This is a genomic window from Lysinibacillus sp. IITD104, assembly GCF_036698265.2.
Lineage (GTDB): Bacteria > Bacillota > Bacilli > Bacillales_A > Planococcaceae > Lysinibacillus > Lysinibacillus boronitolerans.
Map to the genome: position 1 here is coordinate 510,878 of NZ_JBAHYH020000001.1, position 115,343 is coordinate 626,220.

Consider the following 115,343-nt stretch of genomic DNA (forward strand, 5'->3'; position numbering starts at 1 on the left):
AATCGCTACTCTCCTTTTTTATGTCTGTTGAATGAATGATACCGTGTACCTTGATAGGTTAAAATGCCAAGATCACCTTCTACAAGCTGACCATAATCGTAGCCATTCATCTTTAGTTCATGCCGTTCTCCGTTTTGCTCTTCAAACGTAACGTAGTAGGACGTAGATGCCCCAGTATTGTTAGATCCCCCACGTATATTCGTACGCTTTGTCACAACCTTAGCGGGTACCGTTAATATTGGTGAACGGTTGTTTTTAGACCAAGTGATAATACCGTTTACAATCATAAAGGCTATGCTCCCAAAAACAATAAAGAAGATGATGGTAATAAAAGCAGAGCCAAATAAAAATTGATCATCAAACCAAAACAAATAGATTCCTCCCTTTCTTTGAAGTAGAAATAATACTTAAAGAGGATTTAATTCAAGATCTACTATCACGTCAATTTCATCGCTAATCAATACACCACCTGTTTCCAAAAACGTATTATAGACTAAATTAAAATCACGGCGATCAATTTGGGCTTTAGCTTGGAAGCCAAAAACTTCTTGTGCCCATGGATTTACACCTTTTCCTGTATATACTGTTGTAAATACGATAGGTCTTGTTATGTTTTTGATGGTTAAATCACCGTGAATAGCAAAAGTTTTATCATCAAGGTTATCAATATATGTAGAGGTAAATACGATTTTTGGATAGACGTCTGCATCAAAAAAGTCAGGAGACACAAGGTGGACATCACGATCATGATTCTTAGTTGATACACTAGCCACTGTAATGGTAATAGAAATGTTTGCATCCTGCATTTGCTCAATATTGGATGAAACTATTTCACCGCTGTACGATTCAAACGTACCATGAATACGAGAAATCATCATATGTTTTACAGAAAAGCCGATCGTTGAATGACTGAAATCAATAGCATATTTTTTCATTTGAAAACCTCCTAAAACAGCATTCTACAACGAATGATAAAGTAAATAAATCGCATATTCAATGAGTTTTTAATAAATGTGGAAGTATTTCCCTCTATAAAAGTGTAATCTGTGAACAGGAAACAAAACATATTTAAAATCGAATAGGCATATTATTGGAAATACGTGCATTTTATTAGGATAGCGTTTAGTCTCAGACATTATGATCATTGAAATATAAAGTTACTATTTGTAATTAAATATATAAAAGTTAATAGATTATTTTACGTAAATAAGTTACTTCAAATTTACATTTACTGCAATAATCGTTACAATAGTTACATAGAGGTGAAAAATTATGAATGAGACAACTTTGTGTCCTCGTTTAGCTAAAGCAATGGATTTAATCGGAAAACGATGGACGGGGTTAATATTATATCAATTACTAGATGGACCACAGCGCTTTAATGAAATCGAATCTGCACTACCTGTTAGTGGACGTTTATTATCAGAACGTTTAAAGGAGCTTGAAAAAGAGGGGCTTGTTGAACGTAAAGTATATTCAGAAGTACCAGTACGTGTTGAGTATTCATTAACAGATAAGGGTCAGGCGCTTGAAGGTGCTATCCGCAATATTGAAACATGGGCAAGTAGTTGGCTCTGAGCTGAATAGATTATTTCAGTAGATAATAAATGAAATAATGTGCTAAAAACAACACTTGGAATGACTGTCAATTTTCTTTATAATATTCATCATCTCTGCACAGGTCTGACCTGTCTTAAAATATGAGATAAAAATACCCTTCATTTTACTTGTCAAATTGGGGTTCTAAATCCATACTGGTGTAGAGTAAGAAGGACGTTAGAAAGGAATTAGCTCTCATGACAAAAGAACAATGGGCGACGGATTTAGCAAAAAGTATTAATCCTGCCAATATTAAGTTAGATGAATCATTACAGCAATACACAATGACAAAATTAGGTGGCAAAGCAGATGTTTTTGTTCTTCCTGAAACAGAAGAAGAGGCAGCATCCGTTATTCGCTATGCATATATAAATAATATTCCTTTATTGATGTTAGGTAACGGCTCTAATATGGTTGTTCGAGATGGCGGTCATAGAGGAATCGTTGTAACATTTTCACGCTTAGATGAGATTCGTATTAATGGTGAGCATGTTTATGCACAAAGCGGTGCACTGATTAAAGAGGTATCAAAGTTATCAGCACAAGCCTCCTTAACAGGTTTTGAATTTGCATGTGGTATTCCTGGATCAATTGGCGGAGCAATGGCTATGAACGCAGGTGCTTATGGCGGTGAGATTAAAGATATTATTGTTTCTTCAAAGGTGTTAACAAAAGAAGGCGACATTTTAATATTAGGTAAAAAAGAGCTTGAGCTAGGATACCGTCAAAGCATTATTGCCAAAAAAGGTTATTATGTATTGTCCTCTGAATTTCTATTAAGAGTAGGCATACAGGAGGAAATTAATGCGAAGATTGCTGATTTAACCTTCCAACGTGAATCAAAACAGCCATTAGAATATCCATCTGCTGGAAGTGTATTTAAACGCCCACCTGGTCATTTTGCTGGAAAACTTATTCAAGATAGTGGCCTACAAGGTAAAGGTGTTGGTGATGCGGAAGTCTCTACCAAGCATGCAGGGTTTATTGTCAACAAAGGAAATGCTACTGCTTCAGACTATATTGAAACAATCCAAATGGTTCAACGTGTAGTGAAAGAAAAATTTGGCGTTGAACTAGAGACGGAAGTCAAAATTGTTGGTGACGATCTATAATAGGATGCCCTTCGTATAAGCCGAAGGGCATTTTTTTAGGAGTGTGGATAAAATGAAATTTATATCATGGAATGTCAATGGAATACGAGCATGTCTAGGTAAAGGTTTTTTAGAGTTCTTTCATCAAATAGATGCTGATTTCTTTTGTATCCAAGAAACAAAATGTCAAGCTGGACAAGTAGAGCTCTCTATCGAAGGTTATGAGCAGTATTGGAATTACGCCCAGAAAAAAGGGTATTCTGGAACAGCAATCTTCACGAAGCACACACCATTATCTGTTAAGTATGGAGTGGGCGAGGATGATTCTCAGGATGAAGGCAGAATCATAACCTTAGAATATGAGAATTTCTATTTAGTAAATGTTTATACACCAAATGCACAGCGCGATTTAGCGAGATTACCACTACGTTTACAATGGGAGGATCGCTTAGCTAGCTATTTACAAGAACTAAATAGCCAGAAGCCTGTGGTTTATTGTGGTGATCTAAATGTTGCACACACGGAAATTGACTTGAAAAATGCAAAATCTAATATTGGAAATTCGGGTTTTACATATGAAGAGAGGGCAAAATTCACAGCGTTATTGGAAAGCGGTTTTGTAGATTCTTTTAGATACAAGCATCCCGAGGAAACCGACCACTACACATGGTGGTCCTATATGAATAAAGTGCGTGAACGTAATATTGGTTGGCGTATTGATTATTTTGTCGTATCAAATCAATTGAAGGATCAAATTGAATGCGCTACAATTCACCCACACATTATGGGCAGTGATCATTGTCCAATTGAATTGCAATTACAATGCTAGTACTGAAATCGTATTTTCTATATGGAAATACGATTTTTTGTATTTTAATAAGAGCGGCACTATTGAAAATAAGAGTTTTTGCAACGCCAGGATAGGTAGCTCCATGTGAGAGGAATCCCTATTGAATAGATGTCTAAGAGCTCATTCTACGTGAAAAATTGCTAGAAAGTAAAGCGAGAGTGGGCAGCTGCTCCAAAGAAAGAGAAAGGCGCTCAACAAAGGAGAGAAACCGCTCCCAAATGAGGAAGAGTCGCTCCAATCACTCTATGAACATACAAATTTTTAACATTACTCAGTAGCCTTCATAATTCCTATTGTTTATACTATTCTAATAGCGAATAAATATAAAATTTTGTATTTAGAGACAATTTTATATACATAAAATAGTAAATTTCGCTAAAAAATTTGCGTTTCAAAGCGGGTTTGGGAAGGGAGTACGGGAATATAGTGCAAAAAGGGGGTTATTCAGTGGGGAAGAGAAAGTTTAATTGGAAAAAGTGGCTCATTGTCATAGCTGGGACAATAGCTGCTTTGGCTCTAGTGGCCTTTATTGGATTTACATGGTTTATGAATAAATCTAAGCCGGTGATTGATGGTGAGTTAGCTGTTACTATTCTGGATCAGGATGTGACCGTAACGAGAGATGAAAAAGGGGTTCCGCATATTTTTGCCAAAACAGATGCTGATTTGTATCGTGCGCAAGGTTATGTTCAAGCACAGGATAGACTATTTCAAATGGACTTAGCACGAAGGCAGGCAAGTGGTCGATTATCTGAAATTATTGGAGAAGCGACGATTAATACCGACAAACATTTCCGCACATTTAGCTTGCGAGATGCTGCAGAGAAATCATTAGCTGCCTATGATGACGAAAGCAAACAAGTACTTGAATGGTATGCTGAAGGAGTAAATGCTTTTATTGCACAGGCAAAGGAAAGCAATACACTAAGCTATGAATTCGCTTTGTTAGGCTATGAGCCAGAGGAGTGGACAGTTGTTGATTCCTTAACAATTGGTAAATACATGGCCTATGATTTGGGAGGGAATTGGAATACATTAGCTTTTCGTCATTGGGCATTACAGAATTTTGATGAAGAAAAGGCTAAAGAATTATTTATTAAATATCCAGAAAACGCTTCGCCTATTATCGAGGCCAATATCCAAAATCCTGTAGCAGTGGCTGGGCAATTCAGTGCGGAAATGCTACCAAACGAATTTAATGGAAGTAATAACTGGGTAGTTTCTGGGGATAAAACGAAATCAGGAATGCCTATTTTAGCAGATGACCCACACTTAGGGTTAAGCACCCCTTCCATATGGTATCAAATGCATCTACAATCCCCACAACAAAACGTTAGTGGCGTTATCTTTGCAGGGATTCCAGGTATTATTTTAGGTCATAATAACGAAATTGCTTGGGGTGTGACTAATGTGGGTCCAGATGTACAGGATTTATATATTGAAATACCAAATCCAGATAATCCAACACAATTCCGATACGATGGAAAGTGGGAGCAAGCAGAGGTACGCGATGAGTCGATTAAGGTAAAAGACGGAGAAACTGTAGATTTTGAGGTCATTGTTACACGTCATGGCCCTATAATGACAGATTTAGCTTTCAAAGATACAGAGCCAACTGCACAATTTTCGATGCAGTGGACGGCACTACAACCGACAGCTGAACTGAGGGCAGTGCTTGGTTTTAATAAGGCGAAAACTTGGGATGATTTCGAAAAAGCATTAGAAGATTTTAAAGCGCCAGCTCAAAATTTTGTTTTTGCATCACAGGACGGTACGATTGCCTATAAAGCTAATGGTCAAATACCTATTCGTAAGCAAGGTGATGGTCAATTACCAGTTCCAGGCGATTCGAGTGATTATGGCTGGGAAGGCTTTATCCCCTGGGATGAATTACCGACTTTAGTAAATCCGAAAGAAGGTTTTATTGCAACAGCAAATAACCAAGTAATAGGGGAGGACTACCCTTATCATATAACTGATTTCTGGGCGCAACCTTATCGTTTCGAGAGAATTAAAGAAGTGTTAGAGGCAAATGATGCTATTACAGTAGAAGATATGATGGCTTTGCAAATGGATCAGCATAATCTCTATGCCAGAGAATTTTTGCCTGATTTATTAACATCGCTAAAAGAGAAAGATCAGGATGGGAAGTACGACGAGATTATTGCCATGCTAGAGAATTGGGATATGGTGGACGCAAAGGAATCAGGTGCACCACTTGTATTTCATACTTTAATGATTAAGTTACAGGAAGTTTTGTTTAAAGATCAAATGCCTGAAGATATGTACGGCATTATGTATGGGAAGTTTAATATTACAGACCAGCTTTTACGTACAGCCTATGCAGGAGAGAAAAGTATTTGGATTGAGGAGCAGGGTGGTATTGATGAAACAGTATACAAGGCATTTGAGCGAACAATTGCACAATTAGAAGATCAATTCGGCAAGAATGCTTCTAAATGGCAATGGGGTGATTACCATCAACTTACTTTTGATCATACATTAGGAAGTGCATCACCTATTCTTGCAGCCTATTTTAATGCTAAAAGGGTTCCTATTGGTGGCTCGAAAGTTACCGTACAAGCAGCAGATAATGATTTAGCTGGTAATGTAGATCACGGCGCATCTTGGCGTTTTGTGGTGGATGTAGGTGATTTAAGCTCAGCCTATCATATTGTTGGTCCTGGTCAAAGTGGGCATGTAAAATCTGATTGGTATCAAGATCAGGTACTTGATTGGGCTAATGGTAAATACCATCAAACATTTATCAAACAGGAAGAGATAAGAGGGAAAACATTACAATTAAAAGCGAAGTAATAAAAAAGTTAGCGTACATAATAAAGTACGCTAACTTTTTTATTTAAGGATATACATCCTAACATTCAAATATTCATTTGAATAAGATGGAATAATATGCTACATTGAATACAATCAAATGAATATTTGAATGAGGTGAGAAAATGCCAAAGGAAATATGTGAGGTGACGCATGTACATGAAGAAGCGGTCACAAAGGTGCAACAACAAATGCCCGATTTATCAGGTGTAGCCAAATTTTTAAAAGCGTTATCTGATGAAACTAGACTTAAAATTGCCTATGCTTTAACGGTGGAAGATGAACTATGTGTTTGTGATGTAGCAACTATTATTGGTTCTTCAGTTGCCACAGCATCACATCATTTACGATATTTGAAAGATAATAATTTAGCGAGATCACACCGTAAAGGTAAGCAAATGTATTACTCTTTAGCGGATGAGCATGTATACCAAATTGTAACAATTGCCTACGAACATGCGAAAGAGGGGATTGCGAATGGCAGCAACGCCAATTAAACAAGAATACAGGCTACAAAATTTATCCTGCGCTAGTTGTGCCGCAAAGTTTGAAAAAAACGTAAAGGCTATTCCAGAAGTACAGGATGCACAAGTAAATTTTGGTGCTTCTAAAATTACAGTAATCGGCGCTATTAGTGTAGACCAAATTGAAGAAGCTGGTGCTTTTGATGGCATTAAGGTTACACAATCGGCAGCAAAAGCACTTGAAAATACTACACCCTTTTATCGTAAAAAGGAAAACGTTTTAGCAGGAATATCATTGCTTTTTGTCATTCTAGGTTATGTGTTTGTGGGTAGGAATGGGGAATCAAACCCACTCCCGATTGCCATGTTCATTATAGCTATCCTTGTGGGTGGAGTGGGTATTTTTAAAATAGGCTTCCGCAATTTAGTTCGCTTTGAATTTGATATGAAGACGCTTATGACAATCGCCATCATCGGAGCTGCTATTATCGGTGAGTGGGAAGAAGCAGCAGTTGTCGTATTCTTATTTGCTGTAAGTGAGGCACTTGAAGCGTATTCAATGGATAAAGCACGTCAATCTATTCGTCAATTAATGGATATTGCTCCGCCCACAGCGATTATTAAAAGAGCCCACGGTGAACACTTCCATGAGCTTGAGTTACCTACTGAAGACATAGAAATAGGAGATATATTGATTGTAAAGCCTGGCCAAAAGATTGCGATGGATGGCATTGTCGTTAGTGGATTGTCTGCAGTCAATCAGGCGGCTATTACAGGTGAATCGATTCCCGTAAATAAAACAATAAATGATGAAGTATTTGCTGGGACGTTAAATGAAGAGGGTGCCCTTGAAGTACGTGTGACTAAGCGAGTAGAAGATACTACTATCGCTAAAATAATTCATCTTGTGGAAGAAGCACAAGCAGAAAAGGCACCTTCTCAGCAATTTGTAGATCGCTTTGCAAAGTATTATACACCAGCGATTATGATTATTGCTTTTTTAGTAGCTGTGATTCCACCTTTATTAGTAGGTGATTGGCAGCATTGGATTTACCAAGGTCTAGCTGTTTTAGTGGTAGGATGTCCTTGTGCGCTGGTCGTTTCTACTCCCGTTGCCATTGTTACAGCCATTGGTAATGCAGCAAGGCAAGGTGTACTGATTAAAGGTGGTGTTCATTTAGAGCAACTAGGACATATTGAAGCTGTTGCCTTTGATAAAACAGGTACATTAACGAAAGGGCAGCCTGCAGTAACAGATATTGTAACGACTGAAAATTGGTCAGAAGACTATGTGCTACAACTAGTAGCAGCGGTAGAAAAACAGTCACAGCACCCTTTAGCTAAAGCAATTTTAAATAGACTACACGATCAAAAATTATCTGAGCTCATCCCAACAGATTTCCAATCAGTAACAGGAAAAGGTGCCTATGCTACCGTTGATAATCAGATTATTTATGTAGGTAGCATGAAATGGGCTACTTCATTAACTTCTGTAGATCAAAATATAGAAAGTCAGGTTAAGAATCTGCAAGAACAGGGTAAAACAGTAGTAGCAGCTGTTTCGAATAATCAACTTATTGGACTGATTGCAATTGCTGACCAATTACGTCGTGAAAGCAAGGACGTATTGAACAAATTAAATGCCTTAAAAGTAAAGCATATGGTGATGTTAACAGGCGATGCAGAGCCTACTGCGCAAGCCATCGCTACTTCATTAAAGATGACAGATGTGCGTGCTGGGTTATTACCAGAAGAAAAATTAATGGCGATTAAGGATTTACGTACACAATTTGGTGCTGTAGCAATGGTTGGAGATGGTGTAAACGATGCACCAGCATTGGCCACTGCAAACGTAGGAATCGCCATGGGTGGAGCAGGAACGGATGCAGCTCTTGAGACAGCAGATATTGCATTAATGGGTGATGATCTAACAAAGCTTCCTTACACTATTGGCTTGAGCAGAAAAACATTACGTATCATTAAAGAGAATATTATATTTGCCCTAGTTTTAAAATTAATTGCATTGCTGCTTGTCATACCAGGGTGGTTAACATTATGGATAGCAATTTTTGCGGATATGGGTGCAACACTATTAGTTGTGTTTAATTCATTAAGACTAATTAGAGCAAAAAAGTAGTAAGTAAGGTGTAGAACGATCTGAAAAGGTAGGAAATTAATCTTGCTTTGACATGAGGGATTTTATGCGGATAGATGCTACTTGCGATTCTTGAAATAGACTTTTTTTAAGGCTATTATAGTTTCAGGAGTAATGTAACAATTAAATATAAATGAGGCGAAAGTTTGAATATGTCAGATCCTATTTTAGTAAATGTTACAGAAGAAATTGTGCGTGGTTTAGTAAGCTTTTTACTACGAGGACCAGAATATCAAACATTTTGTAAATGCGAAATCTGTGAATTCGACACGGTGGCACTTACACTAAATGCATTGCCAAGTAAGTATGTTACATCTATGGAAGCTAGAGATGAGGCATTTAAAGAAATGAATACTCCTGGAAACATTGAGCGCATTAATAAAGAGATTATTCATGCGTTACATGTGGTAAATAAGTATCCTCGACACAAAGTAGAGCCTACTTCTTAATAGAAGAGGCTCTATTTAAGTTGTAAAGGAAGTGTTTCTCTAGGCTATGTATTTTCAGTTAACTTTTAAGCCAAGCTTGTAGTAAACTAGAGAGTAAGAAAAGGAAAGAGAGGGAAAAGGATATGCCAACACCTAGTATGGAGGACCATATCGAACAAATATATTTATTAATTGCCAACAAGGGATATGCGCGAGTGTCTGACATTGCTGAAGCATTATCTGTTCTTCCTTCTTCTGTTACAAAAATGGTTCAAAAATTAGATAAAGATGGTTATTTAGTTTATGAAAAGTACCGTGGACTGACATTGACGCCTAAAGGGGATAAGCTCGGAAAGCGTCTTGTGCAGCGTCATGAATTGCTCGAGCAGTTTTTACGAATGATTGGTGTGGATGAAGAACGTATTTATGATGATGTGGAGGGAATTGAACATCATTTAAGTTGGAATTCAATCGATCGTATTGCAGATCTTGTGCAAGTAATGGAAGAAAATCCAGACATCGTGAAAAAATTAGAGGCATCTAAGACACAGCACAATCTTTAAAATGATGGTGTGAAGGAAAGGAAGACAATATGAACGCATTAAAATCAGGTGAAGTCGTTACATTAACGGTATTAGAGCAACAAGCATCGAAATGGATTTTAACAAATGGAGTTGAAGAACTACCTTTAAATGCTTCAGAGGTAACAGAGCCACTAACAGTAGGTGATCGCCTTGAAGTATTTTTATTTGCAGACCGTCGTGGAGATTTGGCTGCTACAACTGCAATTCCAGCTTTTACACAAGGTGAGTACGGCTGGGCACGCGTCTTGAAAGTAGTGGAACATGAAGGTGCTTTTGTGGATATTGGTACATCTCGCGAAGTATTAGTAAAAGCAGAGGATTTACCTGCATTAAAAGAGGTATGGCCAGAACCAGGCGATCATTTATTTATGACACTACGCACAGATCGTAATGGTGATTTATTTGGTCGTTTAGCCACAGAGGAAAAAATCTCAGAACTATATGAAGGTGCATTTGAAGATATGCACAATAAAAATATTCAAGCACGCCCATATCGTTTGTTACCGATCGGGACATTCTTACTAGGTGTAGAAGTTCCTTACCGTATTTTCGTGCATGAATCTGAGCGAAGTACAGAGCCTCGATTAGGACAAGATGTAGTTGTACGTATTATCGATGTGAAAGACGATGGTTCCATGAATGGCTCTCTTTTACCGAGAAAACATGAGCGTCTTTCAAATGATGCACAACAAATATTGAATTATATACAGGATGTGGGCGGTAAAATGCCATTTGGTGATAAATCGTCTCCTGAGGAGATTCAAGAAATGTTTAATATGAGTAAAGGGGCATTTAAACGTGCCTTAGGAACATTAATGAAAGCTGGTAAAGTAAAACAACAGGATGGTTGGACTGAAGAAGTTTAAGGATATAGTTTGAATTGCCAGCAAGACATTTACAACAGGAAAAATGACGAGAGACATCCTTGAAACCTTCTCGTCTTTTTTTCGTACTAATTATTGTATAATGGCATACATTATACTTGCTAATTATGAAGTTTTAGCGAAAGGGGTCACACGATTTGAAAAAAACATGGATAAAAATACTAACTGCTACAATGTTGGTATTTGGAGTGATGGCACCAGCTACAGGATTTGCATCTGACAATACGCCTCCAAAAGCAATAGATGAAAAACTTGGCGTACCGATCGTCGTGTATGGAGCAAATTTATCTGAGGCTGAAAAAGAGTCTGTAAAAAAATCATTAAAAGTAAGTGAAGAACCTGAAATCGAAGAAATTACTGTGTCTGGTGAGGATCTAGTAAAATACATTAAAGATAGTAATTCAAGCTCACGTATGTATTCTTCTGCAAAGATTACACGCAGAGATGCAGGAGAGGGTCTGGTAATACAAATTGTCACACCATCGAATATAACGCAGGTAACTTCAGAGATGTACGCAAATGCGATGTTAACAGCAGGAATTCAGGATGCATCCGTACAGGTAGCTGCTCCGAAAGCCGTTACAGGGCATTCAGCGTTAGTAGGTATTTACAAGGCATATGAGGTCACTACAGGTGAAACACTGGATATTGATCGTACTGATGTAGCAAATGAAGAATTATCAGTAGCAACATCCATTGCAGAATCTGCAGGAGTAGACGATGCAAAAGTAGCAGAATTACTGACTGAAATTAAAAAGCAAATTGCAGAATTAAAGCCAGCAACACGTGAAGATGTAGAAAAAATTGTACAAGAGCAATTAACTAAGCTTGAAATTAATTTAAGTGAAAAGGACCGTCAATTGCTAGTAGATTTAATGGATAAAATAAGCAAGCTGGACATTGATTTTAGTAAATGGTCAGATCAATTAAATGATATTAGTAACACGATCCAAGAAAAATTCGGCTCACTTATGGAAGATAAAGGTTTCTGGGAAAGTGTGAAAAGCTTTTTTGCTAATTTAAAAGATACTATTTCTTCATGGTTTAACTAAATTTAAAGTTGATAGAAAGGAATCTGTTATACCCTCTCGCTTTGCTAGAGAAGGTGTACAGATTCTTTTTTTGATTCAGCAAGTAAATAATTGAAGTGAGCTGCTTCCAACACAGAAGGCTAACCGATTATCTGGACATAGCTACGCTAATTAGATAAAAGGAGGGTACACAAATTTTGTGAAAATACAAAAAGCTATGGTACTATGAATAAAAGGAGTGGTGAGAAATGGAATTCCAATTACAACAATTAGCAGAAAATAAGTTTGCATTTTTAAATGAGCAAGCAGGAGAAAAACTGGCGGAAATCACTTGGCAGCAAAATGGCTCAGTAATGGTAATGGATCACACATATGTATCAGATAAGCTCCGTGGTCAAGGTGTGGCCAAACAATTACTCGATCAAGCAGCAGCATATGCACGCGAAAATGGCTATAAAATGGAGGCCGTTTGTTCCTATGTTGTGGCAGCATTTGAAAAGTCAGATGCATACAATGATGTAAAACAATAAAAATAAGGCAATCTGCTTTTAATTAAGCGGATTGCCTTTTAATTGCTAGAGCAAATCATGTAAGTAGCTCCTTATAATAGAATGACACTATAAATTAGTACTGTTAAGAAGCCAGCCCCACCAATTAATGAAGCCATATCTATCCAATCATATGCTAAATCAAAATCTTTCATCCTAACCACTCTCCTATTTTAGTGTTATTTCATTAATTCCCTTTACTTGCCCTTTATAATCATAAATAGTTACAAAATTTTGACGAATGCTAAAAATAAAGGTGTGATAGCTGGATGTTAATAGGAGATTTTGTCTGCATTAAAACGAGACGAACTGCATTGAATTGGCAGAATTATTACTAGATAAAAGAGCAAGTTTTAGCCTTACATTAATATATATGCTAGAAGGTATAAAAAAATAATGTTTATTCTTTTAAGAATAGGGAAAAACTATACTACAGAGCTAGTTTCTATATTTTTAGGAGGTAATAAACTATGGCAAAACGTAAAGGTACAGGTGTTGTTGTTGCAGGATTAGCAGGACTAGCAGCATCTTATTTCAGTAAAAAAGAGAATCGTGATAAAGCACTAACAATGTTTAATAGTATGAAAGCAAAATTAGAGTCGTATCTTACAACAGGTCCTGATATGCACGACAATATTGCAGAACGTGTAGCTACAGAGGTAGCAACAGAGGCAGGTACTTCACCAACTAAAATTGCCTCGAATGAAATGGTAGCTGAAGGTGGAGGACATACTGGTGTCCATTTCTATAATGAAGAAATTCAAGAAAAGGAAAAGTAAACAAAAAACCTTCTCATTTAAGCATGAGAAGGTCTTTTGTGTGGGATAAGGATAGCGCCTGCAAAGAGTAATAAAACGAAGCCAGTAAATACAAAGCCACTGACAGTACCAAGTGATAGCCAACCTAGTAAAGATGAGCCTATTACTACACCTAGAGAGAAAAACGCATAGAAATAGCCATATGCTTTTCCTCGTACTTCAGCAGTTGTGGAGTCAATTAGCAGCGAATTTACTGAAGGGAATAGGAAACCGAATCCAATTCCATAGCAAGCCATTGCTATATAGAGTAAAAAGCTAGAATTTGCTTGGCTAATTAATAGCTGACTTATTCCCATTAAACCTATTCCAAAAGACAATGTTTTGAGTGGATTGACCTTATCAAAAATACGATTAGTAGGTAATAGGAAAACTAGGACTGCAATAATACCAAATGTACTCATTAAAGTGCCGCTTAAACGAGAGTCGAAGCCTAAGGCATGCACTTTAAGCGGAAGTAGATAGGCAATAACACCTTGAGAAAACATTAAGAAAAAGGCTCCTAAAAAGGCTTTTAATGTTCCTGTGTTATTAAAAAAACACTGATCGGAATATAATTACTAGGTTGAGCCTTCTCTTTTTTTACTTGATTTGCTTTCAATATAAAGAACGCAAGAATACCTAAAAGAAGCATAAAGCTTGCTGTGATATTAAAAACGAAGGGGACACTTGTTCGGCTAGCTAAAATGCCACTAAATGCAGGGCCTATAATGGCTGCTATACCAACAAAGGCACCAGAAATAGCACTGCCCTTTCCTCTTTTTTCCTGCTCAGTAGCGTTTGCTAGAAATGTAAAGGCAGCAGGAACAATGAAGCCTGCAACAAGGCCATGGATAAAACGTACAATTAATAGAGCAATGGGTTCTTCTACTAAATTATACAACGTTAATGCTAGACCCGTTGTTAGAAGACCTATTATGAGTATGATAAAAGGTCCCTTGCGATCCGTTAAAAAGCCAGAAATGATATTACCGAATGTATTGGAAAGCGAATACATTCCTACTGCAAGACCAGTGAGGAATGCCGATGCACCTAAAGACTCAGCATATGTACTCATAACAGGGAGCTGGGTAAAAAGGTCGAAAAACGAAAAGAAAATAATAGCATAGATAAATTTCTTCATAGTTCCTCCGATGAAATAGAACAATTATAGTCAATAAGGTTGATATAGTCCTATTATAGCATTTTCCAATCGATAATACTTCTCACTTATTTTTTGCTTTCACGCAGAAAAAACGTCTAATAAGTATCAACTTATTAGACGTTCGAGCATTTAGTAATTAAGCTTTAGCAACTTCTTTTTTCATTGTTTTGTTTTTAGCAAGATTTACATGCCAAGAAAGTGCTTCCTCTAAAAGATGAGGCGTTTGGTGGTTGCCAGTTGCTTCCACTGCACGGTTGTAGTAATCCCATAATTGCTCTTTGTAATCTGGGTGTGCACAGTTTTCAATAATTAAAGGTACACGTTCTTTTGGTGCAAGACCACGTAAGTCAGCAATACCTTGTTCCGTTACGATAACATCAACGTCATGCTCAGTATGGTCAACGTGAGATACCATTGGCACGATAGAAGAAATTGCTCCACCCTTTGCGTATGATTTTGTAACGAAAATACCAAGGCGTGCGTTACGTGCGAAATCACCTGAACCACCGATACCGTTCATCATACGAGTACCAGAAACATGCGTTGAGTTTACGTTACCATAGATATCTAACTCAAGAGCTGTGTTGATTGAGATTAGACCCAAACGACGGATAAGCTCAGGGTGGTTAGAAATTTCTTGTGGACGTAAGCAAATTTTATCAGCATACTTTTCTAAATTACCATAAACTTTTTGCTGTAATTCTTCAGTAAGTGTGATTGAAGTTGCAGCTGCGAATTTAACTTTACCAGCATCGATTAAGTTAAATACAGCATCTTGAAGTACTTCAGATGCAACAATTAAATCTTCAAATTCTGAATCTGCAAAGCCATCAAGTACAGCGTTTGCTACAGAACCTACACCAGATTGCAATGGCATTAATTGTTTTGTTAAACGACCCGCTTTAATTTCATCACGGAAGAAGTCTAATAAAATGTTTGCCATTGTTTGTGTTTCTTCATCTGGAGGTACGATTAATGAAGGAGCATCTGGCTCTTCAGAAATAACAATTGCTTTAATTTTAGCTGGATCCACTTTGATACCAATATCACCAAGGCGTTGCATAGCATCTGTCATTGGAATAGCTTCACGTTTACCTTGCTCTCCAGGTACATAAATATCATGAATACCAATTAAAGCTTCTGGATGAGAAATATTTAACTCGATAATAATATTTTCTGCATATTCTGCAAAGATAGGTGAGTTACCTACAGAGTTTGTTGGAATGATTAAGCCATCTTCAGTAATAGCAACCGCTTCAAGAATTAAATACTTGATTGGTCCGATAATTCCTTGGCGCACTAGCTCAGCATTATGAGAAAGATGAGCATCTACATATAAGATATCCCCAGAATTAATTAAATTACGGATACCCGCATCACCCTGGAATGGTCCACGTTTACGAATGGCACCAGCTTCTGCTAAGTACTTATCTACTTCTGGTCCTAATGATGCACCTGTATATACATCAATTTTGAATTCTTCATTTTTTGCGCGCTCAACTAATGCCATTGGAACAACTTTTGCATCCCCAGCACGAGTAAAACCACTCATCCCAACTACATCACCATTAGAAATAAGTGCTGCTGCTTCTTCAGCAGTTACAATTTTACTCTCAAGTTCTTTTAAACCTAGGCGTTTTTGAACATTTGCATCCATAAAAAAATCCTCCCCTAAATAATTTTGATGGAAACCGATTACAAAACTAGAAAAAACATTTAAGAATTTTCTGTTTATTCAGTTGTAGTATGACTCCAACCATTTGAATAATACTATCACCAAATTGTCACAAAAACTTTAGAATTAGCATTAAATTGAGTAAAAAAAGGAAAATCGAGCATTAAGATGATTTTTCGACAGAGAAAACGTTTTATTGTAGAGCTGTATAAATTTAGTTGTTTTCTATATTAAAAATAGTGCAAAAATAGTTAAATAGGGAAGAAAATGAGGCTGATTTGAGCACAAAAAAGAACAGCGAGCAATTATTAATTGCTTGCTGTTCTTACATAATTAGAAACCTAAAGAACGACGGAAATAGCTTGCATAACGTTGGCTAACAGGAATGCGCGTACCATCTTTCATAATTAATAAAAACGTTGAGTGTGAATCTGGTTGAATTTCATCGATGTAGTCAATGTTAACGATATAAGAGCGGTGACAACGAATAAATGAGTCAGGTGCTAAAAATAGCTCTAGATCACTTAAGTTTAAACGGTGATAACCTTCACGAGTCATTGTTTTAACAAATGTTTTACGGAGTTGTGTTTCTAAATAAATCACTTGATCATGTTTGATTGGGTACCAGCAATCATCAATTTTGATTGTAATGTAGTTTGTTAAGAATGCTGATGGTTTTTGCGGGAAGATAGCAGTAATAGCTCCTTTTGTTTCGCCTTCCTCCATTAAAGGAATACTCATGCCATAATATGCGACACCGAAGACATCAGGTTCAATATAGGAGCTGATTTTTTGACCATAGCTTAATGCTTTGTGTGCGGCTGAACCTTCTTTGATAGGGTCACCTGGTTTAATTTTTAAATCAACTTTCTTGCTTGGTTGGTAATACAAATATTCATTTGTATCTGAGATAGCGATGGACGTATTTTCAGGAAAGAACTCCTTAATTATCTCCATGATCTCTTCTATTTGTTTTGGATCCACTTTAAACACCTCGTCTAAACTTTTAAAAATAGTATTATCATCTATTTTACTACATATTCATATAAATTATATAGAGAAGATTTAGGAATAAAATAGAAAAATGTCGAATGTTCCATTAGAATAATGTAAGTAGTTTTGTATAATTTGTAAATAAATTTATAAAATGACTAATTTATTTTGATATGTATATGGTAAAATTTAATTGTTAAGATTAAGTTTACGAGGTTTCTACTATGCGTATGTGATAAATTAGAACTAGAGTAGCAATTAAAATGTGGTTGAAAGGAAATCGCAGAATATGGTAAAATTCACTGTATAGTCTATTTTTTTTATATCTGGTGTATTAGTAGGGTTATTTTTGATTTATTTGTTAATAAAATTTGTGAAATAGGACTCAGTTCTTATATTGAATAAGTAAATACTATTTTCTTATTTTTAATTCGTCGGGATTGGTGTCAAATATTGTCATGCAATTCGTGCACTCTGAGGAAAGATGGGGAAGATTATGCAACTACATCAACATTCTATGTCAGAAACGATATCCAAAAGATACTTCCAAGAAATCGATAATATTAATCAATATATCGGTGTCGAAGAATTTTTTAATATTGAGTCGAAACTAATTTTTGAAATTTACCATTTAGAATCTGCAAAAGCGAAAAAATCTTTGCATGAGTTAATTGATATTCTCTCAATTCGTTTTGGCAAACAGGTCATTAAAATCGTTCGAAGCTATTTTTCTGTTTTGTCATCAATTGTTGCTCGTAAATTGCTGGACAATCAAGTACCTTCGAAAAAAGCATTTGCTTTCAATATTGCGTGTAACGATATGATAGAAAATCAGATGAAAGACGCAGAGTTTTTACAATTTGCTGATGATTTAATTGATTTCTTTGTTTACTTTATTGCAGATCGCAAACAACCGACTTTCCGACATCAAACAGTTAACAAAGTGATAATGTATATAAATGACGAGCTTGAAAATGATTTAACTGTCGAAAGTATTGCTAATAACTTTCATATAAGTACTAGTCACTTATCACGTATTTTTAGAGAACATGTGGGCATTACATTGGTTGAGTATTTAAATGTTAGACGTGTAGAAGAATCACAATACTACTTACGACATACAAACAAAAGTATTACTTCTATCTCAGATCAATTCCATTTCTGTAATCAAAGTTATTTTACTCGTATTTTCAAAAAATATACGGGAGTTACGCCAAAACATTTTAGAGACGAGCTTCATCATGAATTTTATCGTTTTGAAATGGCAGAGACTGAATTACAAAATGTCTAGATTTTGAGCATAGAGAATGAGAAGGTGCGAACATATTAGCGTTGCTAAAGCTCGCATCTTTTTTAATGAATCATCTGGAGAACCAGCTTAAGGAATGAGTAGCACTTGCTATTTGATAAAGAGAGACCCTATAAGGTATACTTCACTGTAGTTGATAAATAATAGTAGGTGGAAAAATGAAAAATTTGAAGCTATTTTCAATGCTTGGTCTTGCCGTTTTTGTTCTTAGTGGCTGTCAAGCTGTGCAAAACAAAGAAGGTTTTTTCTATAGTATCTTTGTAAAACCTATGGAATTTTTATTGGAGTTTTTCGGGAATGATATCTTTTCAGGGAGCTATGGTTTAGCAATCATCGCGATTACGGTTCTAATTCGTTTAATCTTAATGCCGATTATGTTAAAAAACTATCGTCAGCAACAATTAATGAAAACGAAGATGGATGCTTTTAAACCTGAAATGGAAGCCGTTCAGAAAAAAATGAAGGAAGCTAAGACAAAAGAAGAGCAAACGCAATATCAACAAGAAATGATGGCTCTATATCAAAAGCATGGCATTAATCCACTTAATATGGGTTGTTTACCGATGTTAATTCAAATGCCAATTATTATGGGTCTGTATTTCTCAATCTTGTATTCTGCCGATGTGAAATCCCATGAGTTTTTATGGTTTAGCTTGGGTTCACCAGATATCGTGATGACCATTGTTGCAGGGGTTGTTTACCTAATCCAGGCTCGTGTATCTTTATGGACTGTACCTGAGCAACAAAAAGCTCAGATGAAAATGTTTATTTATATTTCACCAATTATGATTGTCTTTATCTCCATGTCTTCTATGGCAGCACTACCTTTGTATTGGTCTGTCAGTGGTGCATTGTTGATTATTCAAACATATATTGGACGTAAATATTATTCGGAACATCCCGAGAAAGCAAAAAAATAAATTGATTGATGTCGAGGCGCCTCTGTTGCCTCGATTTTTTTAGGAGGACAGCAGGATGAACAAAAAATGGCTATCATCTATTCTCGTTGCAATTTTTAGTATTGCAGCACTTGTATTTATTATTATAGGGAAATTTAATTTTGCCGTACTTGCAATGACGATTATGTTCGCCTTATCAAATGGGTTTAGAGCGAAAAGCTTTAAAGAGCAAGGTTATGTAAAAGAAGCGAAGTGGATGCAGTATATGGCAATTTTTTTCGCAATTGCATCTATAGTAGTATTTGTCATTGTCCTAACAGATTAATTGAATATTTATGTAGGAAATTTACACCCGAAAATGTGAACAGTGCTAAAATAAGAATATAACTAGTAATACAATAAAATAGGTATTTTCAAGGTGAAAAGCTATAAAAACATCATCCTTATAGATACCTGATATTTTAAGAGGGGTATAAAGAGTGAAAAACAATCGTCTTCCGCTTATCGTTGGTGCTTTCATATCTATCGCGTTAATCGTAGCAATTTTTGTAGTCTATAACTATAAAAATAATCAAGTAAATAGTGCAACTGATGAGCAGCCAAAAACAACAGAAACAAACAAAACAACTGAACAAGATTCTACTGCAACAGAGAAGCCAGACAATACTGAAACACCCGCAAAGCCTGAGCAACAACCAGACGAAAATGGCTATCTTCCAAATCAAACATTACCTACCGAACCAACTTATATCAATGGTATTCTCCTAGCCAATAAAATTTATCCGCTTCCGTCTACCTTTGCACCTGAAGAAAATCCAGAAGCACGAGAAGCGTTAAATCAAATGTTAGCCGCTGCTAAGCAGCAAGGATTTGATTTAGTTGCTTTTAGTGGCTACCGTTCTTTTGAATATCAAACAACACTTTATGATAATTATGTTAAACGTGATGGACAGGCGGCAGCAGATCGATATAGTGCTCGTCCAGGCTACTCAGAACATCAAACAGGCTTAGCGTTTGATATAGGTGAGCGAGGAAAAGAAGATGTGTGGCTGACAGAAGAGTTTGGGGAAACTCCAGCAGGGCAATGGCTATTTGCACACGCACAAGAGTATGGCTTTATTTTGCGTTTCCCTCAAAACAAAGAAGAGATAACAGGTTATATGTATGAGTCTTGGCATTATCGTTATGTGGGCAAAGAGGTTGCAAAAGAGATAACAAAGAAAAATATTACGTTGGAAGAATATTTAGGCGTGAAATAATAAAAGGAAGAGAAGCGGTTCTGTTGAACAGGCTCTCTTCCTTTTTAGTTTATAAAATGGGTGTTAATAAACGGGAAATAGATTCTTTAAATTTAATTAGTGTTGAACGATTTTTATACATTTCCCATGTTAATTCCGTACAATCAAAAATATCCTTCTCAAACAGCTCGGCTAATTGGTGCGATATATTGGCATCATATATGAAGGCATTGACTTCAAAATTCAGACTAAAACTTCGTACATCAATATTTGCTGTTCCGACAGAGGATGCCTCATCATCAATAATAATAGCCTTAGCATGGATAAAGCCCTTTTCATAAATGTAGACTTTGGCTCCGGCACGTAATAATTGACCCACATAAGAATAAGTAGCCCAATAAACAAACATGTGATCAGGCTTATTAGGAATCATTATACGTACATCAATGCCTGACAAGGTTGCAATTTTAATGGCGTCTAAGAAACTAACATCTGGGATGAAATAGGGTGTTTGAATGTAAATATATTTTTGAGCCATATTAATAAGCTTTAAGTAACCAATCTTTATTTGCTCCCAGTCTGAGTCTGGTCCACTTGAAACAATCTGTAAACCCACATCACCCTTTTTGGGGATAGCAGGGAAATAGCGATCAGAGTACCCCATTTTTTGTTGAGCACTAGCTTGGTTCCAGTCGAGTAAAAATCGTGTTTGTAAGGGATGTACGGCACTACCTTCAATACGTAAGTGTGTATCTCGCCAATAACCGAACTTTTTTTGTAAGCCTAAATATTCATCACCGACGTTAAAACCGCCAATATAGCCAATTCGACCATCAATGACAACGATCTTTCGGTGATTTCTAAAATTTAAACGAGGATTAAGAAGTGGCAAAATGGATGGGAAGAAAACTTCTACTTCACCACCAGCATGCAGCAATTCTTTAAAATGGCGTCTTTTAACATTACGTGATCCCATTTCATCATAGAGAAGACGTACCTTAACGCCTTGCTTTGCTTTTTTTATCAGTGCATTGACGATACGAGTACCTAAGTCATCAAGTCTAAAAATATAATACTGGATATGGATGTGATCTTTAGCTGCTTCAATGTCTTTAAGAAGCTGTTCAAACTTATCGGCGCCATCGTCAAAAATATCCAGATGGTTGTCCTGTGTTAATACCGCATTGTTTGTTCTGAGGTGCATATAAATCATCTCTTGATAATTTTCTGCATTAGCAATACGAAACTCAAACGTTTCATCACGAATCGCTTCCATCTGATAGCTAATCAAATTATCAATCCCAATATCCTTGCGTCCTTCCCAACGGAATAGATGCTTTCTTCGTAATTGTCTTCCTAATAATAAGTACAATATAAATCCAGCTAATGGCAGGAAAAATAATACGAGAATCCATGCCCATGTAGAGGTGGCATCTTTACGTTCTAAGAAAATGATGGTCATGGCTAATAAAATATTAAAAAACAAAGTTAAAGGAACTAAATATTCTATATCTGTAAAAATGCTCATTCCTACACCTGCCTTTACTTTTGTTAATAACATACTTAGTATAGCCTACTTCAAATGCGGAAAGAAGATATGAAATGGCTAGATAGCATGGAAAAGGATTATCCCTTAGACATATCAGAGATAATCCGCATGGTTTATTTAGTAATTCTCTAATAGAAAGTTTTTTAGGTTAAGGAAAAATTCCTCAAAAAATTGAGCTAGTAAAGACATCTGATAAGAGGAGATCGCGTTCACTAGGAATTTTACTTTCTAATAACGGGGGCGTTTCTTTGATTTCTGACTTAACCTGACTTTTGGCATCCATAATGGGCACTTTACTATCTGTTATGGATGACGCAATGATTTACTGGATGCCTTATATATATAAATCAGGCTTATAGAAAGTATGGCTATTGCTGCCGAAATATAATAACCAAGACTTGCTTGTACGGTAAATAACCATGTGAAAAATAATGGACCAAGAATACGTCCTAAGTTATCCATTGAATAGGAAAGCCCAGCAGCAGTTCCGTATTGTCCTCCAGATTCTTTAGAGGAGAGTGATACAACACAAGTTCTTGCAAGTGCATTACCTGCTGTAAAGACACAAAGGGCAAGCCCAGCGATAAAAAGATTAGCTGTCAATGTGAATAAAAGCATGCCGATAGCTGTTACAATTTGTGCACCGATTAACCATGTCGTTTCACTGCCGTTTTTTATACGTCGAACGACCCCGCCTTGAATAGCTGCATCGACAAAGCCACTAAACATGAACAAGTAACCAATTTGTAATGGAGTAATGTGAATTTTTTCGATTTGAAATAGCTGGAATGTTGCCTCAACGCCCGCTAGCATAAAAGTTACTAAAAATGAAAACATAAATAGATAGCGCACACGGTATTGTAGCATTGTTGCAGCACCTTTTGGCACTATAGCACGTTTATTTGAATCTTTTCGTTTTTTAGGTTCTTTTAGGACGAAACTTGCATAAATAAATAATAGTGCAATTAATAATGCTGATGCAGTAAACGGCAACTGTAAGCTATAATGACCTAGCATTCCCCCGATTGCTGGACCAAAAATAAACCCAAGACCAATGGACATGCCCATAAATCCCATATATTTATTGCGATCCTCTTCACTGGACATATCGGCGATAAATCCTGTTACTGCTGTATATAATGCACCTGAAAATAAACCACCAATAATACGTGAAGCATACAATATAACTAGGTTATCTATAAATAGTGAAAAAATAACAAAACTAAGGCTAAAGCCAATTAGACCTGTAAGGATCAGTTGTTTTCGCCCTACCTTATCTGATAGCATACCCCAAAATGGTGCTGTGAAAAAACTTGCAAGTGAATAGACAGTCAATAAACCACCTACGTGCAGTTCATGCCAATTTTGCTGCACAATTACCTCTGGTAAGACGGGAATAATAATGCCGAACCCTAGGTAAACGAGGAATTGAACAGACATCAATAATAAAATAGCCTTTTTCATACAGTTCCCTGCTTTCATACGATATTTCAATATGTATATTCTACCTCTCTTGTTCTTGCGATTACAACAATAGGGGAGGGGAAGCTTGGATGAAGTGGAACTATTCAGTAAAGGAAGAAATGAAGCTCTTTGATATTTTTTAAATCTATGTTCTGATTTTTGAATATAATTTAGCGGTTTTGGGTAATTTAAATATGTTTCATGGAAAAGTTTGATGAGTGTGAAAAATTTACAATGTAACAAAATTGAAAAATTTTATAGCTAAGTTAAATGGTATGATAAATTTGTCAGACATCATACTCGTAAAAAAATGAAACTTTTTCGTAAATAAAACGTTATATAAAATCGAGGAAAGATTGAGGTGGAATGTATGACAAAAGAAGTAGATTTGAAAAAGATTGTTTCGAATTTATCTAAGTTGGGTGTAACAGCCACTGTAACAAAGTCTCGACTAGAACTTTTAAAAGTGCTAACACCACCAACGCAAACTCCGCAAGTTCAAGCTTAACTCGTTTCCAATAGAAAAAGGGAGGTCTCAATACGCGAGACTTCCCTTTTTCTATATTTATTCATCTTCATCATGTGTGGTAAACATATATGTTCGATAATGGAATCGCATACTAAAGACTAGCCCAATCGCTAAAGCATTCCCCATAAGCGAACTTCCTCCGTAGCTTATGAACGGAAGCGGAATACCTGTGATAGGTAATAATTGAATAGTCATACCAATATTTTCGAAAACGTGGAAAGTAATCATAGCAATAATCCCAGCACATACATATGTCGAGAAGGGATCTTTCAATAAAAGGGTTGTCTTTGTTAAATGATAAATTAATAAGAAGAAAATACAAATAACAATACTAGCTCCAATAAAGCCCCATTCTTCACCGATAACTGTAAAAATGAAATCGGTATGGTTTTCAGCTACATATACCTCTCGATTTCTAAATCCCTTACCAAAAATTTCACCTGATCCAATCGCATTTAAAGAGGTAATCAAGTGATAGCCATCACTGGATGAATAGGAATAGGGATCTAGCCAAGAATAAATACGAGCAAACTGATATGCCTTAAAACCAAATGTTTTTTCTAGAAAGTCCTGCATATAAAGTGCCATCCACAGTAGTGTACCACCTGCTACCATGCCACCTAAAAATGTTGGTAAAATGATTTTCCAAGAAATACCTGCTACAATGATAAGAGCTGCAGTAATGGCAAAGAATACAAGCGCTGAGCCTAGGTCAGGCTGCTTTAAAATAATAGCCAATGGTACGATTAAGGTAATAGCGATTTTACCTAATAGCAAAAAGTCTGTTTTAATTGATCGTAATGAATAAATTTCATGGTGCTTACTAATTAATCGAGCTAGTGCTAAAATGTAAAAAGTTTTCATAAACTCAGAAGGCTGAATATTTCCTATCGGCGTATGATACCAGCTTTTAGCACCATTAACGGGTGCACCGATTTGACCTTCTCCTTCAGGCATAAAAATAAGCAGTACCAGTAAGGCAATCCCTGCTCCATACATATACCATGACATTTTTTTATATTGATCTGGCTCAAAAAACATGACTATACCAATAATTACTGCACCAATGACATACCATTGCATTTGTTTTGGTACATAGTTAATGCCATATTGACCTGATGTTTGGGCAGATGCAATAGCTAACAAACTAATGACTAGAAAAGTGAAGAGAATAAAAGCAAGTGTCCAGTCAAAACGATTTGCGAAATTTCGTTTATTTTCCATAAAAGCCACCTAAATTAAAATAGTATCTCAATATGAGTAAATGTGATGCGATTCTCCCTATTTCGTTTATAATTGGTCAAAGAAGAAAGCAAAATAATAGCCAGCAGTGCTGTAAGAATAGCTCATATCTATTGATAAGCTTGCAATTTGCTTTGAATATTGTCAATGGAATTTTAAGCAAATACTTGAACTTATTGAGTAATCTAAACTATATATGCAAATGCATGTTTAACATTCCTAATTATAACGCAAAAAATACTTTTATGCCTGCGTATATAGTAGTGACGACAATTAACATAAAATGTTTCAAAAAAATCATGTTTAGTCTTATAATGTAGTGAAGAATGGGGTGATGGTTGTGGCTAAAAAATTAAAGTCAGCTGATGATTTTATGTATCATATTTATGTTCATATGAATGATGTCGATAAATTTGTCATATTTAGCGGGTTAAAATTCTCGCAATTTGTGGCTGCACTTGAACCACTGCATCACTTACTGTTATTAAAACATTCCTATGAAGACGGTTCTTTTAATATGCATACACAATTTGAATATGTATTGGAAGAAGATGTTCCTCGTTTTGTGAAAAAATCTGCTGAATCAAAAGAATTATGTTGGGTTGATTTTATGGACGAGAAGAGGCTAGATCATTTAACACCGATGGAACAAGGAGAATTGCTTTACATAAGTCATAAGAAAGAACCGATTACGTCAGCATTTTTTAATAAATTACAAAATAGATTCGTCTATTATTCTTCAGATTTAGAGAAAATGACAAAAATTTATTTTCGTCATTTAAGTGATTCGGATTTATTGGTTGCCAATGTTTTTAATAGTTTAATTCGTGAAAAGGAACGTAGCACTGGTTTTTGGCGTCGAAAAGTAAAAGCAAGTATTCCCGCTGTATCACCAGATTTTTTACGTTCTTACCGATCCTTTGCGAAAGATGGGGCATTACTTTCCTTGTATCGGATTGAAAAACCAAAAGTAGCGTATGGAATAGAAGTTCGCAATCTGTCTGAATATTCTTTTCCTGACGAAGTTTGGGATGACTTAAATACGATTTTAAAAACAGAGCATGATGAATTAATCTATATTATTTAAACTTCATGGTGGCGCAATTAAAGAACCATCACCTTTATAAAATGAAGTTAGGCTGTTGGTAGATATTATTCATATTGCATTGTTCCTGTATAATTCAATAGCAGGAAGAAATGTCGCCAGGGCATAGTCGATGAAATATACACGTAAAATCTCACCGTTAAAAATACGGTGAGATTTTTATGTCATTTGTCAAGACGTTTCATGATAAACTAATAGTACTCAAGAAGTATGTGGAGGGCACAAAAATGAAAAAAAGAATCGGTTTATTATACGGCGGAAAGTCAGCGGAGCACGAAGTGTCATTATCGACAGCACGTGCAGTCACTGGAGCTTTGAATTTCGAGGAGTATGAAGTATATCCGATTTTCATTACATCTGACGGGGAATGGCGCCGTGGAGAGCGTTTAGAAAAACCTGTAAGTGCAATAGAAGAGCTACAATTTGGTGATAATACTACAATTTTAGAAAATAATATTACTGATTTTTTAATTGATAAAAATGGCGACGAGGTAAAGTTTGATGTTATTTTCCCATTGTTGCATGGGACGAATGGTGAGGATGGAACTGTGCAAGGTTTACTTGAGGTTCTGAATTTACCGTATGTAGGAAATGGTGTATTAGCATCCTCTGCTGGAATGGATAAAGTGGTAATGAAGCAATTATTTGAAATTGCAGGATTACCTCAAGTGCCCTATACGTATTTTATTCGTAGTGAGTGGAAGAATGAGCAACAGGCAATCATTGAGCGCTGTGAAAATAACTTAAATTGGCCAATGTTTGTAAAGCCTGCAAACTTAGGATCAAGTGTTGGAATTAGCAAGGCAACAAATCGCGAGGAATTAGAAAAAGCTATTGAGGTTGCTTTGCAATATGATCGTAAAATCGTTGTTGAGCAAGGAATTGTAGCTCGTGAAGTTGAATTAGCAGTGTTAGGTAATGACTATCCAGAAGTTTCAGTACCAGGAGAAATTAAACCAGTTACTGATTTCTATGATTATGATTCTAAATATAAGGACGGTTCTACAGCACTTATTATTCCAGCTGAGCTTCCAGTAGAAACAGTGGCAAGCTTAAAAGAACTGGCAAAGCGTGCATTTAAGGCTATTGATGGTAGCGGATTAGTTCGTGCGGACTTTTTTGTAACAGCTGAAAATAACGTGTACATTAATGAAGTAAACACAATGCCAGGCTTCACGCCTGTAAGTATGTATCCATTATTATGGCAGCATACAGATGTGAGTTATCCAGAGCTGATCGACCGTTTAATTACCCTAGCAATAGAGCGCTATGAAGAAAAACAACAGCTTCACTATAAAAAAGACTGAGTGGGATTATCGTGAAAAAAACTTTAAAACAATTGGCTGCATGGTTAAATGAGGATATGGCGGCTTTTAATGACACGGTTGTGTCAGGAATTTCTATTGATACAAGAACAATTCAACAAGGAGACTTATTTGTTCCATTTCGTGGTGAGCATGCAAATGGGCACAAGTTTGTAATGCAGGCATTTGAGAAAGGTGCCGGAGCTTCTCTTTGGCAAAAGGATGAGCCGAATCCACCAGAAGGTTATCCTTTGTTGTTTGTTGATGATCCAGAATTAGCTTTGCAAGAAATGGCTAGAGCATATCGTAATGAACATAAGGCAAAATTTATTGGCATTACAGGTTCAAATGGTAAGACATCAACAAAGGATATTTTAGCGGGGACACTTGCTCCATTCTTTAAAGTACAAAAAACAATCGGGAATTTTAATAATCAATTAGGTTTGCCAATTACTATCTTACAGCTTGATGAAGATACAGATGTAGCCGTCCTTGAGATGGGCATGAGTGGATTCGGTGAAATTGAGTTTCTAACTAAGCTTGCTCGTCCTCATATGACGGTTATCACCAATATTGGTGAGGCCCATATGCAGGATTTGGGGTCGCGTGCTGGTATTGCAAAAGCGAAGTTTGAAATTATTCAAGGAATGCAAGCAGATGGTCTATTATTCTATGACGGTGATGAACCCTTGCTCCAGGAATTAGTGGCAAAAGAACAGCACTTACAGTCAGTGCCGTTTGGATTAGAATCCGACAATCTTTTATACGCAGACAATATTCATGCTAACGCTGATGGTAGCCACTTCACTACACACGGTATGATAGAGGGAGATTTCTTTATTTCAGTGCTTGGCAAGCATCAAGTAAAAAATACACTTGTGGCAATGTTAATTTCTCATAAGCTAGGTTTAAGCAATGAACAAATACGTACATCCTTAGAGCATGTAGTATTAACAGATATGAGAATGCAACAGGTGCTAGGAACGAATGGCGCTCTATTTATCAATGATGCCTATAATGCAGCACCAACCTCCGTAAAAGCTGCCATTCAATTCATGGCTACATCAACTATTCGACCTGAAAAATGGCTAGTGTTAGGAGATATGCTGGAGCTTGGCCCAGACGAGCAAAGTTTCCATGAGGGTCTAGCTGAGCATATTAATGAGGATGAAATTGATTATGTCTGTTTGTTTGGCCCTCGAATGTTATATCTTTACAAAGTATTAAAAGAGCGTTTTGAGGCGGAACGTTTATTGTATGTAGAAGATGATTATATGGCTATTATTGAAAAGCTAAAACAAGCGAATGAATCATCTATTGTTTTACTTAAAGGCTCACGTGGTATGAAATTAGAGACGATATTAAAGGCATTTACGTCATAGTGGCATTGAATCGGTGGGATAAACGCCCACCGATTTATTCATGTAAGTTTATCTTTGTTGAATGAGGTGAGAACGTTGTCAGTAGGTGTACTATGTATTCATGGATTTTCAGGTGGACCATACGAGGTGGAGCCATTCACAACTTACTTACGTTCACATACAAATTGGATAATTGAAGAGCCAACATTATCTGGGCATGGGGAAGAATTACATATGAGTGGTTTTAAGGCGAAGCACTGGTTGATGGATGCCGAATTAGCCTTCCGAGCATTGGCAAAAAAAGTTGACGAGGTAATCGTTGTTGGCTTTTCAATGGGAGGAATTATAGCGCTCTATTTAGCTAAACGTTATAAAGTGAAAAAGCTTGTATTACTAAGTGCTGCTGCAAAATATGTGAGCCCTAAGCAACTAGTCAAAGATTTTAAAATGTTAGCTACTGAAGCCTATCACCATAATTTGACTAATAATGAACTCTTTCTACGATACCATCATAAGTTTAACAATGTGCCACTAGCCTCAACAGTAGAATTTATGAAGCTGGTAAGAATGGTGGCGCCATATTATCGACATATTCAAATTCCTGTATTTATTGTGCAGGGTAAGTTAGATGGGATAGTGCCTTATCATACGGCTCAATTTCTTTTTGATGAGTTAGCCTCTGAAGATAAAAATTTGTATTTTTCTGATAACGGCAAGCATCATATATGTTTTGAGGAAGATTGCTCTGAATGGTTTCCACAAGTTTTAATGTTTTTGAAGGACAAATAAAGTAGTCAGATTATTACGACTCATGCGTTATCGTTGCATAGGATTTAAAGCCATGTTAGACTAGTGTAAGCAATGGATACATTTTGTGCGAAGACTCTTCATATTTGGTTGAAGAGTACTTTTTTTTGAACACAACGGTTTTATTCTAAAGTGAAAAATTACGACAGAATCGAACCGCTCGGTAAAGACCGGGCTTTCCTTTTCATATAAGAGAGCTCTATATGGACTATCATGTAGAGAAAATTTTTAAGTAACGGAAACGTTCCACTACACAGGCTCGAATTTGCCGACAACTTCATCTGAAAATGTAACCATTTGTCAACTTAAAAGGAAAAAAAGGAGATTGAGAAGTTTGACAAATTTTTCAGAATTAAATATTAGCGAATCTACACTACGTTCAGTAAAGCGTATGGGATTTGAAGAAGCAACACCAATCCAAGAAGGTACTATTCGTTTTGCGATTGAAGGCCGCGATGTTTTAGGTCAAGCACAAACAGGTACTGGTAAAACTGCCGCTTTCGGGATTCCACTAATTGAAAAAATCGATCCAAAAAACCCTAATATTCAAGCATTAGTCATTGCTCCAACTCGTGAGTTAGCAATTCAAGTTTCAGAAGAGCTATATAAAATTGGCTATGACAAACGCGTAAAATTATTATCAGTATACGGTGGTCAAGAAATTGGCCGTCAAATTCGTGCACTGAAAAATAGACCTCAAATTATCGTTGGTACGCCAGGTCGTATTATTGATCATATTAATCGTCGTACGTTAAAATTAGAAGATGTTCAAACATTAGTATTGGATGAAGCAGATGAAATGTTAAACATGGGCTTTATCGATGATATTAATTCAATCTTAGAAAACGTACCTTCTGAGCGCCAAACATTACTGTTCTCAGCAACAATGCCACCAGCAATCCGTAAAATTGCAGAAACATTTATGCGTGATCCAGAAATCGTGAAAATTAAAGCAAAAGAGTTAACAGTTGATAATATTGATCAATATTTTGTTAAGTCTGCTGAACGTGAAAAATTCGATGTTTTATCTCGTTTATTAAACGTTCACCAACCAGAGCTAGCTATTATTTTTGGTCGTACAAAACGCCGTGTAGATGAGCTTGCACAGGCCCTATCTATTCGTGGCTATTTAGCTGAAGGTATTCATGGTGATTTAAGCCAAGCGAAGCGTATCTCAGTGTTACGTCAGTTTAAAGAAAATAAAATCGATATCCTTGTTGCGACAGATGTAGCCGCTCGTGGACTTGATATTTCTGGTGTGACACACGTTTATAACTTTGATATTCCTCAAGATCCTGAATCTTATGTTCACCGTATTGGACGTACAGGTCGTGCGGGTAAATCGGGTCTTGCCGTAACATTTGTAACACCACGTGAAATGGGTTACTTACGAATTGTAGAAGAAACTACGAAAAAACGTATGACACCTCTTCGTCCACCAACAACGGATGAAGCATTAGAAGGTCAACAACGTTTAGCTGTAGAAACACTTGAAGGCCTCATTGCTAATAATAATTTAGGTGATTACCGCACACTTGCAGCAGAATTACTAGAGAATCATGATGCAGTCGATGTTGTAGCAGCTGCTCTACGTTCATTAACGAGAGAGCCAGACGATACACCAGTAACAATCACGGAAGAACGCCCATTACCAATGCGTCGTGAACGTTCAAGCAATAACCGTGGTGGCGGTGATCGTGGCCGTGGTAACCGTAGCTTTGGTGGCGGACGCCGTGACAATGCTCGCAGTGGAGAACGCCGCAATAGCAGTAGCCGTCGCGAGGGTGGACGCCGTGAAGGCGGACGTCGTGAAGGTGGACAAGGTCGTTCACGCTCTCCAAGACGACACGAAGGGTAATTTTATCCGAAATACACTTAATTTTTATTGTAAACCTTACAGCCATGGTGGCTGTAAGGTTTTTTTTCGGTTATAGTTGAAACAAAAAGGTGAATGAATCCGTATACATGTAATGAAGAAAGAGGGGGGAACGACAATGAGAGCACAACCTATTCATCAAATTTCCCGAAAAGGGTTAACTGTGTGGCGTTTATATGGAGTTATACAAACTTTGGTGCTGTTAGTTGTGGCAGGACTGGTAAGTTACGGTACTTATTATTTTGAATGGCCGACATTTATTTACTTCATAGCGGGTGCAATTGTATTTTTAAGTGCGATATTATCTGTTTTTATTTTCCCGAAGATAAGATGGGAAAGATGGCGTTATGAGGTACGTGAGCATGAAATCGAAGTACAACATGGTTTATTTGTGGTGAAACGCACATTAATTCCAATGGTACGTGTGCAACATGTTGATACGACACAAGGGCCGATATTAAAAAAATATGACTTAGGTAATATTTCTATTTCAACAGCTGCAACTGTACATACGATTCCTGCACTTGTTATGGACGAAGCAGATGTACTGCGTGCGCGTATTTCTGATTTAGCAAGGGTGGCTGAAGATGATGTCTAAGGAAATTAATCGTTTACACCCAGTGTCCGCAATTATAACAAGTGTAAAAGCATTGAAAAGTATGATATTACCAATTGTCATTATTATCATAAGTAACGGCTTTAATTTTTCTTTGAATTTTCGTAGTGAGCATTTTTTTGAAACCATTTTACTTTTTGGTGTATGGGGAGTTGCCTCACTACTTGCACTCGTGGGAGGAATCATAAAATGGCGGACATTTGTTTACTGGTTTGAAGATGGGGAATTGCGTGTAACATATGGATTATTTGTTAAAAAGAAGCGTTATATTCCTTTTGAACGTATTCAAAGTTTAAATTACAATGAAGGTGTTTTTCATCGTATTTTTGGTTTAGTGAAAGTTCAGGTGGAGACTGCTGGTAGTAAGGGAGGAAAACCTGAGGTTGAGCTGACAGCCATTCGCAAAGCAGCAGCAGATGTTATTGAATTAGAAATGCGTCATGCTAAAAACGAAGCGGTTCAACAACAAGTACAAGCGCAGGTAGAAGAGGAAGCTGTAGCAACTCCGATGATTTATCATATGTCTATGCGAGATTTGCTGGTATTAGCAACTACATCTGGTGGGATTGGTGTCGTGCTATCAGGTCTTGCAGCTGTTGCCTCACAATTTTCCGATATTATTCCTTATGAAACAGTATTTCATGAGTTAGCTGATTTTGTGAAAATCGGCGCATTTTTAGTGGCACTAACAGTGATGGTGGTTTTAATTGTAGCTTGGATTGTATCGGTGGTCATCACGCTAATTAATTATTATGATTATACGGTCCGGATTGAAGAAGAAAAATTGATTATCACAAAGGGACTGTTAGAAAAGAAACGTATTACTTTGCCGTTGAATCGAATTCAGGCAATTCGTATTGTGGAAAATCCATTACGTCAGTTAACGGGCTTTGCTACAGTGGTTGTTGAAAGTGCTGGAGGTAATGGTGAAAATGGAAATGATAAAAAAATTACGCTATTTCCACTTATTAAGAAGTTGGATTGTATCCAAACATTAGAACAGCTTTTCCCAGATATGAATTGGCATCCTACATTAATTCGCTCACCAAAAAGGGCAAGGCCGTTTTTTTATCGCATTGATTTTTTCTGGCTAGTTCCGATTATCGGTGCCTCTTGTTATTTCTTTTATCCATACGGGCTATTGTCGTTGCTGTTAATCCCATTAACAATTTTGCTTGGTATCTGGCAGCATAAAACAGCAGGTTATCAAATAGATGGCAAGCAACTGGCTATGCAGTATCGAGTATTTAGTCGAATTACATTGATTATGGAGAAAAAACGAATTCAATCTATTGAAAGTACACAATCGTACTTTCAAAAAAGAAAGAATGTTATGTCTGTAAAAGCAACCGTCATGTCAGGAGCAACTGGTACAACGGGAAGTGTATCTAGCCTAGAGCAAAAGGATGCCGAGAAGATCTTAACATGGTATGAACATTAATGAACTAAAAGCTAATCCTTTCAATTTTATGGAAGGATTAGCTTTTTTAACTATAAATAAATAGGGATGCTGTTTATAATAAAGTAAAAAGAACAAAAGGGGTGGAGACATTGTTTAAATATGACATTAATGAAAGCGCTTATTTAAAGCTTTTGGATTTAAGTGATGTAGATGAGTTATTTGCTTTAACTGACCGTTCAAGGGATACATTACGTGAATGGTTGCCCTTTGTAGATGATGTTAAAACAGTAAAGGATACGGAGCAATTCATAAAAAATGCTATGCAACAATATGCTAATCACAATGGCATACAAGCAGGGATTTACTATGATGGAAAGCTTGCTGGTGTTATTGGTTATCATCAAATCAACTGGCAGCATAAATGGACAAGTATTGGCTACTGGCTAGGGAATGAATTTGTAGGCAAGGGGCTCGTCACGAATTCAATGAAAGCATTGATTGATTATGCCTTTAATTATTTAAAGTTGAATCGCATCGAAGTGCGTGTAGCAGTAGGTAATATTCGTAGTCGTACAATTCCAAAAGTATTGGGCTTCCATGAAGAAGGGCGTTTAAGGGATGCTGAGTGGCTATATGATCACCACGTAGATCAGGTTGTATATGGTTTAACAGCAGCTGAATGGAAAAAAATAAAGATGTCAAATGAAGCTACAGTAGTTTTATAACGGATGTCATTGTAAGGAAAAAGGAGCTGCTCTATAGGTGAGCAGCTCCTCTTTTAATTTTATGGTCTACCAGCCATCTTTTGTTTGCGCCAACTTAAAATTCTTTTTGGATGTAAATAAACAAGTCCAAGGATAAATCCGGTTACCAAACCGCCTAAATGAGCAAAGACATTCACGTTTGGTTGGAGAAAGGTCATAATGACACTGATGACGATGATTGGTAAAATGAGCTTACGAAGCATTGGCATTGTACGACGAGTATAGTAAACTAATGCCCCAAATGCACCAAAAATTCCAAAAATAGCCCCACTTGCACCAAGACTCGCATAACTACTATCATAGAATATATAGGTTGCCATGTTGCCTACAATACCTGATACTAAATAAATTGTAATGAAACGTGCTTTCCCTGCGATTTTTTCTAGCTCTGGTCCAAAGAGATACAAGGAAAACATATTAAAAAACACATGCATAAACCCTGCATGTAAAAACATAGCAGAGAAAACACGCCACCATTCACCACTTTGAATCAGGAAATTTGCTTGGATTCCGTAATTCCACAAAAGTGTTCCTATGCCGGGTATGAGAGATAATACATAAAGAGTAAGATTTATTGCTATTAAAGTTGAAACAATAGGGTAATACTTTGTATATTGCTTAAAATTTTCCGTTCTACTAAACATGGCTCCACCTCAATTTACAATTATTATACATGCCTTGTTGGAAATAGGTAAAGGAGAAGGTTCACATGATTAAGGGAATTGGCCTCGATATTGTAGAGATTGATCGTATTGCAAAGGCTCTGAAACGAACAGATAAATTTAAAGACCGCATTTTAACGATAAATGAAAAAAAAATATTTGATGGTTATTCTGAAACTCGTAAGATAGAATTTTTAGCTGGGCGATTTGCTGCTAAAGAAGCATTTTCGAAAGCTTTGGGAACAGGGCTTGGAGAACAATGTAAGCTTCATGATATGGAAGTATTAAAAGGAGAGGCCGGCAAGCCTGTTTTATATTTTAAGGATGAACTTGTCAATGGATTTGTTAGTATTACGCATTCTAAGCACTATGCAGCTGCACAAGTAATCTTATTAGAATAGTACTTAACTTGTCTAAAAGGGTTGCACGTAAATTTAAATATATTGCCCTTTCTTCAAATGACATAACTGACAAATACGGTTCATATATTGTCGTAGTGGATTTGAAAGAAGAAAGGGTGAAAGCGTGGGCAACCGTATAGTTAAATGGCTCGTCTTACTTTGTACGATATTACTTCTGTCGGCATGTGGTGCAGCCTCACAGGAAAAAGTGTTGAAGAAAGTGAATGGTAAATGGGCAGAGACGAATGGTTATGAATTAAATGCATCGATGGAAATAAAATCGGGTGGGGAACCAAGAAATTATGATGTAACAGTATGGCACACAAAACCTGATTTCTATCGAGTAGAAGTAGTTGAAAGTGGGAAAGATGTTTCTCAAATGATTGTACGTAATGCTGATGGTGTTTTTGTTGTAACACCGACATTAAACAAAATGTATAAATTCCAAAGTGATTGGCCAAAGAAAAATAGTCAAGCCTACTTAATTGGAGCGCTAGCAGAAGATTTAGCGGAAGATAAAAATCTTGTCATGAAAGAAGAAGAAAAAGCATATATATTTGAAGCGGCTACTAGAAATAGCTATAAGAACAGTATGCCACATCAGGTTATAACAGTAGATAAGAAAACTTTATTGCCAACCTCAGTAGTTATTATGAATGATGTGAAAGAAGAGCAAATCAAAATCACATTTAAGAAAATTAAACTAGGTGTACAACATGCTGCAAAAGAGTATGCCGTTGAGCAATTCACTGATAAAGATAACACGAAAGGTGAACAAGCTACACCTGCCGACAAAGATGGGCAAGAAGATAATGAGGATAAGGAAGCAGTTGGTGCAGAGGTAGAATATCAAGAATTCCAAACACATTATCCTGTCGTAAATTGGGCACAATTAGCAAATGAAAAAGTTGTGCAGGAAAGTGGAATGGAACGAGTTATCTTAACATTCGAAGGTGAAAAGGCATTTACTGTTATGCAGCAACCAGTAATGAAAGAAAATTCAATGTTACCGGTATCTTCACCTGGTGATCCAGTTGATTTAGGCTTTACGATTGGTGCTATTACAGATACATCAATTAGTTGGGAAAAAGATGGTGTTGAATTCTTTGTAGCATCAAGTAAATTAACGCGAGAAGAAATGATTGAAGTTGCTACATCTATGACGATAAGTAGTATGAAGTAACTTTTCTGGCTACAGCCTTCTGGAATACGGAGGCTGTAGCTTATTGATAATTGAAATGAACCGATAAAGTATAAGCTCATATGAAAGCTAAAACTTTGTGTGTACAAGCTAAATCGATATACTAAGCATACATGTATGTCCTACATAATGTTTTAATTAAAAATAAAGAGGGTATCCTTATGAAGACACAGCAGTTTTTTCGTCCAACCAAATCAATAATAGACTTACAAGCAATTCAACAAAATGTAAAAAATTTAAAAGAATTTTTACGACCTAATGTTCAAATTATCGCTGTAGTAAAAGCAAATGCGTATGGTCATGGAGATGTAGCCGTTGCACGGGCAGCTCTTGAAGCTGATGCCACAGTACTTGCAGTGGCAACGCCCGATGAGGCATTACATATTCGAGCACATTTTAAAGAACCAGACATATTAATATTAGGTGCATCTCCAGTTTCATTTGCTCCCTATGCAGCGCAGCAACGTATTATACTTACGGCGTTTGCCGATGATTGGGTTCAGCAAGCTGCTTCTCTTTTAGTGGATGAGGCACGTCCTTTACGACTTCATATAAAAATAGATAGCGGAATGGGTAGAATAGGTATTCGCTCAGTGCAGGAATTATTAGAGCTGTACCAAACAATACAGTCTACAGAAAACGTTGAGCTGGATGGAATATTTACACATTTCGCGACAGCTGATGAAGAGGATACACTACATTTTGATCAACAGGTACAATTTTTTGAGAAATGTTTAGCTGTAATACCTAATAAGCCGCGACTTGTTCATGCATCTAATACAGCAGCCTCATTAGTAAAAGATCCACATTTACAATATGATGCTGTTAGATATGGAATTTCTATGTATGGATTATCACCTTCTCCATACGTGAAAAGTATCTTACCTTTTCCTTTATTACCAGCCTTCTCACTTGAAAGTGAACTTGTGCATGTGAAGCAAATAAAAGCAGGTGATTCAGTTGGCTATGGAGCCACGTATGTTGCTCCATCAGATATGTGGGTTGGAACGATTCCAATTGGCTATGCAGATGGCATGATTCGCAAGTTAGGTGGACAAGAAGTTTTAATTGATGGACAAAGAATGCCGATTGTCGGACGAATTTGTATGGACCAATGTATGGTTGCCCTACCAAAAGCATATGATATAGGTGAGAAGGTAACACTCATTGGTCAACAAGGAAATAATGGAATAACGATCGATGAATGGGCAACAAAGCTTGAAACAATTAATTATGAAATACCATGCATTATAACAACAAGAGTTCCTAGAATATACTTTTAGTTGTCTTTCATTAGAATTAGTCAAATTTCAATGTAATGCCATGAGCAATGTTCCAAGTTAGAATTGGTAAATAAATTAGCACTGGAGAACTTATTTCTTTTCCAAAACATAGTAATGGCTCATATTTGGAAACACATTGCAATAATAATTATTCAGCATATACCTTCGACAACCAACATATTTTTACAATTTGTACTTCAAATTGTCAGATATTTTGTCATTTCATGTCTTTTCAACAATATCTTTCAATGATAGAATGGGAAGTAATGAAAAGTGTATGGTTCCGTTGGAGGTGCTTGCTGTGTACGAGAAAAAGTTAAGAGAAGCTACAATTGCTGTTCAAGACAGACTATTTCTACAAACAAAGGAAGTAATTGAAGGTGAATCTTTTGTGCGTATTTTGGCGCGCAAAAATTTAATGCAGGAGCAACCAAATCAAATACGGGAAGCTATGATTAAAGGATATGTTGAAATGTCTCATATTAATTTAATGATTGCGAGCGAATGCTTGCATGCAGAGTATGAAGCACAACATATGGTGGAGCGTCTCGTTAGCGGGGGATGACACTTTGAATGTAAAACGTGGTGACGTTTTTTTTGCAGACTTATCACCGGTAATAGGTTCTGAACAAGGAGGCACTAGGCCGGTGCTGATTATTCAAAATGATATTGGCAATCGATTTAGCCCGACTGTCATCATCGCAGCTATCACTGCACAGATTCAAAAGGCAAAGTTACCGACACACGTTGAAATCAATGCTGAAAAGTATGGTTTTGAACGTGATTCGGTTATTTTGCTAGAACAAGTGCGGACAATTGACAAGTCAAGATTGACGGATCGTATTACGCAACTTGATCATGCTGTGATGGAAAAAGTTGATGGAGCGTTGATGATTAGTTTAGGTCTAGTTAAATTTTGATATACATATGTGTATAGAAGCATCGAGATTATGATATCTCGATGCTTTTTTTGTCTTATTTCCTTGAAACGTCTTTACCATAATTTGAATTTACTATTATAGATTTTGTGCAGCAAATGATTTTGCTACGAAAGGAGAAGTGCTGGCGATTAAGCCAACGTATAATTGATAAATGTTACAAAAAGCTTTAAGATATATTCAAGATTTTTAATAAAAATAGATTTTTGAAAAAATTCTTAAAAGGTATATGAAAATTTACATAGAATATTCCAATTATAGAGGCGATTAAATTTTTTTTAATTATGGCAAGCAGGTCGAACAAAAGTGTAAGAGTATAGCTCCACAGGAAATGGAGGGACAGCAGTGACATATAGGTCTTCGGTTGAAATTATTACAGAGTGGGATATTGTTGCAGCTAGACAACTGGGGCGCAATGAAGCAAAAGTACTGGGATTTGGCACTGTTGATCAAGCCCGTATCACCACGGCAATTAGTGAATTAGCACGTAATATATATTTATATGCAAGTATAGGTGTCATAGAAATTGAAAGGGTTGAGGCGGATACTGAAAAGAAAATAGTTGTTATTGCAACAGATCGAGGGCCTGGTATTAAAGATGTTCGTAAAGTAATGGAGGATGGTTATTCCACCTCTGGGGGGCTAGGTGCAGGTTTGCCAGGTGTTAAACGATTGATGGACAGTTTAGATATTCAATCTGTCATTGGAGTAGGAACAACAATAAGAGCGGAAAAATGGTTGCGTTAGGACGTGAAGAAAACTGAAACAATTAGAAGCTCAGTATAAAAAAATATTAGCAGATTATATGGTCAACCAAACAGAAAGAAATTTATATATCGCTCAGAACTTCACACGTCAGTTAATTCAAAAAAATATCTCACCTGAGGATGTTATTAGCATCCATAAAAATGCTGTAGAACAAATATTTCCGAATCAAATGAATGAATCACAGCCTGCTTATGATTTTCTTATTGAAGTAATGGTGCATTATGGGATGGCCCATAGAGAGCATCAAAGTTTACTTCAAAAGCAAGCTGAATATGAAATGGAAATGAAAATAGCGACAAACATTCAAAAAACATTATTGAAAACTTATGTGCCGAATATGCAAAATATTGATATAGGTATGATTTCAGTACCTATTCGAAAAATGAACGGCGATTATGTACATTTTTTCCACGATGGTGAAGAATATTTGAGTGTGGCTGTGACAGATGTGGTCGGAAAAGGAGTTCCTGCTGCTTTATGTATGTCGATGGTGAAATATGGACTTGAAACATTGGTATATGCATATAAAGATCCGTCATATGTTTTAGAAGTTTTAAATAGGGTAATAGAAAAAGGTGTGGATGACAGTATGTTTGTTTCGATGTTTTATGGCTGCTTAGATGTAGAGCAAAACATCTTTTCTTATGCTTCGGCGGGCCATGAACCAGCTTTACATTATAGTGCAAAGGACGATCAGTTCTTTACCTTAGAGGCTAAAGGTCTACTATTGGGTGTATTGTCTGAAACAAACTATACGTTTCATGAAATTGTGTTAGAAGAGAATGATTTGATTATTATGATGACCGACGGTGTGACAGAATTTAGAGTGAAAGAAGAATTAAATTCGCGAGAGGTAATCACAACTTTAATAAAAGAAAATAGACATTTATCTGCCCAGCAATTGTGTCAGCTCCTTTATAAGGAAATAGAGAGAGTGCAAAATTTTAAACTATTTGATGATTTTACTGTAGTTATTTTAAAAAAATAGGTTTAAGTTTAAATTGAACAGGGTAGAGAAAATAGTCTAACAAATATGGTGGAGGTGTGCTATATGGACGTAACGATACATTTTAAAGAAATTGATCATAAATTATTTGGCTTTGTTGAGGGTGAGATTGATACGTTTACTGCTTCAGGATTACGAGACGAATTAGAAGCTGTAAAGATTACAGAGGGTTTAGAAATTGAGCTTGATCTATCAAAGGTAAATTACATGGATAGTACAGGGCTTGGGATTTTTGTTGCCTTTTATAAAAGAGCATTACGTGAAAATGGAAAAGTAAAGCTCGTTGGTTTATCGAATAGGTTACAAAGATTATTTGAAATTACTGGTCTTAGTGATTTGATGGATATCGAAACTGATAAAAAGGTGGAATTAAGATAATGAAGGAATTTGACTATATTGAAATTAGAGTTCCTGCTAAACCGCAATTTGTCAGTGTCATTCGATTAACTGTCTCGGGCTTAGCAAGTAGGATTGGCTTTAATTATGATGATATTGAAGATTTAAAAATTGCAGCGAGTGAGGCTGTGACAAATGTTGTTCACCATGCTTATAAAGACGAAGAAGAGGGTGAAATTGTCATCGGCTGTGCGCTGTACGACAATAAAATGGAAATGATGATTGCGGATTACGGCAATAGTTTTAATTTTGAAGAGATTAAGTCTAAGATTGGGCCGTATCATCCTGAAGAAAGTATTGCAGGGCTAAGAGAAGGTGGTTTGGGACTTTATTTAATGGAAACTTTGATGGATGAGGTGATGATCAATAACGATGGTGGCGTAACTGTCTTCATGACAAAGTATGTCACTAGGGAGCAGGTGGAGAAAAATGTCGAAAGAATCACTACATAAATCTTCATCCAAAGAAGATGTACTAAAGTGGATTGAATTGTACCAGTCAACAGAGGATGATGAAGCACAAACCAATTTAGTGATTCATTATCGATATCTAGTTGAATCTATAGCTCGTAAATATTCGAATGGTAAATCTTATTATGATGATATTGTTCAAGTAGGGATGCTGGGATTGTTAGGTGCAATAAGACGTTTTGATCCGAATGTTGGTCGTAGTTTTGAAGCATTTGCCGTGCCAACAATTGTTGGGGAAATCAAACGTTTTTTACGTGATAAAACATGGGATGTTCATGTGCCTAGACGAATAAAGGAACTTGGGCCGAGGATTAAATCAACCGTGGAGGCGCTGACAATTGAATTGCAGCGTTCTCCATCCATTAAAGATATTGCTGAACGATTAGAAGTAGCAGAGGAAGAGGTACTAGAAGCTATGGAAATGAGCCGTAGTTATCAAGCTCTTTCTATGGACCATTCAATAGAATCAGATTCTGACGGTAGCACAGTGACGTTATTCGATATTTTGGGCAGAGAAGACGATGGCTATGAAATGACCAATAAACGAATGATTGTTTCGGATGCACTGGTTGTATTGAATGAGAGAGAAAAGCAAATTATTCAGCTTACATATCTAGAGCAACTTAGTCAAAAAGAAGCTGGAGAACGATTAGGGATTTCTCAAATGCATGTATCTAGGATACAAAGGAAAGCAATAAAGAAATTACAAGAGGCTATTCTAGCAAGTGGCGGTGTTTCGCTCTAATCTTTCGGAGGTATTTAGTGAAGAATACCTTTAAAATGAATGAAAATAGTCTACTCATATTCGTCTGAGTAGACTATTTTTTTGCATTTTTAGTAAAGTGTAATGGTAAAATGAAAAGAAAAAGGTAGTGATGATGTGGAGCAAAGGCAAATGTTACAGCTCATTGCAAAAGATGTAGCAGTCAAACCAGGGCAAGTAGAAGCTGTTATCAAATTATTAGAAGAGGGAAATACGGTACCATTTATTGCGCGCTATCGAAAAGAGGTTACAGGATCACTTGATGAGGTGCAAATTAAGGCTGTAGAAGATCGTTATCACTACATACAGCAACTTGAACAACGAAAAGAAGAAGTTATACGATTAATCCAAGAGCAAGAAAAGCTTACACCAGAATTAGAACAGGCTATTCTTTCTGCAACAATCTTACAACGTGTTGAGGATTTATATAGACCTTATAAGCAAAAACGACGTACAAAGGCGACGATTGCAAAAGAGAAAGGTTTAGAGCCTCTTGCAGATCTCCTATTAGCATTTAGTAATGATGCATTAGAGCAATTAGCTATTGATTTTGTGGATAATGAACAAGTTGCTAATCCTGAAGAAGCCCTGATGGGAGCTCGAGATATATTAGCAGAACGTTTTGCGGACGATGCCTCTATCCGTGAAAAAATTCGTGCTTATTCATGGAAGGATGGCATCCTTGTTACGTCTGTGAAAAATTCTGAAATCGATGAAAAAAATGTTTTTGAAATGTATTACGAATATGAGGAGCCTGTTAATCGCATTGTGCCGCACCGTATTTTAGCGATAAATCGAGGGGAAAAAGAAGAGATATTAAAGGTTTCTATTCATGTACCGGTGGACCGAGTATTAATGATTATGTGGAAAGAATGGATTCCAGCAACTGGTTCCTCTCCTGCTATTGCAGAAGTGAAACTAGCAATCGAGGATTCGTACAAGCGCTTAATTCAGCCTTCAATTGAAAGGGAATTACGAAACGAGCTTACAGAAAAAGCTGAGGCACAGGCTATTCATATTTTCTCTGAAAATTTACGTAACTTATTACTACAGCCACCTATGAAAGGGAAGTATGTTTTAGGGGTTGACCCAGCTTACCGTACAGGTTGTAAGCTAGCGGTTGTAGATGAAAATGGGAAAATGCTTGAGGTTACAGCTATTTATCCACATCCACCTAAACCAGATGTGGCAAAATCGAAAGCTACTGTGAAAGGAATTTTGGCAAAGTATCCAATAAGTATAATTGCCATTGGGAATGGTACAGCATCTCGAGAAACAGAACAATTTATCGCAGATGTATTAAACGAGCTTACTACTGACATAGCTTATGTGATTGTCAATGAAGCGGGAGCATCTGTTTATTCAGCGTCTGATATTGCACGTGCAGAATTTCCTGATTTACAGGTTGAACAACGTAGTGCTGTCTCCATTGCACGCCGCTTACAGGATCCTTTATCAGAGTTAGTGAAAATTGAACCAAAAGCGGTGGGAGTAGGTCAATATCAGCATGATGTTTCTCAAAAAAAATTAAATGAATCGCTAACTTTTATAGTAGAAACAGCTGTTAACCAAGTTGGTGTTGATGTAAATACGGCTTCATCATCACTCTTACAATACGTTTCTGGTTTATCAAAAACTGTTGCAGAGAATATCGTGAAGACGCGAGAGGAAAATGGTCAATTTACTACACGTGCGCAATTAAAGAAGATCCCAAGGTTAGGTGCCAAAACGTATGAACAGGCTATTGGTTTCCTACGTGTCCCAGAAGCAAAAAATCCGTTTGATGCTACAGGTATTCATCCTGAGAGCTATGATCTTGCTGAGCAAATATTAGCAGAGGCTCAAATAGATAAAAAAGAGTTAGGGACACAGAAGGCAGAGGAAGCTATTGCAGCACTAAATATCAAAAAGTTAAGTGATGTGCTCGGAGTAGGAGTTGTGACAATTCAAGACATCGTGGATACTTTAATGAAACCTAGTCGCGACCCACGTGATGCATTCCCACAACCATTGCTTAAGACTGATGTATTGAAAATGGAAGATTTAAAAGTAGGTATGGAATTGCAGGGTACGGTAAGAAATGTAGTAGATTTCGGCGCATTTGTTGACATTGGCGTGAAGCAAGATGGACTTGTGCATATTTCTAAACTCCAAAACAAACGTATTAAGCATCCATTGGAAGTTGTAGCGCTTGGGGATATTGTAACTGTCTGGGTTGAACAAATAGATGTAACGAAAGGTCGTATCTCTTTAACGATGCTTCCACCTAAAAATCAAGCATTAGTTTGAGTACTAAATTTTCACCACACTGTCTATACTACGCAGTGTGGTATTCTTGTTGTTAGAGGTGATTACTATGGACAATCAAGAATTACAAGAGCTTGTTCGTCGCTTATCTTTGAAAAGCTTTCAGAGACCTTTTCTTCATCAAGCCTATTTTAATGCAAGATTACGTTCAACGGGAGGACGATATCTTTTACAATCTCATAATATTGAGATTAATCCTAAAGCCTATGAGTTATACGGTTTGGAAGAAGTTCAAGGTATTATTTTACACGAATTATGCCATTATCATCTACATATTGAAGGGAAAGGGTATCAGCATCGAGATAAAGATTTTAGAGAATTATTAAGGAAAGTAGATGCCCCGCGATTTTGCTCAGTTCTACATTCCCCTAAAGCTACAATTAAAAAACACCGACGACGCTATACATATACTTGTGTTAATTGCCACCAGTTATATGTACGGAAAATAAAAATGAATGTTGAAAAGTATTGTTGTAGTAAGTGTTTGGGGAAATTAAAATTAGTGGAATAAAAAAACTTTTAAAAATAGTTGACGTTTTGTTGTGTTGTCCCTATAATAGTAAAAGTCGACAAGATAACGACAACAACTAACATACATTATTCCGAAGTAGCTCAGTTGGTAGTAGCACCTGACTGTTAATCAGGTTGTCGCAGGTTCGAGTCCTGCCTTCGGAGCCATGGCCCCTTGGTCAAGTGGTTAAGACACCGCCCTTTCACGGCGGTAACACGGGTTCGAATCCCGTAGGGGTCATTTTTCATAATTTAATGTAAATATTTTGGTCCCGTGGTGTAGCGGTTAACATGCCTGCCTGTCACGCAGGAGATCGCCGGTTCGATCCCGGTCGGGACCGCCACTTATTGGGGTATAGCCAAGCGGTAAGGCAACGGATTTTGATTCCGTCATGCCTAGGTTCGAATCCTAGTACCCCAGCCATTCATTTCTTAATTCGAGCCATTAGCTCAGTTGGTAGAGCATCTGACTTTTAATCAGAGGGTCGAAGGTTCGAGTCCTTCATGGCTCATCTCTTTAAGAAAAAGAGTTGACTTTTTGAATTATCGTAGTATAATGAGAAAGTTACTAATCGAATGCGGTCGTGGCGGAACGGCAGACGCGCTAGGTTGAGGGCCTAGTGGGGGCAACCCCGTGGAGGTTCAAGTCCTCTCGGCCGCACCAAGTCAATCAATTTTATATGCGCCCGTAGCTCAATTGGATAGAGCGTCTGACTACGGATCAGAAGGTTGTGGGTTCGACTCCTGCCGGGCGCGCCAATTTTAAAATATATGCGGGTGTAGTTTAATGGTAAAACCTCAGCCTTCCAAGCTGATGTCGTGAGTTCGATTCTCATCACCCGCTCCAAAAAAGTGTTGACAACCGATTGGTTGCATGATATACTTGAATAGTTGTCTGAATTGATAACATATGAACCTTGAAAACTGAACAAGCAAAACGTAATCAATAAAGTTTTTAGTAGCTAATAATAAAACAGTCAGCTGTGTGCTGACTGTTTTTTTATATTAATGAAAAGAGTAATTACAGTCATTGTAATTACTCTTTAAAATGTCTATAAAATAATAAGTTCTCTAGGAGAGTGGGTAATGACTTCAACGCCTTCTTTTGTAACGATAATATCATCCTCGATACGAACACCACCTACATTCGGTATATAAATACCCGGTTCTACTGTCAGTACCATATTCTCTTCTAAAATGTCTTTACATATGGTAGACATAAATATATTTTCATGGATATCTAAGCCTATGCCATGTCCTGTACCATGTCCGTAATTTTGTCCATATCCCTTTGCAGTAATGTAGTCTCGTGTATAACGATCTGCCTCTTGTCCAGTAATACCAGGTTTGATATTGGAAAGGGCATGTTGTAAGGCATAATGGACTATTTGATATACTTCTTTTAATTGCTCTAATGGTTCTCCAACAGCAATCGTTCTTGTCATATCAGAACGATAGCCTTGATAGTAAGCACCAAAATCCATTGTCAGCATATCACCTTGCTCCACTATTTTAGAGGATGCTACGCCATGTGGGAGTGCTGAGCGATGGCCAGAAGCAATAATCATATCGAAGGCTGCACCCGTTGCACCATTTTTGCGCATATGAGACTCTAATTCATAGGCTATCTCAAGTTCTGAAATACCAGGTTTGATGAATGTCAGAATATGATTAAATGCCTCATCAGAAATCCATGCTGCTTTTTTAATTATTTCAATTTCCTCTGGCGTTTTAATCATCCGTAAATCTTCTACAATAGTAGGCATTGGTTTTAATATGGCTGTCAATTTGCTTTTCATGAATTGATAGCTGTAATAAGTAACATGAAGTTGCTCAAAACCAACTGTTTGAATTGATTCCTGTTCAAAAATTTCCTGAATGGTTTCATATAAACGGTTGCGATCAATCTCGAGTACTTCAAAGGTGTCACATTGATTTGTTGCTTGCTGTGTATAGCGGAAGTCTACTAATAAAAGTGCGCGCGTCTTCGTTACGATAACTGTACCTGCACTACCTGTAAAACCGGTTAGATAGCGACGATTTTGAGCATTTGTAATAATAATTGCATCGGTTTCGTGTAGCTGTAAGGCTGCTTGTAATTGCTCTAATTTTGACATGTTACATTTCCCCCTTTAAAGTTAAATATACTGCAAAATATGCATTATGTTTAGAGCTTATATAAAATTAAGAAGTTGATTGTATAGGAAATTCATTACAAGATAAGTTCTATTTCTAGTTAAGAGAGTGTTAGAAAATATATTAAAGGAAAATATAAAAATAGATATTGCATATCTATGTTTTCTATGATATATTTATAAATGTCTTAAAGAGGTCCCGTGGTGTAGCGGTTAACATGCCTGCCTGTCACGCAGGAGATCGCCGGTTCGATCCCGGTCGGGACCGCCATTTAAATTGATATTACAGTCCTTATGATTTTACATCATAAGGACTTTTTATATTTTATCGGAGTATGGAACCAATTCATCATTCAGGAGCTTATTAGGAAACCTAAGTAGAAATTTTATGACAAATGAATAACTCCTAAAGGATCAACCTCGCCTATTAGAAACAAAGGGGCTAAAAGTATAACAATCTGTGAAGTATTTGAGACCAACCTCCCTTTATTATTTCATAAACAACATCTATTTCCCTAAAAGCATCTCAATCGTGTCTAAAAAATGGCTTAATCTTCGTGAAATAATTGATATTATTTACATAAATATAATTATTTGTATTTATTTAACATTATCTAAAAATAGTAAAAATTACCGATAAATGATAGCGTTTCTATAAGGTAAAATTAGATGTGTTTCTAATATAAAGATTAAGGGTAAAAAGTAGAAGTAATCGGATTGGCTACGGAGGTGTTTATATGAGCAAAGATTATTCTTTTAAAAGTATTTATTTACCTTTGCTTATTGGTTCCATGATAATGATGGTAGGCTGTGGAGATCCTATTATAGAGATTGAAGAATCAAATGCGTATCACTGGCAAAAAAATATGAACGAAGTAGAATTTGAGAAATTAAAAAATGATATGTCATATATTGAGGTAGTAAAAGCAGCAGGCGGCGCAGGTAAAAAGATCAAAAATAATGAATATCGTTGGAATGATGAAATCTTGATGACACAGGCCTATATAGTGAAATTTAAGGATGATAAACTAGTTGGCAAAGAAATCATAGCAGTGAAAGGTCATTCAAAAAGATAAATCGTTGTCACGTCTTCGTAAATGAAGACGTGTTTTTTCATTTAAATAAGCAACCTATGTATTGAATTAGGCTTTTTAACGACGACATTCTAAGTAGGATATAAATGATATTGGATGCTTTGAACATTTTCGCTAGTTTAGGTAAACTAGAGGTAATGTAGTGATGAGAGGAAAAATGAGAATGTATGAAATAATCATGAATTCAGTTGATGATACAGAACGTTTTGCTATGGCACTTGCCAATTTACTAGAAGCTCAAGATACGATTACATTAGAAGGAGATTTGGGCGCAGGCAAGACAACGTTTACGAAGGCCTTAGCAAAGGGGCTTGGTGTGAAGAGAACAGTCAACAGTCCAACATTTACGATTGTTAAACAGTATGAAGGACGTTTACCCTTCAATCATTTAGATGTATATCGTCTGGCTGAAAGTGACGAGGACCTTGGTTGGGATGAATTATTTTATGGAGATGCAGTATCAGTGGTAGAGTGGGCGCATTTAATTGAACAGGATTTGCCACAGAATCGATTAGCGATAGAGATTTACCGAATCGGAGATAATGAACGACGTTTTGTGTTAATACCTACTGGGGAACGCTATAAGGCGCTATGTGAGGAGCTAATGAAATGATTTGGTTAGGAATAGAAACAGCGAATACACCACTTTCCGTTGCTATTGTGAGGGATGGAAAAGTGGTAGCCGAGATGGTGCAAAATATAAAATTAACGCATTCTGCTGGCGCGATGCCCGCTATCGAAGAAATATTAGCAAGAGCAGGCTTAAAGGCAGGCGACTTGGATGTGATTGCGGTGTCTGAAGGTCCAGGTTCGTATACAGGTGTCCGCATAGGTGTGACATTAGCGAAAACCCTAGCTTGGACATTACAGATACCTTTAGTTGGCGTCTCTAGCTTAAAAGCATTAGCTGCAAATGCTACCCTTTATAATGGATTCATTTGTCCAATTTTTGATGCAAGAAGAGACAATGTTTATACAGCTGTTTATCAAGGAATGACACTAGAGGCTCTTGTGGAAGATCATCATGCACATATCGCTGATTTATTAGAACGTTTAAGGGCATTAGATGCACCTGTTTTATTTGTAGGAACAGATGTGGGCATTTTTTGGGATAACATCGTAGAAGAGCTTGGTGATAACGCTTTGCGTGCACCTTTTAGTCTTGACTTGCCACGTGCAACGGAAGTTATTCGTGTAGGAACTAAAGTGGAGTTACCGAGTGTTGAAGCTACTCATCACTTTGTCCCACAATATAAACGAATTGCAGAGGCTGAAGCAAATTGGCTGAAAGAACAAAAGGAGAAAGAACATGAGTAGTGATGTAACTTATCGTAAAATGGTTTCTGATGATGTACCAGCAGTTTATGAAATTGAAGTAGCTTCATTTCCTGTACCTTGGACGTTGGATTCCTTTTACTATGAAGTGCATGAAAATCAGTATGCTCATTATGTGCTGGCTGTGGATGCAAATGGAAGTATTATTGGTTTTTGTGGGATGTGGATGGTTATAGATGCAGCCCAAATTACGAATGTAGCTGTGATTGAGGGTGCTCGTGGTCGAGGTATAGGCGAGGGATTAATGCGTGAGGCGATGCAAATAGCTCGTTTACATGGAATGGAGGTTATGACATTGGAGGTACGTGTAACGAACACCGTTGCACAAAATCTTTATCGCAAGCTTCAATTCCAAGATGGTGGTATACGGAAAGGCTATTATACTGATAACGGGGAGGATGCCCTTGTCATGTGGGTGAATTTACAATGAATAATGGAATGATATTAGCAATAGAATCAAGCTGTGATGAAACAGCTGCAGCGATTATTCGAAATGGTCATGAAATCGTGTCGAATGTTGTTGCTTCTCAAATAGAGAGTCATAAGCGTTTTGGTGGAGTTGTCCCAGAAATTGCATCACGCCATCATGTTGAACAAATTACGATGGTAATTGAAGAAGCTTTAGCTCAAGCAAATCTAAAGCCGTCAGATTTGGATGCGGTTGCTGTTACAGAGGGTCCAGGTCTTGTAGGGGCATTGTTGATTGGCATTAATGCGGCGAAGGCTTTTGCCTTTGCGAACAGCTTACCCATTGTGGGTGTACATCATATTGCAGGTCATATTTATGCCAATGCGCTTGTACAGCCAATGGAGTTCCCTTTATTAGCACTAGTAGTTTCAGGCGGTCATACAGAGCTTGTCTATATGAAGGAGCATGGTTCTTTTGAGGTCATTGGTGAAACACGAGATGATGCTGCTGGTGAAGCATATGATAAAGTGGCACGTGTTTTAAATTTACCTTATCCTGGTGGGCCACATATTGATCGTCTTGCTCATGAGGAAGGAGAGGCTGTGCCTTTTCCAAGAGTATGGTTGGAAGAGGATTCGTATGATTTTAGCTTTAGCGGTTTAAAATCAGCTGTCATCAATTATAAACATAATATGGATCAACGAGGTGAAGCCATTTCACCAGCAGCTGTTGCCAAGGGATTTCAGGAAAGTGTTGTTGAAGTACTGACAGCTAAAACATTGCGTGCTGCTCGTGAGTATCAGGTGAAACAGGTTATTGCAGCTGGAGGTGTAGCCGCAAATAAAGGTTTGCGAACTTCTTTGGAGGCTGTATTTGAAGAGGAAGGTATCCCGTTTTTTGTACCACCGCTTAAATTGTGTACTGATAATGCTGCAATGATTGGCGCAGCTGCTATGCCGATGTATGAGGCTGGTATTCGAGGAAACTTAATGATGAATGGACGTCCAGGAATGGAGTTAAAATCCTGGATATAGTATGGAAAAGAGGTATCTATATTTTTAGATATCTCTTTTTAATTGTCGAATAATTGTTGATAAAAAGGAACGGTGCTAAGGGAATAATAAGTAGAAACAACAAAATTGACAAATTTTTCAGAAAATTATCCACAGGTAAAAGAGCGAAATAAATAGCGAACACGCGTACTTATACACAAATTGTTGATAACTTGTGTATAACTTGTGATTATTCAATATATAGTAGCTTGTTTTATACGATACAATGTGGATAAAATAATTTTTTATTGTGGACAGTGTGGAAAACTCTGTTGATATGTTGGTATTACTAGATTTATAGTGTGTATAAAACTGTGGGCATTTTTTGTCGAAAAATAGCACTTGACCAATATATATGAAAAATGAAGACAAGTAAAGAAAAAGCCATGTGAAAGGTCACATGGCTTACATCTTTACATATTAATATTTTCGAGTTCTTCATTTAACTCAAGCCATTCTAATTCTAATAGCTCATGCTGTTCTTTAGCAGTTGCTAATTCGTCTTGAAGCATTGAAATTTTTTCATGGTCAGTGAAAATGGCAGAGTCACATAGAGCCTCTTCTAGGCTTGCAACAATAGTAGATGTTTCTTGCATCTTGCTTTCTAAATCTTCGATCGTACGTCTAATTTGACGTTCACGTTTTTTTGCCTCTTTATCTATTTTTGATGTAGACGTTTTATCAGGCAGATCTTGCTGTACTTGGGGTTGAGAGGCAGCATTCATTTGTGCTAGTTCCAATAGTTCCTGCTTTTTCTCAACGTAATAATCGTAATCACCTAAATATTCAAATGAACCCGTTCCAGATAACTCCACCACTTTTGTTGCGATACGATTAATGAAGTAGCGGTCGTGTGAGACAAATAGAAGAGTACCTGGATAATCAATCAAGGCATTTTCTAATACCTCTTTGCTATCTAAGTCTAAATGATTGGTAGGCTCATCTAGAATTAAGAAATTAGCCTTTTGCATCATTAGCTTTGCGAGTGCAAGGCGTGCTTTTTCACCGCCCGATAAAGAGGATACAGCTTTATCCACATCTTCACCACTAAAAAGAAAACGCCCTAATACAGTTCGAATATCTTTTTCGTTCATGAGTGGCCATTCATCCCATAATTCTTTCAGGACACTCTTATTACTCGAGAGCTTTGCTTGCTCTTGATCATAATAGCCAATTTGTACATTCGTCCCATAACGAATACTGCCTGCAAGAGGGGCTAAATCCTTTACAATTGTTTTTAATAATGTCGATTTACCAACTCCATTTGGACCAACAAGGGCAATCCGATCCTCGCGAAAAGTGCGAAGGTTTATCCCACTAGAAATGGTACGATCATTATAACCAATCGTTAATTCATCAACAGATAAAACATCATTTCCACTTTGACGTTCAATCGAGAAACCGAAACTAGCGGATTTCTCATCACCGTCCGGGGATTCCATCCACTCTGTACGTTCAAGCATTTTACGTCGACTTTGTGCCATTTTTGTTGTAGAAGCACGTGCAATATTTTTTTGGATAAAATCCTCTAGCTTGGCCTTTTCATCTTGCTGACGTTCATAGAGTTTGACATCACGCTCATAATTTTTAGCTTTTTCATCTAAATAAGCACTATAATTACCAGGATATTTGGTAACACGATGACGGGATACTTCGTAGACAATAGAAACGACTTGGTCTAAGAAGTAGCGGTCATGGGAAACAATTAATATTGCGCCTTCATAGCCCTTTAAATAGGATTCCAACCAAGATAATGTTTCGATATCTAAATGGTTAGTAGGCTCATCGAGAATTAAAAGATCTGGTTTACTAAGTAAGAGCTTAGCAAGTGCTAAACGTGTGCGTTGTCCACCAGATAAGGAACTGATGGGTTTGTCATAGTCTTCGGAATAAAATTGCATACCATGAAGGACTGATCGTATGTCTGATTCATATTGATAGCCGCCAGCATCCTTGAACGTATGCTGTAATTGATCGTATTCCGACATAACTTTCGCATACATAGTAGGATTTTCATAAACAGTAGGATCAGCCATTTGTTGTTCAAGTGAGCGTAGGAGCTGTTCTTGTGCTAAAAGTGATTCGAAAATAGTCATCATTTCATTCCAAATCGTTAGCGTAGAGTTTAATCCTGCATGTTGCTCTAAATAGCCTATTTGAATACCCTTTGGGATAATGATATCGCCTGAATCATAGGACATTTGACCAGCAATTATTTTTAATAAAGTAGATTTACCTGCACCGTTTCGTCCTACTAAGGCAACACGGTCACGGTGTTGAACTTCTAATTTAACACCACTTAAAATTTCATCTGCAAGAAAGGATTTAGTTAGTTGATTGACCTGTAAAACAATCATTCTTGACACCTCAATTCTACCTTAGTGTAATGGATGAACGATTTGCATGCAATGTCCGTGCTTTACTTATTCCTAGCAGTCATGTAAGATTGAAACGATTTCTTTTTAGTTAGCTGCGTATAAGGCGCCATTAACTAAAGAGAAATACAGCAGGGGATTGCAAAAATGTTGTATATTGTTAAGGATGAATGTATTAAAATTAGTAGTTAAAGACAGTAAAATTGATGGAGGTACATCATAAGGAGGAAAAAGTTTGAAACAAGAATTAAAAATTCCACAAGCCACTACAAAAAGACTTCCTCTTTACTATCGATTTATTCAAAACTTTGCACAAGAAGGTATGGAACGTATTTCGTCGAAGGAATTGAGTGAAGCGATGAAAATAGATTCTGCAACTATTCGCCGTGATTTTTCTTATTTTGGTGCACTTGGGAAAAAGGGTTATGGCTACGATGTGCAGCATCTATTACAATTTTTTAGCCAGACGCTTGATCAACATGAAACGACAAAAGTAGCGTTAATTGGTGTGGGGAATTTAGGCAGTGCATTATTAAAATATAATTTTCAAAAAAATCATAATACACATATTGTGGTAGCATTCGATTCAAAAGCACCGAAGGATGGCAAAATGATCAGTAACATTCCTGTTTTTCATCCAGATTTATTGGAAGAAAAATATGCAGAATACGGTGCAGAGCTTGCTATTTTAACCGTTTCACCACGCTCCGCTCAAAAAATGGCGGATCGCTTAGCAGCCATGAATGCAAAGGGAATTTTAAACTTTACGCCAGAGCGATTAACAGTACCTGAAAGAATGCAGCTTTTAACCATCGATTTATCGGTAGAGTTGCAAGCGCTTATTTATTTAATTCGTAATCAGGAAGAGTGAAAACCATACATATTTTTAAGTGTAATTCACCGTTTCTGTCAAGATAGATAATTTAAATAAAATGAGGTCAAATCAGTGAGAGTGACGAAAAACTTTCACATATAATTAGTTAGCAAAATGGCGAAATATGCGTTAAAATGATGGATATAAAGAGGAGGTGGCTGTAATGGGTGGTATTGGTCCTATGAGCCTCATTATTATCGGAGTTGTCGCGTTACTAATTTTTGGTCCTAAAAAGTTACCAGAGCTTGGTAAGGCATTTGGTTCAACACTACGTGAATTCAAAAATGCTACTAAAGGTTTAGCCGACGAAGATGATGATGATAAGAAAAAGAAAGAACTAGATAAGTAAGTTAGGATGTTGAGGAATGAATCCAAAAGATCTAACTGTCATTGAGCATATAGAAGAATTAAGAAAACGGCTGTTCATTGTTGCCGTTTTCTTTGTTCTAGCTATGGCCGGCGCCTTTTTTGTCGCAAAGCCAATTATTAAATATCTTCAAATTACTGGAGAATCCTATAATATAGAACTCCATGCGTTTGATGTAGTAACACCGCTTTCAATTTATATTCAAGTTATATTTTTAATCTCTTTTATTGTTTCTTCGCCAATTTTAATGTATCAATTGTGGGCATTTATAAGTCCAGGACTAAGGGACATAGAACGAAAAGCAACCTTAAAGTATATTCCGTATGCATTTTTATTATTTTTAGCAGGGCTGTCCTTTTCTTTCTTTTACTTATTTCCTTATGTCATAAAATTTATGATGGGTTTATCGAATGAATTAGACATACAACCAACAATTGGCATAAAGGACTATTTTTCATTTTTATTTAGACTTACAATTCCATTTGGTTTCCTTTTCCAATTGCCGATTGTAGTCCTATTCTTTTCACGTATTGGAATGTTAACTCCTGAAATACTAGTGCGTTTTCGAAAGTATTCCTATTTTGGTCTGTTTGTGTGTGCAGCTATAATTGCACCCCCGGAGTTGGCTTCGCATTTAATGGTATCAATACCATTGTTTATGCTATATGAAATAAGCATTATGATTTCACGTATTGGCTATAAAAAATACTTGCAATCAGAAGAAATGAGATTAAAAGAAGAGCAGGAAGCTGAACAAAAGCGCCAGATTGAAGAGGCACTTGAGTTACAACGGAAACAAATTGAAGAATTAAAAAAACAATAATCAATTTTAAAATTGAAGTACACCCAAAAGTTAGCGTGAAAATCTAACTTTTGGGTGTTTGCTATGTCAAAGTATAGCAGTAAATTATAAGTAAGGAGAAAATATATTCAAGAAGTTCTTTCTTATTGATAAATTAGCCAAGAAGTATATTATTCCTAGTAATTAGTTAGAAGTATACAAAATAAAGTTTATTATGTTACATGCAAGCTTGATGTAAAACACTTTATAATTCAAACAGGCTTTTTACAAGATAATGTGGTTAATTTTCAAAAACTAACTATTATAAGTTAAGTATTTTAGTACACCTAATTTGAATTATGATGTGTAATTTAGAAATGTTATATTGTTTATCGCATTTGACAGTAAATTTTCGATTATGTTCCTATCAATTATTAAGCAATTAGTTGTTTCTAGTTTTTCTTTTATTCTAAATTTATCCGTAAAAAACTACACCTCCAATTGAGGTGTAGTTCAAATACTAAATAGATTTTCTTTAAATTAGTACTTATTTTATAATACTAGAAAAGAGTAGAAATTCTCGATTAAAAATATGTGTACTTTTAAACTATCTTGGATATAGCCACCCCTCATAAACGCCCACCTTAATGCGTTTTCCTGTGAAAATATCGTATGAATCTTCAATAGCTACTAAATTAAGTACACCACTCCAATCGCCGTTTATATGAAATACTTGTTTTTCGACTGTTGAGAAAAGTGAGTAAGGTTTTCTAATTCCTGAAACCCATCTTTCGTGTACAGCATAAGGAGTTATTTCTCCAGAGTTTTGTGAAATTTCACTATTATTTTCAGTACTTACATTATTAGTTTCATTATTCTCTATTTCTTCTGCTGAAGAAATTAGTGCTCCTGATAGAGTTACGGATAATCCTAGTAACACACCACTAATTATTTTTTTTGCTTGCATATTTAATACCTCCTATAATTAATCATTTAAAGCGCTATTAAAAGTAAGCTACACTCGAGTTAAATCAAGTGTAACATTCGCATTATGGCTAATCAATCATAATTTACATAAAATTTGTATTTATGTTAATATTTTCTTTTTTTATCTCTCTATAAACTATAGAGTATTATCGGACTTTTACAAATTTTGTTTCCGAAATAAAAAATAGCAACAGAAAACTATTCGTTATCTGTTGCTATTTTTAAATTGGGAAAGCTATTGTCTTTTTGTAATGGAGGCTATTTATACTGAAATCTAACATGATGTAATTAAATTACATTAAATTGGTACCTATACAATTTTGTCTATATTTTGTATTACCTTTTGGGCTTTACAAAAATTTATTGCATTTTTTCTAGTTCTTGAAGAAACTTTTGCAATGGTTCCGCATAGAATTGTACAAGTGTCACAAATCCATTAAGCATGACGTGTGCAATAATAGACGTCCAAATGCGCTTTGTTTTGTGATATAAAAAGGCGAAAATTAAACCACAGATGGTATAAAGCAAGATATGTGAGAAGTCGAAGTGGATAATCGCAAAGAAAATGGCACTCACAATTGCTGCCACCCAGAAATTTGTTGTTTGGACAAGCGAGCCAAAGATCACTCTACGGAAGACGAATTCTTCTAAGATTGGCCCGAATACAACAATTGCTAATATGGCGATGGGAGCACCTTTAGCTATCGCGACAATATCTGCAGTATTTTGTGAGCCTCCTTCAATACCGAAAACAGCCATCTCAATAGCTGCACCAATCATTTGTCCAAAGAACACTAGGAAGAAGCCGATGATTCCCCACACAATTGTAAGAGGTATCGTTTCTTTTTTTCCTTGATAAATGTTCCAAAATGCTTTATCTCGAGATGTAAGGATTAAGCTTAAAATGAGCGCTACCGCAAAACTTAGTGCAATATACCAACCTTGAGTAATAGGAGCCGCTTGTTCAGAAGCTAAACCAGTTACCTTCATGATGAGCTTATGGAACGGTAAGAGCAACCATCTGCTAGAGATTTGCATCAAGATATAAATCAGCAAAACATACAGGGCTGTTTTTTTATGTTTCGTTACTTTTTGAGAATTAGTCACAGTCAAAATCCTTTCCATTCATATGCTTCTTTTCTATTGTAGAGGAATATGGAAAGAAAACAAAATTTTTTGAAGTTCTGACTTGCAAAAAAAAGAGTGATTGATTATCATAATAATTGTGTTAGCACTCATTGATATAGAGTGCTAATAAATATCAACAATTATTTAATTATTAGGAGGTTGTTTCACTTGTTAAGACCACTAGGAGATCGTATTGTAATTGAACTAATCGAGGTAGAAGAAAAATCTGCATTCGGTATTGTACTACCTGACTCTGCAAAAGAAAAACCACAAGAAGGTAAAGTAGTAGCAGTTGGGACAGGTCGTGTATTAGAGAACGGGCAACGTGTAGAGCTTGACGTTAAAGTTGACGACCGCATTATTTTCTCTAAATACGCTGGCACAGAAGTTAAATTTGAAGGTAATGAATACCTAATTTTACGCGAAAGCGATATACTTGCAATTATTGAATAAGAACATTAAACGCACCTTACGTAAGGTGGATGCTTATTGTCTGCAAAACAAATGTGACAATAAGGTGAAATTGATATAAATATATTGAAGAAGCTTAACGAATATTCCATTTCAGGAGGGTAAATTCTCATGGCAAAAGATATTAAATTCTCAGAAGACGCTCGTTCATTAATGTTACAAGGTGTAGATAAATTAGCGAATGCAGTAAAAGTAACATTAGGACCAAAAGGACGTAATGTTGTTTTAGAAAAAAAATTCGGTTCACCACTTATTACAAATGATGGTGTGACAATTGCAAAAGAAATCGAATTAGAAAACCCATACGAAAACATGGGAGCAAAATTAGTAGCAGAAGTTGCTTCTAAGACAAACGAAATTGCTGGTGATGGTACAACTACAGCAACAGTATTAGCTCAAGCAATTATTCGTGAAGGCTTGAAAAACGTTACAGCTGGCGCAAATCCTGTAGGTATCCGCAAAGGTATTGATAAAGCAGTGGCTGCAGCACTTACGGAATTACACGCTATTTCTCGCCCAGTAAGCAATAAGGAAGAAATTGCACAAGTTGCTGCTATTTCTGCTGCTGATGATGAAGTTGGACAACTAATTGCTGAAGCAATGGAGCGCGTTGGTAACGATGGTGTTATTACAATTGAAGAATCAAAAGGCTTCACAACAGAGCTAGATGTAGTAGAGGGTATGCAGTTTGATCGTGGCTATGCGTCTCATTACATGGTAACTGATACAGATAAAATGGAAGCGGTTCTTGATAACCCATACATTTTAATTACTGATAAAAAAATTACAAACATTCAAGAAGTATTACCATTATTAGAACAAGTGGTACAACAAGGTCGTCCACTTTTAATGATTGCTGAAGATGTAGAAGGTGAAGCACTAGCAACACTTGTTGTGAACAAGCTTCGTGGTACATTCAATGCTGTAGCAGTAAAAGCACCAGGCTTCGGTGATCGCCGCAAAGCAATGCTTGAAGATATTGCTATCCTGACAGGTGGACAAGTGATTACAGAAGAATTAGGCTTAGACCTAAAATCAGCTGACATTTCTGCACTTGGTCGTGCAGCAAAAGTAGTGGTAACAAAAGATAACACAACAATCGTTGAAGGTATAGGCGGAGCAGACGCGATTGAATCACGCATTGGTCAAATCCGTGCACAACTTGCTGAAACTACTTCAGAATTTGATAAAGAAAAATTACAAGAACGTCTTGCTAAATTAGCAGGTGGTGTAGCAGTTATCAAAGTTGGTGCTGCAACAGAAACAGAGCTTAAAGAGCGTAAACTTCGTATTGAGGATGCTTTAAACTCAACTCGTGCGGCTGTTGAAGAAGGTATCGTATCAGGTGGTGGTACAGCTCTTCTTAACGTCTATGCAGCAGTGGAAAAAGCGGCTGAAGCAGTAGAAGGCGACGTAGCTACAGGTGTGAAAATCGTTCTACGTGCTTTAGAAGAACCAGTTCGCCAAATTGCTAATAACGCTGGTCTTGAAGGCTCAATTATCGTAGATCGCTTAAAACGTGAAGAAGTTGGCATTGGTTTCAATGCAGCAACTGGCGAATGGGTAAACATGATGGAAGCAGGCGTAGTAGACCCAGCAAAAGTAACTCGCTCAGCTTTACAAAACGCAGCATCAGTTGCAGCGCTATTCTTAACAACAGAAGCGGTTGTAGCAGATATCCCTGAAGCAGCACCAGCAATGCCAGATATGAGCGGCATGGGCGGTATGCCAGGAATGATGTAAGATTTAGCTTAAACTAAAGCACAATCTTTTAAGTAAACATGACCACTTTCCATAATTTTATGGAAAGTGGTTTTTATTTTGATTTTTTATTAGAACAGGCTATTTAAGTGGATTATTCATCTGCTAAATGTATGAATAATTTATAATTAAAAATTTTCCTGTTGTTTTTCAATGGATTATCACTTACAATACAAATGAAAATGATAATCGTTATCATTGACTAATAGTTAAATAGATAGAGGTGAAATTTTGAATAAACAGGAAGCTAACAGAATAGGGACGGGCAATATTTATTATGTTATTATCTTGCTTTTAATAGCCTCCATTTTAATATCTGCCGTTTTTTCTGTATCAATAGGACAAGTCAGTATTCCTTTCAAGCAATCGATGGATATTTTGCTACATACTATATCCAATGGAAAACTTGGCACCCTTGATAGTGTGGAAAGTGAATCCTACTTGAATATTATTTTACAGGTCAGAATGCCACGTGTGGTTTTTGCCTTATTAATTGGTGTCGGACTTGCATTGTGTGGCGCTGTCATGCAGGCAGTTGTCCAAAACCCACTTGCTGATCCATACATACTTGGTATTTCTTCAGGAGCGTCATTGGGAGCAACCTTTGCTATCCTAGTTGGTTTTGGGAGTAGTGCATTGCTAGCACAATTTGGAGTAGCCTTTGGTGCATTTGCAGGAGCGATGTTTACCTCTATGGCAGTGCTTATCTTATCCAGTATTGGAGGTAAAGCAACCTCAGTGAAATTGGTTTTATCAGGGGTTGTTATCGGTGCATTATGTAGTTCGTTTTCAAGCCTTATCATCTTTTTTGCCAATAATGCAGAGGGTATCAAAACGGTTACGTTCTGGTCTATGGGGAGTTTAGCATCCGCAAGCTGGGACAAAACACCGATTTTAACATTCGTCATTGTGCTAGGAGCTATATTATTCCTTTTCCAACATCGCGTGCTAAATACAATGCTACTTGGGGATGAATCAGCTATCACATTAGGGATCAATTTAAGTGCTTATCGTAAATTGTATATGATTCTTACCTCGCTTATTACAGGGACGATGGTCGCTTATGCAGGTATGATCGGTTTTGTTGGTTTAATTATTCCTCATATTACGAGAGGTATTTTCGGGGCAGATCATAAACGATTAATGCTAGGAACATTGCTCTTAGGCGGTCTTTTCATGATTTGGGCGGATATTCTGTCTCGTACATTAATCCAAAATGTAGAATTACCGATTGGTATTATTACTTCTGTCATTGGGTCACCATTATTTATCTATATGATTGTAAAAAAAGGTTACAACTTCGGAGGGTAGAACAATGGAATTAGTAGCAAAGGAAATAGAAGTAAAAATCGGCAAAAAGGAAATCGTAAAAAACATATCCATTCATGTGAATAAGCAGCAATTTGTGGGCTTAATCGGACCAAACGGATGCGGAAAATCAACTTTACTAAAAAGCATTTATAAAAGCTTAGTGCCTCAAAAAGGAATGGTCTTCTTAGATGATTTAGATGTTTTAAAAAGTCCCGAAAAAAAGATTTCTCAGCACTTAGGCGTGGTTGGACAATTCAATGAAATGCACTTTGATTTAACAGTTCAACAAATGGTGATGTTAGGAAGAACACCTCATAAAAAAATGCTAGAGTCAGATAACCAAAAGGATTTTGACATCGTAGAAGAGGCATTGACAAGAACGAACTTACAATCTTATAGAGGGCGTAGCTTTCTTTCACTATCTGGCGGCGAAAAGCAAAGGGTTATTTTAGCTAGAACGATTGCCCAACAGCCTAAATTTATGATTTTGGATGAACCAACAAATCATTTAGATATTCGCTATCAAATTGAAATACTATCCTGTGTAAGAAGTTTAAACATCGGTGTTTTAGCAGCTCTTCATGATCTAGAAATGGCAGCACATTACTGTGACTATCTTTATGCCGTAAAAGATGGTGAAATCTATGCACATGGTACACCACAAGAAGTTTTAACACCAGAAACAATAGAAGCTTTATATCATATAAAATGTCAAACATTTACTAATCCGGTGACGAATGGATTAGGCTTTGCATATGGACTGTAGGAGGAAAACCATGAAGAAAAAATTATTATTAGGAATTGGTTTAGCGGCTTTGTTAACATTAACAGCCTGCGGTAACACATCAAAAGATGCATCTAAGGAAACACAAATAAAAGAGCATTATCCACTAACAATTGAGAACTTTACAAAGGCTGAAGGGGGATCAACATGGGAAAAGAAAGATCAAGTATTTGATAAAGCACCTGAAAGAATTATGGCAAATACACGCCCGGCAGCAGAATTATTATTACATCTAGGATTAGGCGATAAAATCGTTGGTGTTGGTGCGAACTTTGGAGCAGTTGATAAATCTGTAGAAGAACAGTATGCTAAGCTAAATATTTTAAGTGATGAATATGTTGGGAAAGAGGTTACATTAGGGACTAATCCTGATTTAGTATTTGGTCGTGGTGGCTTATTTGATAATGCTGAATGGGGAGTAGGGACAGTAGACTCTCTTAATGAAATGGGTGTAAAAACATATGTTTTAGAGTCATCTGTAACAGGTGGTACATATGATTCTATTTATAAAGATATCGAAAATATCGGTGAAATTTTTAATGTTCAAGATAAAGCAGATAGCTTTATTAACGAACTAAAAGGCCGACAACAAGATATTTCTTCAAAATTAGAAAGTATTAAAGAAGAAAAAACATTTGCTTATCTGCATACAAATGATCCAAAAGAGCTTTTTATTTATCCAGCACACGACGAAACATTTTTTAATGATGCATTCAAAATGGTTAAATTAGATAATATTTTCAAAGATGAAACAGGCGATGTAAGTGTTGAGACATTAATTGCAGCAGATCCAGATGTATTAATACTTCCTAACTGGGACGGTTCTGATTTGACAAAAGTACGTGAAGAAATTTATGCCAATCCTAAACTTTCAAGCATGAAGGCTATTAAAAATAAACAAATGTATATTGTAGATTACAATTACATGTTTGGCTATGGCTATAACACAATTGATGGAATGGAAGCATTAGCAAAAGAAATGTACCCAGACTTATTTAAATAAAACAAAAAGTGCTGTCCTAGCGGGTCGAATAAATGACACGTTAGGGCAGCGTTTTCTTAATACGGAGGAATAATTATTGTTATGGCTGTAGAAGCTGCTCTTTATTTAATATTGTGGTTATTAACTTAGAATTTTCATTGTTCCAGCAGACGGATACAGGATGTTGCTGATCAAGATAGAGTAATTGGGTAAAAAGGTCTTTCCTTTTTTTTCTTATATCAGTAGTATCAAGCAAATGTGGCGATTGGATTGGTAATAAGCCTGTTTTAAAAAGAGCCTCTTTTAAAGTCCAAAACTCATAAAAAACATGTAAAGGCTGATGAGAGACCAATTGACGCTCTGTCTCAGAAAGCGCATATATCATCATATCTTCACTAACTGGCTTTATTTCTTCGACATCAATGCCCACTCGTCCAATAGTGGTGAGAGCTAACACTATCCAATCCCCAGAATGAGAGAGATTAAAATCTCCCTGCCAATGTGGGTGTCCTGCAATATAAGGGCGCCCAAATTCATTATGAGCTAGATGTAACAGAACGTCATCTATATAGGGAAGGAGTGCCCATCTAATAAGAGTGCTACCTAGCAACGCTCTTTGCTGATCTTGCCAGTGCTTGTATTGCTGAACTTTTCTTTGAACCTCGGAAGGGAGTGCTTTAAGAAAAGCATCCCATTCTGATGGTGCTAACTGAGCGCCTAGAGGTAGTGCAAATAGCTGTATAGTTTGTTTTATCATCTTATATTGACTTGTTTTGGCTCAGGAAAGTAGCCTGTATCAATGCCATATTGAATCATTCTGTGAATAAAGGCTGTATTTGGTACCGCACATTCAATCTTTGTATGCGCTAAAAATTCTATCGTTTTTTTGCAATTGAAGATAAATGGGGAGTCACTTGCTCCATCACCTTCAAGCTGCGCAATGGCTAACGATAAATATTCCTGTACATCTTTTGAATGATCGCCATTTAAAAGCCAATCTGTATATTCTTGTGTTGAAACAATTGTTAAGTCATATCCAATTTCTTTAAGCATATCGATTAATTCTAAATAAGTAAGCGATACAGGGTTACATAAATGGAAGACATGGCCGTTGGTTGCTGGCTGACTTGCCAAAGAAACAAGTGCCTGACTAGCATAATTGATTGGTGTGAAGTCAACATGCCATTGTGCCGTAGGAGTTTTACCTAAATAAAGCATTGATTTAATCATACGGTAAAAGGCATTGTCATCGATATTACGTTGGAATTTACCTGTTTCAGAATGACAGCTTAAATTTCCTACACGATAAATGGAGACAGGGATCGCATCATGTACAGCGTTTCGAACAAGATTTTCTGCTTCTAGCTTACTTTGAGTATAAACATTAGTTAGCTTTACATCGTAATTGAAGTTACCTTTTGCTTCATCTGGTCCCCATTGGATGGCTGCTAGCTCCTCTGGAATTCCAATAGTCGATACATAATGGAAATGCACACCTGGTTTCTGTTTGGCTACTTCAAGCAAATAGCGAGTTCCATTCACATTGACATTATTAAAATGATCAGCTGCACCGAAATGACGTACATCTGCACCACAATGAATGATGGCATCGATTTCTTTCATAATAATTTGTTCATCTTTATCAGATAAATGAAGTCGTTGCTTGCCTAAGTCACCTTGGATAACAGTGACACGGTCTTTCAATTGCTGAACAATCGTATTACCAAAATAAAATTGCATACTTTCTATTAGTTTGGCTTCAATCGTAGTTTGGGCACTCGGTCGAATAAGGCAATATATGTGCGCAGTTGTTGTTGCTAATAGCTCATATAATACATGACTACCTAAATAACCTGTAGCCCCAGTTAATAATACCGATGTCATTGGCAAGGGCTTCACGTTTTGGGAGACTTGTAGAGGACTAGGCTCCATTAAGTCTTTGAATACAATGCTTTTAGCTGGCTCGTCTTGATCTTCAATCGCTTCTGGTTGATAATGACGAATATAATGATCCAGTTCAGCAATCGTTTGATATTGGAAGAAATCCTGAATCTTTAAGAATGGTATATGTTTTTTCACTTGTACAAGAATCTCGAGCACTTTTAGCGAATGTCCACCGATATGAAAGAAGTTATCGTGAATGCCAATTGGCTCAATACCGAGTACAAATTCCCATGCAGTAGCAAGCATACGCTGTGTATCATTTTCTGGGGCAATATATGTAGTGCTGCGTGATAAAGTTAATTCCAATGAAGCTAAGTGCTTTCGATCAATTTTTCCTGTAGGGGATAACGGCATTTCTTGCAATTCAATAAATTGCTCTGGTACCATATAATCTGGTAAAAGATTTGCTAAGTAGTCCCTTAAAAGATTCTCCTCAAGCTGCATACCACTTGCCACTGTATAGTAGGCAAATAAATGATTATTTCCATCAGCCATTTTCTTCGCAATAATCACAGCTTCCTGAATGCTTGTATGATTGCTCAATACTGTTTCGATTTCTCCAAGTTCGATACGGAAACCTCTTACTTTAATTTGAGAGTCTTTACGTCCAACAAATTCAATGACACCAGTTGGCAATAGTCGAACTAAATCACCTGTTCGATACATTTTTTGATCTGGCTTTAAGAGATGAGGTACAAATACTTCAGCTGTTTTTTCAGGCTGATGTAAATAACCTGCTGCTAAACCAGCACCAGCAATACATAATTCTCCGATTGTATTAACGGGACATAGCTGATCGTCCGTATTAATAACATACATTTCATAATTGGCGATTGGTCTGCCAATAGGGATACTAGATTGCATGTCTGTTATCTGACTTTTCACCTTAAAATAGGAGGACAATACTGTACATTCAGTTGGTCCATACACGTTAATAATTTCTGTAGTAAGTCCAAATTTCTCTTGCCATTTTTGAACAATGGCAGGCAATAGGGCTTCACCACCTACAGATAAATAATTTAATGTCGCAAGCTTTTCCCTATAGCTTACTGGTAAATGTGTAGCTAGCTGTGTAAAGAAAGCATTTGGAACAGTAGCAGTCGTTACTTGCTCACGGCCGATCATATCAGCAAATGCCTCAATGGACAGACGTTCGACACTTGTAAGCATATGAAGTCTTGCTCCTGAAAATAAAGCAGTAAAAGTTTCTGTTATAGAAGGGTCAAAACTATAAGAAATAAACTGGGAATAAACATCTTCTTTAGTTGAATGGTAGATTCGTTGATTATCTGTTATTAAATTAATGACAGCTTCATGCTTAAGCATGACGCCTTTTGGTTTACCTGTTGAACCAGAAGTATAAATAATATAGGCTAAATCGGATGGAAGCAGTTCACATTGCATATTTTCCTGTGAATACCCTTGCTCCGTTTGGTTGATAGTGAACACTGTGCGTGTTTGAGAATCATTATGTATAAAATCATTCAGTAGAGCTGTATGTTCGTTTTTCGTTATGATAAATGGAGCACCTGTATCGTTTAATAGGTACTGACAACGTTCTTTTGGATAGCTCGGATCAATGGGAACATAAACACCACCAGCTTTCAGGATACCTAACAAACTAATGACTGTTTCTTTACTACGTTCCATCACAATCGCTACATAGTTTCCTTTTTTTAGACCGTTGGCAACTAACATATGAGCAACTTGGTTGGATTGTTCATTTAGCTGACGGTAGGTAAGTTTTCCACCTTCATAGGATAATGCGATTCGCTCTGCAAATTTTTCTGCTGCCTGATAAAATACGTCAGGTATTGTGGTGTTTTGATCGTAGTTAGCCATTGTTCGGTTTAACGTTTGATATGCGAGTAAGTCTTCTTTGTTCAACAATTGTGTGCTATTGGAGGATGGCGTTTGTTGGTTAAAAGAATGCTTATTATTTTGGGATGGGTGTACATCAAATTCTTGTTTATTATTCAATTATGACAACTCCTATTTTAGAAAAGGGCCGACACTTATGAAGGAGCGATTATCGTCATTAGTTCACAGTAGTGAAGCAATCTGTGAGAAACTAACGGAAATAACTCTCCTTAATAAGGCAGCCCTTTCATTTTTTATTTCACTACAAAGGTATTAACAACATTCATTAATTCATCAGATAACTCGGATAATACTTGAGCCTCTTCAGAAACTCGTTGTACTGTATTCAATTGAGAGGCAGAAGTTGCTGCTACTGCTCTTGTATTGTCCTTTGAATTGACTGAAAAATCTTCCATATCTTTAACAGCAGATGTTACTTCTTCCATACCAGCTGCCATTTCTTCAATCGTTGCAGAAAGCTCTTGAATTTGCCCTGTCACATGGTGAATGGAAGTTAAGATCTGGCTAAATGATTTTTCCGAATCATTGATCATGACAATACCATGATCTACTTCTTCTACAGCGTGAACCATGATATTTACAGATTCGTTTGTATCATGCTGGATATGAGAAATAAGTGTAGAAATTTCTCGTGCAGATGCCTCAGATTGTTCGGCAAGTTTACGTACCTCATCAGCAACCACTGCGAAGCCACTACCAGCTTCTCCAGCACGTGCAGCTTCGATAGCCGCATTCAATGCAAGTAAATTGGTTTGAGAAGCAATCCCTGTAATGATTCCTACAATTTCTTCAATTTTATTGGAATGTTCGCCAAGTAATTTAACAGAAGCTGCGGATTGATTAACAGCCTTACTAATAGCATTCATTTGTGCAACAGATTTATTTGTCGATTCATTCCCTCTTTCAGCTTCCTCAGATGCTAAAATTGAGGATTCTGAAATTTGATTGGATGTCATAGCAATTCGTTGAATACCAATACTCATTTCTTCAATAGTAACTGTACTTTCTTTAGCCTTTTGTACTTGAAGATCAGCGCCACTTGCAATTTCCTGCATGGAAGATGCTACATTATTATATGAATCAGAAGCTTCTTGCATATTTACAGATAAAACATTGGCTGTGTTTGAAACACGTTCAGACACATTCGTTGTACTCTTAATAACATTTTTTAGATTTTCAATCATTGAATTAAAGTTTTGTGTGAGCATTCCTACTTCGTCTGTTGAAGTAACTGGTAACGGTTCAAGTTCTAAATTACCTTCTGCGACCTTTTTCGATTGTAAGGAAAGTTGTTGAATTGGTGTTAATTTTTTTCTTAAAAGAGTGTAAACAGCAATGGATGAACCAATTAAGAAAATAACCGTTACTAATAACGTCCATAGGGCTTCAGACATCGCTTTTCCTGTTACCATTGATACATCATAGTCAATGGCATAAGCAGCCAACATATCCCCATTTTCATCCAAGATTGGTGTCAGGCCTGTTTTATAGCTACCATATTCATCGCTATAAATATCTGTTGCTGTTGCTTTTTTTGTATCAAAGACTTCTTTAATTCTTGCTAGGAAATCAGGAGATAAACCCATTGCAATCATATCTTGATTATACTCTGCTCCTAGTTCAAGTATACTAGATGATAGAACAGGTGCATTAATATTTTCACCGTTAACTGTAATTAAAAATAGATTGGTAATACTATCTGAATTATCATTGATTGCATCCATCTCTCTAGTTAGACGTAGAGCATCGGGGTTACTATTTGTAGGATTCTCTAATATGGATTTTAGTGTAGTAATATCAATGGTTTTGGCTAGGATCATGCCTTTGTCAGAAAGAGATTGATTCATGTCTGTTAAATTACTATTTCTTACTATATAATAAGAAAGACCTAAAGTAACTAATCCAAATAATAATAAAATACTCACTACTATTGCAGTTAATTTCTTACTAATAGACATTTGCTGCTTCTTGCGTGTTTTCATGCTTTTCCTCCTAATATGATATAGCAAATATTTCAAGCTAAGGACTATGATTGGATAATTTAGTAAATGTATTACACCTTGAAGATGTTGATTGATGTTATTCGTAGAAGTCCAGACGCGTGTTAAATATTTATAAATGCAAAGTAATCTATTTATCCCCTATCATTTAACTACTATACTGCCAAAAAAAATGATTCACAACCCAGAAAACTTACTATTTAAAGTCATGATTTCTATAAATAAACGATGAAATTTAGTTTTTTAGTCTATATATTTTTTAAGTTAGCTTAAATTTTTACAAAAAATTCAACTGTTCCTAGTATAAAAAAGAAGTATGCTCAGAACGAACTTATTTTCAATTGATTTAAAATTTGGCGGAAATGCCAATTTTCAATTACTTGTTAGGGCTTTTTACTTATTATGCCATGTCTTATGTGGAAAGGAATTGGATGATTTTTATTATGGGGATAAAATGAAAAAAAGGTTATTTCTTTATTGCTGAATAAAGAAATAACCTTTTCTAGTTGTTATGGTCGCGGATTACCAAAAATACCCGGTAAAATATTCGGAAGTCCTGGTATTAATGGTGGTGGGAAACCAGGATATTGTCCCCCTGGACGTGGCGGATAAGGCTGCGGTGGATAAGGTTGAGGTGGATAAGGTCGTGGCGGATAAGGCTGCGGTGGATAGGGCTGTGGTGGATAAGGTTGAGGCGGATAGGGTGGCGGATAAGGTGGTGGGTATGGCGGCGGATAGGAACTACCAGGCGGTGTTCCTGTACCTGCAGCAGTGATTTGACTAACATCCACAGTTACTATTTGACCGTTATCTAGCTGAATTTCTGCTGTTCTTCCTCCAGTTCCAAATGTTCGAATCAATGTACCTGAATAAGTACCAGTAGGGAGTGTTACCCATATTTTCATACCTGGTCGAAATTGACTGTTAAAATCATCAGGGGCTAATCTAGGATAAACCAATAAAACACACCTTTCTTCATTTTTTCTAACATATGCCTATTGCAATTTTTGTCATAGGCAATAGGCTATGGATATCTAAGTTTGAATTTGTTATAAAATATAACGAAATTCATTATAATAAGGGAAAAAGCTAAAAGGATGTTTAGCATATGGCAATTATTAAGATAAAAAAAATAAACATACAGAATTTACGAAATGTACGACAGGGTGAAATTGTACTCGCAGTAAATTTTGAAACATTTCTACAAGCGAATGTTGTTGGCCTATATGGACAAAATGGCTCTGGAAAGACAACCATTGTAGATGCATTCAGTTTATTGAAGACACTTATATCAGGATGGCTTACTGAAATGAAGCTACCCTCAAAAGAGAAGCGACTCATATTGGCAGGAGAGCAAACCGCTAGCATGAATGTGGAATTTTTAGTTGAGAATCAATTCGGTACATTTTTTGTGAATTACTATGTGGAGCTACAGGAGGATCAGCACCGACTATATACTACGCTAGAACGTCTTACCTATCGAGAAAATACGAAAGGGAAGCGATCAAAGATTTTAGTGGCAGTGACAGAGAAGGATGTACAAATCCGTCAATTAAAACTGGATGATTTGAGTGAACAAGCACGAATCCAATTACTTGTTATTCAACAGCTAGCAAGAAAACAAAATATGTCATTTCTATTCCATAAAGATATAAAGCCATTATTAAAGGAACGACTTTCTGAGTTAGAAATGCAGTTGCTACAAAATATTGCCGTCGATTTTAGTCGGGACTTACATGTTGTTAATAATCAAAATATTGCCCCACTATTTGAAGAACGAATGATGCCATTCAGTATTCATTTAGAGAAAATAAGAGGCCTTATTCCCTATGATTTAAATGGACCAGCTTTATTACCAGAGGATGCATTCTATGCTCTATGTGAAGTTATTGAACAAAGTAATCAAGTGCTCTCAGCAATTATTCCTGGTTTGACGATTAAAATTAATATCATTACAAAGCAAATGATGGACAATGGTGAGCAGGGAATTCGTTTTGAATTTTTGTCTCAGCGTGGGGAGCGGGAATTACCTCTACGAACAGAGTCAGAGGGAATTTTAAAAATCATTTCGATTCTTAGTGTATTAATTGCTGTATACAATAATCCGAATGCATGTGTAGTGATTGATGAATTAGACTCAGGTGTATTTGAATATTTGTTGGGCGAGTTGTTAACAGTGATAGATGAGGATGGAAAAGGGCAACTTATTTTTACATCCCATAATCTACGTGTGTTAGAGGTGCTAGCTATTAAAAATTTATGGTTTACGACAACGAATGAACATCACCGTTATATGCAGCTAAAAGGTATTAAAGAAGTGAATAACGCTAGAGATGTCTATTTACGTGCTATCCAACTTGGTGGACAGGACGAAGAGATATATAAGGAAACCAATACATTTAAAATAAAGCGTGCTTTTCGTAAAGCGGGTGTTCAACATGACTAAAAAAGTACTTTTAATTATTGTGGAAGGGCAGACAGAGCAAATTATTTTAGAGGATTATTTAGATGCTCATTTTGCGAATTCGACGATACGCTTTGATGTGCAACGTGAAGATATTTTAACAAAGTGGGATGCACACAAACGGATCCCCAATATTAAAAATAGTGTTGTACGTGTGATTCAAAGCTATCTTCAAAAATATAAATTTTTAGCCAATGATTTAACTGCTGTTGTTCATATTACAGATGCAGATGGATGCTTTATCGCACCAGAATGCGTCAAGGTAGATGAGACTATCGAGCAAAACTTATTTTATACAGAGGATGCTATTTTAGTGAAGTCTGATAAACGTAAACAACAAATTGAACAACGCAATGATATGAAGGCGAAGAATGCCAGAATTCTGATCGCCAACGATCACTTTAGTATTAACCGTATGAAAGTACCTTATCAATTATTTTATTTTTCTACGAATTTAGAGCATGTCTTATGGAATGAGCGCAATGAAATCCCTACAGAAAAAATGCAAAAAGCAGATGAATTTATGGACAATCTGTCAGGCACGATTGAGGAATACCTAAGCGCATACCTCCCGGTCAGTTCAGAGTTGCCTTATAGGGAAAAGATAAAGAAAAGTTGGTCATTTTTAATGGAGGACTGCCATTCATTGCAACGAGGCACGAATGTACCGCTATTATTTGAAATGATTAAAACAGATGTACAGTAAAAAACAGGCGACGAAATACGTCACCTGTTTTTATCTAGTGTGAAGTTAGCGCATTTGCTCATAGCTTCGAATATGAGTTAATATGGCAGGGTCTTTAATTTTTGTATCTTCACTTAATAATAAAAGCTTGGACATGATCTCAGCAGTACGCGGATCATCATCCACCATCGGCAAGAAAATTCGTCCACGATGCTGAGAAGGTACAGCAATAATCGGGATCATGGAACCGCCTATTTGATGCACCACACCACTTCCTAAATGTAAGGAGTAACTTGCTAGCTTACCTTCTACGAGGGCATGTTGCTTTTTCACTTCCACATTGTTTAGCTTCAATAATTTCGCCAATTCTTCTACGATAATACTGCGCATTTCAACAGTAGAATGACTTGCCTCTGGGTCTACACCCCCAATATGAGCAACACTGACAACGAGATCAATATCTCGCATAACCTCAGAGAATATCGCTGCTGGAATATCATCTAAAACGATATGTTTGCCTGATAGTCGATCATAGAAGTAAACACCTTCGATTGCAGGTGCTTCAATTTCTGCTGGCGTAAACCAATCTGCCTGTGCATACAAGGATGCCACAATATTTTCCTTATAATATACTTTACGTGGTCCTGTTTCATAGCTGATTTGCCAGCCACGTGTTTTCAACAAGGCTACTGTTTGTGAAGGATTTACTTGATGTCCTGCATAGCGCAATGATTGTTTCTGTGCTTTTTCATCAGCATTGATGAGATATAACTCACGGAACACTTGCTTAAATGGCTGTTGTATTTTGTGCTCGAACATATAGGATTGCCACTGTCTCCATTGACCGCTTTCTAGAAGATGGTAAGGATGAGCAATCTTTATAGAGGACGAAGGAGCAAGGTCCACAATGTCAGCCGATAGAAGCTGTAAGCCTTGTGGTGTAAGCATTCCAACGTAATCATCGCTGATAAATATTAGTTTTTGTAAAAGTGGAGCTAGGATCGGATGGGCCAATAAATGAATGAGCTCCTCGATCGAAAATACAGTTTCTAATTCCATTGCTTGCTCAAGAGCTGGGCGTGCTCGTTTATATTGTTCTTGTAGGTCTTTTCTGGCTTCCTGCAAGGTTACAATATCAGCATGCTTTTTTAATGCAGCAGGAACGTTCTTTAGACGTTTACCATCCTTTTCAACAATAATAGCTACAGAGGCGTCATCTTCTATTTGTAGATGTGCTGTAATTTGCTCGATCTGTTGTGCTTTAAACAAATGCTTCATATCGTTAAAGGCAGATAATTCCATACGCCATGTGAAGCGAGTGGCTTCTCCATCTCCTGCATTACGCGCTAAATTTTCTAGTGCGATACTTGCTGCTCGAGCCTCACTTGCGCGGCGTTGGGCACCAAATTGCTTACTTTCCTTCAAAAACTGTTGAATAAATTGATAGCGTGTTAGGGCGTCTTTGTCATCCGATTTTATTAAAGGGATAAGACCAAGTGCGCGTAGTTTATCTTTATTGCGTTTATCTTGAATTTCTTGCATTAACGTTTTTGGACTGAGTTTACCGATGGCTGTATCGGCATAAAGCTGTGCCCGACGATGGTTGGCTCCTTCAGAGGCATATTTTGCAGCATCATAAACAAGTTTGAATTTCTTAGCCCCAAGTGTTTGATAGGCGCTTTGGAACCAAGCTAAATCGAATGCACCATCACGGAAATCCTCAGCAGTTATGCTAGAGAAAAGGGCAATCTGATCTTTGGCAAAGTCGGATAAAGAATCTGTGGTGTGAGCGATAAAATACCAGGCTGATTCTTTTAGTCCATCCCAGCCAATCACTTCACTGACAAGGTCTATCCAATGTTGGTTATACATCATGGCTTCAATTAAACGTTCTTTAGAAATGTCTGTTTTCAGCCATGCTTCTTTTAATTGCTGGGCTGTTTCTTCTTTTTTAGGATAACAGTTAGTTAGCAATCTGGAGAATACATCCTTTTTCGTTTCTGCCTGCCAAATATATCCTCGCGCAAGTTTTTCTCCGTCAAGTGCCTGTAGAATTTGTAAGAAATAATTAATACCCTCAAAATAAGAAATGCTACTAGCTAACTTTGTAACAGCAGTAGGCGTATCACCACGTTTTAGCTCTATGGCTAAAATTCGATCAATTGCTTGTTCACGAATAGTAAAGAAATCGGTTAAATCTTCAAATGACTGTTGATAGCGTTCTCGCAATTTAGTTGGCTCGATAAATATTTCTGAAGCGAGCGTATTGGTAAAGATGGCCTCAAATAAGTGATCTTGCGTAAATAAACCAACCTTCATTGCGTCTAAATATTGGAATAAAGATAAATTGTAGACGTTTGGCTTATAGCTTTCATTTTTCATACGCTTTGTTAGCTCTTCATTGATAGCTAGCATTTTGACATATTCACCATAGGTTGTGTAATCAGACCAGCATCGATCAACAAATGTCTCAATGACATCTAAATCGATAATGGTAGAAGTGGAGCGATAGTAATAATAACCCTTCTCTCGAACATCAAGTTGCCACTGATCAGCAGGGATTTGTTTGAATAGCTGTAACATTATGCCTATTGCCTGTTCGAAGCGATTAAATTCGGGTGCATGCTTTTCGAGTAATGAAAGTGCTTCCTGATGTAGCACTGTATCACCTGAGATTTTGTCGATGTCTTGGGATAGCACTGAGAAAATCTGTTGAATTGTATCGTCATATTTCAAGGAATTAAATTGCGCAACACGTACTTTTAATTCTTTGTATTGGAAGAACGGTTTAATTAGTGTATGAGCTGCTTCGGAAAGAACATGAGCAGCAGGGTATTCTGATAGATTATGGTAAAAATTAAAATAGGCTAAGTCCTCATTACTAAATAATGCTGTCTTCATCCATTGAACAATTTCTTCGGGGATAGGATAAGCATCAAGACTAGCATGTCGTTGATTATCCGATATAGTTGCCATTACACTGTATCTTTGTCCTAATGTAGTGCTAATGGGTGTGTCATTCCATTGGTATGTTTCATATTCTAGTTCAGCATGTTTATCTAAAAGTTGAATAAGCTGCTCTAGCTTAGATAATAATTTATCAACATCATATTGAAAGAATTTTTCGAAGGGTGTAGGTGTCTGTGCATAAAGTGGAACAAGTTGTTGCCAAGGCTCTTCACCGTTCATTTGAATGGCTCCATCAGAAATACAGCCGTATTGAATAGGGGGATGTGGTGTATATAAGCCAAAGCCATTACGCTCGTTATACTCTGGGGCATCCCTTGTAATTAATTGCTCTAACAAAACTTGCTCGTTTTTAGTTACTTTTGGTAATAAGGAGCATAAAGCTGTAATTAGCTCGCTTGCTAAGCTGTATTCCTTAGAGGCTTCTAATAGTAACTCAAGCCCTCCAAGTCTCTTTAACTGCTTACTATCTTTTAATAGCCTTTCAGCACTTTGTAATAGATGGTTCTGTGGCTGAACTTTTAAGAGTGAAATAGCCTCTTTACGAAGTGCACCTGATTTATTAGCTAAAAGATCTTCAATTTTTGCTATTTCTTCTTCTGTTGGTGTTAGAGCATGTATTTTCTTTAACGCAAGAGAACGATTGATGGAACTGCGATCCCGTAAAGAATTAAATAAAAATTCACGTTGACCTTCTGTGACAGGGTCAAGACAATAAATATTCAGTAGGCCGATTCTACTTGATGGTGAGTAAGAATCTGCATGCTCAATAATTCGTTGGAATAATGCCTCGTCTTGTATATGGTGGGCTAAAATAATTTGTGTTGAAATTAAATCTTCTAATGACAAATGGACATAGACAAAGGATAGTGGTTTGCCTGTAATGATAAGCCCATCTTTCGTTATTTCATTCTTTGCCCACTCAAGCTGTTCAAATAAGAGGTATTCAATCCCTTGTAGCTGTGTGTTTTCTTGCATGAAGGTTTGAAGGATTTGCTCCCATTCATTGTCTCTTGCATACTCACTATTAATATGGTGATTAGCATAAAGAAAATTGCCCCATGCAAAGGCAAACAGCTCAATATCTTTTGTTGATAAGATTAAATCCTTCACAAATGGCGCTGTAAAGGAGATTTTCGATAAGTTTTTCAAAAAGGCAAGCGTTGTAAGTTGGATATGCTTGTCACGCTTTAAGAGTTTTGTTACAAGGTCATTTAACTTCGTATAGTCCTTTGTAGCAGTAGCCCATAATGCAACATAAACATCAATTGTACGTTCACTTTTTAACAATTGCTCAACAAAGCTGTCTTCTTCAATTGCTTGGATGGCTAATGTAAGAACTTCCTCTGTTATTTTTTGATTTTCGAAGCTATTATAGCCAAGTCCCATCCAAGTATCGACTGCTCGAATTACAGAGGAGAAGCGTGTTAGGCGATGCTCCTGAATAAGCTTCATCATGTTGAGCTGTGCATCTAGATTGCCATGGTCAATATTTTCTACTATTGCCTGTCGTAAACCTTCTTGTCGTGCAGCTGCTATTAAGAGTTTACCAAGTGCATCATGCATACGACGATTACTTGACTTGAAAATACCTCGAATGAATGGATGACCGAAAAAGCTACTTTGATGCTCATCAAATAAAATACTCTCTACTGCTTCTTCGATGGAAGGGTTTTCTAATGATAGTTCTTCAGCAAGCAACTGTTCAAAAACATTAAAACCCATAACTTTCACATTTTCATTCTTCAAGACATACGAGCTATAGTTTGGATAAGTCCCATGTTCATATTGGCGATGATTCGTTAATAACTCCTGCAAAGTAATTTCCTCAAATGTCAGCATCTCTTCTATTAACTGTAAACATTGAAAAAGATGGTCTTGCACTGGTTGAGATGAACGAAAAGATCGACGTAAAGCATCTGTTTGAAACATTGTAGCATCAAAACGTAATGCTAGTTTTTTGATCTTGAGTGCACGTTCTTGTGAAGAAAACAAGGTAAGCACTTCAAATAATGGTCCACTAAATAGCTCTCCAAGTGATGAATATTGCTGAGCAGCTATAAGCGGTTCAATGTCATAATCTCTATTGTCCATGTATTTTAACAGTGCGGCTGCTAAAGGCTGTATCGCTATAGGTGCAGAATCAGCTATAGTTTGAAAATGTGTCTTTTGTTCAGGTGAAAGTGTCATCAAAAATCCCTCCTACCAAATTCGTCCTGCAAGCATAGTAAGTTTAATAAATGTAAAAACATCATCTTCCTGTATGTTTAATGGTGTAGAAAGAGAATCTAAAGGCTCTTCATTATGAAGGACTAAGAACAGCTCGTCCTGAAAGGCTTGAAGCATTGTGGAAATAGCATGATCAACTGACTGTAAAGCATCCTTTTTCTTTTCTCCAAACTGTACTTTGCCATATTGGGCCGCGTCTACTAATTGCTGATCCGTTAAATATAGATGAAGTGGTGTATCTACCATTTTTTCATTAAATTGTTGTACTTGCTGTGTAACAAGCTGAACAAGTAAATCTTGTAACGTTATGACAGGCTTTTCAATTGAAAATGGAATTTTTTCAAGCTTACGAGATTTCTTACCGATTACTTTTTGCTGGTAAAATAAACGCAATCTAACACCTCCTTACAATAATTTCATTATACAAGAGTGAGAACAGGGAAAAGAATAAGGCATATGACGCTAGTTGCGTAAAAAAATTTGGGAAAAGTGTTATCAAAAGTAGCCTGCTACAACTGATTTGTAGGGTAGAAAGTGGGTAAAAATTTACTGAAGATTATGCGGAAAATAGAACATTTGTACGATTATTGTTATCAAGATAAGTATCATTTTGCGTTTTTTTATTCTAATAACGGTGAAGAAGCAGAATATATTACTCAGGTAACTTTTTAGACATACGTATTTAAAAGAACATTCTTTCATGAAATCTCGTAAACGAAGATTATTCTCATTAGTATTAAATAGGTGACATAATACAGCCTACTATTTATTTGCTATAAATAGTGGTGTACTTTTGTGGAGTTGTTAACAGACATCTTTTCATCTCTGATTTCATAAGCTTTATAGGTATGATTTTATCAAGCTAGAAGGAGGCAAAATCATTCAAATACACGTTGTACGGGCTGGCGAGTCTTTATGGGGTATTGCACAGGCGTATGGGGCTACGGTTCAGAGCATTATAGATGCCAATCAAATTCCAGAGCCAAATCGTTTAGTTGTGGGGCAAGCTCTTGTAATCCCGATTGTCGGAAGCTTTTATTATGTAGAGCCAGGTGATAGCTTATGGTCAATTGGTCAACGTTTCGGTATTAATTATGTAACGCTTGCACAAGTAAATGGCATTCATCCCAATCAACCATTAGCTGTTGGAGCGAGATTGTATATTCCACAACCGCCAAAAACAAGAGCACAAACATTGGCCTATTTAGAGCCGAGAGGAACATCTGTTAGTGAGGCACTCTTGAATCAAGCAAGGGAAGCGGGTCCCTATTTAACATATTTAGCTTTATTTAGTTATGAGGCTAGGCGTGATGGTACTTTACAGAGACCGCCAAGCCAAGGTGTGACGCAAATTGCAAATGATACGGGAGCTTCAATGGCGATGGTTATTTCTAATTTGGAGAATTTTAGTTTTAGTGGGGAATTAGCGAGAGATATTTTTCAAAGTACGGCTGTTCAAGATTTGTTATTTGATAATATTCTTGCGGAGGCAAAGCAACTTGGTGACGTCAAAGATATCCACTTTGATTTTGAAAATTTGCCAGCAGATCAAAGACAAGCCTATAACAATTTTTTAAGAAGAGCTGTAGAAAAATTTCATGCTCAGGGATATACAGTGTCTACAGCATTAGCTCCTAAAACAAGTGATAGTGAACGAGGACCATGGACAGCTGCACATGATTATAGAGCACATGGGGAAATCGTGGACTTTGTCTTACTCATGACTTATGAATGGGGATATTCAGCTGGCCCACCAATGGCCGTTTCACCTCTCCCAGAGGTAGAGGCAGTTGTAAAATATGCAGTGAGTGAAATACCTGCAAGCAAAATTATGTTAGGGCAAAATTTATATGGCTACGATTGGACGTTACCTTTTGTTCAAGGGGGACCGTATGCAGAAGCGCTTAGTCCACAGCGAGCCATTGAAATTGCTAAACGTTATAATGCAGCAATTCAGTATGATTGGAGAGCCCAAGCACCATTTTTTGAATACTATGATGAGCAAGGTAGGGCACATATGGTGTGGTTTGAAGATGCTAGATCTATTCAAGCTAAATTCAATCTCATTAAACAATATAACCTTCGTGGTATTGGTTATTGGAAATTAGGACTATCATTCCCTCAGAATTGGGTGTTAATTGGTGCAAATTTTGATGTGGTAAAGAAATGAGAAAATGAAGAAAAAGGACGGATTGCCCAATGTATTTTCTGCGAAGAGGAAATTATCTGTAAAATCCATTCCCAATTATGGATAAATATATTATAATTATGGTAAATAGTATTTTAGGAGGTATATTTTGGGTAAATTTAAAAAGTTAGGTATTATTTTAACAACTACTGCATTTTCTGTTGGGATTCTAGCACCCGTTTCACAAGCTTCTGCAAATGTGAAAGAACCTTCAGAGCGTATTGCAATACAGTTGGCTGCCTCAGAGACAAAAGTGACAAAAGGTATGCTAATTAACAAATTACGTGCACTATTCCCTGAAGAGTTCAAATTTGTAGCTGATAATGAGTTTAATTCTGGAGGCGGTCATTTCTTTAGAGATGATACAACGGTCCGTTATGATTTAAACTTCAATAAAACAGTAAATGGTAAAGATGTATATGGTGGTTTTACATTTAAAGGTGAAGATTTAGAGTTAGAACATTTCTATTATCAGCCAGCTAATATCGCTGAAGCACTATATCCCGCAAAATATTCAGAGACTGAAGCAAAAAAAATTGCTGATGACTTCCTAAGAAAATTTGCGAAAATAGAGAACTATAAACTCCGTGAAGATGGCTTCGGTTATTACAATGACATTAATCGTCCATTATCACAACCAATTACCTACTCATTTGTTTATTCACCAACTTATAATGGAGTGCTTATTGGCGATCAAAGTATTACTATTGATGTTCTTGCTAATGGTCAAATAACAGGAATGTATCGTAATACAGAATCTTTAAGTAAAGCAACCTTTGATAGCTCAAGCCAGAAAAAAAGTGAGGAAGAAATTGTAGCACAAGTACGTGATAACTTAGCAGTTGAACTTCGTTATTACGTTGATTATTTTAGCGATCAACGTAATGTGAAGCTTGTTTATATGCCAGCAACAGGATTTAATGGTGTACATGCTTTAACGGGTCAATGGCAAACAACGAATGGCTTCTCTACACAAGTTCCAAAGACGAAAAGCGCTGAGAAAATATCCTCACAGCAATTACCACCAAGAAAAAGTGGTATGACTGTAGCAGAGGTTGAGGAATTTGCTAAAAATTTATTAAAAGTTGATGAAGACAAGGCAAAGCTCACTATTGATATGGTTGACGAAAGAGAAAATGACAATGGTGAAACGGTTTATACAGTAAATTACATGTATATGTACAATAATGGCGGATCTGGTACCTCTTTAGAAATTAATAAGGCAACAGGCGATATCGTGCAGTATCACGATATTATGAGAGATTTTATCAACACTGACAAAACAAATACCATCTCTAAGGATGCGGCATTAGCAAAGGCGATTGAATACTTAAAGCAATGGGCTCCATCCTATTTACATGAGTATTCGATGCCAATTGATAATCCTGTACATGATGATTATAGTAAAGATTATTACTTCTCCTTCCCACGCATCGTAAACGGAATTGCAGTTGTTGGAGATGAAATAAACGTAGGTATTGGCTCTGATGGATCATTACGTTCATTGAATGTTAATAAACAAAAGGTTACTAACTGGCCTTCTATTAGCCAAGTAATCTCAGTTGATAAAGCAAAAGAAGCATATAGTAAGGCACTTACATTACAGCTTCAATATGCAAAACAAGATACTGAAGGTAAACAACATTATGATCTAGTCTATGCTCCAACTTACAACGGTAGCTTAGTTAATCAGATTGATGCAATTACCGGTGAATGGTTGTATCAGGTAGATGGCTCAAAAGAAAAGCAATCTATTTCACATCCAACAGCAGCCAATGAATTAAATTATCTTTTAAATCAAAATGTATTAGAGGTAAAAGATATAGCAAACTTTAATGCTGATGCTGCTGTAACAAAGGGAGAAGCATTAAAGATTCTACTAAAATCTTTAACATATGGCTATTTTGGTGGCGGCGATGGTGAAAAGCAATCCTTCAGCAATATCGATAAAAACCATCCTTTATATGGAGTGGTTGAACAAGCTGTAAGAATGGGGATTTTACAGCCAGCAAACCAATTCCCATTGGATGAAGCATTGACTCGTCAAGAGCTAGCTGTATGGGCTGTTAAAGTAATGCAATTGGAGAATGTGGCAAAGTATAAGGATATTTACAAATTAAACTTTGCGGATGCAGCTTCTATTGATCCAGCATATACTGGCTATATAGCAATAGCAAATGGGATGGGTCTGATTGATACACAGCAAAATAATTTTAATGCTACCAAGAGTGTGTCATATGCCGATATGGCTGTTTCAACAATCCGTTTAGCAAAAGCTATTCAAGAAAATAAAGTGGATCGTAACTTCTATTATTAAGACGCATTCCACGAAAAGGGTATCTCCTCATATGTAGGAGATGCCCTTTTTAGGTTAGTTTGAAGAGGAATTGGGAAATGATATGTAAAGAAAGGAGTGAATAAATTGAAATTGAAATTTATCTTAGTAATTTCTTTAATGACTGTTATCCTTTACGGCTGTAATAAGGATGAGGTAAAGGATATGCCTGCAAACGCACCAGCAGATCAAAATGGTACTCAGCAGACTGGTGATACGCCAACTGACCAAGTGACATTTAATTTTTTAGAGTTTTCATTAGATGTTGATTACTCTGAAACGGAGTCTTATGAGGTAGAATATGAGGATAAAAAAACAGGAATAGAAGCAAAATTAGAGGATGATCGAAAAAATGAAAAGCTTCAGGGTGATGAGGCTTATACTAAATTAGAGCCATTATTTAAGCAGTTGAATTTTGATTCTACAACACCTAATGACGAAGTGATTGATCAAGTAATCAAAGTATTCAATATTGAAGATAACTATCAATCCATTGAAGTAGATGTCGAATTTGTAGACGGCAATGAAAAGGAATTTAAACGAATTAAATAATGGAAATAAGCCAGCTAGCTGATAGAATCAGTTAGCTGGCTTTTCATTCATTTACATTCTCGTACCCAATGTCGATATTTAGCAAGGGCATGAACAAAAGATTTTGGATCATTTACAACCCCATTTTTATTAGCAATAGGCTGTAAAAATGAAACATTTTTCGTATAACCTATTGTTTTACAGTGTTGATAGGCTTGTTTAATAAACTGTTCTGCTTTTGATTGTTGAGAGGAATCCTGAAAAGCTCCTGTAACATAAACCCCATCATAAAGAACGGAGGAGGTTGTAGCAAATGTTTCGTGAATTTCATAGCCGCTTACTATGCCTTGTTTATTACTTACTAGTTCAACTACAATATCTTCACTTAAAAATGTAGCAATTAGTTCATTTAATTTTTCACTACTATTTTCTGTAACAATTATGGCTACTTTATTAGATTTGACACTTTCCTTTGCATTGATTACTTGGCTAACAGCAGGAGAAGTTTGGTGAATATGCGGTACTTCCACTTCTATAGGGGGAACTATACCAATTCGTTCAGCGATAGCTGAAGCAAGTGAATAACTGACATGAGCATACATGTCTACAACTTGTTTACGAATGGCTTTATTTTTTACTTTGCCAAGCTCAAAGCTAAAGGCATCGATAATATGCTTTTTCTCAATGTCTGTCATACTAAGCCAGAATAATCTTGCTTGTGAAAAATGGTCTTTAAAGCTCTCACTACGTGCACGTACTTTATGCCCTTCAACTTTTTCTTCATAATGCTTGTATCCACCATCTGCTTCAGAAACAGGGTGTGGTGTATTATTGGCTAAGGAATTTTTATGGTAGCTAACTTGTCCCACATTAATGGTTTGTCGGCCATAGCCATCTCGTTGGTTATTATGAAATGGACAGATTGGTTTATTTATAGGAAGCTCATGGAAATTAGGTCCTCCTAGTCGTATTAACTGTGTGTCAGTGTAGGAGAATAAGCGACCTTGTAATAAAGGATCATTTGAAAAATCAATGCCAGGCACAACATGGCCGACATGGAATGCGGCTTGTTCCGTTTCTGCAAAAAAATTATCCACATTTTTATTCAAGGTCATTTTCCCAAGGATGCGTACTGGAACCTCTTCTTCGGGCCATATTTTCGTGGCATCAAGAATATCGAAGCTAAATTTGAATTCATCTTCAACGGGAATAAGTTGAACACCGAGCTCAAATTCTGGGAAATACCCACGTTCAATCGATTCCCATAAATCTCTACGATGAAAATCAGGGTCTTTTCCAGCAATGATCTGTGCCTCATCCCATACTAGTGATTTTACCCCAAGTACAGGTTTCCAATGAAATTTAACAAAGTGGGCTTTTCCTTCGGCATTGATAAAGCGATAAGTATTAACACCAAACCCCTCCATCATTCGATAGCTTCGTGGAATCGATCTATCTGACATATGCCACATAACCATATGAGCAGACTCCTGATTATTTGCAATGAAATCCCAAAATGTATCATGGGCACTTTGTGCTTGGGGAATTTCGTTATTTGGTTCAGGCTTTACAGCGTGTACAAAATCGGGGAATTTAATAGCATCTTGAATAAAAAATACAGGTATATTATTTCCAACTAAATCATAATTACCCTCTTGTGTATAAAACTTAGTAGCAAAGCCGCGTGCATCACGAACTGTATCTGCAGAGCCTTTAGATCCTGCAACGGTAGAGAAGCGGACAAAGACAGGGGTTTTAGTTCCTTTTCCATTTAAAAATTGAGCTTTTGTAATATCACTTGCGCATTCATATGTTTCAAAAATTCCATGAGCGGCTGAGCCACGTGCGTGTACTACTCGTTCAGGAATTCGTTCATGGTCAAAGTGAGTCATTTTTTCACGGAAATGAAAATCCTCTAGTAAAGTAGGTCCTCGCTCACCTGCTTTTAGTGAATGTTCATCTTCCGATATTTTTAATCCTTGATTGGTTGTGAGAGGTTGATCTTTATCACTTACTCGGAATGCTTCTAGCTGTTGTTGTTTTTGATTGACATCTTTTTTCATTTAGAATCCTCCTTTATAAGTTACAACTACCTTCTACCCGAACGAAAAGATGGCAAACATGAAGAAACAAATTGTTTGCTGTTTAAAAATGAATATGTTACTATTATCTCGAATTAGAGATAATTAAATTCGAAATAAAAAGAGGGAGTCGTATGAAGCAAAACAATCGTAACTTAAAAGCATTTACGGTCTTGTTCCGAGCATATCAAACGATTCAAGATGCAACTAAAAGAGATTTACTTCAATTCGATTTAAATCAAACTGAATTTTCTGTTCTTGAATTTTTGTATCATCATGGAGAACAACCAGTTCAAATGATTGGTAAAAAAATATTAATTGCAAGCAGTAGTATTACCTATGTGATTGATAAACTCGAGCAAAAAGGCTATGTATATCGTAAGGCATGTCCAAGAGATCGCCGTGTCACGTATGTATTATTAACGTTTGAGGGACAGGTTTTGATGGAGGAAATATTCCCTAAGCATGAACAGAAAATAAATGAGATATTCGAAGTATTGGAAGCTCATGAGCTGGACAACATGATTTTATCACTTAAAAAAGTTGGCAAGAACGCCGCTAACCAATAAAAATTTTATATATATCTCTCGATATCGAGATATATAGAAGGAGCATATTATGAATCATTTAAAAGGTGTACACCATGTAACGGCTATCACAAGTAGTGCAGAAGAAAATTATAAATTCTTTACCTATGTTTTAGGAATGCGTTTAATTAAGAAAACAGTGAATCAGGATGATATTCAAACATACCATTTATTCTTTGCAGATGATAAGGGTAGTGCGGGTACAGATATGACGTTCTTTGATTTCCCTAATATCCCAAAAGGTGTACATGGTACAAATGAAATTTCAAAGACCTCTTTCCGTGTACCAACGGATGCTGCTTTAGATTATTGGATAAAGCGCTTTGACCGTTTAAATGTGAAGCATACTGGTATGAAAGAACAGTTTGGTAAGAAAACACTATCTTTCGTAGATTTTGATGATCAACACTATCAGTTAATTTCTGATGAGCACAATACAGGTGTGGCAGCAGGTACGCCTTGGCAGAATGGCCCCATCCCACTTGAGTACGCTATTACAGGTTTAGGACCAGTTTTTGTCCGTGTCGCTAATTTTAAATACTTTAAAGATGTGTTAGAAAAGGTAATGCTCTTTACAGAGATTGCAGAAGAAGGAGACTTTCATTTATTTGAAGTAGGTGAGGGAGGAAATGGCGCCCAGATTATTGTCGAACACAACACAGTGTTACCTGTTGCTCGCCAAGGCTTTGGTACTGTTCACCATGCTGCCTTTCGTGTAGAGGATCGTGCTGTATTAGATGAATGGACTGCACGTTTCGAAAGTTTTGGTTTCCACACTTCTGGCTATGTAAATCGTCATTTCTTTGAATCATTGTATGCACGAGTAGCTCCGCAGATTTTATTTGAATTGGCTACAGATGGTCCAGGATTTATGGGCGATGAGCCATATGAAACATTAGGAGAAAAACTGTCATTACCACCGTTTTTAGAACCAAAACGTGAACAGATTGAAAGTCTTGTTCGTCCGATTGACACTGTAAGAAGTTCCATTATGTTCGATAAAGAATATGAGTAACACAATTTCATCCAGTTGGGAAAGAAAAGCTCCACTGGATGCATACATAACTGTATTGGGGGATAAAAAAATGGAATTTTCCAAGCTGATTGATAAGCGTCGCTCTGCTAATAATTTTATCAAGGACGTTAAGATGACTGAAGAAGATATACGCCCTATTTTGGAGGATGTTAAGCTTGCCCCTTCAGCATTTAACTTACAGCATGCTAATTATATTGTTGTACTTGATGAGGATATGAAAGAAAAGGTAAGAGAGGCGGCATATGGTCAATATAAAGTGCATTCAGCTTCGGGTGTAATTCTTGTACTAGGTGACAAGGAAGCATATAAAAATACTGCTGAGCTAAGTCAAGGTATGGTGGATTTAGGCATAATTACTGCTGGCGAACTAGAGGATATTGTAGCAGAGAATACAAGTTTTTATGAGGATCGCGGTGAAGGATTCATGAAAGATGAAGCCATTCGAAATGCTTCTTTGTCTGCTATGTTATTCATGCTTGCTGCGAAAAATCGTGGTTGGGACACTTGTCCAATGATTGGCTTTGATAATCAGAAAATGCGTGCGCTTTTCAATGTGCCAGAAACACATGAAATAGCCTTAATGATTACTATTGGGAAAGAAAAAGAAAGCAGTCGTCGATTACGTGGCTATCGTAAGCCAGTTGAAGAATTTGCCATTTATTATTGAAATGGTATAAAATACAATAGCTATACAAATACTATGAATAATGTACACTTAGGAGGAAACATCATGAAAGTAGTAGCAATCGTAGGTAGTATCCGTAAAGAATCTTATAATATGCAATTAGCTCAATTTATTCAAAAACGTTATACAGAAAAGTTAGACCTTGAAGTATTAAGCTTAAAGGACCTACCAATGTATAATCAAGATATTGAAAATGAGGCTCCACAAGCAGTTCTTGATTTTAAAGGAAAAGTAAAAGCTGCAGACGCTGTACTATGGGTTACACCAGAGTATAATGGTACAGTTCCAGGGGTTATGGTCAATGCCATTGATTGGCTATCTCGTGTAGATAAAGTAATGATTGGCAAACCATCCATCATTATGGGTGCATCAATGGGGAACTTAGGAACTGTAAAAGCACAATTACATTTACGTGATATTTTATTCTCTCCAGGCATTAACTCACCATTACTTAGCGGCAATGACGTTTATATTGGTGCTGTTCACACTAAATTTGATGAAGAAGGCAATTTAACTGATGAAGGTACAGTGAAATTCCTTGACGTAGTCATTGATAACTTCTTAAGTTGGGCAAAAAAATACGTTTAATTAAAATCTAACCCATAAGTATACAATATACTTATGGGCATTTTTTGTTTGGAAAGATGCTACTTCTGCATGAAATCTTCACACTTTCAAGATATACTTTTAAGAAATTCTAAAATGGTGGTTAAGGATGAGAAAATTATCATTAAAGCTTGGGATTATCTTTTTCATCACATTGTTTTGTATTGAAACATTTATGATGTTTTTTTTGCATGTTTCCCTGACGAATTCTAGAGTGGAAGAGGAACTAGAGCGTTTACAAGCGAGAGGAAATTCACATCGTACTATATTAGAACAGAACTTCAATAATGAAACACTAGCACATGTCGTTCTTATGGAATCAGAAGCAAGTACAGATGTCGTGGTGACTGACCATTTCGGGACAATCCTTGCATCCTCACAGCCACATCAAGAAATCAGTGATCTGATTCGTGAAATAGAGGGGGAAATACCTTATGAAGGAAGGGTTTTACAAGACAATTGGCAAGAAGTTAAAGCAATTGCGACTATAAGCCCTATTCAAAATCAGCAAGGAACGATTGGCTATGTATTTATGTTTCAAAATACCGATTCCATCCATGCATTAATGAAACGGCTGAATAAGCATTTTCTCATCGTGGGTATTGTATCTGGTCTAGTCAGTATTGCAGTCATTGTTGTTCTATCTCGTAAGCTGGCTAAGCCACTTATTCAAATGAAAGAGGCTACATTGAAAATGAGTAAGGGTGATTTTACAGTTGCTCTTTCTACGAATGGAAAAGATGAGCTTGGGGATTTATCAAATGCTATCCAGCTTTTATCCAATGATTTAAATCATCTAAGGCAAGAGCGTAAGGAGTTTTTATCGAGTATTGCACATGAGCTTCGTACACCGCTAACTTTTATTAAAGGCTATACAGACATTCTTGCTAAACGGGATTTAACAGGGCAAGATCGTCAAAAGTATTTAGCTATTATAATAGAAGAAACAAATAGACTTTCTAGATTAATCAAAGATTTATTTGATTTAGCGAAAATGGATGAAAACTCATTTGTAATTGAAAAACATTGCTTACATTTAGAGCCATTTTTTACAAGCATTGAAGAAAAATTAAGTCCCGCTTTTCAAGATAAAGGTATCTATTTAGTTGTACGTTGTGATAATGGCTTAACACTATGTGCAGATGAAGCAAGACTTGAGCAAATTCTGATTAATCTATTAAATAATGCATTAATCTATTGTGCACCAGGAGATATGACTACAGTCACTGTAAAACAAGACAGTGGAATTTTAAGCATCATCGTTGAAGACACAGGGAAAGGAATTCCAAAGAAGGATTTACCGTATATTTTTGATCGGTTTTATCGAGTGGAAAAATCACGTAGTCGTGCTTTAGGTGGATCTGGACTTGGGCTTGCTATTGTTAAGGAGCTAGTACAAGCACATGGGGGAGAAATAAAGGTTAGAAGTGAAATAAATAAAGGGACTACTTTTGAATTATCATTTAAAGGAGTAGAAATGAATGAAAACGATTTTATGCATTGATGATGAACCAAGAATGTTAGATTTATTAACCCTTTATTTGGAACCACTATTTAATTGTAGAGCAATGTCTTCTATACAAGAGGCATTGGATTTTTTAGAAGAAGAGCATGTGGATTTAGTTCTTTTGGATATAATGATGCCAGAGATGGATGGGTGGCAGGTTTGCCAGGAAATTAGGAAGTTTTGGGATGTTCCGATCATTATGCTTACTGCAAAAGGAGAACAAGCTGATATTGTAAAAGGCTTAAACCTTGGTGCTGATGACTACATTTTAAAGCCTTTTGATGAGGAAGAGTTGTTAGCACGAATACATGCTGTATTAAGAAGAACAAAATCTGAAGAAAAAGTAATTAACTTTGAAGGGCTTTGTTTAGATAGAGAGTCCTTTGAAGTATATTTTCAACATAAGGCAATTCCATTAACACCAAAGGAATTTGCCATGCTCGCCCTTTTTTTAGATTATCAAAATAGAGCATTTTCTCGAGAACACCTTATTCATGCCGTTTGGGGATATGATGTAGCGATTGAAGATCGTACCATTGATTCACATGTACGTAATTTACGAGAAAAATTAAGAAAAAGTGGTTTTCCGGCGGATGATTACTTGCAAACAGTTTGGGGCATCGGCTATAAATGGCATAAGTCTGCTAATAGAAAGCAAATGGAGCATAAAAGCTAGAAATTACCTCTACCAGAATTGAAGGTAGAGGTTATTTCTATTATTTTGGGCTAAGCTCTTCTTCTGTTACCCATTTATGATTTGTTACGGCTTCACCATTTGTAGTGGAAGTATAATCAACCATATATACAGTTGTTTGCACAGCCTCGTCAATAAGGACAGTCGCATTTTCCATACCTTCCATATGTGCTGCGTCCGTTTTTATTTCTGTTCCAGGAGCCAGTGGTGCTTCTTGTGGGTCAATTAATTCTTCATGAATTACCCACTTATGCTTTTCTATTCGCTTTCCACCAGATGTAGGCTCATAGGAAATAACATAGGCAGTTGTATTATAGGCACCTACTATTGTTGCTTCGGCCCCTTTCATACCTTCCATATGTCCATCTGTAATTATGGCTGTGCTCCCTACAGGAAATTTCGGATTCTCAGCTTTTTTTAATGTTACGGGTACTTCGCCAGAACTTGAATGATTCATTGTAGAATGATCCATTTTTTCAGCAGCTTCATTAGAAGTGGATGCAGGTTTTGTTTGCTCCTCAGTGCAAGCCGATAAACTAATTAGAGCGACTACTGATAATAGTCCGACTGACCATCTTTTATTGAATTTCATATGATATCCTCCTCACTCTTTGCTCCTAATGTAGCAAATAAATGTGCAGAAACGATGGATATGATCTATGAAAAACATCTGGCACAAATAGGTGAGAAGATATGCTATTGAATGGGCATGATCTTCAATGTTTTTTGTAATCTATAGGCGAAGACACCAGCAAAAATAGCTAAAATAATATCTTTTGGTAGAGGAGGAATCATCCAAAGCCAAGCGAGCTTATATGAAAAATTCTCTGGTGCACTTGCCCAAAGCTTGTATGCAAAAAACATCCAATTTGTTCCTATCAAATAATTTATCGCTGTTGCTACCAAAGCAGCTACGATAAAGCTTTTCTTTGTACCGCTTCGTTCAACAATCAACCCTGCAACAAATGCCGCTAAAATAAATGTAATTATAAACCCAAAGGTTGGGCTTAAAATTTGGCCAATTCCACCACCGAAACGAGCAAAGACAGGAGCTCCTGCCAATCCTACACACATATAAATTGTACAGGCGAGCGCACCTTTTCTACTACCAAGAATAAGTCCTGCTAAAATCGCAAAAAAGGTTTGAAGCGTAATGGGTACACCACCAACTACCATAAAAGGTGCAAAGGACGTGATATTAGCACCCACCATCATTAGCGTTGAAAATAATCCAATATAGGTAATGTCAACAGTTCTTAACTTATGATGACTATGTTGCGTAACGGTTGCCATGAATTTCACCTCGTTTTATAAGTTATTACTGTTAGTGTAAAAAACGAAAGTAGTTGTGTCAACTTTATAATTTAAATAAGTTAACTCAATTGCTTGAAGTAGACTATCTATCTATAAAAATGTATGATAGAATCGTCACAATTTTATAACTTCAAATACTATTGGTGTGATATTTTTGAATATCACTTAAAAGGGAAGTCGGTGGAAGTCCGACGCTGTCCCGCAACTGTAACGAGGAATCCTATAATATGATTTGCCACTGTTTAAGAATGGGAAGGCAATTATAGGATAGTGAATCGAAGCCAGGAGACCTGCCATTTAGTAATACCTGTAATGCCCACGAGGATGCAAGCAATTACGGACAATAGCTGGATATTTTTCTGACTTTGTTTAATCTAGGGTATTTCTATGCGCACTTTCGCATGGGATACCTTTTTTTATTGCTTCATTCATCAATATTCAGTAGGAGATTAAAACAGATGAATAAAAAATTTATGTTATTTTCCTTCGTACTTTTCATGGTTTTAATTGTTTCAATGACCTTTGCTGTAATGGTTGGCTCAGTTTCAGTTACACCGTTATATGTCTGGAAAGTGATTCTCTCTAAAATACCTTTTATACAAAATGCGATTGAGCAAGATTGGAGTCGCTCTCAGGAAATCATCATCTGGCAAATAAGAGCACCTCGTGTTTTGCTAGCTGCTATAGTAGGAGCGGGGTTAGCCATTGCAGGCGCAGCCATTCAGGCACTTGTACGTAATTCCATAGCAGACCCGTATATTCTAGGGATTTCTTCAGGGGCAGCTGTCGGAGCTACTTCTGTGATTATTTTAGGAGCCTTTTCATTTTTAGGTATTTACGCTCTTTCAGTATCCGCATTCCTTGGTTCATTACTTGCCATAGTACTTGTCTTTTTCTTATCACGTGTTGGGGGACGTGTCTCTATTTTCCGCTTGCTATTGGCAGGTATGGCTGTGTCCTTTATCTTAACGGCTATCTCTAATTTTATTTTAATGATGTCAAAGCAAGAAGGAGCCTTAAAGGCTGTTATGTTTTGGATGCTAGGTAGTTTAGCTGGAGCCAAATGGAATAATATTGTGATTCCAGCTTTCGTATTCTTTGTTGTTTTTGGGCTACTGTGGCTACATTATCGCAATTTAAATTTACTATTACTGGGAGAAGAAGCGGCAGTGACATTAGGCGTTAATCTTCAGCAATTCCGTATTCAGTTAATACTACTAGTATCTCTATTAACAGGTGTGCTTGTCGCAGTTAGTGGTTCTATAGGTTTTGTGGGATTGATTATTCCGCATATTGTGCGATTAATTGTGGGCTCAAATTATAAATACGTGATACCTATTAGTGCTTTAATAGGTGGAATATTCTTAGTGTGGGCAGATGCCTTTGCTCGAATCATCATTGCTCCCCAGGAAATGCCAATTGGTATTATTACAGCTTTTTGTGGAGGACCATTTTTCATTTGGCTTCTCCGTCGTAACAACTATTCATTCGGTGAAGGAGATTAATTTCAATGACATTAGAAGCGAAACAAGTATCATTCTCCATTTACGATCAGCGTATACTACATGATGTAAGCATTCAAATAAAAGAAAAGCAATTTGTTGGATTAATAGGTCCTAATGGGAGCGGAAAATCAACATTGTTAAAAAATATGTATCGTCTGCTAAAACCTGAAAGCGGTAAAGTAGTATTAAATGAGCAAGATATATTAAAGCAATCAAGTAAAGCTATTGCGAAAAATTTGGCTGTTGTAAGCCAAGAGACACCCGTATTATTTGATTTCACTGTGCATGATTTAGTCAGTATGGGAAGAACGCCACATAAAAAGCTATTAGAGCTTGATCAAGAGAAAGATTTTCAAATTGTTAAAGATGCTCTTAGGCAAACGGGCATATCGCATTTAGAGAAACGAAGCTTTAGTTCGCTTTCTGGTGGCGAGAAAAAGCGTGTCATGGTTGCAAGAGCACTTGCTCAACAAGCACAGGTATTAATATTAGATGAGCCAACGAATCATTTAGATATTCAACATCAACTTCAACTTATGGATTTAATTCAGACCTTGCATTTAACCGTCGTAGCTGCTTTACATGATTTGAATATTGCTGCTATGTATTGCGATCAAATTTACGTTTTACAGCAAGGGCGAATCGTTTGTCATGGTACACCAGAGGAAGTGCTTACGCCAACAGTGCTGCAAGATGTATTTGGTGTTTTTGCGGATATTCAAACACATCCAATGACAGGGAAGCCGTATCTTACATATGTTCCTGAACAATTCACGAAAAAGTTTAGCTAAATATAGAAAAGCAAGATCTTCTATTAGATACATAAAACATCCTTTAAGGAGTGACTGTATGCAAATAGCTTTTACGAAAATGCATGGTACTGGCAACAGCTATATCTATCTTGATCTTTTCCAATATGATTATAAGGAAGAGATCTTTAGTGAATTGGCTCAAAAAATAGCCAATGTTCATACAGGTATAGGCTCAGATGGGTTAATTATTATCCAGCCATCCAAAACTGCTGACTGTGGTATGCGTATTTTTAATAAAGATGGCTCTGAGGCGACAAATTGCGGTAACGGTCTTCGCTGTGTTGCTAAGTATATCTTTGAGCGTCATATTGTGCGACAAGAGCAGCTTATGATTGAAACGAAATCGGGCATTATGCTGGCACAGGTAGTGGTGCAAGACGATAGCGTAATAGAAGTGATTGTCGATATGGGCAAACCTCTCTTATTGCGCAAAGACATTCCGATGTTAGGAAACCCAAATGAGCTTGTCATCAATGAGATATTTCCTTTACCCCAACAATCTCTTTTGGTAACTGCTTTGTTTTTGGGCAATCCGAATACTGTAGTTTTTGTGAATGCGATCGAGCAAGCACCATTAAGAACATTAGGCGGTATTATAGCAAACGATATGAGATTTCCTCATCGTAGCAACGTTGAATTCGTTGAGGTTGTTCATGCGAAAGCTTTAAAATGTCGAGTTTGGGAACGAGGCACGGGTATAACAGAGGCCTGTGGAACAGGTGCTTGTGCAGCGGTAGTGGCTGCTATATTAAATGGTTTTTGTCAGAAGGGAGAAGAGATAGTAGTCCAACTTAGTGGTGGTGACTTAGTCATACGATGGGCTGACAATGACCATATCTGGATGCGTGGTCCTGCAGAATTTATTGCGGATGGAATTTATGAGTTTTTATCTTAATTACGCCAATACTTTTTCGCAATGCCATATTAAATTAAAGGACGCCACTCTGAAATCGGAGGCGTCCTTTATTGTAGAACCATTAAGATATTGCTTTTAAGCCTGCTACACCTATGATAATCGCTAGGATACTGATAATACGTGATAGATTTTTGGATTCCCCAAAGAAAATGATATTTACAAGTACAGCTCCAACAGTACCAATTCCTACCCAAACAACATAGGCAATACTTAACTGTAAATAGTTGAAGGATGCATATAAAAGGGCAAAGGACACACCAAAACCACCAATATATAAAATTAAATTTCGTAATGTTTTATGCTGACTATAAAAGCGTAAGCCGATTACACCTATAATTTCAGACAATGCAGCTAAGATAATAAACATCCAACCCATTATACATTTGCTCCTTTCGTTTGATCCTGCTCTTTAGCGGAATTATCTGCTAACTTTAGACCAATTACACCTAATACTAAAATAAACATAAACAGTCCTTTAATGGCATTAAACTCACCATCGAAAATGAAAATATCCATTAATGTAGTACCGATTGCACCTGCTCCGGCGAAAATAGCGTAGACTGTTCCAGTAGGTAAGCTTTCACAAGCCTTTGATAAGAAGTGAAAATCTATAGCAATGATTGTCACAATAATTATCCAGTGCCACCATGTGCTTGCTACGTTAAAGCCAAATACCCAAAGCAATTCAAATAAACTTGTTAATACGACGTACATCCATTCTTTTTTCATAATTAAAACCCTTTCTATTAGGCAATTAAATGACTGACATTCAGTCATTTTTAAAGTAAAAGAGAACGTCACTTTTATGGGTGACGTAGGCCAAGTGCATGATATAGGAAGTCGATAAGCTCAAGCTTGAGCAATTTCATTGTTTCATCCTTACTATCATCAAATAAATAAATTTGTTCCGCAGCAGATTCAATTAGACCAATCATCAGTTTAGCAGAACGCGTTGGATCAATAGAATCACGTATCATTCCCTGTTGCTGACCAGATAATAAGAAATGCCTCATCCAGTCATAATAAGGTGCATAAATATTTTCCCATTCTTTTAAATGCTCAGTTTGCGCAATACCTGCATAAATAAGTGCAACGATATCTCCATAATCTTTCGTGATTAAAAAAATCATTTCCACAACCTCTTCAAGTTGTTGTTCAAAAGGCTTATGATTTGAAATACCTTCATCTAAGGTAGCGATAATTCTTTCTACCATATTTTTTGCAATAGCAGGCATAACAGAAAGGCGTGATGGGAAATAAAGATAAAATGTTCCTTGAGCGATCCCAGCAGCTTTAACGATATCTGAAACCTTTGTTTTTTCAATACCTTTTTCTCTGAAAACCTCAATGGCGGCTTGAATGATTTTTTCTTCCTTTGACATGCAATCCCTCACTTTTGCCTTACTTATTTAGTATGTTACAGAATAAGAAAAACAATGTCAATATAAAAATGACTGATAGTCAGTCATTTTTTGTTATTCAATGTTCATTTGAATAGCCAATAACACAATGATGCGAAGGAGTATATTTTCTATATTTCGGGGAATTTTAAGATTGAAAGGATTGATGAACATGAACGAAATTAAGTTTGCACAATTAGACAAGCAGCAACTTGAAAAAATTAATGAACTTGAAGAAAAGATTGGTGTAACATTAGTTGCCTATGATCCTTCCTCCACACCATCACAGGGTTCTGGCGCTTTTGAGTCAAATAATAGCACTACTACAAATCATCCATCATAATGAAGTGAGAAATGCCTTGCAGTAATGTAAGGTATTTTCATTTTATAGACGTACTAAAAGGAGTGTTTGAATTGAAAGAATTCTATGCGGATTTACATATTCATATTGGACGTACTTCTAGTGGAAGGGCTGTGAAAATTACTGGCAGTAAAACGTTAACATTAGCACGAATTTTAGAGACGGCTAGTGCAAGAAAAGGATTAGACATCATTGGGATCATTGATTGTCACTCCCCTGAAGTAATCGAAGAAATGGTGAAGATGATTGAACGCGGAGAACTGAAAGAACTAAAAGAAGGTGGTCTGCAATTTCAGGAAACAACTTTGATTCCCGGATCGGAGATCGAAATTTATGATCAACATTGTCATGGTCCTATTCATGTGCTTGCTTACTTTCCTACACTAGAGCTCATGAAGCAGTTCTCAGACTGGATGTCACAGCATATGAAAAATATCCATTTAAGTTCACAGCGCATTTATTGTGACGGCCAAACTTTGCAGCAAAAGGTGCATGAATTGGAAGGTATTTTTATTCCGGCACATGTATTTACACCATTTAAAAGCTTGTATGGCAAAGGGGTTTGTCGAAGTTTAACTGAAGTCTTTGATCCGCAGCTTATCGATGGCCTTGAATTAGGTTTAAGCTCTGATACAAATATGGTAAGTCATATTAAAGAATTACAAGCATATACATTCGTTAGCAATTCTGATGCGCATTCGCTTGGGAAATTGGCAAGAGAGTATCAAAAGTTACGATTAGCAGAAGCGAATTTTGCAGAATTAAAAATGGCTCTGCATGATCAGCATGGACGAGCAGTAATTGCCAATTATGGCCTAAATCCTCTTCTTGGCAAATATCATCAAACAGTTTGTGCAAAATGTAGTAAACAGCTAAGTAAAGAAGCTACCATTTGTACACAATGTGGGAGTACTCAAATTATAAAGGGAGTAGCTACCCGTATACAGGAGCTATCTGAAGACTTTCCCAATAAGCGAAATAGACCACCTTACATTCATCAGGTACCACTTGATTTCATTCCAGGTGTTGGTCCTAAAATGATGGAACGTTTAATCGAAGCATTTGGCACAGAAATGAATATTTTGCACCGTGTAACAGTAGACCAGCTTGAGCAAATTGTGCCACATAAACTAGCTCAATTAATCGATTTAGCGAGAACGGGTCAATTAGCTATTGAAGTTGGTGGAGGTGGAATTTATGGAAAGATACAGGTTGACTAGATAAAAAATGAAAAGTTTCAAAAAGATTGGTGTAATTTAACCTATTTTTAACGCTCCTCTAGTAAAATAGTGAAAACAATGATTATTTTATAAGCGGAGGAGACAGTAAATGCGATTATCGAAGAAATTTCGTTTTTTAGCCTCAAGTATATTGGCTTTGCAATTAGCTATACCTGTAGCAGCTAATGCAGAAGAGGTACAAGGTGACCATATAGCACCAAGCTGGGTTGTACAAACCGATTATGTAGCACTTGGTGATTCATTAGCACATGGGATGAATGAAATAGGTGTAATTGGATTAGGCTACACCGATTTTATTGCACAGGCTTTACAGCAAGACGGCTTCCTTACTTCCTTTAATAAGGGTTTTGCTATGTCAGGCTACACAACTAAAAATGTTTTGGCGGATCTACAAAATGATGTAGCAAAAACAGTGACTGGTTTTGGTTATAAAGAGGAGCAGGCAAAATTACGAGCTTCTATAAAAGAAGCTGAAATCATCACATTAACAGCTGGGGCAAATGATTTACTGCCAATATTAAAAGAATCTCAAGCAACGGGTATTGACACTGTGGCTATTATAAAAGCTACTAAAGAAGCTGTATCGAACATTGCTACTATTCTATCGGAAATCAAAAAGATTAATCCAAAAGCTGAAGTATATGTGATGGGTTATTATAATTCCTTCCCATACTATAGTGAGAGCTTACAAAATCAATTTAAACTGTTATTAGCTACCTTGAATTCAACAATCAAAACAACTACTGAAAAAGCGGGCGCTATTTTTGTTCCTACATATGATGTTGTTGCAAAGGATGTTGCCAACTATCTACCAAACCCTGAAAATATTCATTTAAGTGAAGCTGGTTATTTAGCGGTAGCAAAAGAAGCATTTTTACCAATTATTAAAACAAGCTCTTTATGGGATGTAACGCAGGCCATTGGAATAGATGTAAAAGATCGTACAACTGTTGAGGTTAGCTGGCAAGAAGCGACAGATAATGTAGGCGTAGCAAATTACCATGTCTATGTGAATGGAAAATTAACGTCAACACTAAATGCTGATACTACTAAAATTACGCTCAAAGATTTATTAGAAAATACAACCTACAATGTATCCATCAAAGCAATTGATGCTGCTGGTAATGAAAGTGTTCAAAATCCTACAGTTACTTTCACTACGAAAGGAACAGTTAGCTTTACAGATACACAGAATCACTGGGCAAAAGAGTATATTCAAAAAGCCGCAAATACAGGTATAATGAATGGCTATACAGATGGGACATTTAGACCTGAAAGCAGTGTAACACGTGCACAAGCTGCAGCTATTCTTGTAAGAAGTTTAGGCTTAACTACAGAAGAAAAAGCACCATTTACTGATATCGCAAATTATGATGCAACAACTCAGTCCGAAATAGCGGCAGCATATGTACATGGTCTTATTAAAGGGACAGATGGGAAATTTAAGCCTGGACAGCCTGTGACACGTGTTCAATTAGCTGTAATGATTCATCGCGCCTATGAACAGCAATTTAATCAGCCATATATTGCAAAAGGCGATGTGCCATTTGCAGATGTCGCTTCCTATAATGCAGAAACAAAACATGCAATCACAATGCTTTATGAGTTAGGAATCGTGACAGGGAATGGAGGGAAATTTGCACCTGAAGCTGTCACAACAAGAGGTCAAGCAGCTAAAATATTTACAAACCTAAGTCAGCTATACATTCAATAATAATTAAAAGGTAGGGGTACTGTCACCTCTACCTTTTGACGTTTTTGTAAAAAACGAAGTATAGTCTAACTATGCTGTTGAACGTCCATAGATAAAGGAGAATGGGATGCTGTCATTTATATTATCCGCTAAAAGATTACTAAAAGGCTTGTGGAGGGCCTTTAAACGTCCACAGTTCCTATCATTATTTACTACACTGTTTTTAATCATTCTATCAGGAACTTTATTCTACAAGGGGACAGAAGGGTGGTACTGGTTGGATGCCATGTATTTTGCTGTAGTAAGCTTGATTCCAACAGGGGTTGAAACAGGACTATATCCAACAACGACTTATTCTAAAATATTTACAATGATTTATTTGATTGTTGGTACAGGAGTAATGTTTATCATGTTATTAATGCTGGGACGCTCTATCGTAGATTTTTCTCTTAATGAAGAAGAAAAAGATGAGGTTAAAAAACGTTTGAAAAAGTAAGATAGCAGTACAATGAATCTTTTGGACGATTCATTGTACTGCTATTTTTTATGATAGTTTGGCAATAATGCCTTCTTCGTCATCTAAAACAAGCTCAATCCCTGTCGAGAATGGATCACCATGTAGAACATCCTTGATCCAAACACGTAAGGCACCAATCATGGCTGCTGTATTAAGCACCTCGATTTGTCCGTTGACTTCAACCTCTGCCCCAAAGCCTGCATCATCCTCGTAAGTCAATTCAACTAGAACATCCTCGGGGCGAATGTTTTGATAGTAGGCTTGAGATAAGCAAATAGCATTAATAATATCTTGTTCGTTGATTATTTGTGCCATTGTGCTTCCTCTTTACGCTTTTTATCTTTAAACATATTCATTATCTTCACCACAAGCATCACAATAACAACAATTGCTGCTACATTAATAAGTAAACCTAAAATATTCCCCAGTATGCCCATACCACTAAATAGACTACCAAATAATAATCCAGCAAGCCCGCCAAGCATTAATCCCTTCATCAGGCCGCCTGAGAAAAAGCCACCTTTTTTAGTAGTATCTGCTTTATTAGTAGATGTTGAGTTGTTTTTATTTGTTGTTGCATTGTTTTGATCTTTAGTAGTATCCTTCGATTTTTGGATATTCGAGCTATTATTATTGTTAGAGAAGCCCTTTTTACCCGATTTATAGGATTTAGCTTCTGCGGTTGGCGTATCAGAAATGAATAATGTTGCACCAACAGTCGAAAATATCAGTGTCGCTGCAAAAAGAGCGGCAAGAATTTTTTTCATTACATACATTCCTCCAATATAATTTTTAATCTAATCATAAACTAGTTCTTATATAGTAATATTACATGAACTATATTAAAAAATAAAACAAACGCTTTCAAAAATTGAGCTATACCAAAAAATATGGACAAATAGTGGCAGATGTAATGATTGGATAAATTATGCAATAGAAAGGAGTGAAAAGATGCTACTAACTTTATCGATCTTCATCATCATTTTTTTCATTTTCTACCTAACAGAAAAAAGGCGCTTTCTCAACGCGGTAATCCTTGGCCTGATAGGTATATTTATTATTAGAGCGCTTATTATTCATTATCCATTATTGCTGCCAAATGATCAGGGGATTATTTCCGAAATGGGGATATTTATTATATTAGGAAGCTTTCCAAGTATTATGTTTATTTTATCGATAGCCATGTTTTTTAATAGTAAAGTATTATTGGAAAAAGAAGGGCGCAAATTTCATAATTTAATGTTAGCCATATTGGGGCTAAGTTTTGTTATTATGATGATATGGTATGTATTCGTCATTTTTATTCAAATTGAAAATGTATTTTGGCATATTCTTTTCTTCTATGCGTTTTTGATTTTTGGCTATACCATGTTCTTATACACGAGTGTCCTTGCTTACTCAACGTTGTATCATTTTACACCTATCCGTTATGAACCAAATTACATCATTGTATTAGGCTCAGGGTTAATTGGCGATAGGGTACCTCCACTTTTAGCAAGTCGTTTAGATGAAGCAGTAAAGCAATATATAAAGTATGAGAAGAAGCCTTTTATCATTGTTTCTGGTGGTCAGGGAAATGATGAAAAGGTATCTGAAGCATTTGCAATGAAACAATACTTAATAGAAGTTCATCATATTCCAACTGACAAGATTCTTATTGAAGATCGTTCAGCCAATACAGAACAAAATATGATCTTTTCAAAGCAAATAATGGACCACCATTCTCATGGGGTGAACTATCGTTCCATTTTTGTTACGAATAATTTTCATGTGTTTCGTGCAAGTATTTATGCTAGGAAAGCAGCACTAGATGCCGAGGGGATTGGCTCAAAGACAGCATTTTACTATGTTCCTAATGCATTCACACGAGAATTTATAGGTTTATTAGTAATGTATAAATGGACCCATGTCACAGTCTTTTTAATTATTACGCTATTCGTAGGCTTACTATTGAGAGCATATGTGTAACCAAACTTCAACTGTCTTCCATATAATAGTGGTAAGACAGTTTTTTTACATAGTGTGCAGGGGAGGAAAATAATGTACGAGCAAATTTTAGCCAAGCGAAATAAAGAACGAATAAATACCCTACAAAGTCTTACACAAACTCAAGATCCGTGGTTTGCTCAAAATATAAAATTGCTTACATTCGCTGAAGTTAACCTGACAGCCTTGCAGAGGATATTGTATCAAGTAGTACGGGGGTTATTAAAAGAACAGCAACAGCGTCATTTGCAGATTGTCCATACAGTGCAATCTCAATCGATTCAGGAAAATGTATTAACGCTGTTAGCAGAATATGATGATGTCTTGCGCGATGCTATCCCCCAGCCTATCTATATACTCATTTGGCAAATTTCTTCGCTAGAAAAGTTAAAAAACAGTATAGAAGTAGTGGATGATGTGCTTGATATTGTCGAGTGGTATTTTCGTCATCAAGAGGAACAAGTCGCTATTTTAGATGAAGAGGAATTAGATCATGAGCTCATTATTGATTTGTATAAAGAGGCGGTTGAAGAGCAGGATGGGGATGCTCAATATCAACTGGGAGAATACTATAATTCTAGAGAGGGTAAACATTTTCAACCTGAAAAATCATTGAAATGGTTCGAGCTAGCTGCTGCCCAGGGAAATGCAGATGCTCAATATATGCTTGGGAATTTTTGCTTTGGGGGCATAGGTGTGGAGGAGAATTATTCCCTAGCCTTTTCCTACTATGAAAAAGCGGCTTTGCAGGGACATGCGGATGCTGCCAATAATTTAGCGGATATGTACTTTAATGGTGAGGGCGTACCAACGAATTATACATTAGCAAAAAAATGGTTTGACTATGCTGCACAAAAGAATGTCGCAGAGGCAATGTTTACGTTAGGAATTATGTATGAGCAGGGGTTAGGCGTTGAGGTAGATGCAGAAGAAGCATTTAATGCCTATAAAAAATCCGCTGAGGCAGGGTATGTGGAAGCACAATATCGACTTGGCGGAATTTATTTAGAGGGGCGCTTAGGGAAAGCGAAAGATGTCAATCGTGGCCTATTTTGGTATGAAAGAGCTGCGGAACAATTTCATGTAGATGCCTTTTATGACTTAGGTTATATATGGAGTAACGGGCTGGCAGGAATACGCAATATCGAAAAAGGTATCCATTGGTTTAAGCAGGCAGCACTTCAAGGAGATGTGGATGCCAAGTTACAGTTAGGGCATATTTTTAATAAAGATCCAGGAATAGATAGAAATCTGAAAGAAGCTATTAAATGGTATAGACTTGCAGCAGATGCTGGCTCCGAAGAAGCGACTAAAATATTACAGGAACTTAAAGGATTGTAAATTTAGTGTTAAAAAAATATAGGTTTTTAGAATTATTTATATAGCTATAGTTAACGAAACTTTTGGTCTAAAAATGATTACTGTGATGGGTATGTAGATAGATGTTGATTGAGAATGAAAAATATTAATATAGTGAAATTTAAAGATGATCAATAAAAAAATAGAATAAATATAAAACAAGTAAGCATAATAAACAAAAAAATGGTTAAAAAAGCTACCCAATAATATTGTGGTAGCTTTTTTATTGATTATTACGCTTTATTTAACAACAAGGACTTTTTATACATTTTATGTAAAATAATGGTATATGTAAGATTGACAGTCATTTATAAAATGATTAATGTATATGAGTGATTTTGAAAAGAAGCATACGTAAATAATTTACTGTTAGTCATGTAGTGACTATATCTGTTTGTTGAGAGCATATGACCTTATGATAATTGAGCAAAGGGATACGCACATACTTTTGGAGGAAGTACGTCATACGGAATGCACTATCTGTTGCGACCATTAAATCTGGTCAATCTGATTTTATCGGTATTTTTTCGTGTATCCATCAATATGTTAAAAGGATTTGATGTTTCTCAGCCTGATGAAAGTAAACGGAATGAAAGAGGGAAGATGTGTGATTTTTCAAAAACAGAGAAAGACGAAGGTATTGGATTTACAGCAATACACAGTGAAAATGGATTTGTCCTCTCGTCAATCAATGGCGAAGCAAATTGAAATGCTGAACTTAACGAAGAAAGACTTACAATATTTAAAAGCTTTCCAGCCAATAGTTATGGACAATGTAGATCACATCGTAAACCGTTTTTACAACATGATAGGAACAGAGCATCATTTGATAGATATTATCAGTCATCATAGTTCTGTAGAAAAGCTTAAAATAACATTACGGCAGCATATTATTGAAATGTTTAACGGAACCATTGATGAGTTGTATTATCAAAGGCGTGTGAAAATTGCAAAGGTGCATGTCCACATTGGGCTTAGAACACAGTGGTATATCTGTGCATTCCAAGATTTATCAATGTCATTTATTGATTTGGTCGAAAAAAATATAGAATTCCCACAAGATCAATTTAATACGATCAGAGCTATATCGAAAATTTGTAATTTTGAGCAACAACTCGTTTTAGAAGCTTTTGAAAACACTGTCGAACAACTGAAGGAAAAAATGGTGCATGAGAAAGAAGTTATTGAACGACAGATTGTAGACTCTTCAGAAGCTCTTGCAACAATTTCGCAGGAAACAAATAATTCATTTTGCTGCTTAAGCAAGCAATCTGACGAAATTAAACATTTGGCCAAAAAGTCACTCGATGTATCTACATTAGCTGAAAATCAAGCACTAGAGGGTCGCGAACGTTTAAAAAATCAATCACAAAATATGCTCAATATTATTAATTCTCTTCACGATATAGAGGAAAATATTGAACAATTATCAGGGATGTCTAAGGAAATGGAAACAATCATGAGTGTTGTGACCAATATTGCGAATCAAACGAATCTATTGGCTTTGAATGCTGCAATTGAAGCAGCGCGTGCTGGTGAAGCGGGGAAGGGCTTTAGTGTAGTGGCTGATGAAGTGCGTAAATTATCGATTCAGACAAAAGAATCAGTTACAGCGGTTGCTTTGTTATTGAAAAAAACGGGTGAACGAACAGAAAAATTAGAGCATTCTTTGACAAATATTCAAGATGAAGTTGCAGCAGGTGAGGAAAATATGTTACAAACGGAAGGCCAATTTACGAATATTTTGGGAGCTATGACAGAAGCAAAAGAACAAAATGATTGTATGGCAACGAAAATACAAGCAATTGTAGGCATATTAAGTGAATTAGGCACTTCATTTACTGATGTAACGAATTCAGCAGAAAAATTAGCGAGCTTTGCGCAAAATTTAAAAGGATAGACTACTAACATTTACATCTATTTGTTCTATTTTTAGACGGAATAAACACTATAGTACCTATTAAAATGTTTGTTGTATAAATATTGCAATAGAGGATGGATCTTTTAGAGATTCAGAAAGCGAGAGCTATTTCACTGATGAAATAGCTCTACATGTTGTTGAAAAAAGATGATGTCAACGGCAGAAAAGGCAACTTTGCAGGGTGAGGGGTTGATTTCCGTTCCGCCAGCGTCCTTTCTAGGGGGCGTCCGAGGAGCCGCTTCACTCACTTCCGTTCGTTCCAGGGTCTCCTCTGTGACGCTAAATCCCCTAGGAGTGACGCTGGCTCCACTCCAATCAACCATTCTGCAAAGTGTCTTTACTTTTTTTTCATAGTAGCATAGCGATCAAATCGCCCATTATCTGTATTCTTAGCGGGGATAAGCTCTTATTTTCAGTGTGGAGAAGTGATGCGTGACAACACCTCTTCATAAAGAGTAGTGAGCACCTTCACTTTATTTGAAAACCTTTGCTAAAAAGTTAGTGGGTTGAAGTGGAGGGCTACTTGACTCCCGTGGGATAGCGAGACAGGCGAAGCCCTGCACGGAGCGGTAGCGGAGGAAGCGATTCGGCGCTCGCCCACAGGAAAGCAAGTAGCCTGCAACGGAAATCCATTTCTACCTTTCAATTGACTGTTTTGTTTTTCAACACTAAGGAGGGCTATTTCGCTGATGAAATAGCTCTATTTTTGCTAAATTTGTAAAGGGTTTAACGTAATTTTCAATGAAAAAAAGATTATACTGTAGAAAGAACGAATAATAGGGGCGGTTACTATGAAAACAGTTGTTGTTTTAGGCGGCGGTATTACAGGACTATGTACAATGCATTATTTGCAACGTCAAGTGAAGGAACATAATTTAGATGTTCGTCTAGTACTTATAGAAAAAAATACATATTTAGGAGGCAAATTATATTCGGCACATGAACAAGGTTTCATCATGGAAACAGGTGCTGATTCTATTGTAGCGCGTCACCAAGGTGTTATGGAACTTGTACAGGAGCTTGATTTTGAAGCGGAACTAGTCTACAACGAAACAGGTATTTCTTATATTTATACGAATAATGAGTTACACGCTATTCCAGCAGATTCAACTTTTGGAATACCGATGAGTTTGACATCCTTAGAGGAAAGTACACTCATTTCCGAGCAAGGGAAAAAAGAAGCGTTGAAGGATTTAACATTACCTAACGATCGCTTCACAAAGGAAAGTTCAATCGGTGAATTTTTAACTTACTATTTAGGAGAGGAACTGGTGAAAAATCAAATTGCACCAGTCCTTGCAGGTGTTTATTCGGGAGATTTACATCAGCTTTCTATTGGCTCTACTTTACCGTATCTGATTGATTATAAGAATGATTATGGAAGTATTATTAGAGGCTTTGATGCGAATCGTGAGCAATTTGTTAAAGCAGCGAACAAAAAATTTATATCCTTTAAAAATGGTTTATCTTCTTTAATTGATCGACTTGAACAAACATTATCCGATGTAGAAATCATCAAGGGCGTTACTACTCTAAATGTTAAAAAACAAGATAAGAACTATACAATTTCCTTAGCCAATGGTGAAATTATTGAGTCAGAATATGTCGTTTTAGCATTACCAAACGATACTGTCCAAAATCTACTACAGGATGAATCTTTAAATCGCTATTTTGACCAATTTACGACAGCGTCAGCGATTACTATTTATTTAGGTTTTGATGTGCCGGACTCTAGATTACCAGCAGATGGAACGGGCTATATTGTTTCCCATAATTCAGACGTTACTTGTAATGCAGCTACTTGGACTAGTCGCAAATGGAAGCATACATCGAAAGAAAATAAATTACTTTTGCGACTCTTTTATAAGAGCATCAATCCAGCCTATGAGCAACTACGTGCCATGACGGATGAAGAATTGGCAGCAGTTGCTTTAGAAGATGTGAGAAAGAGCCTAGGAATAGAAGAACAGCCAACCGTTGTAAATGTAACAAAATGGATTGATCAAATGCCTAAATATGATCTAGCGCATCGTGAAGCATTACAAGGGTTACTACATGAATTACATGAAAAATATCCAAATTTATCCATTGCTGGGTGCTCATATTTTGGCGTAGGTATTGGTGCTTGCATTCAAAATGGGAAAAAAATTGGTGAAGAGCTTGCAAAGGAACTTGCCAATTTCTAAGGTTTTAAGTGGAAAAAAACTTTCTTATGTGAAATAGTCTTGACTCATTCGTCAGTAAACGATATGATTCTTTTAATTATTTAAAAAATTCATACTTAATTCTTATCAAGAGAAGCAGAGGGACTGGCCCATTGAAGCTTCAGCAACCAACTTTATTGTCAGGTGCTAAATCCAGAAGACCGTTGAGTCGAAGATGAGAAGGAACAACAATGATGAATCGTTAAAGCCTTCTTTTTTTATGAAAGAGGGCTTTTTATTATATAGAGACATAGGAAGAGAGGCTAGTTTTATGGGATTGCTTGAAAAGTTAAAAACGCATGTATTGACAGCGGACGGTGCAATAGGCACAGTGCTATATGGCTATGGATTGGAGTATTGCCATGAGGAAATGAATGTTCAGAGACCCGAGTTAATTGAGAAGATTCATAGAGAATATATTGCGGCTGGTGCTGACATCATTCAAACGAATACGTACGGTGCAAATGCCATCAAATTAGCTCGCTATGGATTAGAATCACGTGTCCAACAGTTTAATGAAGCAGCTATTACCATTGCAAAACGAGCAGCGGCAGATGGCGGTCAATTTGTCTTAGGAACAATTGGAGGTATTCGGGGAATTCGTAAAAGTGATGCAACCTTGGATGAAATATTAGCGACTATTGAAGAACAAGCAAGTGTCTTACTGGCAGGGAATCCAGATGGTCTTTTACTCGAAACCTATTATGATTTTGAAGAATTATCAGCAACCTTAAAGATGCTACGAGAAAAAACAAATTTGCCAATTATTGCACAAGTTTCTATGCATGAGCCTGGTGTTTTACAAAATGGGATGTCTTTAAATAATGCTCTCCATGAGCTTGAAGCCCTCGGTGCAGATATTGTTGGCGTCAATTGTCGACTAGGTCCTCACCATACAATTCTAGCATTTGAAGGTGTAGAACTTCCTAATAAGGCATTCATGTCTGCCTATCCGAATGCGTCACTTCTTGACTTAGAGGATGGACGTGTCGTTTATGAGTCAGAAGCTGATTATTTTGGTCGAGCAGCTGTTGAATTACGTGACCAAGGTGTACGTTTAATCGGGGGCTGCTGTGGTACTACACCCAAACATATTGCAGCAGCAAAGAAGTATTTAGAAGAGTTATCACCGGTTCAGGAGAAGCATGCGAAACCTGAAAAGATTGAGATTGTACGTGAAGCGGAGCCACCAAAGTATGAGCCTCTTCATGAAAAAGTAAAACGTGAACGCTCTGTCATAGTAGAGTTGGATACGCCTAGACATTTAGAGATTGATGGATTCCTTGAAGGAGCAAAGCAATTGTATGATGCAGGTGCAGATGTAGTCATGATGGCAGACAATTCACTGGCCTCACCACGGATTAGCAATATTGCAATGGGAGCATTGTTGAAGAGTACACATGGTGTACGCCCACTAACACATATTACATGTCGAGACCGTAACTTAATTGGTCTTCAATCGCATTTAATGGGTCTAAATGCTTTAGGTATTCATGATGTGTTGGCTGTTACGGGTGATCCAACGAAAGTGGGAGACTTCCCAGGTGCGACAAGTGTTTATGATGTATCTTCGATGGAGCTGATCCAATTAATTAAGCAGTTAAATGAAGGGGTTTCCTTCTCAGGTAAACCACTTCGTAAAAAAGCAAATTTTTCAGTTGCTGCTGCATTTAATCCAAACGTCCGTGTGTTAGAACGTGCTGTGACACGTTTAGAGAAGAAAATTGAGCATGGGGCAGACTACTTCATTTCTCAACCAGTGTATACGAAAGAAAAAATTGTAGAAATTTATGAGGCAACAAAGCATTTACAAGCTCCTATTTACATCGGCATTATGCCTGTTACGAGTTATAAAAGTGCTGAATTTTTACATCATGAAGTGCCAGGTATCAAATTATCCGAAGATGCCTTGGCAAGAATGAAAGTATGTGGAGAAGACAAGGAACGAGCGAAATTGGAAGGAATTGCCATTGCTAAAGAATTAGTTGAAGTGGCTGCGCAATACTTCAATGGTATATACCTTATTACACCATTTTTACGTTACGATGTGACACTAGAGTTGATGAAATATATAGAGCAATTGGATGAACAGAAAAAAGGAGTAAGTATACATGGCTAAGCACTCGATTGAAGAGCAACTAGAGAAACGTATTTTAATTCTTGATGGCGCAATGGGAACAATGCTACAAAACGAAAATTTATCAGCAGAAGATTTTGGTGGTGAGGAGCTAGATGGCTGTAATGAAAATCTTGTGCTTACTAGACCAGATGTCATTGAAAAAATTCATCATAAATACTTAGAGGCAGGCGCAGATATTATTTGTACTAATACATTTGGTGGGACGCCTCTAGTGTTAAATGAATATGATCTTGGCGCAAAAGCCGAAGAAATTAACAAGCGTGCAGTGGAAATTGCTCGTCAAGCAGTGGATCGTTATTCAACATCGGATTGGCCACGTTTTGTTGCAGGGGCTATGGGGCCAACAACAAAAACGTTATCAGTAACTGGTGGTATTACATTTGATGAGCTAGAGGAAAATTTCTATGTACAGGCAAAGGCATTAATTGAGGCAGGAGCCGACGTTCTGTTATTAGAAACAAGTCAGGATATGCTCAATGTCAAAGCAGGCACACTTGGCGTAAAGCGTGCTTTTGCATCAACGGGAAAAGAACTACCCGTCATGATTTCAGGAACAATAGAGCCGATGGGTACAACGCTTGCAGGGCAAACGATCGATGCCTTTTATATTTCGATCGAGCATATTAAACCATTATCTGTTGGCCTAAACTGTGCGACAGGACCTGAGTTTATGACGGATCACATTCGTTCATTAGCAGAGCTTTCAACAGGCTATATTAGCTGTTACCCGAATGCTGGCTTACCAGATGAAGAAGGGTGTTATCATGAATCCCCAGAATCGCTATCACAAAAATTAAAAGGTTTTGCAGAAAAGGGTTGGCTTAATATTGTAGGTGGATGTTGTGGGACGACACCCGCTCATATTGCAGCCATTCGTGAGGTCTTAAAAGATGAAAAACCTCGTCGAGTTCCAGAAAAAACACATGGTCATGCGGTATCAGGAATCGAACCGTTATTGTATGACGATTCTATGCGTCCGTTATTTATTGGGGAGAGAACAAATGTTATCGGCTCTCGTAAATTTAAGAATTTAATCATTGATGGAAAGTTTGAGGAGGCCGCAGAGATTGCACGTGCTCAAGTTAAAAATGGTGCACATGTTATCGATATTTGTTTAGCCAACCCTGATCGTGATGAATTAGCCGATATACGTGGATTTATGCAGGAGGTTGTAAAAAAGGTTAAGGTGCCTCTTGTGATTGACTCAACTGATGAAAAAGTAATTGAGGAAGCATTAAAGTTTTCCCAAGGGAAAGCCATCATTAACTCTATTAATCTAGAGGATGGTGAAGAACGATTTGATGCAGTATTACCACTTGTGAAAAAATATGGTGCATCATTAGTTGTTGGAACGATAGATGAAAAGGGAATGGCGGTTGACCGTCATCGAAAGCTTGAAATTGCCGAACGCTCCTATCAACTTTTAACGGAGAAATGGGGAATTGCACCAGAGGATATCATTTTCGACCCATTAATGTTCCCTGTAGGAACGGGTGATGAGCAGTATATTGGTTCAGCTTTGGAAACGATTGAAGGCATTCGACTCATCAAAGAAAAATTGCCGCAGACATTGACGGTACTTGGCGTAAGTAATATTTCATTTGGCTTACCACCAGTTGGCCGTGAAGTACTGAATGCTGTCTATCTCTATCATTGTACACAGGCAGGCTTAGATTATGCCATTGTTAATACAGAGAAATTGGAGCGTTACGCATCCATACCGGAAGAGGAAATTAAACTCGCAAATGACCTGCTCTTTAATACAAATGATGAAACATTAGCAGTGTTTACAGATTTTTATCGTGATAAAAAGAAGGAAAAAACGGAAGCCGATATTCCAAAAACGGTTGAAGGTCGTTTAGCTTACTATATATTAGAAGGTACAAAAGAAGGGCTAATTGAGGATTTAGATGCTGCACGGGAAATCTTCGAGGCGCCGCTTGATATAATTAATGGTCCTTTAATGGAGGGCATGGCTGAGGTAGGTCGATTATTTAATGATAATCAACTCATTGTAGCAGAGGTTTTACAATCAGCAGGTGTGATGAAGGCCGCTGTTGCTCATTTAGAGCAATTCATGGAGAAGGATGAAGAGAGTGCTGGAAAAGGGAAAATGGTCCTTGCTACGGTAAAAGGTGATGTTCACGATATTGGGAAAAACCTTGTTGATATTATATTAAGTAATAATGGCTATAAGGTTGTCGATTTGGGCATTAAAGTAACTCCTGCTCAATTGATTGAAGCGATTCGTAAGGAAAAACCAGATTTTATTGGGCTATCTGGTTTACTCGTGAAATCAGCGCAACAGATGGTTATTACTGCTCAGGATTTTAAAGAGGCGGGGATTGATGTACCTATTTTAGTTGGTGGGGCTGCACTTTCTCGTCGTTTTACTGAAACAAAAATTGCAGATGAATATGGCGGTCCTGTTATTTATGCAAAGGATGCTATGCAAGGCTTAGAGCAAGCGAATTTATTAATGGGTGAAGGGACTCGTGAAAAATTCTTAGCAGAAATTGAAGAATCCCGTCAAAAACGTTTAGAGGCCGATGAAAAACGAGCTGCTCGTCCTGCAAAAGAGGTAACAATAAAGCCTGCACGAACAGTAAAGGGAGCGCCTGTATTTTTACCAGCTGATTTACGACGTCATGTGAAAAAAGACTATTCTGTATCGCATTTATATCCTTATGTTAATATGCGTACTTTATTGGGACACCATTTAGGCTTGAAAGGGCAGGTTCAGCAATTGCTTGATGCGGGTGATTCAAGAGCGACAGAGCTAAAGGATTTAGTAGATGATTATTTGAAAAGTGATCTATTAAAGCCATCAGGTTTGTATCAATTTTTCCCTGCTCAAGCAGATGGTGATGATGTCGTTGTGTATGATCCTGCTGATAGTAAGACGGAAATTGAACGTTTTACCTTCCCTCGTCAGCAGGTTGAACCATTTTTATGTCTTGCAGATTTCTTAAAAACGGTAGAGAGCGGTGAAATGGACTATATTGCGCTTATGGTTGTAACAGCAGGTCAAGGAGTAATGGCTACAGCTCACCAGTTAAAAGAGGATGGGAAATTCCTTGAAAGTCATGCCTTGCAATCGACTGCTTTAGAATTAGCAGAGGGCTTTGCTGAACGTATGCATCAGGAAATTCGTGACCAATGGGGCTTCCCTGATGCAACAGATTTCACTATGAGAGATCGTTTTGCTGCAAAATATCAGGGTCAACGCTTTTCATTCGGATATCCTGCATGTCCTAACTTGGAGGATCAAGAAAAACTATTCGGCTTGTTAAAACCTGAGGATATTGGCGTCCATCTTACAGAAGGCTTTATGATGGAGCCAGAAGCATCTGTATCTGCAATCGTTTTTGCTCATCCTGATGCTCGCTACTTCAATGTTTAAGGCATAAAATAAGAGATAGATAGTTCATTTAATGACTATCTATCTCTGTTTCATTGTAGATGATAATGATTTGGTTAAGGGAAGTGAGCAGAATGATACGATTTATGGAAGAGAAAGATATACCTGGGGTTTTGGACATCTATAATGATATTATTTTAACAAGCAAGGCTGTCTATCGATACGATATACAAACTTTAGATGAAAAAGTACAGTGGTTTAAGGAGCAACAAGCATTAGGTAATCCTTTGCTTGTATTTGAGGATAATGGGCTTGTCGCTGGCTTTGCTAGCTATAGTCAATTTCGTCCTTATCCAGGTTATAAATTTACAATGGAGCACTCTGTCTATGTGCATAAAGAGCATTATCAAAAAGGGATTGCGACAAAGCTCATGCACAAGTTGATCGCGATTGCTGAAGAAAATGGTGTGAAAACGCTTGTCGCGGGTATTGATGGAGAAAACATTGGTAGTATTAAAGCACATGAAAAATTAGGCTTTGAATATGCAGGCACAATCAAAAATGCAGGCTATAAATTTGAACAATGGCTAGACCTGGTGTTCTACCAACTTCATTTGACTGGACCCAAATCATAAAAGGATATGACAAATGTCATATCCTTTTTGTGATGTTTGCGTCTGTTACTGACTTGTACTCTTGTTTTATGATGAGCTCATAAGGAAAAGGAAACGAGGGAGTAGAAGATGGCAACAATTAAAGAAAAAACGAAAAAGTTACGTCAAGATGTAGCGCCATTTGCTAAATCGGATACGCGTAAAAGTGTTTTTCAGATTATAAATACAATTGTACCGTTAATTGCATTATGGGTGGCTGGTTACTTGTTAGTGGATGTCTCACCTTGGCTAACAGTTGGCTTAAGTGCTATTTCAGCAGGTTTTGTCGTACGAACTTTTATTATTTTTCACGATTGTACACACGGGTCATTTTTCAAAAGTAAAAAGGCAAACGACTGGGTTGGATTTTTTACTGGGGTGCTAACATCTTTCCCCTACGAAAAATGGAAACGTGAGCATACAATTCACCATGCAACAAGCTCAAACTTAGACAAGCGTGGTATTGGTGATATTGATATGATGACAGTGGAAGAATATATGCAAGCCTCAAAAGGCCAACGTTTATGGTATCGCTTTTATCGTAATCCATTTGTGATGTTTGGTTTAGGACCACTATATATGGTACTTGTTTTAAATCGTTTTAATCGTAAGGATGCGAAGAAGAAGGAACGTCTCAATACAGTTTTGACAAATATTGTCATTGTGGGAATTTGTGCAGCTTTAATTTTCTTCATGGGCTGGCAAGCGTTTTTATTAGTACAAGGCGTTACTTTATTTATTGCAGGTTCTTTAGGCATTTGGTTATTTTACATTCAGCACACGTATGAAGATTCTTACTTTGAGCATGATTCAGAGTGGGATTATGTGAAAGCCGCAGTAGAAGGTAGCTCGTATTATAAATTGCCAAAAATTTTACAATGGGCAACAGGGAATATTGGTTTCCATCATGTCCACCATTTAGCTCCTCGTGTACCTAACTATAATCTTGAAAAGGCACACAATGAAACACCGCCATTACACATGGCAACAACAATTACTTTACGTACGAGTTTAGAATCACTACGTTACAAGTTATATGATGAGGATCAAGGTAAATTTGTGACGTTTAAAGAGGTAAATGAAATTATAAAGCGTAAAGCAAGAGGCAGTATTGCCGCTTAGTTGATAACAGCCATCTCTACAAGAGAGATGGCTGTTTTATGTAAAGGGAAGAGTCTTAGTCAAAGTATGTACAGGCATAAATTTAATTTTCTTGTTATAATAAGGGAAAAGCAGGAAAGAGCGTGAGATTATATTGAGGAAATGGCATAGTATTATTCCGAATAGTCCGATGCTCAGTGTATATTTATGGATAATTTTTTGTTTCCTACCGTTTTTCTTCATTTTTAGGAAATCATCTTATATCGAAATATCGATAGGCATTACGTTTTTAATGCTCTATTTTATCTTCTATCGATTTGCCATGAATTCGAAAAGCGGTTTAGTTTATATGTGGATTAGCTTTGAAATGGTCATAAACATCATTATGACTATATTATATGGCTATGTCTATTTGTCCATTTTCACAGCATTTTTTATTGGGAATATCCGAAGACCCGTCGGCTTTTATATTATGTACGGTCTACATATTGGGTTTACAGTTATTTCAACTGGGGCTGGATTCTTTGTGGAGCTTAACCTATTTTTATCACAATTGCCTTTCGTTGTATTAACTATTTTAGCTGTCGTCCTTTTACCGCTAACGCTTTATTCCAAAAATAAACGTGAAAATTTAGAGGGACAATTAGAAACAGCCAATGAACGTATTGCTGAGTTAATTGTTTTTGAGGAACGACAAAGAATAGCTCGAGATTTGCATGATACATTAGGACAAAAATTGTCCATGATTGGTTTGAAGAGTGATCTAGCTTCTAGGCTGATTGAACGAGATCCCCAGCAAGCCTTGATTGAGATTAAGGATATACGTCAGACAGCTAGTATTGCCTTAAAAGAGGTTCGAGAATTAGTTTCAGATATGCGCACGGCAAAATTCGAAGATGAGTTAATGCGTATTTCACAAATACTAAAGGCGGCTGAAATGGAGTTTGTCTTTGAGGGTGATAAAAATGCATTGCAAGTTCCACCACTTGTAGAGAATGTTCTATCTATGTGCTTAAAAGAGGCGGTTAATAATGTTGTCAAACATAGCGGAGCGTCAAAATGTGAAATTGCTTTCCATCAAAATTTTAAAGAAGTTTACTTAGTCGTACGAGATAACGGACAAGGTATTACGAAAAAACAAGCTTGGAGGACTGGTAATGGTTTGAAGGGAATGCGGGAACGTTTAGAGTTTATTAATGGGTCCTTTAAAATTGAAAGTGTTGAGGGTACCACATTAACGGTAACTATCCCAGTAGCTATTACGCATCAGAATGTCAAAGACAATCTGAAGAACATATAGAAAAGAGGATTGTGACATGATACGAAT

General features: G+C 36.8%; 104 protein-coding genes, 9 tRNA genes, 2 pseudogenes and 2 riboswitches (1 of these 117 cut by a window edge). Of the genes and pseudogenes, 88 read left to right on the forward strand and 27 right to left on the reverse strand.

Annotated features, from left to right (window positions below; genetic code table 11):
* Nucleotides 1–5: 5 nt before the first annotated feature.
* Together V1L66_RS02620 and V1L66_RS02625 are read right to left on the reverse strand one after the other, a co-directional pair.
* Nucleotides 6–371 carry a DUF2500 domain-containing protein gene (locus tag V1L66_RS02620; protein WP_016992723.1) on the reverse strand — a complete coding sequence of 122 codons (366 nt, stop codon included), beginning with the start codon at nt 369–371 and terminating at the stop codon, nt 6–8.
* Between the two features lie 36 nt (nt 372–407).
* The gene (locus tag V1L66_RS02625) at nt 408–935 is read right to left on the reverse strand and encodes a YceI family protein (protein ID WP_016992722.1); all 528 of its coding nucleotides are present in this window, start codon (nt 933–935) and stop codon (nt 408–410) included.
* 337 nt (nt 936–1,272) lie between these two features.
* Between V1L66_RS02625 and V1L66_RS02630 the strand changes: the two genes are divergently transcribed.
* The 12 genes from V1L66_RS02630 to V1L66_RS02685 all read left to right on the forward strand — a co-directional run bounded on the left by V1L66_RS02630 (nt 1,273) and on the right by V1L66_RS02685 (nt 13,248).
* Nucleotides 1,273–1,578: a helix-turn-helix domain-containing protein gene (locus V1L66_RS02630; RefSeq protein WP_004231981.1), complete on the forward strand. Its 306-nt coding sequence runs from the start codon at nt 1,273–1,275 to the stop codon at nt 1,576–1,578.
* Nucleotides 1,579–1,796: 218 nt separating this feature from the next.
* The gene (gene murB, locus V1L66_RS02635) at nt 1,797–2,711 is read left to right on the forward strand and encodes a UDP-N-acetylmuramate dehydrogenase (RefSeq protein ID WP_333006483.1); all 915 of its coding nucleotides are present in this window, start codon (nt 1,797–1,799) and stop codon (nt 2,709–2,711) included.
* 52 nt (nt 2,712–2,763) lie between these two features.
* Complete coding sequence (locus tag V1L66_RS02640; RefSeq protein WP_016992720.1) at nt 2,764–3,519, forward strand: exodeoxyribonuclease III; 756 nt, start codon at nt 2,764–2,766, stop codon at nt 3,517–3,519.
* A 468-nt stretch (nt 3,520–3,987) separates the two neighbouring features.
* Nucleotides 3,988–6,357, forward strand: a complete 2,370-nt coding sequence (locus V1L66_RS02645; protein WP_333006484.1) for a penicillin acylase family protein — start codon at nt 3,988–3,990, stop codon at nt 6,355–6,357.
* 143 nt (nt 6,358–6,500) lie between these two features.
* The gene (locus V1L66_RS02650) at nt 6,501–6,872 is read left to right on the forward strand and encodes a metalloregulator ArsR/SmtB family transcription factor (RefSeq protein ID WP_016992719.1); all 372 of its coding nucleotides are present in this window, start codon (nt 6,501–6,503) and stop codon (nt 6,870–6,872) included.
* Complete coding sequence (locus tag V1L66_RS02655; RefSeq protein WP_333006485.1) at nt 6,853–8,976, forward strand: heavy metal translocating P-type ATPase; 2,124 nt, start codon at nt 6,853–6,855, stop codon at nt 8,974–8,976. The genes V1L66_RS02650 and V1L66_RS02655 overlap by 20 nt, the downstream gene beginning before the upstream one ends.
* Before the next feature lie 170 nt (nt 8,977–9,146).
* Nucleotides 9,147–9,443 (forward strand): late competence development ComFB family protein, encoded by a 297-nt coding sequence (locus V1L66_RS02660; RefSeq protein ID WP_374116337.1) that lies wholly within the window; start codon nt 9,147–9,149, stop codon nt 9,441–9,443.
* Between the two features lie 122 nt (nt 9,444–9,565).
* Complete coding sequence (gene mntR / locus V1L66_RS02665; RefSeq protein WP_004231993.1) at nt 9,566–9,985, forward strand: transcriptional regulator MntR; 420 nt, start codon at nt 9,566–9,568, stop codon at nt 9,983–9,985.
* Between the two features lie 29 nt (nt 9,986–10,014).
* On the forward strand, nt 10,015–10,872 hold the full coding sequence (locus V1L66_RS02670) for a S1 RNA-binding domain-containing protein (RefSeq protein WP_016992716.1): 858 nt from the start codon (nt 10,015–10,017) through the stop codon (nt 10,870–10,872).
* Between the two features lie 155 nt (nt 10,873–11,027).
* Nucleotides 11,028–11,942 carry a DUF1002 domain-containing protein gene (locus tag V1L66_RS02675; protein WP_016992715.1) on the forward strand — a complete coding sequence of 305 codons (915 nt, stop codon included), beginning with the start codon at nt 11,028–11,030 and terminating at the stop codon, nt 11,940–11,942.
* Nucleotides 11,943–12,169: 227 nt separating this feature from the next.
* Entirely contained in the window at nt 12,170–12,451 is a 282-nt protein-coding gene (locus tag V1L66_RS02680; RefSeq protein ID WP_016992714.1) for a GNAT family N-acetyltransferase, read from the forward strand.
* Nucleotides 12,452–12,939: 488 nt separating this feature from the next.
* Nucleotides 12,940–13,248 (forward strand): hypothetical protein, encoded by a 309-nt coding sequence (locus V1L66_RS02685; protein WP_004232000.1) that lies wholly within the window; start codon nt 12,940–12,942, stop codon nt 13,246–13,248.
* A 17-nt stretch (nt 13,249–13,265) separates the two neighbouring features.
* Here the strand turns inward: V1L66_RS02685 and V1L66_RS02690 are convergent.
* The 3 genes and pseudogenes from V1L66_RS02690 to V1L66_RS02700 form a co-directional block, all read right to left on the reverse strand.
* A pseudogene (locus tag V1L66_RS02690) lies at nt 13,266–14,407 on the reverse strand (MFS transporter).
* A gap of 157 nt (nt 14,408–14,564) precedes the next feature.
* Entirely contained in the window at nt 14,565–16,085 is a 1,521-nt protein-coding gene (locus tag V1L66_RS02695) for a succinate CoA transferase (protein WP_016992711.1), read from the reverse strand.
* A gap of 351 nt (nt 16,086–16,436) precedes the next feature.
* The gene (locus V1L66_RS02700) at nt 16,437–17,087 is read right to left on the reverse strand and encodes a LytTR family DNA-binding domain-containing protein (RefSeq protein WP_004232004.1); all 651 of its coding nucleotides are present in this window, start codon (nt 17,085–17,087) and stop codon (nt 16,437–16,439) included.
* A gap of 505 nt (nt 17,088–17,592) precedes the next feature.
* Between V1L66_RS02700 and V1L66_RS02705 the strand changes: the two genes are divergently transcribed.
* The 4 genes from V1L66_RS02705 (at nt 17,593) to V1L66_RS02720 (ending at nt 20,563) form a co-directional block, all read left to right on the forward strand.
* Complete coding sequence (locus V1L66_RS02705; protein ID WP_004232009.1) at nt 17,593–18,387, forward strand: helix-turn-helix transcriptional regulator; 795 nt, start codon at nt 17,593–17,595, stop codon at nt 18,385–18,387.
* A gap of 176 nt (nt 18,388–18,563) precedes the next feature.
* Entirely contained in the window at nt 18,564–19,325 is a 762-nt protein-coding gene (yidC, locus tag V1L66_RS02710; RefSeq protein ID WP_016992710.1) for a membrane protein insertase YidC, read from the forward strand.
* A 55-nt stretch (nt 19,326–19,380) separates the two neighbouring features.
* Complete coding sequence (locus V1L66_RS02715) at nt 19,381–19,629, forward strand: hypothetical protein (RefSeq protein WP_036079405.1); 249 nt, start codon at nt 19,381–19,383, stop codon at nt 19,627–19,629.
* A 154-nt stretch (nt 19,630–19,783) separates the two neighbouring features.
* Nucleotides 19,784–20,563 (forward strand): D-alanyl-D-alanine carboxypeptidase family protein, encoded by a 780-nt coding sequence (locus V1L66_RS02720; protein WP_016992708.1) that lies wholly within the window; start codon nt 19,784–19,786, stop codon nt 20,561–20,563.
* A 49-nt stretch (nt 20,564–20,612) separates the two neighbouring features.
* Here the strand turns inward: V1L66_RS02720 and cls are convergent, their stop codons facing one another.
* Both cls and V1L66_RS02730 read right to left on the reverse strand, forming a co-directional pair.
* Nucleotides 20,613–22,070 carry a cardiolipin synthase gene (gene cls, locus V1L66_RS02725; protein WP_036079801.1) on the reverse strand — a complete coding sequence of 486 codons (1,458 nt, stop codon included), beginning with the start codon at nt 22,068–22,070 and terminating at the stop codon, nt 20,613–20,615.
* 324 nt (nt 22,071–22,394) lie between these two features.
* Entirely contained in the window at nt 22,395–23,555 is a 1,161-nt protein-coding gene (locus V1L66_RS02730) for an MFS transporter (protein WP_036079799.1), read from the reverse strand.
* A gap of 370 nt (nt 23,556–23,925) precedes the next feature.
* Between V1L66_RS02730 and V1L66_RS02735 the strand changes: the two genes are divergently transcribed.
* Complete coding sequence (locus tag V1L66_RS02735) at nt 23,926–24,063, forward strand: Lmo0850 family protein (protein WP_004232019.1); 138 nt, start codon at nt 23,926–23,928, stop codon at nt 24,061–24,063.
* 57 nt (nt 24,064–24,120) lie between these two features.
* On the opposite strand, the gene V1L66_RS02740 is transcribed toward V1L66_RS02735, so the two are convergent.
* Nucleotides 24,121–25,308 carry an FtsW/RodA/SpoVE family cell cycle protein gene (locus V1L66_RS02740; protein ID WP_036079404.1) on the reverse strand — a complete coding sequence of 396 codons (1,188 nt, stop codon included), beginning with the start codon at nt 25,306–25,308 and terminating at the stop codon, nt 24,121–24,123.
* A 352-nt stretch (nt 25,309–25,660) separates the two neighbouring features.
* On the opposite strand from V1L66_RS02740, the gene V1L66_RS02745 reads away from it, so the two are divergent.
* From V1L66_RS02745 to V1L66_RS02780, 8 genes are all read left to right on the forward strand, one after another.
* The gene (locus V1L66_RS02745; protein ID WP_036079402.1) at nt 25,661–26,413 is read left to right on the forward strand and encodes a hypothetical protein; all 753 of its coding nucleotides are present in this window, start codon (nt 25,661–25,663) and stop codon (nt 26,411–26,413) included.
* A gap of 245 nt (nt 26,414–26,658) precedes the next feature.
* Nucleotides 26,659–27,738: a D-alanine--D-alanine ligase gene (locus V1L66_RS02750; RefSeq protein WP_333006486.1), complete on the forward strand. Its 1,080-nt coding sequence runs from the start codon at nt 26,659–26,661 to the stop codon at nt 27,736–27,738.
* Between the two features lie 11 nt (nt 27,739–27,749).
* Nucleotides 27,750–29,117, forward strand: a complete 1,368-nt coding sequence (murF, locus tag V1L66_RS02755; protein WP_333006487.1) for a UDP-N-acetylmuramoyl-tripeptide--D-alanyl-D-alanine ligase — start codon at nt 27,750–27,752, stop codon at nt 29,115–29,117.
* A gap of 75 nt (nt 29,118–29,192) precedes the next feature.
* Nucleotides 29,193–29,885: an alpha/beta fold hydrolase gene (locus tag V1L66_RS02760; RefSeq protein WP_333006488.1), complete on the forward strand. Its 693-nt coding sequence runs from the start codon at nt 29,193–29,195 to the stop codon at nt 29,883–29,885.
* Between the two features lie 352 nt (nt 29,886–30,237).
* Nucleotides 30,238–31,761: a DEAD/DEAH box helicase gene (locus tag V1L66_RS02765; RefSeq protein ID WP_016995015.1), complete on the forward strand. Its 1,524-nt coding sequence runs from the start codon at nt 30,238–30,240 to the stop codon at nt 31,759–31,761.
* Nucleotides 31,762–31,897: 136 nt separating this feature from the next.
* On the forward strand, nt 31,898–32,377 hold the full coding sequence (locus V1L66_RS02770) for a PH domain-containing protein (protein ID WP_036079393.1): 480 nt from the start codon (nt 31,898–31,900) through the stop codon (nt 32,375–32,377).
* Nucleotides 32,370–33,836: a PH domain-containing protein gene (locus tag V1L66_RS02775; RefSeq protein WP_333006489.1), complete on the forward strand. Its 1,467-nt coding sequence runs from the start codon at nt 32,370–32,372 to the stop codon at nt 33,834–33,836. The genes V1L66_RS02770 and V1L66_RS02775 overlap by 8 nt, the downstream gene beginning before the upstream one ends.
* Nucleotides 33,837–33,946: 110 nt before the next feature.
* Complete coding sequence (locus tag V1L66_RS02780) at nt 33,947–34,522, forward strand: GNAT family N-acetyltransferase (protein WP_258860285.1); 576 nt, start codon at nt 33,947–33,949, stop codon at nt 34,520–34,522.
* A 59-nt stretch (nt 34,523–34,581) separates the two neighbouring features.
* Here the strand turns inward: V1L66_RS02780 and V1L66_RS02785 are convergent, their stop codons facing one another.
* Complete coding sequence (locus V1L66_RS02785) at nt 34,582–35,205, reverse strand: rhomboid family intramembrane serine protease (RefSeq protein WP_036079389.1); 624 nt, start codon at nt 35,203–35,205, stop codon at nt 34,582–34,584.
* Between the two features lie 65 nt (nt 35,206–35,270).
* Between V1L66_RS02785 and acpS the strand changes: the two genes are divergently transcribed.
* From acpS to V1L66_RS02885, 20 genes are all read left to right on the forward strand, one after another.
* On the forward strand, nt 35,271–35,624 hold the full coding sequence (gene acpS / locus V1L66_RS02790) for a holo-ACP synthase (RefSeq protein WP_036079388.1): 354 nt from the start codon (nt 35,271–35,273) through the stop codon (nt 35,622–35,624).
* Between the two features lie 124 nt (nt 35,625–35,748).
* The gene (locus V1L66_RS02795) at nt 35,749–36,807 is read left to right on the forward strand and encodes an outer membrane lipoprotein carrier protein LolA (RefSeq protein ID WP_016995331.1); all 1,059 of its coding nucleotides are present in this window, start codon (nt 35,749–35,751) and stop codon (nt 36,805–36,807) included.
* A gap of 179 nt (nt 36,808–36,986) precedes the next feature.
* The gene (gene alr / locus V1L66_RS02800) at nt 36,987–38,108 is read left to right on the forward strand and encodes an alanine racemase (protein WP_333006490.1); all 1,122 of its coding nucleotides are present in this window, start codon (nt 36,987–36,989) and stop codon (nt 38,106–38,108) included.
* A gap of 301 nt (nt 38,109–38,409) precedes the next feature.
* On the forward strand, nt 38,410–38,673 hold the full coding sequence (locus V1L66_RS02805) for a hypothetical protein (RefSeq protein WP_004232053.1): 264 nt from the start codon (nt 38,410–38,412) through the stop codon (nt 38,671–38,673).
* Between the two features lie 4 nt (nt 38,674–38,677).
* Entirely contained in the window at nt 38,678–39,028 is a 351-nt protein-coding gene (locus V1L66_RS02810; RefSeq protein ID WP_004232054.1) for a type II toxin-antitoxin system PemK/MazF family toxin, read from the forward strand.
* A gap of 363 nt (nt 39,029–39,391) precedes the next feature.
* Nucleotides 39,392–39,793 carry an anti-sigma regulatory factor gene (locus V1L66_RS02815; protein ID WP_016993415.1) on the forward strand — a complete coding sequence of 134 codons (402 nt, stop codon included), beginning with the start codon at nt 39,392–39,394 and terminating at the stop codon, nt 39,791–39,793.
* A gap of 58 nt (nt 39,794–39,851) precedes the next feature.
* Nucleotides 39,852–40,802, forward strand: coding sequence for a PP2C family protein-serine/threonine phosphatase (locus V1L66_RS02820; protein WP_333006491.1), 951 nt, complete (start codon nt 39,852–39,854; stop codon nt 40,800–40,802).
* A gap of 63 nt (nt 40,803–40,865) precedes the next feature.
* Nucleotides 40,866–41,198, forward strand: coding sequence for an STAS domain-containing protein (locus V1L66_RS02825; protein ID WP_016993414.1), 333 nt, complete (start codon nt 40,866–40,868; stop codon nt 41,196–41,198).
* The gene (rsbW, locus tag V1L66_RS02830; RefSeq protein WP_016993413.1) at nt 41,198–41,668 is read left to right on the forward strand and encodes an anti-sigma B factor RsbW; all 471 of its coding nucleotides are present in this window, start codon (nt 41,198–41,200) and stop codon (nt 41,666–41,668) included. Before V1L66_RS02825 ends, rsbW begins: the two co-directional genes overlap by 1 nt.
* Entirely contained in the window at nt 41,646–42,431 is a 786-nt protein-coding gene (gene sigB / locus V1L66_RS02835; protein WP_016993412.1) for an RNA polymerase sigma factor SigB, read from the forward strand. Before rsbW ends, sigB begins: the two co-directional genes overlap by 23 nt.
* A 135-nt stretch (nt 42,432–42,566) precedes the next feature.
* Nucleotides 42,567–44,738, forward strand: coding sequence for a Tex family protein (locus V1L66_RS02840; protein WP_333006492.1), 2,172 nt, complete (start codon nt 42,567–42,569; stop codon nt 44,736–44,738).
* A 67-nt stretch (nt 44,739–44,805) separates the two neighbouring features.
* The gene (locus V1L66_RS02845; RefSeq protein WP_333006493.1) at nt 44,806–45,267 is read left to right on the forward strand and encodes a SprT family protein; all 462 of its coding nucleotides are present in this window, start codon (nt 44,806–44,808) and stop codon (nt 45,265–45,267) included.
* A gap of 90 nt (nt 45,268–45,357) precedes the next feature.
* Nucleotides 45,358–45,434, forward strand: a tRNA-Asn gene (locus V1L66_RS02850).
* 1 nt (nt 45,435) lies between these two features.
* Nucleotides 45,436–45,507, forward strand: a tRNA-Glu gene (locus tag V1L66_RS02855).
* A 27-nt stretch (nt 45,508–45,534) separates the two neighbouring features.
* Nucleotides 45,535–45,610: transfer RNA gene (locus tag V1L66_RS02860), tRNA-Asp, on the forward strand.
* Between the two features lie 5 nt (nt 45,611–45,615).
* Nucleotides 45,616–45,690, forward strand: a tRNA-Gln gene (locus V1L66_RS02865).
* Between the two features lie 15 nt (nt 45,691–45,705).
* A tRNA-Lys gene (locus tag V1L66_RS02870) sits at nt 45,706–45,778 on the forward strand.
* A 66-nt stretch (nt 45,779–45,844) separates the two neighbouring features.
* Nucleotides 45,845–45,930: transfer RNA gene (locus V1L66_RS02875), tRNA-Leu, on the forward strand.
* A gap of 18 nt (nt 45,931–45,948) precedes the next feature.
* Nucleotides 45,949–46,025, forward strand: a tRNA-Arg gene (locus tag V1L66_RS02880).
* A gap of 14 nt (nt 46,026–46,039) precedes the next feature.
* A tRNA-Gly gene (locus V1L66_RS02885) sits at nt 46,040–46,113 on the forward strand.
* 205 nt (nt 46,114–46,318) lie between these two features.
* Here V1L66_RS02885 and V1L66_RS02890 read toward each other — a convergent pair.
* Nucleotides 46,319–47,383: a Xaa-Pro peptidase family protein gene (locus V1L66_RS02890; protein ID WP_333005882.1), complete on the reverse strand. Its 1,065-nt coding sequence runs from the start codon at nt 47,381–47,383 to the stop codon at nt 46,319–46,321.
* Between the two features lie 213 nt (nt 47,384–47,596).
* Here V1L66_RS02890 and V1L66_RS02895 point away from each other — a divergent pair.
* From V1L66_RS02895 to tsaD, 6 genes are all read left to right on the forward strand, one after another.
* Nucleotides 47,597–47,672: transfer RNA gene (locus V1L66_RS02895), tRNA-Asp, on the forward strand.
* 466 nt (nt 47,673–48,138) lie between these two features.
* Entirely contained in the window at nt 48,139–48,477 is a 339-nt protein-coding gene (locus tag V1L66_RS02900) for a hypothetical protein (protein ID WP_258859713.1), read from the forward strand.
* A 181-nt stretch (nt 48,478–48,658) separates the two neighbouring features.
* Nucleotides 48,659–49,108 carry a tRNA (adenosine(37)-N6)-threonylcarbamoyltransferase complex ATPase subunit type 1 TsaE gene (gene tsaE / locus V1L66_RS02905; RefSeq protein WP_016993010.1) on the forward strand — a complete coding sequence of 150 codons (450 nt, stop codon included), beginning with the start codon at nt 48,659–48,661 and terminating at the stop codon, nt 49,106–49,108.
* Entirely contained in the window at nt 49,105–49,812 is a 708-nt protein-coding gene (gene tsaB / locus V1L66_RS02910) for a tRNA (adenosine(37)-N6)-threonylcarbamoyltransferase complex dimerization subunit type 1 TsaB (protein WP_333005883.1), read from the forward strand. The genes tsaE and tsaB overlap by 4 nt, the downstream gene beginning before the upstream one ends.
* Nucleotides 49,805–50,260 carry a ribosomal protein S18-alanine N-acetyltransferase gene (gene rimI, locus V1L66_RS02915; RefSeq protein ID WP_016993016.1) on the forward strand — a complete coding sequence of 152 codons (456 nt, stop codon included), beginning with the start codon at nt 49,805–49,807 and terminating at the stop codon, nt 50,258–50,260. Before tsaB ends, rimI begins: the two co-directional genes overlap by 8 nt.
* Nucleotides 50,257–51,273 (forward strand): tRNA (adenosine(37)-N6)-threonylcarbamoyltransferase complex transferase subunit TsaD, encoded by a 1,017-nt coding sequence (gene tsaD, locus V1L66_RS02920; protein ID WP_016993018.1) that lies wholly within the window; start codon nt 50,257–50,259, stop codon nt 51,271–51,273. Before rimI ends, tsaD begins: the two co-directional genes overlap by 4 nt.
* A gap of 431 nt (nt 51,274–51,704) precedes the next feature.
* Here tsaD and V1L66_RS02925 read toward each other — a convergent pair whose 3' ends face one another.
* Nucleotides 51,705–53,648: an ABC-F family ATP-binding cassette domain-containing protein gene (locus V1L66_RS02925; RefSeq protein WP_333005884.1), complete on the reverse strand. Its 1,944-nt coding sequence runs from the start codon at nt 53,646–53,648 to the stop codon at nt 51,705–51,707.
* Nucleotides 53,649–53,901: 253 nt separating this feature from the next.
* Between V1L66_RS02925 and V1L66_RS02930 the strand changes: the two genes are divergently transcribed.
* From V1L66_RS02930 to tatC, 3 genes are all read left to right on the forward strand, one after another.
* Entirely contained in the window at nt 53,902–54,537 is a 636-nt protein-coding gene (locus tag V1L66_RS02930) for a redox-sensing transcriptional repressor Rex (RefSeq protein ID WP_036075461.1), read from the forward strand.
* Nucleotides 54,538–54,703: 166 nt separating this feature from the next.
* The gene (locus tag V1L66_RS02935) at nt 54,704–54,889 is read left to right on the forward strand and encodes a twin-arginine translocase TatA/TatE family subunit (RefSeq protein WP_008176991.1); all 186 of its coding nucleotides are present in this window, start codon (nt 54,704–54,706) and stop codon (nt 54,887–54,889) included.
* A gap of 16 nt (nt 54,890–54,905) precedes the next feature.
* Nucleotides 54,906–55,730 carry a twin-arginine translocase subunit TatC gene (gene tatC / locus V1L66_RS02940; protein ID WP_333005885.1) on the forward strand — a complete coding sequence of 275 codons (825 nt, stop codon included), beginning with the start codon at nt 54,906–54,908 and terminating at the stop codon, nt 55,728–55,730.
* A 565-nt stretch (nt 55,731–56,295) separates the two neighbouring features.
* On the opposite strand, the gene V1L66_RS02945 is transcribed toward tatC, so the two are convergent.
* Together V1L66_RS02945 and V1L66_RS02950 are read right to left on the reverse strand one after the other, a co-directional pair.
* Nucleotides 56,296–56,655, reverse strand: a complete 360-nt coding sequence (locus V1L66_RS02945; protein ID WP_036075464.1) for a hypothetical protein — start codon at nt 56,653–56,655, stop codon at nt 56,296–56,298.
* Nucleotides 56,656–57,035: 380 nt separating this feature from the next.
* Entirely contained in the window at nt 57,036–57,800 is a 765-nt protein-coding gene (locus V1L66_RS02950) for a CPBP family intramembrane glutamic endopeptidase (RefSeq protein ID WP_036075465.1), read from the reverse strand.
* 171 nt (nt 57,801–57,971) lie between these two features.
* Between V1L66_RS02950 and groES the strand changes: the two genes are divergently transcribed.
* The 5 genes from groES to V1L66_RS02975 all read left to right on the forward strand — a co-directional run bounded on the left by groES (nt 57,972) and on the right by V1L66_RS02975 (nt 63,133).
* The gene (groES, locus tag V1L66_RS02955) at nt 57,972–58,256 is read left to right on the forward strand and encodes a co-chaperone GroES (protein WP_004224358.1); all 285 of its coding nucleotides are present in this window, start codon (nt 57,972–57,974) and stop codon (nt 58,254–58,256) included.
* 129 nt (nt 58,257–58,385) lie between these two features.
* Nucleotides 58,386–60,017 carry a chaperonin GroEL gene (gene groL, locus V1L66_RS02960; protein ID WP_333005886.1) on the forward strand — a complete coding sequence of 544 codons (1,632 nt, stop codon included), beginning with the start codon at nt 58,386–58,388 and terminating at the stop codon, nt 60,015–60,017.
* 249 nt (nt 60,018–60,266) lie between these two features.
* On the forward strand, nt 60,267–61,346 hold the full coding sequence (locus V1L66_RS02965) for an iron ABC transporter permease (protein ID WP_016993301.1): 1,080 nt from the start codon (nt 60,267–60,269) through the stop codon (nt 61,344–61,346).
* A 4-nt stretch (nt 61,347–61,350) separates the two neighbouring features.
* Nucleotides 61,351–62,112, forward strand: coding sequence for an ABC transporter ATP-binding protein (locus tag V1L66_RS02970; RefSeq protein ID WP_036075994.1), 762 nt, complete (start codon nt 61,351–61,353; stop codon nt 62,110–62,112).
* A gap of 10 nt (nt 62,113–62,122) precedes the next feature.
* Nucleotides 62,123–63,133, forward strand: a complete 1,011-nt coding sequence (locus tag V1L66_RS02975; RefSeq protein WP_333005887.1) for an ABC transporter substrate-binding protein — start codon at nt 62,123–62,125, stop codon at nt 63,131–63,133.
* Between the two features lie 79 nt (nt 63,134–63,212).
* On the opposite strand, the gene V1L66_RS02980 is transcribed toward V1L66_RS02975, so the two are convergent.
* The 4 genes from V1L66_RS02980 to V1L66_RS02995 all read right to left on the reverse strand — a co-directional run bounded on the left by V1L66_RS02980 (nt 63,213) and on the right by V1L66_RS02995 (nt 69,896).
* Nucleotides 63,213–63,869 (reverse strand): 4'-phosphopantetheinyl transferase superfamily protein, encoded by a 657-nt coding sequence (locus tag V1L66_RS02980; RefSeq protein ID WP_333005888.1) that lies wholly within the window; start codon nt 63,867–63,869, stop codon nt 63,213–63,215.
* Nucleotides 63,866–67,036 (reverse strand): amino acid adenylation domain-containing protein, encoded by a 3,171-nt coding sequence (locus tag V1L66_RS02985; RefSeq protein ID WP_333005889.1) that lies wholly within the window; start codon nt 67,034–67,036, stop codon nt 63,866–63,868. The genes V1L66_RS02980 and V1L66_RS02985 overlap by 4 nt, the downstream gene beginning before the upstream one ends.
* Before the next feature lie 134 nt (nt 67,037–67,170).
* Nucleotides 67,171–68,919, reverse strand: a complete 1,749-nt coding sequence (locus V1L66_RS02990; RefSeq protein WP_016994786.1) for a methyl-accepting chemotaxis protein — start codon at nt 68,917–68,919, stop codon at nt 67,171–67,173.
* Between the two features lie 527 nt (nt 68,920–69,446).
* A complete protein-coding gene (locus V1L66_RS02995; RefSeq protein WP_333005890.1) occupies nt 69,447–69,896 on the reverse strand; it encodes a hypothetical protein in 450 nt (149 codons plus the stop codon).
* Between the two features lie 149 nt (nt 69,897–70,045).
* Here V1L66_RS02995 and V1L66_RS03000 point away from each other — a divergent pair, with 149 nt between their 5' ends.
* Together V1L66_RS03000 and V1L66_RS03005 are read left to right on the forward strand one after the other, a co-directional pair.
* Nucleotides 70,046–71,383, forward strand: coding sequence for an AAA family ATPase (locus tag V1L66_RS03000; protein WP_333005891.1), 1,338 nt, complete (start codon nt 70,046–70,048; stop codon nt 71,381–71,383).
* Complete coding sequence (locus tag V1L66_RS03005; protein WP_016994783.1) at nt 71,376–72,107, forward strand: hypothetical protein; 732 nt, start codon at nt 71,376–71,378, stop codon at nt 72,105–72,107. The genes V1L66_RS03000 and V1L66_RS03005 overlap by 8 nt, the downstream gene beginning before the upstream one ends.
* A 45-nt stretch (nt 72,108–72,152) precedes the next feature.
* Here V1L66_RS03005 and V1L66_RS03010 read toward each other — a convergent pair whose 3' ends face one another.
* A complete protein-coding gene (locus V1L66_RS03010) occupies nt 72,153–77,243 on the reverse strand; it encodes a DUF4132 domain-containing protein (RefSeq protein WP_333005892.1) in 5,091 nt (1,696 codons plus the stop codon).
* A 12-nt stretch (nt 77,244–77,255) separates the two neighbouring features.
* Nucleotides 77,256–77,675, reverse strand: a complete 420-nt coding sequence (locus V1L66_RS03015; protein ID WP_016994781.1) for a hypothetical protein — start codon at nt 77,673–77,675, stop codon at nt 77,256–77,258.
* A gap of 604 nt (nt 77,676–78,279) precedes the next feature.
* Between V1L66_RS03015 and V1L66_RS03020 the strand changes: the two genes are divergently transcribed.
* From V1L66_RS03020 to V1L66_RS03030, 3 genes are all read left to right on the forward strand, one after another.
* Entirely contained in the window at nt 78,280–79,452 is a 1,173-nt protein-coding gene (locus V1L66_RS03020) for a glycosyl hydrolase family 18 protein (RefSeq protein WP_409072211.1), read from the forward strand.
* A 127-nt stretch (nt 79,453–79,579) separates the two neighbouring features.
* Complete coding sequence (locus tag V1L66_RS03025; RefSeq protein WP_333005893.1) at nt 79,580–81,787, forward strand: YcdB/YcdC domain-containing protein; 2,208 nt, start codon at nt 79,580–79,582, stop codon at nt 81,785–81,787.
* A gap of 96 nt (nt 81,788–81,883) precedes the next feature.
* Entirely contained in the window at nt 81,884–82,357 is a 474-nt protein-coding gene (locus tag V1L66_RS03030; RefSeq protein WP_244905091.1) for a YusW family protein, read from the forward strand.
* 47 nt (nt 82,358–82,404) lie between these two features.
* Here the strand turns inward: V1L66_RS03030 and V1L66_RS03035 are convergent, their stop codons facing one another.
* Nucleotides 82,405–84,399, reverse strand: coding sequence for a catalase (locus V1L66_RS03035; protein WP_333005894.1), 1,995 nt, complete (start codon nt 84,397–84,399; stop codon nt 82,405–82,407).
* Nucleotides 84,400–84,551: 152 nt separating this feature from the next.
* On the opposite strand from V1L66_RS03035, the gene V1L66_RS03040 reads away from it, so the two are divergent.
* From V1L66_RS03040 to V1L66_RS03065, 6 genes are all read left to right on the forward strand, one after another.
* The gene (locus V1L66_RS03040; protein WP_036076013.1) at nt 84,552–84,986 is read left to right on the forward strand and encodes a MarR family winged helix-turn-helix transcriptional regulator; all 435 of its coding nucleotides are present in this window, start codon (nt 84,552–84,554) and stop codon (nt 84,984–84,986) included.
* 49 nt (nt 84,987–85,035) lie between these two features.
* A complete protein-coding gene (locus tag V1L66_RS03045) occupies nt 85,036–86,019 on the forward strand; it encodes a ring-cleaving dioxygenase (RefSeq protein WP_258859701.1) in 984 nt (327 codons plus the stop codon).
* 70 nt (nt 86,020–86,089) lie between these two features.
* Complete coding sequence (locus V1L66_RS03050; RefSeq protein ID WP_016993716.1) at nt 86,090–86,707, forward strand: nitroreductase family protein; 618 nt, start codon at nt 86,090–86,092, stop codon at nt 86,705–86,707.
* Nucleotides 86,708–86,770: 63 nt separating this feature from the next.
* On the forward strand, nt 86,771–87,313 hold the full coding sequence (locus V1L66_RS03055) for an NADPH-dependent FMN reductase (RefSeq protein WP_016993715.1): 543 nt from the start codon (nt 86,771–86,773) through the stop codon (nt 87,311–87,313).
* A gap of 127 nt (nt 87,314–87,440) precedes the next feature.
* Nucleotides 87,441–88,835: an ATP-binding protein gene (locus V1L66_RS03060; protein ID WP_175400776.1), complete on the forward strand. Its 1,395-nt coding sequence runs from the start codon at nt 87,441–87,443 to the stop codon at nt 88,833–88,835.
* Entirely contained in the window at nt 88,813–89,514 is a 702-nt protein-coding gene (locus tag V1L66_RS03065; RefSeq protein ID WP_333005895.1) for a response regulator transcription factor, read from the forward strand. The genes V1L66_RS03060 and V1L66_RS03065 overlap by 23 nt, the downstream gene beginning before the upstream one ends.
* Nucleotides 89,515–89,554: 40 nt before the next feature.
* On the opposite strand, the gene V1L66_RS03070 is transcribed toward V1L66_RS03065, so the two are convergent.
* Nucleotides 89,555–90,124, reverse strand: a complete 570-nt coding sequence (locus V1L66_RS03070; protein WP_258859698.1) for a YdhK family protein — start codon at nt 90,122–90,124, stop codon at nt 89,555–89,557.
* Between the two features lie 104 nt (nt 90,125–90,228).
* The gene (locus V1L66_RS03075) at nt 90,229–90,825 is read right to left on the reverse strand and encodes a biotin transporter BioY (protein WP_016993712.1); all 597 of its coding nucleotides are present in this window, start codon (nt 90,823–90,825) and stop codon (nt 90,229–90,231) included.
* A 145-nt stretch (nt 90,826–90,970) separates the two neighbouring features.
* A riboswitch (cobalamin riboswitch) is annotated at nt 90,971–91,159 on the forward strand.
* A gap of 145 nt (nt 91,160–91,304) precedes the next feature.
* Between V1L66_RS03075 and V1L66_RS03080 the strand changes: the two genes are divergently transcribed.
* The 3 genes from V1L66_RS03080 to dapF are packed head-to-tail and all read left to right on the forward strand — an operon-like array spanning nt 91,305 to nt 94,058.
* Entirely contained in the window at nt 91,305–92,351 is a 1,047-nt protein-coding gene (locus tag V1L66_RS03080) for an iron ABC transporter permease (protein ID WP_036076018.1), read from the forward strand.
* Between the two features lie 5 nt (nt 92,352–92,356).
* Nucleotides 92,357–93,142, forward strand: coding sequence for a heme ABC transporter ATP-binding protein (locus tag V1L66_RS03085; protein ID WP_016993710.1), 786 nt, complete (start codon nt 92,357–92,359; stop codon nt 93,140–93,142).
* Between the two features lie 58 nt (nt 93,143–93,200).
* A complete protein-coding gene (gene dapF / locus V1L66_RS03090) occupies nt 93,201–94,058 on the forward strand; it encodes a diaminopimelate epimerase (protein ID WP_333005896.1) in 858 nt (285 codons plus the stop codon).
* Nucleotides 94,059–94,140: 82 nt separating this feature from the next.
* Here dapF and V1L66_RS03095 read toward each other — a convergent pair whose 3' ends face one another.
* The 3 genes from V1L66_RS03095 to V1L66_RS03105 form a co-directional block, all read right to left on the reverse strand.
* Entirely contained in the window at nt 94,141–94,455 is a 315-nt protein-coding gene (locus tag V1L66_RS03095) for a multidrug efflux SMR transporter (RefSeq protein WP_016993708.1), read from the reverse strand.
* Nucleotides 94,455–94,808 carry a multidrug efflux SMR transporter gene (locus tag V1L66_RS03100; protein WP_016993707.1) on the reverse strand — a complete coding sequence of 118 codons (354 nt, stop codon included), beginning with the start codon at nt 94,806–94,808 and terminating at the stop codon, nt 94,455–94,457. Before V1L66_RS03100 ends, V1L66_RS03095 begins: the two co-directional genes overlap by 1 nt.
* 74 nt (nt 94,809–94,882) lie before the next feature.
* On the reverse strand, nt 94,883–95,461 hold the full coding sequence (locus V1L66_RS03105) for a TetR family transcriptional regulator (RefSeq protein ID WP_333005897.1): 579 nt from the start codon (nt 95,459–95,461) through the stop codon (nt 94,883–94,885).
* A gap of 190 nt (nt 95,462–95,651) precedes the next feature.
* On the opposite strand from V1L66_RS03105, the gene V1L66_RS03110 reads away from it, so the two are divergent.
* The 4 genes from V1L66_RS03110 (at nt 95,652) to V1L66_RS03125 (ending at nt 99,270) form a co-directional block, all read left to right on the forward strand.
* Nucleotides 95,652–95,822 (forward strand): hypothetical protein, encoded by a 171-nt coding sequence (locus V1L66_RS03110; RefSeq protein ID WP_333005898.1) that lies wholly within the window; start codon nt 95,652–95,654, stop codon nt 95,820–95,822.
* Between the two features lie 71 nt (nt 95,823–95,893).
* Nucleotides 95,894–97,060, forward strand: coding sequence for an endonuclease Q family protein (locus V1L66_RS03115; RefSeq protein WP_333005899.1), 1,167 nt, complete (start codon nt 95,894–95,896; stop codon nt 97,058–97,060).
* Nucleotides 97,061–97,169: 109 nt separating this feature from the next.
* A complete protein-coding gene (locus V1L66_RS03120) occupies nt 97,170–98,795 on the forward strand; it encodes an S-layer homology domain-containing protein (protein ID WP_333005900.1) in 1,626 nt (541 codons plus the stop codon).
* Nucleotides 98,796–98,901: 106 nt separating this feature from the next.
* On the forward strand, nt 98,902–99,270 hold the full coding sequence (locus V1L66_RS03125) for an ion channel (RefSeq protein WP_036076026.1): 369 nt from the start codon (nt 98,902–98,904) through the stop codon (nt 99,268–99,270).
* A gap of 48 nt (nt 99,271–99,318) precedes the next feature.
* Here V1L66_RS03125 and V1L66_RS03130 read toward each other — a convergent pair whose 3' ends face one another.
* Together V1L66_RS03130 and V1L66_RS03135 are read right to left on the reverse strand one after the other, a co-directional pair.
* A complete protein-coding gene (locus V1L66_RS03130; protein WP_004224435.1) occupies nt 99,319–99,606 on the reverse strand; it encodes a DUF2653 family protein in 288 nt (95 codons plus the stop codon).
* Nucleotides 99,594–100,058 (reverse strand): hypothetical protein, encoded by a 465-nt coding sequence (locus V1L66_RS03135; protein WP_036076029.1) that lies wholly within the window; start codon nt 100,056–100,058, stop codon nt 99,594–99,596. The genes V1L66_RS03130 and V1L66_RS03135 overlap by 13 nt, the downstream gene beginning before the upstream one ends.
* Nucleotides 100,059–100,242: 184 nt before the next feature.
* Between V1L66_RS03135 and V1L66_RS03140 the strand changes: the two genes are divergently transcribed.
* The 11 genes and pseudogenes from V1L66_RS03140 to V1L66_RS03190 all read left to right on the forward strand — a co-directional run.
* Entirely contained in the window at nt 100,243–101,259 is a 1,017-nt protein-coding gene (locus V1L66_RS03140) for a YdcF family protein (RefSeq protein WP_036076030.1), read from the forward strand.
* A gap of 72 nt (nt 101,260–101,331) precedes the next feature.
* A complete protein-coding gene (locus V1L66_RS03145; protein WP_333005901.1) occupies nt 101,332–102,618 on the forward strand; it encodes a tetratricopeptide repeat protein in 1,287 nt (428 codons plus the stop codon).
* 709 nt (nt 102,619–103,327) lie between these two features.
* Nucleotides 103,328–103,765, forward strand: a pseudogene (locus V1L66_RS03150) (protoglobin domain-containing protein); the annotation flags it as partial.
* Between the two features lie 33 nt (nt 103,766–103,798).
* A complete protein-coding gene (locus tag V1L66_RS03155) occupies nt 103,799–104,536 on the forward strand; it encodes a methyl-accepting chemotaxis protein (protein ID WP_374116313.1) in 738 nt (245 codons plus the stop codon).
* A gap of 812 nt (nt 104,537–105,348) precedes the next feature.
* A complete protein-coding gene (locus tag V1L66_RS03160) occupies nt 105,349–106,743 on the forward strand; it encodes a protoporphyrinogen oxidase (protein WP_333005902.1) in 1,395 nt (464 codons plus the stop codon).
* Nucleotides 106,744–106,842: 99 nt separating this feature from the next.
* Nucleotides 106,843–106,943: riboswitch (SAM riboswitch) on the forward strand.
* Nucleotides 106,944–107,032: 89 nt separating this feature from the next.
* Entirely contained in the window at nt 107,033–108,880 is a 1,848-nt protein-coding gene (locus tag V1L66_RS03165) for a bifunctional homocysteine S-methyltransferase/methylenetetrahydrofolate reductase (protein WP_333005903.1), read from the forward strand.
* Nucleotides 108,873–112,304, forward strand: a complete 3,432-nt coding sequence (metH, locus tag V1L66_RS03170; protein WP_333005904.1) for a methionine synthase — start codon at nt 108,873–108,875, stop codon at nt 112,302–112,304. The genes V1L66_RS03165 and metH overlap by 8 nt, the downstream gene beginning before the upstream one ends.
* Before the next feature lie 92 nt (nt 112,305–112,396).
* On the forward strand, nt 112,397–112,897 hold the full coding sequence (locus tag V1L66_RS03175; RefSeq protein ID WP_016993695.1) for a GNAT family N-acetyltransferase: 501 nt from the start codon (nt 112,397–112,399) through the stop codon (nt 112,895–112,897).
* 108 nt (nt 112,898–113,005) lie between these two features.
* On the forward strand, nt 113,006–114,037 hold the full coding sequence (locus V1L66_RS03180; protein WP_333005905.1) for a fatty acid desaturase: 1,032 nt from the start codon (nt 113,006–113,008) through the stop codon (nt 114,035–114,037).
* Between the two features lie 328 nt (nt 114,038–114,365).
* A complete protein-coding gene (locus V1L66_RS03185; protein ID WP_258859689.1) occupies nt 114,366–115,316 on the forward strand; it encodes a sensor histidine kinase in 951 nt (316 codons plus the stop codon).
* Nucleotides 115,317–115,332: 16 nt separating this feature from the next.
* Nucleotides 115,333–115,343, forward strand: the beginning of a protein-coding gene (locus V1L66_RS03190) for a response regulator transcription factor (RefSeq protein WP_016993691.1). Its footprint extends 601 nt past the window's final position; only the first 11 of its 612 coding nucleotides appear in the window; the start codon lies at nt 115,333–115,335; its stop codon lies off the right edge, out of view.

Excerpts from the sequence above, each read along its gene's own strand:
- V1L66_RS02625 (WP_016992722.1), bottom strand. The coding sequence starts at position 935 with ATGAAAAAATATGCTATTGATTTCAGTCATTCAACGATCGGCTTTTCT.
- V1L66_RS02630 (WP_004231981.1), top strand. The coding sequence starts at position 1,273 with ATGAATGAGACAACTTTGTGTCCTCGTTTAGCTAAAGCAATGGATTTA.
- murB (WP_333006483.1), top strand. The coding sequence starts at position 1,797 with ATGACAAAAGAACAATGGGCGACGGATTTAGCAAAAAGTATTAATCCT.
- V1L66_RS02640 (WP_016992720.1), top strand. The coding sequence starts at position 2,764 with ATGAAATTTATATCATGGAATGTCAATGGAATACGAGCATGTCTAGGT.
- V1L66_RS02650 (WP_016992719.1), top strand. The coding sequence starts at position 6,501 with ATGCCAAAGGAAATATGTGAGGTGACGCATGTACATGAAGAAGCGGTC.
- V1L66_RS02655 (WP_333006485.1), top strand. The coding sequence starts at position 6,853 with ATGGCAGCAACGCCAATTAAACAAGAATACAGGCTACAAAATTTATCC.
- V1L66_RS02660 (WP_374116337.1), top strand. The coding sequence starts at position 9,147 with ATGTCAGATCCTATTTTAGTAAATGTTACAGAAGAAATTGTGCGTGGT.
- mntR (WP_004231993.1), top strand. The coding sequence starts at position 9,566 with ATGCCAACACCTAGTATGGAGGACCATATCGAACAAATATATTTATTA.
- V1L66_RS02670 (WP_016992716.1), top strand. The coding sequence starts at position 10,015 with ATGAACGCATTAAAATCAGGTGAAGTCGTTACATTAACGGTATTAGAG.
- V1L66_RS02680 (WP_016992714.1), top strand. The coding sequence starts at position 12,170 with ATGGAATTCCAATTACAACAATTAGCAGAAAATAAGTTTGCATTTTTA.
- V1L66_RS02685 (WP_004232000.1), top strand. The coding sequence starts at position 12,940 with ATGGCAAAACGTAAAGGTACAGGTGTTGTTGTTGCAGGATTAGCAGGA.
- V1L66_RS02695 (WP_016992711.1), bottom strand. The coding sequence starts at position 16,085 with ATGGATGCAAATGTTCAAAAACGCCTAGGTTTAAAAGAACTTGAGAGT.
- V1L66_RS02705 (WP_004232009.1), top strand. The coding sequence starts at position 17,593 with ATGCAACTACATCAACATTCTATGTCAGAAACGATATCCAAAAGATAC.
- yidC (WP_016992710.1), top strand. The coding sequence starts at position 18,564 with ATGAAAAATTTGAAGCTATTTTCAATGCTTGGTCTTGCCGTTTTTGTT.
- V1L66_RS02715 (WP_036079405.1), top strand. The coding sequence starts at position 19,381 with ATGAACAAAAAATGGCTATCATCTATTCTCGTTGCAATTTTTAGTATT.
- cls (WP_036079801.1), bottom strand. The coding sequence starts at position 22,070 with ATGAGCATTTTTACAGATATAGAATATTTAGTTCCTTTAACTTTGTTT.
- V1L66_RS02730 (WP_036079799.1), bottom strand. The coding sequence starts at position 23,555 with ATGAAAAAGGCTATTTTATTATTGATGTCTGTTCAATTCCTCGTTTAC.
- V1L66_RS02735 (WP_004232019.1), top strand. The coding sequence starts at position 23,926 with ATGACAAAAGAAGTAGATTTGAAAAAGATTGTTTCGAATTTATCTAAG.
- V1L66_RS02740 (WP_036079404.1), bottom strand. The coding sequence starts at position 25,308 with ATGGAAAATAAACGAAATTTCGCAAATCGTTTTGACTGGACACTTGCT.
- V1L66_RS02745 (WP_036079402.1), top strand. The coding sequence starts at position 25,661 with ATGGTTGTGGCTAAAAAATTAAAGTCAGCTGATGATTTTATGTATCAT.
- V1L66_RS02750 (WP_333006486.1), top strand. The coding sequence starts at position 26,659 with ATGAAAAAAAGAATCGGTTTATTATACGGCGGAAAGTCAGCGGAGCAC.
- V1L66_RS02770 (WP_036079393.1), top strand. The coding sequence starts at position 31,898 with ATGAGAGCACAACCTATTCATCAAATTTCCCGAAAAGGGTTAACTGTG.
- V1L66_RS02775 (WP_333006489.1), top strand. The coding sequence starts at position 32,370 with ATGTCTAAGGAAATTAATCGTTTACACCCAGTGTCCGCAATTATAACA.
- V1L66_RS02785 (WP_036079389.1), bottom strand. The coding sequence starts at position 35,205 with ATGTTTAGTAGAACGGAAAATTTTAAGCAATATACAAAGTATTACCCT.
- acpS (WP_036079388.1), top strand. The coding sequence starts at position 35,271 with ATGATTAAGGGAATTGGCCTCGATATTGTAGAGATTGATCGTATTGCA.
- alr (WP_333006490.1), top strand. The coding sequence starts at position 36,987 with ATGAAGACACAGCAGTTTTTTCGTCCAACCAAATCAATAATAGACTTA.
- V1L66_RS02820 (WP_333006491.1), top strand. The coding sequence starts at position 39,852 with ATGGTCAACCAAACAGAAAGAAATTTATATATCGCTCAGAACTTCACA.
- V1L66_RS02825 (WP_016993414.1), top strand. The coding sequence starts at position 40,866 with ATGGACGTAACGATACATTTTAAAGAAATTGATCATAAATTATTTGGC.
- rsbW (WP_016993413.1), top strand. The coding sequence starts at position 41,198 with ATGAAGGAATTTGACTATATTGAAATTAGAGTTCCTGCTAAACCGCAA.
- sigB (WP_016993412.1), top strand. The coding sequence starts at position 41,646 with ATGTCGAAAGAATCACTACATAAATCTTCATCCAAAGAAGATGTACTA.
- V1L66_RS02845 (WP_333006493.1), top strand. The coding sequence starts at position 44,806 with ATGGACAATCAAGAATTACAAGAGCTTGTTCGTCGCTTATCTTTGAAA.
- V1L66_RS02890 (WP_333005882.1), bottom strand. The coding sequence starts at position 47,383 with ATGTCAAAATTAGAGCAATTACAAGCAGCCTTACAGCTACACGAAACC.
- V1L66_RS02900 (WP_258859713.1), top strand. The coding sequence starts at position 48,139 with ATGAGCAAAGATTATTCTTTTAAAAGTATTTATTTACCTTTGCTTATT.
- tsaE (WP_016993010.1), top strand. The coding sequence starts at position 48,659 with ATGTATGAAATAATCATGAATTCAGTTGATGATACAGAACGTTTTGCT.
- tsaB (WP_333005883.1), top strand. The coding sequence starts at position 49,105 with ATGATTTGGTTAGGAATAGAAACAGCGAATACACCACTTTCCGTTGCT.
- rimI (WP_016993016.1), top strand. The coding sequence starts at position 49,805 with ATGAGTAGTGATGTAACTTATCGTAAAATGGTTTCTGATGATGTACCA.
- tsaD (WP_016993018.1), top strand. The coding sequence starts at position 50,257 with ATGAATAATGGAATGATATTAGCAATAGAATCAAGCTGTGATGAAACA.
- V1L66_RS02925 (WP_333005884.1), bottom strand. The coding sequence starts at position 53,648 with ATGATTGTTTTACAGGTCAATCAACTAACTAAATCCTTTCTTGCAGAT.
- V1L66_RS02935 (WP_008176991.1), top strand. The coding sequence starts at position 54,704 with ATGGGTGGTATTGGTCCTATGAGCCTCATTATTATCGGAGTTGTCGCG.
- tatC (WP_333005885.1), top strand. The coding sequence starts at position 54,906 with ATGAATCCAAAAGATCTAACTGTCATTGAGCATATAGAAGAATTAAGA.
- V1L66_RS02945 (WP_036075464.1), bottom strand. The coding sequence starts at position 56,655 with ATGCAAGCAAAAAAAATAATTAGTGGTGTGTTACTAGGATTATCCGTA.
- V1L66_RS02950 (WP_036075465.1), bottom strand. The coding sequence starts at position 57,800 with ATGGAAAGGATTTTGACTGTGACTAATTCTCAAAAAGTAACGAAACAT.
- groL (WP_333005886.1), top strand. The coding sequence starts at position 58,386 with ATGGCAAAAGATATTAAATTCTCAGAAGACGCTCGTTCATTAATGTTA.
- V1L66_RS02970 (WP_036075994.1), top strand. The coding sequence starts at position 61,351 with ATGGAATTAGTAGCAAAGGAAATAGAAGTAAAAATCGGCAAAAAGGAA.
- V1L66_RS02975 (WP_333005887.1), top strand. The coding sequence starts at position 62,123 with ATGAAGAAAAAATTATTATTAGGAATTGGTTTAGCGGCTTTGTTAACA.
- V1L66_RS02980 (WP_333005888.1), bottom strand. The coding sequence starts at position 63,869 with ATGATAAAACAAACTATACAGCTATTTGCACTACCTCTAGGCGCTCAG.
- V1L66_RS02990 (WP_016994786.1), bottom strand. The coding sequence starts at position 68,919 with ATGAAAACACGCAAGAAGCAGCAAATGTCTATTAGTAAGAAATTAACT.
- V1L66_RS03000 (WP_333005891.1), top strand. The coding sequence starts at position 70,046 with ATGGCAATTATTAAGATAAAAAAAATAAACATACAGAATTTACGAAAT.
- V1L66_RS03005 (WP_016994783.1), top strand. The coding sequence starts at position 71,376 with ATGACTAAAAAAGTACTTTTAATTATTGTGGAAGGGCAGACAGAGCAA.
- V1L66_RS03010 (WP_333005892.1), bottom strand. The coding sequence starts at position 77,243 with ATGACACTTTCACCTGAACAAAAGACACATTTTCAAACTATAGCTGAT.
- V1L66_RS03035 (WP_333005894.1), bottom strand. The coding sequence starts at position 84,399 with ATGAAAAAAGATGTCAATCAAAAACAACAACAGCTAGAAGCATTCCGA.
- V1L66_RS03040 (WP_036076013.1), top strand. The coding sequence starts at position 84,552 with ATGAAGCAAAACAATCGTAACTTAAAAGCATTTACGGTCTTGTTCCGA.
- V1L66_RS03045 (WP_258859701.1), top strand. The coding sequence starts at position 85,036 with ATGAATCATTTAAAAGGTGTACACCATGTAACGGCTATCACAAGTAGT.
- V1L66_RS03050 (WP_016993716.1), top strand. The coding sequence starts at position 86,090 with ATGGAATTTTCCAAGCTGATTGATAAGCGTCGCTCTGCTAATAATTTT.
- V1L66_RS03055 (WP_016993715.1), top strand. The coding sequence starts at position 86,771 with ATGAAAGTAGTAGCAATCGTAGGTAGTATCCGTAAAGAATCTTATAAT.
- V1L66_RS03060 (WP_175400776.1), top strand. The coding sequence starts at position 87,441 with ATGAGAAAATTATCATTAAAGCTTGGGATTATCTTTTTCATCACATTG.
- V1L66_RS03065 (WP_333005895.1), top strand. The coding sequence starts at position 88,813 with ATGAAAACGATTTTATGCATTGATGATGAACCAAGAATGTTAGATTTA.
- V1L66_RS03070 (WP_258859698.1), bottom strand. The coding sequence starts at position 90,124 with ATGAAATTCAATAAAAGATGGTCAGTCGGACTATTATCAGTAGTCGCT.
- V1L66_RS03075 (WP_016993712.1), bottom strand. The coding sequence starts at position 90,825 with ATGGCAACCGTTACGCAACATAGTCATCATAAGTTAAGAACTGTTGAC.
- V1L66_RS03080 (WP_036076018.1), top strand. The coding sequence starts at position 91,305 with ATGAATAAAAAATTTATGTTATTTTCCTTCGTACTTTTCATGGTTTTA.
- V1L66_RS03085 (WP_016993710.1), top strand. The coding sequence starts at position 92,357 with ATGACATTAGAAGCGAAACAAGTATCATTCTCCATTTACGATCAGCGT.
- dapF (WP_333005896.1), top strand. The coding sequence starts at position 93,201 with ATGCAAATAGCTTTTACGAAAATGCATGGTACTGGCAACAGCTATATC.
- V1L66_RS03095 (WP_016993708.1), bottom strand. The coding sequence starts at position 94,455 with ATGGGTTGGATGTTTATTATCTTAGCTGCATTGTCTGAAATTATAGGT.
- V1L66_RS03100 (WP_016993707.1), bottom strand. The coding sequence starts at position 94,808 with ATGAAAAAAGAATGGATGTACGTCGTATTAACAAGTTTATTTGAATTG.
- V1L66_RS03105 (WP_333005897.1), bottom strand. The coding sequence starts at position 95,461 with ATGTCAAAGGAAGAAAAAATCATTCAAGCCGCCATTGAGGTTTTCAGA.
- V1L66_RS03110 (WP_333005898.1), top strand. The coding sequence starts at position 95,652 with ATGAACGAAATTAAGTTTGCACAATTAGACAAGCAGCAACTTGAAAAA.
- V1L66_RS03120 (WP_333005900.1), top strand. The coding sequence starts at position 97,170 with ATGCGATTATCGAAGAAATTTCGTTTTTTAGCCTCAAGTATATTGGCT.
- V1L66_RS03125 (WP_036076026.1), top strand. The coding sequence starts at position 98,902 with ATGCTGTCATTTATATTATCCGCTAAAAGATTACTAAAAGGCTTGTGG.
- V1L66_RS03130 (WP_004224435.1), bottom strand. The coding sequence starts at position 99,606 with ATGGCACAAATAATCAACGAACAAGATATTATTAATGCTATTTGCTTA.
- V1L66_RS03135 (WP_036076029.1), bottom strand. The coding sequence starts at position 100,058 with ATGAAAAAAATTCTTGCCGCTCTTTTTGCAGCGACACTGATATTTTCG.
- V1L66_RS03140 (WP_036076030.1), top strand. The coding sequence starts at position 100,243 with ATGCTACTAACTTTATCGATCTTCATCATCATTTTTTTCATTTTCTAC.
- V1L66_RS03145 (WP_333005901.1), top strand. The coding sequence starts at position 101,332 with ATGTACGAGCAAATTTTAGCCAAGCGAAATAAAGAACGAATAAATACC.
- V1L66_RS03155 (WP_374116313.1), top strand. The coding sequence starts at position 103,799 with ATGGTGCATGAGAAAGAAGTTATTGAACGACAGATTGTAGACTCTTCA.
- V1L66_RS03160 (WP_333005902.1), top strand. The coding sequence starts at position 105,349 with ATGAAAACAGTTGTTGTTTTAGGCGGCGGTATTACAGGACTATGTACA.
- V1L66_RS03165 (WP_333005903.1), top strand. The coding sequence starts at position 107,033 with ATGGGATTGCTTGAAAAGTTAAAAACGCATGTATTGACAGCGGACGGT.
- metH (WP_333005904.1), top strand. The coding sequence starts at position 108,873 with ATGGCTAAGCACTCGATTGAAGAGCAACTAGAGAAACGTATTTTAATT.
- V1L66_RS03175 (WP_016993695.1), top strand. The coding sequence starts at position 112,397 with ATGATACGATTTATGGAAGAGAAAGATATACCTGGGGTTTTGGACATC.
- V1L66_RS03180 (WP_333005905.1), top strand. The coding sequence starts at position 113,006 with ATGGCAACAATTAAAGAAAAAACGAAAAAGTTACGTCAAGATGTAGCG.
- V1L66_RS03185 (WP_258859689.1), top strand. The coding sequence starts at position 114,366 with ATGTGGATTAGCTTTGAAATGGTCATAAACATCATTATGACTATATTA.